This is a genomic window from Bacteroidetes bacterium GWF2_43_63 (assembly GCA_001769275.1).
In the GTDB taxonomy this organism is placed as follows: domain Bacteria; phylum Bacteroidota; class Bacteroidia; order Bacteroidales; family DTU049; genus GWF2-43-63.
Genome location: MEOQ01000022.1, coordinates 57,672 through 173,014, shown reverse-complemented (window position 1 = coordinate 173,014; position 115,343 = coordinate 57,672). Strand labels below are relative to the sequence as shown.

The window sequence follows — 115,343 nt, the reverse complement described above, 5'->3', positions numbered from 1 at the left end:
AAAATTTCATTTTGCAAAATTGAGCAGCAAAAATAATACATAATCAAATGGTAAGGACATTTTTAACAAAAACTACAGATGCCCCCGAAGTCAGCGTGAGCGCTTCAATCCGCTTGCTTCATAAGTCTTGATTTTTTATGCGACTTTTTCATGATCCGGAACGGTGTGTTTCCGGATTGTTTAGTAAACAAACCACAACAAGCGTGGGTTTATCAGCATCTGATCAGTTTTTTATTACCAATCGCATACTTTTACCGACAACTATTTTTCTTTGACAGATATAAATTAATTTGTATTTTTGCCTTCATTAATTTCAGGTAAATACCAAATATTCGGATTATGAATAAAAAAATTATCGCTTCATTTCTTTTTCTTTTGTCAGTACTTTTAAGCGTTGCTCAGGTGGGGATCTCGACAACCAGTATCACTCCGGATGCATCATCAATGCTTGAAATACGATCGACAAATACTGGCGTTTTGATTCCCCGTGTAGCCCTGTCTGCAACAACCGTTGCAGCCCCGGTAGCTGCGCCTGCCAATAGTTTGCTCATTTTTAATACGGCCACAGCCGGCGATGTTACTCCTGGTTTTTATTACTGGGATGGCACCAAATGGGTACGTCTGCTTTCAGGCGCAATGCCGGCCGATGCATGGAAGCTGATTGGCAATGCAGGCACCGTAGCAACAACCAATTTTATTGGAACCACGGATGCAATCGATTTTGTAACGAGGACAAATAATGCTGAACGCTCCAGAATTCTGAGTGCAGGCAATGTTTTGATAAACCGAACCACCGCACTTTATGCAACTGATCTTTTCGAAGCCCAGGGAAATGCAACATTTCCGGATGCTGTAAACGGATATACCGATCAGGCTGCCGGAACCGGCGTATTTGGCGGCAACACAGCAGCAACGGGAGCTGGAGCCGGATGCGGCGTTTATGGTTTGTCAGCACAGACTGGCGGATCAGGTGTTTTTGGCGATGGCGACTTATACACTGCCGGAACCATCGGATATACTGAAGCTGCTGGTTTTGATGGTGTTTTTGGATTAAATGCTGCTACAACCGGAGCTGGAATTGGTGCCGGTGTTTACGGCGAAAGTGGCCAAACAGGTGCAGCAGGCGTCTGGGGTGCAGGCGGCACACTTACACGCGGAGTCATGGCGGTGAATAACAATGCTACTTACGCAGCTGCACATGCGCAAAACTCCGCAGCGGGCGGTGATGCCGTTTATGCTGTAAACAATGCTGCAGCCGGAACCGGTGTTGGAACAGGAGTTTATGCTTCTTCAAACCAATATGGTTGTGCTACCATCATGTCGGTGCTGGTAAGTACATCTTATTATGCTAACTGCGCAGTATCTGCCTATAACGGAACGACCTACGAAACCGTAACACCCAAAGCAATTGGTGCAGGTGTTCTTGCAGATGACGGCATTGCCATTATGGGTGTCAACACTGCCGCTGCAGGCACAGCTACAGGTGATGGAATTGATGGAATAACTTACCAAAGCAACGGGTTGGCGCTTTATGGACTGAACGGTCACACAAGCGGTACAGGGGTTATGGGTATTGGAAATAATGCTTCAGGTTCATATTTAACTTCTGGCTCTGGCGGCGCTTTTACAGGCACTACAGTTGGATCATATGATTATGGAACAGCTGCCGTCAGTACGGGTACCATGGGTGTTGGAAATGCCCAAACGGGGTACACACTTTCTGCAACCGGCTCTGGTGGCGCATTTACAGGACTGAATTTCGGAGTTTATGGAAAAGCAAACAGTTCTGCCAATGATTCATGGGGCGGCTATTTCGTTAATGGTGTCACTGGTGCTTATGTTGGCGGAAGAACAGGCGGTACCAATTATGCCATATTAAGCACCGGTACAAAATCAACCATTGTAAAAGATCCGAATAATAAAGAGGTTGTTATGTTTTGTCCTGAAGCGCCGGAAGTTTTATTCCAGGATTATGGAATCGCAAAGCTAGTGAATGGCAAAGCACATGTTGATATGGATCCTGTTTTTACAAATGCGGTTTACGTGAGCGAAGACCATCCAATGAAAGTTTTCATTCAGCTTGAAGGCGACTGCAATGGGGTTTATGTTTCAAACAAAACTGCTACAGGATTTGATGTAACTGAGTTACAGGGCGGCACTTCAACTGTGAGCTTTTCGTGGACTGTTGTTGCAAACAGGGCTGATGAAAAAGATGCACAAGGAAATGTAACTTCGAAATTTGTTGATGTCAGATTCCCTGCTGCACCCGGAAGACTTGAAGAGAAGCCAGTCACTACTTCTGAGCGCGCAAAAATTGATGTCTCAACTCAAATGCGCGACAACTCAAAACAAAATATAACTTCAGAAAAGAATAAAAAAGTTGTTGACTCAAAAAAGAAGTAACAAATTATTTTATACGAAAAAAAACTCCGGTGATTGCCGGAGTTTTTTTTAGAAGAAATATTTACATAGATACAAATTTGTCAATGTCTTTTTTGCATCCGAAGAGAACCAACAGATCATCCTTTTTCAAAAGAATCTCTTCATAATCTTTCACCATATCCTCGAAAATCATTTTCACCATGTACTGAGGATGTAATTCGCTTTTGGCCTGCCGAAACAAAAGTAATTTCAGTCCGTGATTAGCCAGTGTCAGATCCTTCACCTTCAATCCAACAAAGCGTTTAGGGACATAAATTTCACAGACTTTGTAATCATCACTGATGACATAAGCAGTATGAACAAGTTCGTGCAAAACAGTGCTGACTGAATTGTTTGCAGCATCGATTTCGGGAGTGAAAATGTGATGCACACCCATGTTCATCAGAATACTGAAATGAGTTTCAGAAATGGCACGGCAACAGATTCGCTTGGCACCATTGTCTTTCAGAAGCGCCGTTGCGATAACACTATCACCCAGGTTTTCACCAATGCTGATAACAATAACATCCATCTCCGAAACGGGGAGCTGCGCTACAGCCGAGGCTTCGGTGATATCAACCGTTACAACGGTGGTGACATATTCTTTGATCGATTCGGTTTTATGCCTGCTGCGGTCAATACCAATTACTTCGTTGCCGAATCGTGTAAGCTTGATTGCAAGCGCAGTTCCGAAATTGCCGAGACCGATGACCATTATTTTCATAAGACCAAAATTTTAAATAAACAATTCTTCTTCAGGGTAACTGAATAATAAAAATCTTGTTTTCCTGATAAAAGCAACAAACAAGGTGATTATTCCGATACGCCCAAGAAACATGAGAAAAATAAGAACGTATTTAGATTGCTCGCTAAGCGAGGCAGTAAGATTCATTGACAACCCCACTGTTCCAAATGCCGAAAACGCTTCGAAAAGCAATCGTTCGAGCGAGACTCCGGGTTCAAACCACGCCAGCAACATAGTGGCAAGCAGAATCGCAAAGATGGAAAAGAAAATCACCACCATGGCTTTACGCCCTGACTGACGGCTCAATTCACGATTATGGAAATGTGTGGTTGATTTTCCACGACCCAGTGAAAAAGCCGTGAGAAAAGCTACTGCAAAAGTCGAGGTTTTTATACCACCTCCGGTCGAACCAGGTGATGCGCCAATCCACATGAGAATTATAATCAGTAAAGTGGATGGAAGAAGTATGAACTCGTAATCAATTGTGTTAAAGCCAGCAGTCCGCGCAGTGACAGTGCTAAAAAAGGCCGTATAAATTTTTTCATCCCACCTGAGTCCGCTTAACATCGAATTATTTTCAAACAGCATAAACAGTCCGGTGCCAATGACCAGTAGCCAGAAGGTTGTTCGCACAACAAGCCGGGAATTGATATTGATGAGATTAGGTTCAAACTTGCTTGCTTTGCCCAGGATGGTGTGTTTGATGAAATTACGCATGCTCAACCCAAAGCGTTCCATATAATTGGTGATGATGAAAAAACCAAGACCTCCAAAAATAACAAGCCATGCAATGGTCATCTGAATTCCCCATTCATGATAAAAGATGTTATTCATCAATCCGTTGGGAGCCAGCGAGAATCCGGCGTTGCAAAACGAGGAAACTGCGTGAAACAAAGCAAAAGTAAACCGGCTGATATTATCGGGAAATTCGCTTTGAGGAAGTTGCAGATAAATTAAAATTGTACCAAAAATTTCAACAATAAATGTAACAATAATTACCGCATACAAAGCTGTAAAAAGTTTACGCATATTTTTGGCTACAACCATACTCGTAAGCGCATTGCCCTCCGATAAACTATGTTTAGAACGACCAACAGAAGCGAAAAATGAAGTGAAGGTCATGACACCAATTCCACCCAACTGAAATAGAAACAAAATGACCATTTTGCCAAACCAGGTGAATTCGGTTGCGGTATCGAGGGTTGTAAGTCCGGTAACACAAACGGCTGATGTACTTGTGAAAAGAGCATCGGTGAAAGAAATCTGATGCGTGGTTGAAACGGGCAACAACAGCAGCATTGTGCCAACTGCAATGAGCGAAATGAATGAAATCACAAACAATTTCTCACTGGTAATACTACTCGAATATAGATTATTAGCAATTCGGCTCCACGAACGAAACATAATAATTATAATCAGCCCGTAGTTGAAAAGCCATTCGAGTTTGTAACCCGATGTGCTTTCAATAGAAATATCGAATGGAATGAAATCGAAAAAATGCAGACTAAGCAAGAAAAGAATCAGTAGTTTAATCACAATATTGGTCCTTGTGATGCCCGGCTGCCCGGGGAAAAATATCATTAAAACCTGAATTGAATACATCACCATCAAAAAATTGATGATCCATTCGAGTCGTTCATTGTACCACTCACGTAAAACAAAATCAACATCAAAACCAACCTCAGCAATCACCAGAAAAAAACCAATCATTGAAGCGGCAAGTATACCAATAAAAGACCCACGAATCGCTGGACGTTTAATCCCCGAAACGTTTTCATACAGCATTAATCGTATTTTTCTCAGATAGTAGCCGGTTTTCATAATCTATGAATTATCGGCAGCAAACCATTCCGCATAAGATGTGCCTGTCTCGCGTAAACGTAAGGAATAAAGAGAAACCCCTTCGGGCAAAGCCGGAATCAGGAGCGATGCAATATAAACAAGCAGATTTTCACTGGTAGGTTGAAAATCTACTTCCAACAGACGCGAAAACAGTTTGTCATTGTCAAAATGCCCAACAGTTCCTATGCGTACAACAAAAGCATGATCGAAACGATTGATGATTGCGTTCTGCACAACATGTTTCAGATCGCCGAAATCCATCACCATTCCATATTTGGGCGATGCAATATCGGAGATTGGTTCGCCGGAAAGGGTCACTGTGAGCTGATATGAATGCCCGTGAATATTCCTGCACAAGCCATCATAGCCATCAAGCGCATGGGCCATTTCGAAGGAAAACTCTTTGGAAATTCTGATTTTCATACTGTGATTTTTTCTGGCAACAAAGCAACAAAATTACAACAAAAAGTATATGGTTGACAACGCTGCCAATAAATAAAAAACAGAGGCAAAAAGTATAAAAATTCTTATTGATGTCAGCTGACCCGGACGGCGACCTGCGAGAAATCCAAGCAACGAAAACAGAAGCGAAACAACCACTGCAACAATGAGCGCATACAGAAGCTGTATTTCAATCATAGCGGCACCAGTGACGGCCATAAATACTTCGAACGAAGTTGCCAAACCAAGCAGGAAGAGCAATTTGAACTGCGTAATGTCAAAAACATTTTCAGCAAGTTTGCTTTTCCGGGTATTGAAATATGCTTTAAATGCTAGCATGAATAAAATGAACAGAGCAGCCCAGGCACTGTCGAAAAACATGTTTTCGCGGATGGCATTAGAGAAAAGAAGAGCAATCCAAGCCATCAGCCCATTAGATGTTGTGAGAACCATCGAAACCAAAATCAATTTTCCGATGCTCGCTTTGTTGAATAAAAGTGCATGACGGTATGTAACCGAAATCTGCAAAAATCCAATGGCCAGCATAGCCAGAATAAATGTTGTCATAACTGAAGTGGTTCGAGTAACTGAACAATTTTTTCAAGACCGGCCTTGTCATCATCGTCAAACGAATTCAGTGCATGACTGTCGACATCGAGCACTGCAACAACAATTCCTTCAGCATTACGCAGGGGAATCACAACCTCGCTTTTGGTGCGGGAATCACAAGCAATGTGTCCGGGAAATTTTTCAACATCTTGCACCAGCTGCGACTTTCCGCTGTCGATGGCAGCCCAGCAAACGCCCTTATGTTTGCCAAGTATCTGGCAGGCAACCGGCCCCTGATACGGCCCGACAACGAGTTCGCCGTTTTGCAGATAATAAAAGCCGCACCATGAATAATACGGAAATTTGTGAAACAACACTGCCGATGTTGTAGCCATAGCTGCAAATGAATTCGGGCTTTTTGCGAGCAGATCCTGCAACTGCTGATGTATTCTGTTATACCGTTCCGGTTTGTTCATTGGATTGTTTTTTTGCAAGCAGTGCAAAGATATAGAAGGATGCGGAAAACAGCAGTAAAGATAATATAAGAATGAGCGGATTGTCATTGAAACTGCCAAATGTTTCCGGATCCACTTCAATCATTCCTTTTTCATTTAGCCAGTACACAACTACTGCCATTCCGTTATTGACAAAGTGAATCAGCATTGGCACCCACAGTTTGCCTGTTGCAAAAAATGAATATCCTAAAATAATTCCGAGCACCACGCGGGGCAGAAATCCGTAAAACTGCATGTGAAAAGCACTGAAAATAATGGCTGTGAGCAAAATGGCAACCCATGCCGAACGCAGCCATTTGACCATAAGTCGCTGCAAAATCCCACGAAAAACCAGCTCTTCGCCCAAAGCGGGAATCACAGCCATCATGAAGAGATTCACTGCCAGCCCTGACCAGGAGGTTGTTGCCATAAACAATTCGGTCAGCGCTGCGGCCTGATCTTCCGTTTCTTTCATCCAAGCTTCGAGGGCACTCATGCTTTCAGGCAGAGTAAAACCGCTGTTCCATTCGGTCAGCAGATTAATCAACGGTTGCGAAAGAACAATCAGGATCACTGATGTCAAAAACAAACCAATGCTCATGCCTCTGTTCAGCGAGAAATATTTTATTGTGTTTCCACCTGCAAGCCGGCCAAACACAAAAGCCGGCACAATGAACATTCCCAGATGGCTCAGAATCTGAATGTATTTCATGTGCATGATGTATTCGCCGCCTTGTCCTGGTACTAACAGCGCATCGGTAAACGACGGGCCCCAGATTAAAGCACCGGCCAGCATGCCCAGAAACATAACAGCTATCACGCCTGCCAGCGACAATCCGATGAACGAAATGAGCTGAATAATTGGGTGTTTGTCTTTTAAAGGAATCTGCATGATTCGATTTATTTGAACTACAAATATAGTAAAATGTGTTTAAGCAAGGGGCGCAAGGCACAGAGCACAGAGCACAACGTCCCGCCTTCGTTGGGATAAACTCCACGCACAGAGCACAGAGCACAACGCACTCAGATCGCGGCGCTTCGCTTTGCGATGCAGAGAGGTTGTGCTGGGCTGAGCGCTCCAGGGGCTCCTTCTCTAGGCGAAGTTTTACATAATTGTATGTGAATGCGGCCGTGCTTCTCCCACTGTCATTCTGAGTGTTTTTTTCGAAGTGAAACGTAAAAAAATGTGTCGAAGGAGACGGTGGGAGTGTCCCTATCCCCCTTTTCAGACTACGCTAAAGTAAACTATTTTTTTTAATTGACCCTATCCCATTTTTAACGGCTTCACCTCTTGACCTTGACCTGGGCGCGCGTCTCCCGACGCGTGACTCGACCTCCTTGAATCATGAACATGGAACAAGGATTTATTGAAGTATGAAGTGAAGAATCCTTCAACTTTCTCACTTCCTTGTTCCTTGTTCAGAGTTCATACGACCTTGACCTCAAATCATTTCCCATATCTTCGTAACTTTGCACCGCGTCACCCCTGTTACCTTGTAACTCTGTCACGCCTGTAACTTTGTAACGACTGTAACGTGTAACGCTTGTAAGGTGTAACGCTTGTAACGAAAAAAATGAATCTCCCCGGCCTCGAAAACATAGATACCCCACTGATACTGGCTCCCATGGAGGGAATCACCGATACTGTTTTCAGAAGGCTCTGTCTGTCGGAAGGTGCCGATGCGGGCATCAGCGAATTCATTTCTTCTGAGGCCATTATCCGCAATGTGGAAAAAAGTCTCAGGAAGATGGATGCCGCTCACGATGCCGAGCTCCGATGGGTACAGATTTTCGGAAACAATCCGGTATCAGTAGCTGAAGCAGCCAAAGTTGCCGAAGAAAACGGCGCCCACATTATTGATTTAAATTTCGGCTGTCCGGTTAGAAAAGTTGTATCGAAAGGCAATGGTGCTGCCCTACTCCAGAATCTTCCGCTTATGCAGGAAATTGCAGCAGCCACAGTGAAAGCTGTGAAAATTCCGGTTACAGCCAAAACCCGCCTTGGCTGGAACTTACAGAGCATTGTAGTGCATGAAGCAGCACAACGATTACAAGATGCGGGCATCAGAGTTCTGACAATTCACGGCCGCACCCGCGCACAACAATATGGTGGAATCGCAGACTGGCAGCCAATTGCAGAAGTGAAAGCTGCAGCGAAAATTCCAATCATCGTCAACGGCGATATCAGTAGTCCGGAAAAAGCCATGGCCGCGCTCGAAATGACCCATGCCGACGGCATCATGATAGGCCGCGCAGCCATTGGCAATCCATGGATTTTTGGACAGATCAGGGCTGCATTACAGAATAAAGACATTCCTGAAATCACAATTGGGTATAAAATAAGTACCTGCCGTCGGCATTTAGCCGAATCGATTTTGCTGAAAGGAGAACGCAGGGCTGTTGTGGAAATGCGAAAACAATATTCGCAGTATTTCAAAGGTATGGTTGGGTTCAAGCCATTCAAAGCCGAACTCATGGCTGCTTTAAGTGTAGATGAAGTCGCCGGCATTTTTTTAAAAATATCGGAGCATTATTCCAACTAAATCGCTACAATGCTGACGGAGATACATCGCAGGCAACTTGCTGTAAAAGCGCTGTGGGAGCGAAACTGCTAATGGCTCAAGTGCTCAAATAATTGAAAATCAACAAAAAAGTCTAATGAAGCTCCCCCGACGGTACCATCGGGGGAACTCACCCTATACTACAGACTTTTTTTGTTGGTTTTCCCTGTACATCATAGGCTGGGCGTAGTCTAAAATAGATAATCTGTTGGGTTGAGTCTGGAGACTCAACCCGGCAAATATATTTATAAAGACTACGCCTAACCTATGAAGAATCGCTACATGAGCGACACTCAGGATGACAGCGATTTTAACGTCATTTTTCTAATTATAGCTACAAAATAATGTTTTCTAAAAATGTCTTTCTGCAATTTGAAAACTCAAAATTGAATTTATTATATTTGCATAAAACCTATGCTTATGAAAAAGATTTTTACGCTTATTGTTTTATCATTTATCAGCTTTGCCACAATGGCACAATGGACCATGCAAAGCACCGCATTTGCAACAGCGGCACGCGGCATCAAATACATCAGTGTTGTTGACAGCAATACGGTTTGGGCAACGGCCTACGACGGTGCAAACACCGCCAACAATATCCAGGAATTCACAAAAACCACCAATGGTGGCACAACGTGGACTCCGTACGTGATTGCTGGTTATTCTGCATACGGCATAAGTATGATTAGCGCCGTTGATAACAACAATGCATGGATTCCCGCTTACAATGCGACTTCCGGCGGTGGAGTGATTCTTCGCACATCGGATGGCGGCACCACATGGAATCCTCAGACAACAGCAACTTTTACTGCCCCCAACGGATTCCCGAATGTTGCTCATTTCTGGAATGTCGATACCGGCTTTTGCATGGGCGATCCCAACGATGGATATTTCGAACTCTACACCACCGTTAATGGCGGTACAAACTGGACTCGTGTTCCGTCCGTCAATATCCCAGCTCCCGTGGCAGGCGAATACGGTGTTACCGGCTACTATTCCGTGGTTGGGAGCACAATCTGGTTCAGCACGAATAAATCTCACATTTACAAATCAGATGATTATGGACATACCTGGACATTGCTCACAGTGCCAATAGCCACCGGTAAGCAATTCGCCATTAAATTTCGCTCGCTCAACGACGGTATCATTCGCATGAATGAATCACCTTATTCCGCTTACATCACACATGACGGCGGAACAACGTGGAACCTTATTAGTTTTTTTGGCAACTGGTATTACAACGACTATTGCTATGTGCCGGGTACGACTTCAACCTGGGTTAGTGTTGGCGCCGATGCAACGACTCCTTTTATGGGAATTTCCTATTCTACCGACGACGGCTTGAACTGGACAAACTTCGCAAGTATGGATACCACACAGCACCTGGCTGTTGCCTTTGCTGATCACAAATCCGGCTGGTCCGGCGCATTCAATAACTATGGCAGTGATGGAATTTTTAAACATTACGGAAGTACATTTGTGCTTGATACCTGCGCTTCTTTCTACTCGGATTTCAGTCAGTCATCCGATACAGTTTACCTCACTGTTTCTCCTCTTGTAAATTTCACTGATGAATCGATTCCGGCTGCAACCAGCTGGGCATGGGATTTCGGCGATGGCGGTACTGCAACTACTGCAAATCCTTCCCACACTTTTTCATCAACCGGGACCTACATTGTTCAGCTGATTGCACATCACGGATCCTGTGTTGATACTACCACTTCAACAGTTGAGGTGTTGTATGCATCGGCGATCGAAGACAATCAACTGAACGTGAACGTCTATCCGAATCCGGCATCTGATGTGCTTTACGTCGAAGGTCTTCCGATCGGTGAATACAGTGTTGAATGGATTGCAACCGATGGCCGCGTAATAGCATCGACCCGCTGCAATGAATCCACATTATTAAACACTGAAAACATCGGAAACGGGCTCTACATCTTACGTATCAGTAACGACAAGATTAACTTCCGCAAAGCGGTTGTGATCAGGCATAATTAAGGTACTCAAGCTGAAAAAGTATTTGATGCAGAAGCATGAGTCTGTCTCAAATAGTCTTCAGCAACAAAAACAACATTCCACCGTCCGGAAGCGACGCAGGAGCTGAAGGACATGGAACCGTTGTTTTTGCTGTTGTTTCGACGGTTCCATGTTCCGGCTAAGTTGCATCCCTCGAAGGGTTTTGAACCCTTCGAGGGATTTTTTAACAGCCGGAACGGTGGAATGTCGTAACAACCAGCTATTTTGAGACATCCTCATTCTTCAAATTTATATGGTTTTGAAGTAAAAATTATTCTTGTAAATTTCGCAAAATCATGCTTACTTTGTAATATAAACTTTTCACCTTTCCACTATGCGCATTTTTGGGTTCACTTTCATCATATTTTTCTTCAGTCTTTTTTCTTCGGCTCAGAATAAAAACGCTGAACAATGGGCGGATTCTCTGATCCGAACCATGACGCTGAGAGAAAAAATCGGGCAGCTGATGATGATTGCCGTTTATTCCAATCAGGATGAAAAATATGCAGCTTCGATTGATGATACAATTTCTGCTTACCAGCCGGGAGCCATTGTATTCTTTCAGGGCGCTCCACAAAAGGAAGTGAAGCTAATGAACCGCTGGCAAAAGAAGGCAAAGATTCCAATGCTTGTGGCTATGGATGCAGAATGGGGCCCTGCCATGCGCCTCGACAGTATTATGCCACTACCCCGGCTTATGGCTCTGGCAGCCACAAACGACACAACACTCATTTACCGCTATGGTCAGGCCGTAGGAATGCAATGCAAGCGACTCGGCATCCACATTAATTTTGCGCCTGTAGTTGATGTAAATAATAATCCATTGAATCCGGTAATCAACTACCGCTCATTCGGCGAAAATCAGCATAAAGTTGCGTTTTACGCTGCGGTTTTTTGTCGTGGAATGCAGTCGCAGGGCGTGATGGCCGTAGCCAAACATTTTCCCGGACACGGCAATACATCGCAGGATTCGCATAAAACACTGCCCGATGTCACTGATAATATTGACGTGATAGATTCGGTACATCTGTTACCATTTGCGGCCATGATCGATGCCGGAATCTGGGGAATTATGGTGGCTCATGTGTTTGTTCCTGCGCTCGATACTACCAGCAATATTCCTACAACGCTGAATTCATCGGTGGTGACAGGACTTCTGAAAAATGAAATGAATTATAATGGAGTGGTAATCACCGATGCGCTTGGCATGCAGGGTGTGATGAAACACAACAAACCCGGTCAGATTGAAGTGAAAGCTTTGCTTGCCGGCAACGATGTTTTGCTTATGCCCGAACAAATTAAAACCGCCATTGATTCCATTGTTGTCGCGGTTGACAGCGGACGGATCGACTCCTTCAGAATTGACGAAAGCGTGCGAAAAATTCTTGTCACAAAATTCAATGAAAATCTTAAAACCTATAATCCAGTTTCGGAAGGAAATGTGACCAGTGATATCAACCAACCGGAATGGTATGAATTGAAAAGAGAGATATTCAACAGCAATGCTACGCTCGTTTTCAGCCGGGGCATTGATTTTCCGCTCCAAGATATCAAAAAAAGAATTGCCGTTGTTTCATTTCGTGCCGAAGCCGAAAGTATTTTTCATGAAGAGTTGATGCGCCATATAAGTGCCGATGTGTTTTTTATTCCGGAATATGCGACTAACCGCGACGTTAAAGCGGTTACCGATAAAATAAAAAACTACGATCTGGTAATAGCCGCTGTGCAGAACATGGCATACTGGAACAAAAACAATTATGGTTTCAACGGACTCGTGATGCCGGCTGTCGAAAACATTTGCAAACAAACTAAAACAATTCTTTGTCTGTTTGGAAATCCATATGCATACCACAGCTGGACCTATGAATTCGAGCCTGCAGCGCTGATTGTGACCTATGAGCGGGATACGCTGGCTGAAATTGCATGTGCCCGAAGTCTGTTCGGAATTCAGAATTTCAGAGGACAATTGCCAGTTTCAATTTCCGAAAAATATCCGGAAGGAAGCGGCATAATTACAGAAACCAGCGACGGCCGCTTAGTCGAAATGCAGCCATCAGAGCTGGGTTTAGAGGATTCATTGTTTGATTCTGTCGATGTAATAATCCAAAAAGCCATCGCAGATCAGGTTTTTCCGGGATGTCAGGTACTCGCTGCAGTAAACGGAAAAGTATTTTACAACAAAGCTTTCGGATATCATGATTATTCCAAAAAGACTCCGGTAAAAAGAACTGATCTCTTCGATCTGGCCTCGGTCACAAAGGTTTTAGCCACGACCATTTCTGTGATGAAACTCTACGAAGAAAATCGTTTCAGACTGGATGATGAATTGCAGGAACACTTGCCTGCCGCGAAAAATACACCAGCCGGCCATCTGCGGATCGACCGACTGCTCACACACTCATCGGGGCTCCCAGCATGGCTTCCACTGTATGCAGCCACCATTAAGAACGGGAAACCCGACACCAATTATTACCGGACAAAGCCAGATTCACTTTTCGGAATTCGTGTCAGTGACTCGCTTTTCATGCGCTGCGATTACAAAGACTCCATGCTGAATACTATTCTGAATTCAAAAATAAATTCTACACATACCTATAAATACAGCGATCTCGGCTTTATGCTGCTCAAAGAAATGGTGGAATACTTAAGCGCTGACTCTCTGAATAAATATGTGGATGAGAATTTTTATCAGCCACTCGGACTTTCATGGATGACCTATAATCCATTGTCAAGGTTTCCTAAAAGTCGCATCCCGCCTACAGAAGAAGACACTTCATTCAGAGATGTAAAAGTTCACGGCTACGTGCATGATCAGGCAGCAGCCATGCTGGGCGGTGTTTCGGGACATGCAGGACTTTTCGGCAACTCCTGGGATGCAGCAGTGATACTTCAAATGCTGATCGACAATGGACAATACGCAGGCACGAAATATTTTGAAGCATCGACCGTTCAAAAATTCACTTCGACCTATTTCGACAAAAACAGGCGTGGACTTGGCTTCGACAAACCGTCGGGAACGCCGAACGGAAATGTCTGCGATGAAGCATCACCCGAAAGCTTCGGCCACAGCGGGTTCACAGGCACCTTTATCTGGGCCGATCCCCGCAACGGTCTTGTGTATGTTTTTCTTTCAAACAGAACTTATCCGGATGCGGAGAACAAAAAAATTGTTGAGCAAAATATCCGCACACGAATTCATTCACTTTTTTATCAGGCCATTGACAAACCTTAACAGCAGCCATGAGCGGTAAAAAACAAACTCAGTTGAAGCATCAGAAAAAAGCCGTTCAAAATCCGGCTGCGAAAAAAACAGTCATTCAATCAACCAACAGAAAATGGCTCCCCTACCTCGTTCTGGCATTGATGACGTTGTTTGTCTATTCGATGTCATTCAACACAGAGTTCATTTACAATTGGGATGATGCAGGCTATGTGTCCGGAAACGTACATATTAAATCACTGAGCTTCGAAAGCATTCAGAATATTTTCAGCGAAATTTATTACATGAGCAACTATCATCCGATTACCACATTGTCGTATGCAGTTGACTGGGCCATAGCCGGCGAAAATCCTGCCTGGTATCATGCAATAAATTTGTTGTTCCATTTGCTGAATACCATGCTGGTATTTCTGGTTGTAAAACGAATATTTCGCTCTCAATCAGACTGGGTGCCGTTTTTCGTCGCCATGATTTTTGCAGTTCATCCGATGCATGTGGAAAGTGTTGCCTGGATTTCGGAACGCAAAGATGTGCTCTACACTTTCTTTTTTCTGTTGGCGTTGCTGAAATACAATGACTACAAAGAAGCAACCACAAATAAATGGAAACCTTATCTGCTTCTTATTCTGTTTTTCATGCTGTCGCTTATGTCTAAATCGGCAGCGGTAGTATTTCCGGTTGCATTGTTTGCCATTGATTGGTATGAGCGCCGAAAGCTGAATCTGATGCTTATTGCCGAAAAAATTCCGATGCTGGCCTTGTCGCTTTTGTTTGGAATTATCGCACTGAAAAGTCAGACCGAGGCCATGCAGGATCTGGCTCCATTGCTCACGCTTACGGAGCGACTGCAAATTGTCAATCACTCATTGCTGACCTATCTTTATAAATTCTTTGTACCCATAAATCTGTCCGGTTATTATCCTTATCCAATCAAGGACAATGGCGTGCTGCCATCGATTTACAGCATAGCACCCTTTATAACACTTGGAATTATCGGACTGATTGTTTGGCTTGGGCGAAAGAATCGCGAACTGATTTTCGGGCTTGCTTTTTTTATCATCAACCTGGCCCTGGTGCTACAGCTAAAACCCGTTGGTGGCGCTGTTCTTGCCGAACGCTACACCTATGTTCCCTATATCGGACTTGCAATTCCATTGGCATTCTGGCTTGGCCGCAGTGCCCATAAAAAAAAGCTTTTCCAGGTATTTATTATTTTGATTGGAATTAAATTTTCAGTCGCATCATTCAGTCGCGTACCCGTGTGGAAAAGCGGCGATGCCTTGTTTTCGAATGTGCTGGAACAGTTTCCGCGCAATCCGTATGCATGGGACAACCGTGGCGGATTGTATTGGGATATTTATGCTTCGAAAAAATACAAGGACAATCCAGCTAAAAAGAAAATCTACACCGACAAGGCTTATCACGATTACACCATGGCGCTGCAGCTCGATGCCAGCTATGTTCTGCCATGGTCACACCGCGGAATTCTTTTGTTCAATATCAACCGCTACGAAGAAGCTTTGAGTGATTTCAATAAGGCATTGGAACTCAAACCAGATTACAACGACGCTTTGCTTGGCCGTGCCAATACATTGAGTACGCTTCAGAAATACAAAGAGGCCATTCCCGATTACGATGCATATCTGAAAATGTATCCCGACTCTGCACAGGCCTATGTTTGGCGGGGAACCGCATATCATCATCTGCAGCAGTACGATAAAGCCATGACCGATCTCGATATTGCTTTGAAGCTAAATTCAAAAAATGCAGAAGCGTGGTACTGGAAAGGATTGTGTTTTTACAATACCGGAAAAAACGAAGAGGCCATCACACACTTCGGAAAAGCCATTGAACTCAAGTCCGACTATCAGGAAGTGATGGTTTGGCAGGGCATGGCCTACGCCAATCTGAGACAATACTCCAAGGCTGTGGAAACGTACAGCAAAGCGCTGCAGCTCAAACCCGGCGATGCGGTTGCGTTGGTGAACCGATCGGTGGCCTATTACAATCAGAACGATTTCGCTCACGCCATTGCCGACCTCGATGCAGCCGGAAAGCTCGGTTATCCGCTCAATAAAGATTATTACATGGCGGTGAAAAGTGGTGACAGGAGGTTTCAGGATAAATAATTTCACCCATGATCAAACACATTGTCCTTTGGAAATTTCATGAAACGGCAGCTGGAAAAAGCAAGGCTGAAAATATGGTGGAAGCAAAAAATCGTTTGCTTGCTATGGAGGGAAAAATCCCGGGACTTTTGTCGATAGAGTGCGGGGAGAACATCACGCAAAACGAGATTTACTGGGATCTTGCGCTGTATTGCACATTCGACTCCGAGCATTCACTGCGCATTTACGAAACCCATGCCGCCCACGAAGAAGTGAAAAGGTATCTTGCCACTGTTCGCGACCAGCGCGTTGCTTGTGATTACGTTATGTAGATTTTATTATTCTCTAAAAGCAAGTGTTGGCCTGCATTTCGAAAGGCCTATCGACAAAATTATTTTTCCCGGAAATATTAACATAAGTAGAATCCAGCCGAGGTTTTGACAGTTTTGGATTGTGAAATTTCTCTGCAAAAGCTCAAAATTCCTTAAATTGAATTCTTAAATTGTTCATCACTATTACAATATAGAAAACCTATTAATCGACTAATTAAACATATTAACATATCTGAACTATTCCCACCAGGCAGCTATAATGCACAAATAGCAACTTTTCAATCAGAATATTTTCCTGAAAATGTTTTCGGGTTTTTAGTTTTACAAAACCCGCCTGATATTTCACTTTTTTTTCGGGTCAGTTTGAATTAAATTAGTCATTCTTCAGTGCAACAGGAAATCATCAAAATATATTCAAGGAAATGTAGAGGGGAGTTCTTAATCGTTCATAGTTTACAAAATTTACGGAGCGGCAAAGTAGGGCAACAATCCCGAACAGCCGCTCCGATTTTCGGGGGGAGTTTTTATACTTCAGAATTAATTTCTTATTAACTTAATTTGACCGCCATGAAAAACTTTTTATTCAATAATGGTTTTAGTACTGCATCTATTTCTTTTGCAGGAAAATGTGACAATGTGTATTTACTGTCGATCAAGGACAAAAAAGGGAAACTGGTTTTCAACCGGGCTGTATTAACGGAAGAGAAAAATACGGCCAGTGTTTCAGTTCCAACCAGAAACTTTAAACCAGGCATCTACTGCCTGATCATCCGCTCTGCAGAATGCATCTACGATGCGAAAGTTTTTATAGGGAATGTTTGTAGCAGAAAGAAACACTAAGTTTATGAAGTGGAAAGTAGAAAGTTATAAAGTCCATAAAGGTGCAAGTTGCAGCTGTCAGCTCGCTTTTACTCAGTTCGGTTTAGTCTTTTGAAATCATTGGCTGAGGCGGTCTCAAAGCGCAAGCTTAGTCAAAAACAATATTCCATCGTCCGATAGCGACGCAGGAGCGGAAGGATATGGAATCGTTGTTTTTGACGCTGTTACGACGATTCCATATCCGCCAGTCGGCGGACGATGGAATATCGTAACAATTTTTAATTTTGAGACAGCCCCATTTTCACTTTTACTACTAATCCGAACTGAGTTTGCTAGCGACCTTCCATAGTCCGAAATGAAATGGAGGTCATGGAAGAGTCGGATCCAGAGGAATCTTTGTATCCATTCGAGCGACACACAGAATCAGTCTTCACCACAGGTGAAGGCGGATTCGAATTAGCGTCCATATGCAATGTTGCCGGCAACAAATCCTTCGCGAACCGAAGTGCCTGGAAGGCACGAGCTCATGAGCACCAAAAAAACAATATCAGAAGGCGAATATAAAAAGCGTAATTCGCGGATGAAAAAATTTCTCAGCGGCTTTGTGAACTCTGCGTGACACAACTGAATCAATGTTCATCGCAGATGAAAATTGATTCTAATTAGCGTTAATAAGACCTGCTGAGGGAAGCAAAAATATTCGCGGTCATTTGCGTTCATTCGCGGACGAAAGAATTTCACTGCGTCTCTGCGCACTCTGCGAGCAATTTCTCAGCGTCTCAGCGTTCTCTACGCGATATCTCTCTGCGTATCTGCGTTCTCAGCGTGAAATCACTCTGCGTCTTTACGTTCTTAGCGTGAAATCTCTCTGCGTCTCAGCGTTCTCTGCGTGACATCTCTTAGCGTCTCTGCGTTCTCCGCGAGAAACTATTGCATAATATCTTTGCGCCTTTGCGACCTCTGCGAGCAATCGCCGTGCAACTATGTGTGAAACTATTCTCTGCGTCTTTGCGCCCTCTGCAAGCAATTTCTCAGCGTCTCTGCGACCTCTGCGCGAAATCACTTTGCGTTCTCCGCGTGAAAACTCATCGCGGGCTCACCCACCGAAGTCATCAAATGCAATATTCTCCTGCGGCACACCCAAACTATCAAGCATCGCCTGCACAGCATCGTTCATCTGCGGCGGTCCGCACAAATAATATTCTATTTCCTCCGGTTCCGGATGTTTACTCAAATAATTATCGAGAATTACCTTGTGAATAAAGCCGGTATAGCCGGTCCAATTGTCTTCGGGTTTTGGCTCTGAAAGCGCTATGTTGAATTTAAAATTCGGGTGCTGACTTTCAATTCGTTTAAAATCCTCCACATAAAACAACTCGCGCAACGAACGGCCACCGTACCAGAATGTAGCTTTACGATCAGTTGTATGTGTTTCGAACTGATCAAAAATATGCGACCGCATAGGTGCCATTCCGGCTCCGCCACCAATGAACATCATTTCCTTTTTGGTGTCCTTGATATGGAATTCGCCGTAAGGACCGCTCACAATAACCTTATCGCCAGGTTTTAAAGAAAAGACATAACTGGAACAAATACCCGGATTCACCTTTTTGAAACTGTTTGTTTTCTTGTCCCAGGGCGGGGTTGCTATACGCACATTGAGCATGATAATATTGTCTAATGCCGGGTGATTGGCCACAGAATAAGCTTTATACATCTGTTCCGGATTCTTCATTATTAAATCCCACATCTTAAACTTATCCCATTCGTCACGGTATTCTTCTTCGATGTTAAAATCTTTAAACGGAACTTCGATGCCACCTGGCACATATACCTGAACATAGCCGCCACTGCGGAAAATAAAACGTTCGTCGTGCGGAATTTTTAAAACAAATTCTTTTATAAAAGTGGCAACATTTCTATTGGAAACAACCTCGCATTCCCATTTTTTTACACCAAATATCTCAGGTGCAATCTGAATATCCATATCATTGCGCACTTTCACCTGACAACCCAGACGCCAATTTTCCTTGATTTGTTTTCGTGTAAAAAAACCGGTTTCTGTTGGCAAAATCGAACCACCACCTTCTGGAATCTGACATTTGCACATACCACAGGTGCCGCCACCACCACATGCTGATGGAAGAAATATACCATTGGAACTCATTGTTGATAAAACACTTGATCCGGGCATTACTTCAATCTTCTGGTCATCGTTGATTGTCAATGTTACTTTCCCTTGTGGCATCAGTTTTTTTCGCGCATACAGCAGCATGCCCACCAGTAATAATATAATAAGTAAAAAAACAACAACACCTGCTGCAATGATTGTTCCCGTCGAAATTTCTATCAGAACCATAACGCCTGTTTTGAATTAAATGGATATTCCGAAAAAGCTCATAAACGCAATGCCCATAAGCCCGGTAATAATAAAAGTGATTCCAAGTCCACGAAGTGGAGCCGGGACATTTGAGTAGGTCAGTTTTTCGCGGATAGCAGCAATGGCAACAATGGCCAGTAACCAGCCAATGCCTGAACCAAGGCCGAAGGCCACAGATTCGCCCACCGATTCGAGTTCGCGTTCCTGCATAAAAAGTGATGCTCCAAGAATGGCACAATTCACTGCGATAAGCGGAAGAAATATTCCCAACGCATTGTATAATGAAGGGCTGAATTTCTCAACAATCATTTCAACCAGTTGCACCATCCCGGCTATCACAGCGATGAACATAATGAAACTTAAAAAGCTTAAATCGAGATCAGCAAACGATGCACTGATCCACTCCATAGCACCCTTCTTTAGAAAATAGGTCTCCAGAAGAAAATTGAGGGGGACTGTTATCAAAAGAACAAAAATCACTGCAACACCAAGTCCCAGCGATGTTTTGACTGTTTTTGAAACGGCCAGGTAAGAGCACATGCCTAAGAAATAGGCAAACACCATGTTGTCGATGAAAATGCTCTTGACGAATATATTAATTAAATCCTGCATAGCTTTTCAGTTTTAACTTTTATCAATCAAGTCTTTATTGCTGCTGCGATGAACCCAGATGATAGCGCCAACAAGTATAAGCGCCATTGGTGGCAGAATCATCAGGCCATTATCTTCATATCCAATCGCATAGAAACCATCAGGAATTATCTGATAGCCATAGATTGTTCCGGAGCCAAGCAACTCGCGGAAAAACGAAACAACGATCAGAATTATCCCATAACCAAGACCGTTGCCAATCCCATCAATAAACGACTGCCACGGGCGATTGGCCATGGCAAAGGCTTCCAGACGTCCCATCACAATGCAATTGGTAATGATGAGCCCGACAAAAACTGAAAGCTGCTTACTTACATCATACACAAAAGCTTTCAGTACCTGATCGACCAAAATTACAAGCAATGAAATAATGACCAATTGTACAATAATTCGAATGCGAGGCGGAATGGTTTTACGCAGCAACGACGTGATCAGATTTGCCAGAGCAATTACAATTGTTACTGCCAAAGCCATCACTATAGCAGGTTTTAGTTTCACTGTAACCGCCAGCGCGGAACAAATTCCAAGCACCTGCACAGTGATCGGATTGTCTTTGCTTAGCGGCGCTGTAAGCAAACGTAGATTTTTTGCAGAGAATGCAGATTCTCGCGTTGTATTTTCGTTACTCATGACTTATATTCTTTTTAATGAAAGGAATATACAAATGAAGGCTGCTTTCAATCATGTTCGAAGTTCCGTCGCTGGTAATGGTGCCGCCGGAAATAGCATCGACTCCGTGTACTTCCGGTGTCTTGCTGTTTTTTACGCCTCCTTTCAGAACTTTCACGCTCACAAAATTTCCGGTTTCGTCAAAGATTTTCTTTCCAAAAAACTGTTGCTGAAACTCAGGTAAGGCAATCTCAGCGCCAAGTCCGGGCGTCTCTCCCTTGTGGTCGAAAACAGAACCGGCTATGGTATTCAAATCGCTCTTCAAACTGATATATCCCCAAATCGGCCCCCAGAGCCCTTTCCCCTGAAGGGGCAAAATAGTCAGTGTGTCATTTCCTGCAACTGCAATAAACAGCGGCAATTCAATTGTTCCACCATCTTTCAGCTTTTTCATTTCCGTTCGAAGATCAATATCAAACGCTCTGCGGCTGCCCTGCTCCAGCTTTCCGTCTTTGTAGCGGCCTGTAATTTCCCCATCTGCACTAATGACAAGCTCTTCAGAAATGTATTTTGAATACAGCTCCTCAGCATTGGCCGTAGTGTTCTCAATATTGATTGCAGTGAGAATATAGCGCATTCTTTCAATCCGGATGTTTTTCTCCTGATAGGGCTGAAGCAGTGTTGCGGCCAGTGCCAGCAAAACAGCAACCACCACAACCATGATGGTGGAATAAATAAATATGTATCTGTTGCTAAACATATGGCCTCCTATATTTTTTCCTGTTTTACCCTTCGCAAACGACGACGGATATTGAATTCCACAACGTAATAATCGATAAGCGGCGCGAATACATTCATCATCAGAATAGCCAGCATCATGCCTTCAGGATACGCCGGATTGAGCACCCGAAGCAGTATAGTGAACATTCCGATAAGCAAGCCGTAAATGATTTTTCCCCATTGAGTCTGCGCTGCGGTGACGGGATCGGTTGCCATAAAAACGGTTCCGAACGCAAATCCGCCAACCATCAAATGCCAAAGCGGCGTCATCTCCATGTAAGGATTGGCGCCCCATGCATTCATGAGCAGTGACATCAGAACGCCACCAATAACAACACTCAGCATTATGCGCAGACTACCGATTCCTGTGAAAATCAAAATCAATGCCCCCAGCAATATCATTGCAACCGATGTCTCACCTATGGAACCCGGAATAAAACCAATGAACATATCTGTCAGTGAAGGCATCTGCTCTACATTGGCAGCGGCAGCATGTGCCAAAGGAGTCGGGCCGCTCATCGCATCTGCGGCAACACTCCACGGAGCATCGCCCGACATATGCGACGGGTAGGCAAAAAACAAAAATGCGCGGGCGAGTAATGCCGGATTCATGATGTTCATGCCAGTACCACCGAAAACTTCTTTGCCGAAAACCACTGCAAAAGCAACAGCTACAGCCAGCATCCAGAGCGGTGTTGTAGGTGGCACAATCAACGGGATCAACATTCCGGTGACCAGAAATCCTTCATTGACTTCGTGCCCTTTCACCTGCGCAAAAACAAATTCAATCCCAAGTCCTACCACATACGAAACAATAATGATGGGTAAAACTTTCAGGAAGCCATACCAGAACATAGGCCAGATGCCGGCTGCAGAAATTACTTCCTGCCACGACAGGCCTTTGTACTCGTTCATCAGCAGAAAATGCTGCACGCCGACATTGAACATTCCGAACAGCAGCGCAGGCACAAGTGCAATGATTACGACAGTCATCGTTCGCTTAAGATCAATGGCGTCGCGGATATGCGAGCCTTTGTTCGTTACCTTGTCAGGCACAAACATGAAAGATTCAAACGCATCGAATGTGGAGTGAAGAAAATGAAGTTTCTTCCCCTTTTGAAACGATGGTTTGATTCTGTCTAAAATTTTTCTGAGTCCTTTCTTCATAGAACTATATATTAACTCATTTCCTTAATCATCAGGTCAATTCCGTCGCGAACGATTTGTTGCGATTCAATTTTCGAAGTGCAGACATATTCGCATAGCGCAAAATCTTCTTCGGCCACTTCGTAAATTCCGAGTTTTTCCATTTTTTCAATATCACCAGCCAGAATAGCTTTGAGCAAATAAACCGGCAAAATATCAAAGGGAAAAACTTTGTCATACTGATCACTCAGTACAAAAGCACGTTCAGACCCATGGAAATTGGTGTCGAGACGAAACTTACGCTTCGGAGTAAGAAAAGCAGGAAAAGTTCGCGAGGCACTGTGCTTGTTGAAACCCGGCGCGGCCCAACCAAAGAAATCGAAATAATTGCCTTCGGGAATTACAGTAATCATTGATTCATAAAAACCAAGAAAACCCTGCTTGCCGACATTGGTTCCAGAAAGCACATTGCCGCTGATAACACGCACATCGCCTTCTTTTATGTTTCCTGCAAGCAACCACTCCAGCGAAGACTCAGCGGGCATTTCTGCCATGTAGGTGTTTTTTACTTCACTGCCCGCCACTGTCACAAATCGTGTGATTTCGCGATAACCGGAAATAAATAGTTTGCCAATGGCAACAACATCCTGCGGATAGAGATACCAAACCGTTTCGCCTTTGTTGATGGGCGCAATCTGATGAATCTGAACTCCCACATTGCCCGCCGGATGCGGTCCGCTGAAAACATGCAGCTCGGTATTTTTAAATGCAGCATACACCAGCTCGTCCGTCTTTTCTGCATGCAGTCCTATATGTACCCTTCCTGCAGTAAGTTTTTTCAGGACATCGATACCGGTTTGAAATGCAGCTGCGTTTTTCTTAATGAATGCATGATCAGAAACAGCCAGCGGCGCAGAATCGAATGCTGATATAAAAATGTCGCGCGGAGTATCGTCCGGGTTTGCTATGATTGCATAGGGCCGCTGCCGAAGCAAAGGCCATAAGCCAGATTTCAATAGTTTCGAAACAATGGTCTCCCGCTCACACATTGCCGGATTTGCTTCGCCAAAATGAACTTTCCTTTCGCTTTTGTCTGGTTCGATTTCAACAGCCAACAGCTTTCGCTTATCGCCCCGTACAACTCTTTTTACTATGCCTGACACCGGCGAAGTGAGAATAATTCTTTCGTCAAGTTTGTTTTGAATTACCGGAGTGCCACATTCAACGATGTCACCTTCCTGCACCAGCAGGCGGGGATTCATCAGCCTGAACCGGCTGGGCTCAACGGCATAAAGCTCGGCAGCATGAGTCCGAATGTCGTCCGGATTCACATCTCCCTTCAGTTTTATGTCAAGCCCTTTGCGGATTTTGTAAACCTTTCGCATATAGGTCTGGAATTTCCGCAAATTTAGAAATTAATCAGTTGCAACGATACACTTTAAAAGCGCCTGACTGCATCTTTATATGTGCTTTACACTTTCTTTGCCTGATATTTCCTATATTTGCGAAGCAATCGGAATGAAATGAGAAAAACACTGATATATATCATAGCCGGTCTGGGGCTCGCTTCCTGCCACACTTCGAAGCCTGCGGTGTCAGAAATAAATATCGCCGACAGCACAAATGCTGTAGTGACATATCCGGATGCGGTGGAATATTACGAGCCTTCGCGGATGAAATATTCTGACGAAGTGTATTCCGAAACCATTCATTCTGTACAGCTCCACTCCTCGGAATGGGTTTTTGGACCTCCGGTAATCTGGCTGAATAAACAGAACCAGCTTACCCTATCCTTTGATGAACTGGCGAATGACAAAAAAGATTATTTCTTTTCATTTATCCTCTGCGATGCTTTGTGGAGTCCGGTCGATCTTCCGCAAATGGATTATATCGACGGGTTTTCTGAGGACCCAATCACTTCTTTTCAGTTTTCTGTAAACACTCTCGTCAATTATGTTCATTATTCGGTGAATTTTCCAACCGAAAATATGAAGCCAAAGAAAAGCGGAAACTATCTGCTGCAGGTCTATTACAATGACAATGGAGAAAAGAAAACGGTGATGACAAAGCGTTTTTTAGTTGCCGAAAATATTGTTGGTATTACTTCAGATATAAAAATGGCAACAAACATCGAGCTTCGAAATTATCAGCACGAAGTAGATTTTGTAATCAATAAAAGCGGTGTTGAAATTATTGATCCATACCGCAATCTGACTGTGATTCTGCAGCAAAACGGAAGGACTGATAATCTGATTACCGATTTGAAGCCAAAACTTGTGAAAGGCGATGAACTTGAATATAATTTCGAGAGCGAAAATGTTTTCGATGCCAACAACGAATTCAGACATTTCGATATTAAAAGCATTGCCTACAACACCGACAGAGTTGCCAGTATTCAGCGGAAAGAAAATCTTTTTCATGTGAATCTGAAAACCGATTACCGCAGGCCTTTTGAACGCTACATGTCCGATGAAGACATCAACGGCCGCTTACTCATAAAAAATGATGATGGCAAGGACAGCGACCTGGAATCGGAATATGTGTGGGTCCATTTTCTGCTTAGCTACGATGCCCCGCTCACCGAAGGATCGGTGTTTCTGCAGGGCGCTTTCACCCAGTGGGGATTCAACGAAAAATACAAGCTTAATTACGATTACAATCTGAAAGGATATGCCGATTCATTGCTGCTGAAACAAGGGTATTACAACTATCAGTATGTTTATCTGAAAGACGGCGAAGCCGCAGCTGATGCGTCATACATCGAGGGGCGACATTCGGAAGCCGACAATGATTACACCATTTATGTCTATTACCGCGAGCCCGGCGAAGTATTCGATCGTTTGATCGGCTTGCAGACGGTGAATTCGGGGAAATGATGTGATGATGTGCTGATGTGATAATGTGTGGATATGCTGATTTAAAAATTTATTCACTCATTAATATTTATTTCAAAGGTGTTCATGAGCTCACGATTTCATCGTTCGGTTGAAAGTGTGGTAATTTGAAAATTCGGCAATTTGAAATACTGTTTTATTCACTTTTGTCCCTTCGACAGGCTCAGGACTGCGCTTTGTACTTTTGTCTTTGTAGTTTTGTCTTTTATCTTGAGCTGATTTGCTAATGTGTTGGTTTTAAAATGATTCTGCGACCCTGTCACATTGAGCTCTGCGACCGTCATCCTGAGCCCTGCTGCTGTTATGCTGAGCCCTGCTACTGTCACTCTGAGCGGAGTCGAAGAGTCGACAGCAGGATAAACTCCGTCGAAGAGTCGACAGCGAAAATCAACAAAAAAAGTCTGTAGTATAGGATGAGATCCCGGCTCGGAGACCGGGAACTTCATTAGCCTTTTTTGTTGATTTTCAGAATTTTAAGCAAGTGTGTCATTAGCAGTGCCGCTCTTGTAGCTCTTTGCAAGGTAACTGCTTGCGGTGTATCGAAGGAGACAGCGGAAATCACCTCGCGCGAATTTGGAATCCGAGTGAGGTGTTCACTGTCACGGATTACAAATCCACGCCAGTGAAGCCGGTGAATGCGTTTATTCAAAAAACTCATATTCGTATTCCAGCATATAATGTACGTCGGTGCCTTGTCCCTGGCGGTTGATGTAGGTCTCCACACGCACCAACTTTTTTGTTTCAGGATGGAACTGCCTGAAAACTTCATACAAAACTTCGTCTTTGTCGTCGGTTTCTTTTTCGTGAATGGCATTGTTGTCTGCGTCGTATTCCATAACGGTTTCCGAATTGAAAGCCTTTGATTTGAATTGAATATGCGCAGCGTCGCCTTGTGCGTTGTATTTATAAAAACTCTCAGTTTTGTTTCCGTAAATATCTGTTTTTATTACATGAGAAACTTCCTCGCCTTCCCACTCCATTTCATCGTGCGATGATTTCCCGTCGGCCGCATGAAAAGTGGTCTGCGCTACCATCCGGTTCTTGTCATCGTATTTCATTTCCCTGTAAAATGAGAGCTCTCCGTACTCATTTTCTTCTTCTCTGAGCAGATTCCCGGCGCCATCATACGTCCATGTGTGCTCGCCGCTCAGCTCACGCTCGTATTCGTCAATGTCCATGGTTGTTTTTTTCAGCGGACGCTCACCGTCATATTCAAACTCGCTGACCGATTCGGTGCTGTCGGCATAATACATGGTTTCTCTTACAATGCGGCCATTTTCGTTGATCTCAGCAACCGATTTTTCGCTCAGCTCATTTTCGTCAATATAATATTCAGTGATGACAGTATTCCCGTCATACGATTTCACGATTTTCTCTTCCAGTTCATCGGGCCGGGAGTACTTCGAAATACTAAGCAGGCGCCCTTGTTCGTCAAAATGCTGTTCCTCCGTTACAAATACCATTTCCTTGAGTTCCGCTGAATCGAAACGATCAAGATATTGCTGCCGGCGTGTCGCTTTAACCGATTTTATTTTCTTTTCCATAATCCGGAATTTAATTATCTTTGAATACAAATGTAATCAAACGCAAGATATGAAAAATTCCGTTTTAATTATGACGCTCATTCTTTTTTCAACAATGCTTTCCGCGCAGGATATCCGCTACCCGGAGACTTTCAGGAGCGATGATACAGATGACTATCACGGCACTAAAGTCGCAGATCCTTATCGCTGGCTCGAGGATGAAAATTCGGATGAAACAAAAAAATGGGTGGAGCAGCAAAATGCAGTAACCAACGAATATCTGGACCAGATTTCGATGCGTGAAAAAATTCGTGTACGCTTGCAGAAATTGTGGAATTATGAAAAATCAGGTATTCCTTTTAAAAAAGGGCCATGGGTGTTTTGTTTCCGCAACACTGGTTTGCAAAATCAAAGCATTTTGTTTGTCCGCGAAGGATACGATGGAGAAGAACGCGTTTTGCTTGATCCCAACAATCTTTCGGAAGATGGCACCACCGCGCTGAGCGACTATTCGATCTCGAAAGATTATAAATACATGGCGTTTTCGACTTCGAAAGGTGGCAGCGACTGGAACGATATTCAGATACTGGAAATCAAGACCGGCAAAATGCTGCCCGATGCAGTGAAATGGACTAAATTCTCAGGCATTGCCTGGTATAAAGACGGCTTTTTCTATTCGGCCTACGATGTAAAAGATGAAAGCAAATCGCTGTCAACCATAAATGAATTTCATAAAGTGTTCTATCACAAACTTGGGACATCACAAGCCAAAGACGTACTGATTTACGAAAACAAGGATTATCCGCTGCGCAACTACGGCGTTTTTCTCGATGAAGATGAGAAGTATATGTTTCTGAGCGAAAGCGAAGGCACCAGTGGAAATGCGCTCTGGTTCAGGGCTGCAGGCCTCGGCGACACTGAATGGATAAAAATTGCCGACGGTTTTGAGTACGATTATAATTTTGTTGGAGTGATTGAGAATAAATTTTATATTCTGACAAACGAAGGCGCACCCAACAACCGCCTCATTTCCGTTGATCCGGCAAACCCAAGCGTCAGTAGCTGGCGCGATGTTATTCCGGAATCAGAGCATGTGTTGCAATCAGTGTCACACATCAACAAAAAACTCGTTGTGAATTATCTTGAGCATGCTTCTGATCGCATCTACATTTATTCCGCCACAGGCAAACAGGAAAAGAAAATCGAACTCCCCGGAATCGGTACTCTGGGCGGCCCTTCGGGAAACCGCGATGAATCAGTGTTCTTCTATTCCTATACCAGCTATACCATGCCGAACAGCATTTTCCGGTACGATATGAAAACTGGAAGCAATGAAAAATACTGGAGTCCTACCGTTGATTTCAAACCAGAAGACTTCACCACTACACAGGTGTTTTTCAAAAGCAAGGATGGCACTCAAATTCCAATGTTTCTGACTTACCGCAATGACATGATAATGGATGGGAAAAGACCAGTACTTCTATATGGCTACGGTGGATTCAACATCAGTCTGACACCGGGTTTCCGGTTAACTGCCATTCCGTTTCTCGAAGCAGGTGGAATATATGCCGTTGTTAATCTGCGGGGCGGCGGCGAATACGGAAAGAAATGGCACGATGCAGGCACAAAACATCAGAAGCAAAATGTCTTTGATGATTTTATTGGCGCAGCCGAATATCTTATTGAAAACAAATACACAAATCCTTCGAAAATCGCCATCCAGGGCGGATCGAACGGTGGTCTGCTGGTTGGAGCCTGCATGACCCAGCGTCCCGATTTGTTCAAAGTGGCATTGCCCGCAGTTGGTGTAATGGATATGCTTCGTTTTCAGAAATTCACGATCGGATGGGCATGGACCGGCGATTACGGCTCCAGCGACAATCAGGAAGATTTCGATTTTATCTACAAATACAGTCCGCTGCACAATATAAAAGAAGGGGTACAATATCCGGCAACGCTTGTTACTACTGCCGATCATGATGACCGCGTGGTTCCTGCTCATTCCTACAAATTCATTTCCGAACTTCAGTACAAACACCGGGGCGAAAATCCGGTACTGATCCGCATTGAAACCATGGCTGGACACGGCGCCGGCAAGCCCACTTCCAAACAAATTGATGAAGCTGCCGACATCCTGTCATTCATATTGTTCAACCTCGACGTAGATATGTAATACAATTTCCTGAAGAAAGACAATGCCCTGTCCAATGATTTATATCATCACCGGGCCGTAAAAACTAAATAATATCGTTGGTACCTTTGCAAAAACAAATTCGCATGAAAATTTTACACTTCGCATCAGTCTTCGTTTTAGCCGCAATTATGGCTTCCTGTTCAGGAAACAAAGAAAACAAAAACAATGGTTCCGATTCAACTGTAAACGAAAACACAGAAACAACGGAAACTACCTCTGCATTTTCGACAGAAGGAAATGGGAAAGTTGTTTATCTCAACACAGAGAATTTTGTCAAACACATTTTTGATTTCCGCAACGAAAAGGAATGGCAGTACAAAAGCAGCACTCCATGTGTTGTTGACTTCTATGCCGACTGGTGCAAACCATGTAAATTGGTCGCACCCATCATGGATGACCTGGCTGCAGAATACAAAGGGAAAATTCAGTTCTATAAAGTCAACACCGACATGGAACAGGAAGTAGCCAATGCGTTCGGCATTCAGAGCATTCCCAGCATCATGATGTGCCCGGTTGAAGGCAAACCCGTAATGACAGCAGGTGCTCTTCCCAAAAGCGAGTATGAGCGCATGATCAAAGAAGTGATTTTCGGCAATAATTAAAAGCAACACAAAATGGAACACTTAACCAACGAAACATTTAAAGAAAAAGTTTTCAATTACGAAGTCAACAAGGAATGGAAGTTTGAAGGCCAGCTTCCCTGCATCATCGATTTCTACGCAGACTGGTGCGGTCCATGCAAAATGGTTGCTCCAATTCTTGAAGAACTTTCCACGGAGTATGAAGGAAAGGTCAACATTTACAAAGTGAATACAGAAGAGCAACAGGAACTGGCCGCTGCATTCGGAATTCAAAGTATCCCCAGTATTCTGTTCTGCCCAATGAGCGAACAGCCACAAATGGCCATGGGAGCACTCCCCAAGACTTCTTTTGTACAGGCGATCAACGACATTCTATTAAAACAATAAGTATATGAAAACAGCTTTCGTAACCGGTATTGCCATATTGGCGTTTGCAACAGTCTCTGCTCAGACAACAATTCCCAATGCCGGTTTCGAAAACTGGACGGCATCGGGAACCTATGAAAATCCAGATTCATGGGACAGCCCCAACGATGTAACATCATCGCTCGGAAAAATCGTGGTTGAAAAAGAAGAAGTGTATGTTCACGGAGGCAGTTATGCAGCCATGATCACTGTGCAGTCTTCGTTTGCCGGAAATCTGCCGGGGATGCTCACTTTAGGAGACTTCAGCTTTGATTTGATGAGTATGACTGCAACAATAGATGGTGGCACGCCGTTCACAGGCCGACCTGAGAAAATGACCGGCTGGTATCAGTACGAGCCCAGCAACAACGACATTTGTCTCATTGGTGCATTTTTGTTGCAGGACAACAGCGGGACATGGGACACCATTGCCATTGCAGGTTTCGAAACATCAGCCACCGTGCTCACCTGGACACAATTCGAAGCTGTCTTTGACTACCGCAACAGCAATACGCCAACACACTTGAATATTATTCTGATGCCGACCGACCGCAACAACCCTCAGGCAGGCAGCACCATTTATATTGATGATCTGACATTTGAATATCCGCAGTCAATCGGAGAATCTTCTGACATTCCGGTGAAGGTTTATTCCGATCAGAAAAATGAAATTATCAATTTGATTTTTAAGGAACCTACATCGTCAGTAATCACGATCATCGACATCAACGGAAAGAAATTAAAATCGGTGCGGGCATCTGGTAATGAGAGCAGCATTGATATGACTGGCATTTCAAGCGGTGTTTATGTAATTCAGGTTTCCGGTGACAAAGAATTTTATTCAATAAAAACTATATGGTAAATAAATTTACAAAAAGTATTTTTATTTGCGCATTGCTGATGATTTCGTTAGTGGGAAATGTACATGCGCAGGAAGAAAAACAGCCGGTAATAAACATCAAGACAAATCCATTTGCATCTATGCTCAACATGATTCCTTTGAGTGTAGAAGCTTTTATAACAAACGATTTCAGTGCCAGTGCAAATGTTTTCATCATAAGCTCGAGCAATGGGATGAGCGAAACATATTTTGAGCAAGGCGGTTTTGGGATTTCGCCGGAAATGCGCTATTATTTCACAGACAATGTGATCAACGGACATAAAAACAGAGTGTATGCGGCTGCTTTATATAGTTACGAACAAGGCACCAACGCCACACTTGACCGCTATGACAATCCGATACCCGGATGGAGTCATGCTGTCGGCGGCGCATTGCTTATTGGAAATCAATGGTTCTTTAAAAATCGTTTTACTGTAGATTTGTTTCTGGGACCAGCTTACATGAGTTATGTGAAAAATGAAGATTTCGATACCAATCTATCCAAAGGAGGATTTTTTCTGGGCATGCTCGGCTCAAAAGCAACCGGAACCAGAGTGAAATTCGGATTTAATATTGGGATTGCATTCTGATTATTTCAATCTGGAAAATTATTTTACTTTCATAACATACCTTAACTACGATGAATCAATCGTATTAAGCCATCATTTTATCCATATGAATTTTTTTCCGGCACAGAGAAATCTTTTATATCTTTGTCCACCAAATTGATAGAAAATGATGGGTGAAATAACGATGCAACTCGCATGGAGCGAATTCATCTGGAGCGATAAAATATGGATCATCATCGGTGCGGTGTTTATGATTCTTGGTCTGGTTGGTTGTTTTGTGAAAATAATTCCCGGAACTCCATTCGGACTTGCAGGCTTGATGATGCTGCAACTCATGAAAGAGCCGCCGTTTTATACTTTTCAGATTCTGATTTTATCAGCAATTACAATAGTTGTCATCAGCGTTGATTATGTGGCACCAGCCATTGCTGAAAAACAATTTGGCAAAACAAGACCAGGCATTATCATCAGCAATATTGTAAAATTTGCTGTAGTCGGTTACATGGCCTATCTGTTTGTAAGGGCTATCATACAGGTGCACGCCTGATGTCAGTTGTGAACCGCTCCTCGATAGTAAAAAGTTTTTAAAGTAGAAAGTTTATAAAGGTAACGTAACCGCTTGCGACATGCGGAACGCAATGCCCATGAGAGGAAAGCCTCTCAGCTCCTTCTCATCCGCCGCGGCGGACTGTAGGCTGACGACTGACAGCTGGCGGCTTTCGTAATTTTGTATCTTTGCAATCATGTGCAGTCAATCAAACAAATTATTGCTTCCATCATTGCTGGCGCCGCCTGCGAAGCTAATGGCGCTGATGTGTCATGCCGAAGAAATAATTATTGACACACATGAAACATATCCGAAGCAAACACTTCGTAACCGATATTTCATTGGGGGTCCGAACGACATTAGATCGCTCGTGGTACCGGTTCACAAACCAAACGGACATCGCACCAAAACAAGTGAAATCGAAATTGATTACAACGAAAACTGGCCACTTTATCACAGAAAAACGCTAACCACTGCTTATTCCAAAAGTCCCTTTTTTCTGTATTACGCTGATTATATTTTTGCTGAATTCGAGCGGGACCACAAACGGTTGATTGACCTGAATGCAGCGCTGCAAAATATTTTCATGAAGTGGATGAACATCAAAACATCGGTTTCGTTTGCCGATGATTTTGTGCGAGAATTCAACGGTGTTGATTGTAGAACATCGTGCAAAAACAGCGCTGAATGGGTATTACAGCAAAGTTATTATCAGCCGTTCGATACAATTTATGGATTTAGGAATTCGCTTTCGGTGTTGGATATTTTGTTTAATTTAGGCCCCGAAGCAGGAGATCATTTAATAAAGGAAACAGATTATGCAGGTTTACAGAGTAGCTGAAACAGTAGTTCCGATGCGCAAAGAGCCATCGCACCGTGCAGAAATGGTGAATGAAATTCTCTATGGCGAAGACATTGCAATCATGGATGTCCAAAATGGCTGGCTCGCTGTTACATGCCTCGATTACAACTACAGTGGGTTCATTCCGGAAATCACAAAGCTCGATGAAATCTCAGGAAAATGCAATACGCCCTATAGATTTGTCTTCACTGCTTCTTCGATGATACTTTCGAAAGAAGGTATTAAGCTGGATCTGCCGCGTGGGAGCCGCGTCCGCGAAGAACAAACTGAAAAGGGCTGTTTCGAAACACCAGATAAAATCAGCTCTGCAAGCGAAGTTATTAAGACGGCAAAATTCTATCTGGGCAACCCCTATCGCTGGGGCGGCCGCACTCCGTTTGGTATTGACTGCTCCGGATACACGCAGATGGTTTTTATGCTCAATGGTTTTATACTGCCACGCGATGCGCATCAGCAGGTGCTTCTGGGTGATGAAATCGCTTTTGTTTTGGAAGCGCAGCCTGGCGATCTTGCTTTTTTTCAAAACGAAAACGGCGATGTCACACACACCGGAATCCTGCTTAGCAACTCAGAAATCATTCATGCCTCCGGCCGTGTTCGCATCGACAGCATCGATCATCACGGCATTTTCAATAAGGACTTGAATCGCTACACGCATACGCTTAAAGTAATCAAGCGCATGTCGCTTGATGCGTTGCCATCTTGTTTGTAGTTTGTAAAGTTTTTAAAGTTGAAAGTACAAAGGTGACGTAACCGCTTGCGGCATGCGAAGTTTAAGAGACTACGCTCAATGCACAATGCGGAAAGAGAAATTCTCTGCGTCTTTGCGTGCATGATGCTACCCACTGAATCAGTTTTCACCGCAGGTGAAGGATGATTCCATTAGCGTTCATCGAAGGGGCGTGTAGAGTAATTAAAAATGATTTTCGCGATAATTTGCGTTCATTCGCGGAAGAGAGAAATTCTCTGCGGCTCTGCGCCCTCTGCAAGATTCTATTGAGAATTCTCTCTGCGCCTTTGCGATCTCCGCGCGAGATCTTCGTGACCTCACTCTGCGGCTTTGCGCCCTCTGCGAGACACAGCTGAATCAAGATTCCTCGCCGCGGCGAGGCAGATGAAGATTGATTCGAATTAGCTTTCATCATACCTGCTGATGATAATAAAAATTTTAGCGAGAATTCGCGGAAGATTGAATTCTCTCTGCGTCTTTACATGCCCGTGATCAGAAACTCCGTGCGGCGATTCATAGCGCGACCGACTTCAGTATCATTGGTGTCTACCGGCTTGGTCTCGCCAAAACCTTTGTAGCTCAAACGTGATGCGCTTAGGCCCATCGACACAAGATAATTATACACGCTGTGGGCGCGGTTTTCGGAAAGGGTGAGATTGAATGCATCGCTTCCGATATTGTCGGTATGCCCCTGAATCTTTACTTTTATATTCGGATTTTCAATCAGGAATTCCGTAAACTCGTCCAGCACTTTTTTCGATTCCGGAGTAAGATCAGCAGAGTTGCTTTCATAATAAATATCTTTCATCCGATAAGCCTTGCCTAGCTCAACGGGCTCCAGATCAACATTCACATTGGTAGGTTCTGAAAAAACAGAATCCTCTTGCGAAATATAAGTGCTCTCATAAACAAAATCCGGCTTCTTCACTGTGAGCATAAAATCAGATTCAAACTTAATGGCAGCCACGTATTCGCCGGTTTCCTGATCGATCGGAATTTCTTTGATTTCTTTTGTGGTGAGATTCTTTATTTCAATTTTCGCTTCCACTGGTCTGTCATCCTGTTCGTTTTTCACTGTGCCTTTCACAAACAAAACTTTCTCCGGGCGCGCTTCTTCGTATAGTTCAAAAGAATAGAAATCCCAACCTCCAAGGCCATCGCTCATATTGTTCGAACCGAAATATCCGTATTTGCCATCGGTACTTACAAAAAATCCAACGTCATCGTATTTGGAATTGATTGGATAACCAATGTTCATCGGCTTTTGCCACACACCGTAGTCGTCCATGCGCACATAATAGATGTCGTATCCACCCATGCCCGGACGGCCTTCGGAGCTAAAATACAAAGTCTGACTATCGGTGTGAATGAAAGGGCTTTTTTCATTTCCTTTGGAATTAATGATTTTGCCCATATTCTTCGGAGCGCTCCAGGTGCCGTTTTCATCGCGGGTGCTGGTGTAAATATCATAGCCACCAATTCCTCCCGGACGATCACTGATAAAATATAAAGTCTTTCCATCGCTCGAAATCGAAGGCTGACTTTCCCAGTTGTCCGACGTATTAACTGCATCAATAGGAATGATGTCACTCCAGCCACCAAACTCAAATTTTGTATAGTACAGATCACAGTTGATATACTTATCCTGACTGGTTTGCTCCGGCATGTTGCAAATAGTATAAATCAGTTCCTTGTTGTCAATAGTAACCGTAGCTCCACCTTCATTCAGTTTCATATTGAACGGATCCTGCATGGCTTGCCCGGCATCAAAAGGGATTTCAGAAAGTTGTTTTCCGGGCTGGGGTTTGCGATTACTGACAAAAAACTTTTCCTTGAATTCCATTTCACTCGCCCATGAACTCATGTTTTTCTCTTCAATTCTCCGGGTATAAAACGCATTTTCATTGTCTGGGCTAATGATTACGAGATATTCATCAAACCGGCTGCTGATGCCGGGAACAACTTTCGGATTGAATGATACCGGTTTTGAAAGCAGCTCCATTGCCGTTTTCGCCCAGTCGTACATGCCTTTTGCTTCCAGTTGAATGGAGTCATCGCTGATCTCTTCCGGCTTATCGAGAAATTTTTTCAGATTGAATTCGGCCTGATCATATTTATCAAGCCCGAAATAAATTTTCCCCAATTGAAAATAAGCATCGTGCATACCATCTGGACAAAACTCAATTGCTTTATTAAAATATTTTTCTGCAGCCGTCAGATTGTTTTCCTTTTTAAAAACATTGATGCAGCCCAGATAATAATAGGCCGGAGCAAATTCTGCATCTTCTTCAATAACTTCCTTCAACAAACGGTTTGCTTCGAGATAATAGCGGTCGGCACTTGCAGGCAGCTTGGTGGCCATTTTCTGTGCCTGTCCATAGTTTGACATCGCTTCTTCGAATTGCTTTGCTACCTTTTTGCTCACTTTGCCGCAAGGTTCTTCATCCTGCGCAGAGACTGCAGAAACAAAAAGAATCAGAAAAGTATAAATAGTAAATTTCAGATATTTCATATTCAAAACTTCCGTTCAAACGATTTAAACTGCAGCAACAAATCCATTAATGCCAGCGCAGTCATTGATGTCACAACAATTGCAGCGCGCGGCACAAAGCAAGCATCGTGCCGGCCGCCAACGGTCACTGTGGTTTTATTGTTTTCAACATCGACCGTATCCTGCTTTATTCCGATCGAAGATGCAGGTCGAAATGCTGTATTCATCACCAACAGGTTTCCGTTTGAAATACCGGCCTGAATGCCCCCACTGTGATTTGAAGCAAATGAAATTTTTCCCTTTTCCGGTTGCATGGCGTCGTTGTACTGACTTCCCCGTAATGAAATTCCGGAAAACCCTTCGCCAAAGTCCACACCTTTTGCACCCGGAATGCTCATCACCGCCTGACTCAAAACAGCATTGATCTTTCCAAAAACAGGCTCGCCCACTCCAGCCGGCAATCCTTTTACGACCGTAGTAATCTTTCCTCCAATGGAATCTTTCAAAAGAACAACATCATCAATAAGCTGTTGCATTGCGGCTTCTGCAGTATTGTCGGGACAATGCAACAAAGAATTGAATACCACTTTTTCATCAAACCACTGTCCGCTGTTTTTCAAGACAGCTGCGCCAATGGCTGATACATAGCTGATGATGTCAATATTTTCTGAGCGCAGGAAATCAAGCGCCATGGCGCCGGCAACTACTCGAGCTGCGGTCTCACGACCTGAAGCGCGCCCTCCGCCTGCCTGTGGGAGATTTCCATACTTTTTAAAACTTACATAATCGGCATGCCCTGGCCTGAAAACACTTTTCAAATCATTGTAATCGCCAGAACGGGCGCCTGTGTTGCGAATGATAAAAGCCACCGGACCTCCGCTGGTTGTATTGTTCATGACACCGCTCAGAAACTCAACTACGTCGTCTTCACGGCGCGCGGTCTCATGTACCGAAACTGGTGCACGCTGCTTAAGCATATCACCGATGAGTGCCTGGTTGATTTCCAAACCAGCAGGGAAGCCATCGAGAACGCCTCCTACGGCCGGTCCGTGCGACTCGCCGAAAAGTGTCAGTTTAAGCAATGATCCAAAAGTATTTCCTGCAGACATAATACAAAACTACTAAAAAAAACCTACTTTATAAGGCTGTCTCAAAATTCAAAATTCAGCGCAAAGACAACATTCCACCGTCCGATGCGACGAAGGAGCTGAAGGACATGGAACCGTTGTTTTTGCTGTTGTTACGACGGTTCCATGTTCCGGCTCAAAAGCATGGAAGAATTCCATATCACCGGCCGCAACGGTGGAATGTCGTAACAAACCGCTATTTTGAGACATTCTCATATGATTACTCAATCGAAAACACCTTCTCAACCGGCGTAAAATTGTCCATTTTTAGGTCGATTTTCACTTTGTAACTGCCGAGCGGCCAACCATTATTTGGCTCTGAAAGGTAGGAATAGACCGGCATATCGATCATTTCCTCGTCTGTCTTGAGTGTTACATCGTCAATCGCTGTTTCGCCATCTTCGAGATAAAACCATGTAATCACCATTTCTGTATTCTGCGGAACATGGCTCATGGTTGCTGTTACATAGATGGTGTCGGTTTCACTTGCTTCGAGCACACTGTTGTCCGAAGGACAGGTGATGTCGTAATCCGGATTATTGCAAACCCGCAAATGATCAATACTTGGCTCCATGTTGCACGAAGCGGCAATAAAAGCCAGCACAATGACTAAAAAAATATTTGTTTTCATATTTATTCAATTTTGAATTTTTTCTCTACTGCTTCGGAATCGCTGTCAGCGACTTTAATATTCACGGTATATTCACCTGACGGCCAGCCGGGCGTGTTGAGATAAAGCATGGCGTGGATGGTTGAATTCTCATCGCCGTCGAAGCTGCCCCGCATAATTTCTTCCTTCTCTTTGTCTATTGCCTGAAAAAACCAACTCACTTCCACTTTTACATTTTCAGGTGCATCGGCCAATGTAGCAAACAAATGAACGGTATCGGTTTCAACGCCAAAAAATCTGTTCATGTCTTCGGCGCATTGGTCACCGGAAGGGTGATTGCAAAGCCGAACTTCCTTGATGGATGCATCCTTTCCGCAGGATGACAATATTAAAGAAATAGCGCAGATGGCGGAAAAAACAATGTTGAATTTCTTCATGATTTCATTTTTTACAAACCTAATTAAATATTTATTATAAACACATAACTGAATGAAAATATTGTTTCCTAAGCCCTCGAAGGGTTTGAAACCCTTCGAGGGCTTAGTTCAATAGTCCCATTTCTTGCGGAATGCATTGTAAAAGCTGACACCGAATTTCAATGTGAAATCGGCCTTTGTGATTGAGTTGTCCGAAGTCACAGCATAGACGCCCAGTCTGAAAAGTTCGCGGCGGATGCGAATCGGTTTCTCGAGTCCGGCAAAAAATTCACCGTGACGAAAATTGTTTTCATCCATCAGCAGGAATCCGCCACCGGCTGCAACTGACAACTTCAGTCGCCCAAGCAATGGAACCTTATCAAAAATTCCCTCGAAATGATGAATGTAATTTCCACGCACAAAGGTGGAATTGGTGCTGAGTGTAGGTCCCAGCAACTGAAACGATTCAAGCGGATTGCTGAAGAAAAAATCATCGCTGCCACGGAAGAATTTATTTTCAAGAATGCGTAGATTATTCTTGTTGACGTACGAACCCATTAGAAAACTCCAGTTGGAAGTACCGTATCTATTAAGTTTCACATAGTCGCTGGCGCCAAATTCAAGATAATCATAGTTTACCTCGCTGTTGAGCAGCCCGGGAACACCTTTTCGCCATGTAAATGTCAGATCGGGGTACTTACTTCCCAGCAGTATTTTACGATTGCCTTTAAACATATATCGCTGACGGATTCGGTAAACCAGGTTTAGCTTGAATTCACTCTTTACATATCTGTCAAAGTCGATTGGCTCATTGATTTCTCCAAAAATAAGGTTTGACCAGGAGTCCATATTCATATCGCTTATGGCCTGCTGATCGGAATGCTCCAGCGTGAGCTCTCCGAAAAGTCCGTTAATGATTTCCATCCGCTGAGATACAGCAAACATCTTGGTGCGCGCATAATTGCTGCGGCTGAAAGCACTTGTGATGGATGGATTATTGTTGATCATGTCGTAATAATCGCCGAAACGAAAATAGGTGCGGACAAATTTTTTCGGCACGTAGGTGAGCCCTACTCCAACGCGTCCGCGCAAATCTTGATTGGAAAATCCATAATTGATATCGCCATCAACATCGAGCAGGAAATCGTTTTTAAATCTTTTATTGAAGCTCCCATTCAGGTTATGACGATATCCGCCAATTCCGAAAAAGTTAACCTGCGTTGGTAATGCACCTATATAATATTCGGTCTGCCTTTCACGATTTCGGTGTCTGATGCCTTTTATCAGGAAACTCCACACGTCGATATGATTGTAGGCGGAATCAAGTTTTCGTGTGAATTCTTCGCCGGAAAAAACATTGCGCAAACTATCAACATATTCCGAATAAATAAGTTCCTGATTGGTTAGCGGTATTTTCCGGTTCATGGTCCACCATGTTGAATCGCGCTCCAGTGCCACATCTTCGTAACGCACCATTTCAAGCGAATGTCTGGGAAAAACAGTAGAATCAGAATTAAAATTGTATGCTGAAAATAACGACGTGCCTGTAATAACCTGGTTCACCCGTCCTTCTATAATCCCATACTCTATCGTAGTTTCGGAAGGCACCGAATGTGTTGAGCCCATTAAAACATATTTCTGATGAATTCTGAATGAATTCACCATCGTCAACGCTCTTGGATCAATGGTCAGATCGACCTCGTCCAAGCAAAAAACGCTGTCGCGGATGTAAATGTAACCAGTGAAAAGCGCGTCATTCGGGAATAGCGGAGTAACTTTAATTCTGAATATTTTTGTTGAATCGTCGTAATGCAAGCCGGCATAATCATATTTATATAATGTAGGGCCCATGGGCGAAAGTGGCGATACAAGCGGTTGCTGACACAGCATCTCTTTTCGCAGCTGCGCTTCGTAAAAATTAAAGTTCCAGTCTTCGGCTGAACTGAAAATCATATAGGGACTTGAATACACAAACTGGATGTGATCAATTTCCATCCCTTCTTCTTCGTAACCAATGCTTACATAAATAAAATCTTCGATGTCTGCCAGTTCATACGTGTTTTCGGCAGAAATAATTTCGCGCGTGGAACCATTGCCGGAAATTTCCGAAAGAATTGTTTCGCTCAGATCACCAATATGCTGAACCCTCACTGTATCATTCAGCGTTTTTACTGAATCGGACAATTCTTTACGTTTTTTGCGCTCCACTTTGCGCTGCTTTCTTTCAGCCTTACGCTCTGCACGACGCTCTTTGGGCGTTTTCAGCAAATCAATATTTGTGGCTGCGCCCAAACTATCAGCGGTTGCTTTCCGAATACTGTCGTACATATCGCGCGGCTCATCCCGCATGAGCGACAACTTGCGGTCGATGCGACATTGGTATTTGTCGAGGCTGCCGAGATATAGGCGGCGCTTATCGCGAACTTTCTGCATGATTTCCTTGCCTAGATCGCGCGTATCAGCAACAATAAGAGCTTCGTTTAATTGGGTAACTGCATTTTGTAAAACCGCTTCAAAGCTGGTCCCGGTGCGAGGAACAACCAGCTCCTTTTCGATGGTGACATAGCCAAGCATCGAAATAGTAAGTACGTTTTTGCCCGGTTGTACTTTCAGTTGCCACCGGCCATTTTCATCGGCCACAACTCCCGTGTATGAATTCTTGATCATGACCGTTGCACCGGGAACGGGTAAGCCCGAGCCATCCTTCACTATACCGCTCACAATCTGCGATCTGGCCGTTGTGGCAACCAGAAAAAGCACTATTAAAGAAATTAGCCGAAAAAACATCATGATGCAAAAACGAAACAATTGTTGTTTTATGTTTTCTTGGACGAATTTACATTCTTTTAGTTACAAAACTTCAGTAAATTATGTATATTAGCATTTCAATAAAATGATGATTATCAGAAATGAAGAAAATGACAGGCGTTAATGATGTGTTAATGTGAAAATATCATTAAAAACATTTATACATTTGCGTATTGATTTACCTAATTGCTAATTTAAAAACCCAACGAACTATGAGCATGTTTTGTTTTCAGTGTCAGGAAACCGCAAAAGGAACCGGCTGTACCATTGCCGGTGTATGTGGAAAGAAAGAACCCGTTTCTGCCATGCAGGACCTTTTAATATATAATGTAAAAGGTTTAAGCTGGTGGATGGACAAGGCCAACCAACTTGGAATCACGTTGGATGCCAAAACTGACAGAATGGTACTCAATGCCATTTTTGCTACTATCACCAATGCCAACTTCGATCGCAAAGCGATTATTGCTCTTGTGAATGAAACACTGGCTGCCAAGAAAAAAATCCGCGCACTTGTTGAACCAAAACTCAATGATGTTCAAATTCCCGGTGCGGCACAATGGGAAGCTACTACCGAAGAAGACTTTGACAAAAAAGCCCTACTGATTGGCGTTCTGGCTGAAACACACGAAGATATCCGTTCGCTGAAAGAGCTTGTCATGTATGGTGTCAAAGGTATGGCTGCCTATGCAGAACACGCATGGAATCTGAATCACACCGACAAAGACATTATCAACTTCACAACACACGCACTTGCACAGCTTCTGCGCACCGACATGAGTGTTGACGAACTTGTAGCGCTGACCATGAAAACCGGCGAAAACTGTGTAAAAACAATGGCGCTTCTCGACAAAGCCAACACAAGCACCTACGGCAATCCTGAAATCACTTCAGTAAACATTGGCGTACGCAACAATCCCGCTATTCTCATCAGCGGGCATGACCTGCGCGACCTAGAAGATCTGCTCGAGCAGACAAAAGGTACCGGCGTCGACGTGTACACTCACAGCGAAATGCTGCCTGCTCATTATTATCCAAAATTCAAACAATACGAAAACTTCGTAGGAAACTACGGCTCTTCATGGTGGAAACAGGTCGATGATTTCGAAACTTTCAATGGCCCGTTCCTCTTCACCACCAACTGCATTGTTCCTCCGCGTGCAAACGCAAACTATGCCGACCGCATCTACACAACGGGTGCTTCAGGACTTGAAGGTGCAATTCACATTGCCGATCGTCCCGAAGGTGGCCGCAAAGATTTTTCAGCAATTATTGAACACGCCAAGAAATGTCAGGCACCGACTCAAATCGAGACCGGCAGCATCGTAGGTGGTTTTGCACATGCACAGGTTCTGGCATTGGCCGATAAAGTTGTCGACGCAGTTAAATCAGGTGCCATCCGCAAATTTGTCGTTATGGCCGGTTGCGACGGACGCATGAAATCGCGCGAATACTACACGGAATTTGCTGAAAAACTTCCAAAAGACACTGTTATTCTCACAGCCGGTTGTGCCAAATATCGCTACAACAAACTCCAACTTGGCGACATCGGCGGAATTCCACGCGTACTCGATGCTGGTCAGTGCAACGACAGCTACTCACTCGCCGTTATCGCTCTCAAACTAAAAGAAGTTTTCGGACTCGACGATGTGAACAAGCTTCCGATTGTTTACAACATTGCCTGGTACGAACAGAAAGCAGTTGCCGTATTGTTGGCCCTGCTCTCACTGGGTGTTAAAAACATTCACCTCGGACCAACGCTCCCGGCATTCCTATCGCCCAACGTGGCCAAAGTGCTGGTTGAAAACTTCGGAATAGCCGGAATTTCTACCGTTGACGAAGATCTGGCCTTAATGATCGGATAATTAAAATTCAGAAAAGGGACATGCTGAATGTCCCTTTTCTTTAATCTCATTCTATGAAAAGCACCCATTTTTCAACTGCTGGAGCAAAAGAAAACCCGCATGGCGTCGATGTGAAAATGTTGTATAACGATCCGACCGCTCAGGCGCTCATGATTAGTCTGCAGCCCGGTCAGGCACTGAAGCCACACACCACCCCTGTCGATGTTTTCTTTTTTGTTTTCGAAGGAACCGCAACTGTTCATATCGGAGAGGAAACTGAATCATTTTCGTCAGGCACGCTTATCGAAAGTCCAAAAGACATTATACACCATCTTTCAAATCAATCGGATGTTGCAGCCCGGATTCTGGTTGTTAAAGCGCCAAAACCTTAAAGTAATTTACGGTAAATAAAGAATCTGGCTAATACAGAACCTGAAAACAAATTTCACAAATTAACGTTGAAGGTCGGATTGTGATTCACCTTCATAAAATCTGAAACTCTATGGAAAACGCATTTGAACATTCAAAAGCCACCGCTGTTGCTTCGGCCATTGATTATACACCGGGTGGCATTGTTAGTAAAATTGTTTCGAAAAACACCGGCGGCAACCTCACCTTGTTTGCTTTCGATGCCGGACAGGCACTGAGCGAGCATGCAGCCCCATTTGATGCTGTTGTTCAGGTGATTGAAGGGACCGGAGAATACATAATCGGTGGCGAACCTTATACGGTAAAAGCCGGCGAACTGATCATTATGCCAGCCAATATTCCACATGCAGTAAGAGCACCGGAAGCATTTAAAATGCTCCTTTTTATGATCAAAGGATAAGGAAATACTAGTGTTGACTTGCCTTTTCAAATAAAATCTGTTTCCGTTAATATAAATTCCGGAGACAGATTTTTTTCTTTTTTCAATATCTCGTTCATTTTCAGCTACAAATGTTGAAAAAATGTTGAAGCAGCAAACATATCTGTTTCTTTCGATAAGAAGAAACAATTATATTTGCATTGTTCAAGTAATTACTTTTTTGGTAAGAAATTTGAAATGCGTGAACCCCAAAATCATTAACATGAAATCATTTTTCGGAATACTCGCCTTTTTAGCAGTCATTGCTGTAACTGCACAAACCAACACATTGCCATCGGTCGATTTGAAAAAACCAGACGGAAGCGTGATTTCCACTGATTCAATTTCAAACCCCGGCAAGCCGATTATCATCAGCTTCTGGGCAACATGGTGCAAGCCTTGTGTGAAAGAGCTCACAACCTTTGCAGAAGTGTATGAAGAGTGGCAGGAAGAGACAGGTGTGAAGCTTTACGCCATCAGCATTGACGATTCAAGAACGTTTCCAAATGTCGCATCGTTTGTAAACGGCCGTGACTGGCCTTTTGAAGTGCTTTGTGATCCCAATGCCGATTTCAAGCGCGCCATGAATGTGAATCTTGTTCCTCATACATTCATTATTGATGCAGACAAAAACATTGTCTGGCAGCACACTTCGTTCACCGAAGGCGGCGAACTGGAACTGATTGAACTGATCAGAAAACTCAACAGAGGCGAAAAAATCAGCGAATAAAACCTATGATCCAAAATATGAAGAAGTTTTTTGCTGCGGCATTCATCCTGAGTTCAGTGATGGGTGCCGCTCAGAATGTTATGCAGAATAGCCAGATACATGGCGACTTTCAGACTGACTTTCAGTATTATCTGCCCGATGCAAAAATTGGAGCAGATACCGTCCCTGAAAAACTGCTTTGCAACGGGTATTTGAATCTACTGTTCACTTCAGGAAATTTTGCAGCAGGAGTCAGATACGAAAACTACAACAATGTGATGCAGGGCTTCGATCCGCGCTACAAAGGCAGTGGAATCCCCTATCGGTTTGCCTCATATAACCACAAGGATTTTGAAATTACGGTGGGAAATTATTACGAACAGTTTGGAACCGGCCTGTTGCTGCGCAGCTACGAAGAACGCAGTCTTGGAATCGATAATTCGCTCGACGGGATTCGCCTCAGATATAAGCCCTACAACGGCATTTATCTGAAAGGTTTAATCGGGCAGCAGCGTTTCTTCTTCGACAAAGGCGACGGCATTGTGCGCGGCCTCGATGGCGAAATAAACCTCAACGAATTCAATAAAAAATGGACGGCGGCGAAAATGAAAGCCACCTTTGGCGGAAGCTTTGTGAGTAAATTTCAGGCAGACCGTGATCCAATCTATAAGCTTCCGGAAAACGTTGGAGGCTGGGCAGCACGGACCACACTGAATTATGGAAACTGGATGCTGACTGGTGAATATGCCTATAAAATCAACGATCCTTCGACTGTAAATAAAATGATTTACAAGCCCGGTGAAGCTTTATTTGCATCACTGAGTTATTCAAAAAAAGGATTTGGAATTACTTTAAGCGCCAAGCGCATCGACAATATGAATTACCGGTCCGACCGCTCCGCAACCGGAAACGTGCTTACCATGAATTACCTGCCAGCGTTGACAAAACCGCATTCATACACGTTGCTGGCCTTTTATCCCTATGCATCGCAGCCCAATGGCGAAATGGCATGGCAGGGACAAATCAATTACAAAATCAAAAAAGACACGAAGCTTGGCGGACATTACGGAACCGACGTTGCGGTGAATTATTCAAGGGCCAACGCCATTGACATGCAGCAGGTGAACGATACCACGCCGCTCATGAAGCCCGGAACACTTGGCTACACCAGCGATTTCTTTGCTATTGGCGATGAACTTTATTACGAGGACTTCAATGTCGAAATCAGCCATAAATTCAGCAAGAAAGTAAAAGGGATTTTCACCTGGGCTTATCTCACCTACAACAGCGATGTGATTGAAGGACATACCGATGGGATATTTTACAACCACATTGGAATTGCTGATGTGACCTATAAAATTACGCCAACCAATTCAATCCGCATGGAAGTGCAGCACCTGCTGTCGAAACAAGACGAAAAGAACTGGGCCAATGCGATGCTTGAATTCACCGTTGCACCCAAGTGGTTTTTTATGGCTGGTGACAGTTACAATTATGGAAATCCGGACAACAACAAAAAACTCCATTATTACACCACAGGATTTGGCTACACAAATAACAGCAGCCGGATAGCGCTCACGTACGGAAAACAGCGCGAAGGCATTGTTTGCGTGGGTGGCGTTTGCCGAAATGTACCAGCTTCGTATGGATTTCTAGTGACCATTACAAGTAACTTTTAAAGCGACCAGACATGAAAAATCTGTTTAAAATATTTGTCATTCTTGCCATTTCAATATTCGCAGCATGCGATGTTATTGAGCCACCTTACACCGATAACTACGTCCCGCCGGATCCAACCGATACGGTTGTCAGAAAAGTACTTCTTGAAGAATATACCGGACATTTATGTCCAAATTGCCCGACAGCGGCAGTTCTTGCGCACCAGCTTATGGAGCTTTATCCCGGGAAGATCACGCTGGTGACTGTTCACGCCGGTTACTTTGCCGGCTTTGCCTCGCCCAATTTCATGACCGATTTCAAATGCACCACCGGAAATGACCTGAATACTTTTTTTGGAGTCGATTTGATTGGAAATCCGAACGGGACTATCAACCGAAAGGAATACAGCGGTTCGAGGGTTGTTGGTCCCGACGACTGGGCTTCGAAAATTGCCGAGCTACTGACACTGGCGCCAGATGCAGATATAAATATCAGTAAAACATTCAACACTGGCACCTCCACCATTGATTTGACTGCTAAGGTTGATTTCTTTTCAGAGTTTTCAAACCCAGTAATGATTTCGGCTTATCTGACCGAGGACAGCATTGTTGACTATCAGAAAAACAATGATCCTGCAGTCGGCACAACACCGGACATTGCAGATTATGTGCACATGCATGTACTTCGTGGGTCCATGAACGGAACCTGGGGTGATACGCTCACAGCTGCGGGAGTAACAGCCGGTTCTCAGGTAAGCAAACCACTGAGTTACACCATCACAAACGGGACCTGGAACAAGGATCACATGCATATAGTGGTTTTCATTTATGATGCAGTCACACTGGAAGTAATTCAAAGCGAGGAAATAAAACTGAAATAAATCAGTTTTGCTGCGAAAAGCGCATCAGCAAAATGTTTGATGCGCTTTTTGCTTTTCGAAAAACACTAAATGTTGCATAAAACGTAAAGTATTGAACATATTGTTAAAAAGTTTATTTGAATTCGATGTATTGGAGCAAAATGCATATAAATTTGCATACAGGCTATGTTAAAAAGAGTGTAGTTTACTATTTTTAACACGAAATACAAACTATTTGTAAAAAATGGATATTAATTAGAGTCGAAATTCATTATCTTTGCGTTTCGCTCAAAAACCCTAGGGGGGGATAACCGGCGAATACTTAACTAAATTTTAAAATATGAAAAAACTACTATTGTTTTGCATGGCGTTGTGGACATTCGGGATGTCCTACGGTCAGCTATCCGGAATAAAGGCTATTCCGGGTGACTATGCCACCATTACGGCAGCCGTTACAGACCTGAACACAGTTGGTGTAGGCCCTGGCGGTGTAACTTTTAATGTTGCTGCCGGATACACGGAAAGTACTACTGCGGAAATTGTTGTTACTGCAACAGGAACAGCAACAGATCCGATCATTTTTCAAAAAGATCCGGCCGGAGTTGGTGCAAATCCTTTGATTACAAGAACCGACGCCGGCGTTAACACCACAAGCACGGCTGGTGGTCTTGGCGATGCTGTGATAACCATCAGTGCAGGCGATTACATTACCTTTGATGGTATTGATGTTACTGCACCGGTTTCGACAATTGAGTACGGCTACTTCACTACAAAAACAGCCACCGATGCCTGTAAGTTTCTGACCATTAAAAACAGCAACATTACAATGTTCAAAGGCACGAGTGGATATGTTTTTGGGATATATATTTCCAATGGCACCACATCGGTTAGTTCTTCAACAGGCGTTACAGTAACAGCCCTTTCGGGTGCGACAGAAAACACCACAATAATTGGTAACACCATTAGTAATGTTCATGCAGGTATTTATGCCAGAGGCGCTGCAGCTGCAGGTTTTGGCGACAACAACCTGGCAATCGGACAAACAGGTGCCGGAAACACAATCGTCAATTATGGCGGTGGCAGTGCCACCTCTACCTGGGGTATTTACATGATTTATCAGACCAATATCAGCATTCAGTACAATACTATTAACAATGCGGGCGGCGGCGGTACTGATCATGCCTCAACGCTTTATGGAGTTTTTCACTCTGTTAAGAGCGGAAGTGGAATTGTTAGTTACATAGGAAATAACTTCACACTTGGAGAGTCGGGAACATCTGCCGCTCATGGTATTTATGACGGCCAGACCGTTGCATCAAAAACCTTTTTGAACAATACGTTCACCTATGGTACTTTTGCGTCAACTACCGCCTCTTATGCAATATATAACAGTTCAGCCACCAATGATATTTTAGTGGAAGGAAACTCTATTTCAGCACCGATCAACAAAACCGGAGTTGGAGCATTCTACTTCTACTCTAATACTGGCACGCCCACTGGCGGAACCGAAACCTGTGTAAATAATAATTTCAGCAACGTAACTGTAACAGGTTCATCCGCTTTGTACGGGCTATATTCAAACACAGCTACCGCGCAGGACAGAATTGCTTATGGTAACATGGTTTCAAACCTGAATGTTGGCACTGGCGCTTGTTATCCGTTGTATTTCCTGAGCTCAAATAATAATTTGATTCACCACAACTCGGTTACCACAATTACCAGTGGCGGAACCATCTATGGATTGTATTTTACAGGTACAGCTCCAGTTGTTTATAATAATACTATTTCAGCTTGTGCTACATCAGGTGCAACCTTTTATGGCATTTACAACGCTGGTACAGGAACAACATCCTGTTATTCCAATAAAGTAACGGGACTTGCCTCAACAAATGCAGCGCCTTCCGTGTACGGTTTTTATATCACAGCAGGTACATCCAACAATAACTACAACAACTTCGTTTCAGAATTATACGCACCCTCTGCAAGTGCAGCCAATGCTGTAGTTGGAATGTATGTTAGTGGTGGAACAGCCATTAATTTGTACTATAACACCATTTATTTAAATGCTGCCAGCTCTGGAGTTGATTTCGGCACCTCTGGTATCTATGCAAGCTCAACTCCCACTGTTGAACTTAAAAACAATATCATTGTTAATAATTCAACAGCCAGTGGTACCGGCCTGGTTGCAGCATACAGAAGGTCATCAGCTACCCTGACAACCTATGCAGCAACTTCAAATAACAACGACTGGTATGCAGGAACACCCAGCGCCACCAATGTTATTTACTACGATGGAACCAATACGGATCAGGATTTGGCTGCATTCCAGACCAGAGTAACTCCTGCTGACGGAGGTTCATTTACCGAAATGCCTCCATTTGTAAACATAGCAGCTACCCCTTATGATCTGCATTTGCAGACAACCATCAATACCGGTTGCGAAAGCGGTGGAATGCAAATTACAACCCCGGCCATCACAACCGACTTTGACAATGATGTTCGTTTTGGCGAAACTGGCTATACCGGAACTGGTGCTGCCACCGATGTTGGCGCCGATGAATTCAACGGTCAGGCTGCTTTCACCTGTGCTCTTCCGGTTCCCGGAAACACCACAACCACAGCAAATGGAATTTGCTTTGGTGAACAGGTTGTTTTGTCGACAGCAAACGCAACTCCTGGCACAGGAGTCAGCTATCAGTGGCAAAGCTCAACCGATGGTATTACTTTTACTGATGTAACGGGTGAGACCAATTCAACTTATACAATTATTCCTACAGCTTCGCTGTATTACCAATGTGTGGTTACCTGTCAGAATGGTCCAAGCACAGGAACATCGACTCCATTGCAGATTACTTTTGCAAATTCCATCACTGGCACTACACCTGCTACCCGTTGCGGAACAGGTACGGTAGATCTTGCAGCAACCGGAACAGGAACAAGTATTGTCTGGTTTGATGCCGCTATTGCCGGCTCAATCATTGGAACAGGTTCTCCGTTTACTACACCTGTATTATCAGCAACGACTCCTTTCTACGTAGCTGCAATGACAAGCTCGCCGGGAACAATTAAATTTGGAACCGGAACATCTGCATCTTCAACCTATTCTCCATTCAACGGTGGTTATGGTGGAACAAAATATCAAATGATATTTACCGCCAATGAATTGGTTGCTGCGGGTATTGCTCCCGGAAACATTACCAGTCTCACACTGCACATGTCGACAGCCGCTTCAACGTATCCTGATTTCTATATTGATCTTGGGAATACGGCTTTGACTGAATTTGCTACTCCGGTTTCATTGGCTGCAGGACTGACTCAGGTTTATTACACTGCAAACATGGCTCCGGTTGTAGGCGATAACCTTATCACACTTGACACTCCTTACAATTGGGATGGTACGTCAAATATCATTGTTTCTATTTGCTGGAGTAATGGTACAACAACCAGCACCGGATCTAGCTCATACTATAACTCAAAATCAACGTATGCCAGCCAATACATGGAAATCGACAGCCAGACTGGTACATATGTTCATGATTTTGTAGGTGGAACCTTGGGCTCAGGATCATTTGTCAGACATCAGTACAGACCTCATGTTTCATTTGCGGCCAATACAGCCTGCTATAGCCCTGCTACAGAAGTTATAGCTACAGTTGCAGCTGCTCCTGCGTTCAGCATATCATCTGACACTGTAGTTTGTAACAATTCAGCTGCAACACTCAGTGTTACTTCAACTCTTGCCAACTATGACAGTTACACATGGACTCCTGCTACCGGATTATTTACCGATGCAGCAGGTACAGTTCCTTATGTAGGTGGAAGCAGCTCAAATATTGTTTATGCAAAAACAACGACTGCCGGAAATTCAGAATATATTTGTTCAGCATTTAACTCAGGAACTGGTTGTGCGGACATTGATACTGTTAATGTTCTCGTTTTACCTTCAGCTCCTGTTGCAACTGCAAGCCCCGAAGCAATCTGCGTAAGCGGAAGCTCCGTGATTTCAGTTAGTCCTAACACTGGCTATGGAACTGCCACTTTCCAGTGGATGAGTTCAACCGACAATGTTACCTTTGGAGATATCGTTGCTGCCAATGCAATCAGCTACACTACCGCGGTAATTACCGACACCATGTACTACAAAATGGTGGTTGAACTTGGTGCTACCGTTTGCACTGAGACAAATGTAGTGACTATCAATGTTAACAATCCGTCTCTTTTGACATTTGCTCACGACACCATTTGCGGCGAAGGCTCAGCAATGCTGACAGCTACTGCTACAGCAGGTGCCGATGCTCTCTGGTTCGAAGATGCAACTGGTGCTGTATATCTCGCCACAGGCAATACTTTTGCCACACCGGTAATCAGTGCTACTACCACCTATTATACCGGTGCAGGAATTGACTACATCGGCGGATCTTTGGGAGCCCCCAATACTGGTGTTTCAGCATCTGTAAGTTCACAAACAACTACAACCGCTGGCATCAATTTCGATGTAACGGCAGCAACCGCAACTATTCATTCGGTTGATATTTATCCTACATCAGTTGTTGGATCTGCGTTTACTATCACCGTTTCGCAGGGAGGTTCACCTGTTGCTACCTACTCTGGCACCACTACCGTCAGCGGCACAACAGGCGCTCCGGTTGTTATGACCGTTCCCGTAAACTTCAATCTACCAATCGGTACTGGTTATAAAATGGTTATGTCCACTAATCCCGGAACCATCCGGAATTCAGGTGGAGACGCATTCCCATATACAATCGCTAACCTGATTACGATGACATCTTCGACTTTGGGTGGTTATTATTATTACTTGTATAACTGGAAAGTTTCTACTGGCTGTATGTCGGCATTAACACCTGTTACTGCAATGGTTAATACACCTCCGGCTATTACTTTGACTGCTTCAGCAACCACAATTTGTCAGAATGATGATGTGACTCTGGGCGTTACCAGTTCCAATGATCCTAATTATTCTTACAGCTGGACTCCTGGTGCAGCAACAGGATCAACACTTGTTGGATCGCCTATGATCTCAACAACCTATGTTGTTACTGCAGAAGACAATACTGGTGGACTTTACGATGGTTGTGTAATCAGCGACTCTGTGTCGATTACAGTTAATCCATCCCCGATTCTTGTTACAGCTTCGGCTTCCGATAGCTCAATCTGCGCCGGATTGCCTGTTGATCTTTATAGTTCGGCAGATGCAAACGTTCCTTCAACCGCTACCATTTTTTCCGAAAGCTTTGAAAATGGTGGAGCCATCCCAATTGGCTGGACATCTGAACTTGATGTTGACGGAAATGCGACCAGTGCTACATTTTACTATGTCACTACAAGCTCATATCCAAATTCATTTACTGCTTACGACGGAACGTATTTCGTACGTTTCAATTCCTTCTCAGTATCAAACGGTAATTCAGCTCGTTTAATCAGCGCACCGGTTTCGACAGTTGGAAAAACTGGTCTTGACCTAAGCTTTGCATGGACAGTTGATGATGGATATTCAGCCGCCACAGACTCACTTGCAGTTCAGTATTCTACCGACGGAACCACATGGTCTACATTTATGGAAGTTCTTCGCTACGACACGCTTGATACATGGACTCTGCAAAATGCAGCATTGCCCGTAGGTGCCGAAAATCAGGCAACTCTTTACATCGGCTTCCTCTTTACATCAGATTATGGTAATGATTGCCATATCGACGATGTAAACCTCACCGAAACACTTGACGCTAGCGTAGCCTACAGCTGGACTTCATCGCCAGCAGGGTTCACCTCTAATTTGCAGAATGCGCCTGGAGTTGTTCCTGCCGCAACCACAACTTATACTGTGGCAGCAGAAAACTTCTTCAATTGTGTAACAACGGATGATGTAACCGTGACTGTCAATCCGATCCCGGTTGTTGACCTTGGTACAGATCAGACTTTCTGTGACACGACAACCATTACACTCAATGCAGGAAATCCTGGTTCAACCTATGTTTGGTCAACCGGTGGCAACAGCCAGACCGAAATTATCCTCGGCTCTGATCTTGGTGCCGGCACACACACCGTTACTGTTGATGTTACCTCTGCTGCCGGTTGTACCGGAAGCGATGCAGTTGGCATAACCGTAACTGTTTGCGATGGCATTGATGATCCTTCTATGCACATCTCTTTTTACCCGAATCCAGCTACTGGCATGTTGAATCTTGATCTGAGCGAACTGCCAACCGGCGACTATCGCTTCGAACTGCTCAACATGCAGGGACAAAAAGTCATGGACAAAATTCTTGTCAATGATGGCACAGTGATCTCCGTCAATCTGATGGATGTTGCTGCTGGTTCATATGTAATCAGTGTAACCGGAAACGACAACAGTTTCCGCAACTACCTCAACATTCAGGAATAATCCTGTCTGACATTCTTTTCAAAACCGCCTCAGCAATGGGGCGGTTTTTTTATGCCACAAGGACAACAAGTGATATATGATATCAGATTTTGGTTTTTTGATTTTAGATTTGATTTGCGAAGTCTGATTTGCTCCCGACCTTCCAGAGTTTGAAATGCAATGAAAAACCTGGAAGAGTCGGCTGCGCAATCAGCATTCTGTCGTCTTCCCGACGATTCCAGGTCAGCAGGTGGTATTGTCGAACCATTCTTGCTGACGCTAAAATGTCGCGAAGTACACCCAACATTTTGTCGTCCAAACGACCTGAATAGAGAAAGGGAGTGGACACGGAATCGTTGGGTGATGTCAGCCATCTTTCCGACGATTCCAGGTCAGCAAGCTATTTTGTCGACGCTTTCTTGCTGACGCTAAAATGTCGGTAAGCTTTGCAGCGCTTTATTTTACTTTTATCCCTTCGACAGGCTCAGGACAGAGCTTTCTCCTTTTATCTTTTATCTTCTTCTGATTTGTATAGAAAATCAACTGGTTTGCAGTCATTCAACCAACACAACTATTTTGTTGACAACTTTCAATTTGTCCTTTTCCGGATTTCTTTTACATTTGTACGTTGATATATTGTTGATATGGATTCTTTTGTTGTTTCTGCACGAAAATACCGCCCGGCATCATTTAAAATGGTGGTGGGTCAGGATACTATTGTCAAGACACTGAAAAATGCCATCACCAACAATCATCTGGCACAGGCCTTTCTGTTTACCGGACCGCGAGGGATTGGTAAAACAACCTGCGCCAGAATCATGGCCAAAACCATCAACTGTACAAATCTGTCTCCCGAAGGCGAAGCTTGTAATGAATGTCACTCTTGTCAATCGTTCAACAGCTCTGCATCTTTCAATATTCATGAACTCGATGCCGCCTCAAACAATTCGGTGGAAGATATCCGCAATCTGGTGGATCAGGTGCGCGTTCCGCCACAGGAAGGCAAATATAAGATCTACATCATCGATGAGGTTCATATGTTGTCGCAGGCCGCATTCAACGCGTTTCTAAAGACATTGGAAGAACCGCCGGCCTACGCCAAATTCATTCTGGCAACCACCGAGCGTCACAAAATAATACCGACCATTCTATCCCGCTGTCAGATTTATAATTTCAAGCGCATTACCGTTGAAGACATTGCCGGCTATCTGAAATATGTTGCTGAAAGTGAGGGTGTGGAAGCTGAATCAGACGCACTGCACATTATTGCACAAAAAGCAGATGGTGCCATGCGCGATGCTTTGTCGCTTTTTGATCAGATGGTCACATTCAGCGGAAAAGAAATCAGTTACCGTTCGGTAATTGAAAACCTGAATATTCTTGATTTCGATAATTATTTTCAGTTCACGGATTTCTTCATCACAGGCGATTACAGAGGAGCTTTGGTGCTGCTCAGTGATATTACGTCCAGTGGTTTCGACGGACAACATATTATTTCAGGAATGAGCAATCATATCCGAAACCTGCTGATGGCGCGTGATCCAGCAACGGCATCCTTGCTTGAAGCAGGCGTTCAGATGTCGAAGCGATATACCGATCAAGCTGGCAGAGCACCGGAATCATTTCTGACAACATCGCTTGATATGCTTACAGGCGCGGAGTTCGACTACCGGCAAAGCAATGTGAAAAGTCTCTTTCTGGAGAATTTGATATTACAGCTTAGCCTTATTCTTGCCAAACTTGCCGATCAGGGCGAAGCAAAAAAAAAAATAGCTGAGTCGGAGAAAGACAATCCAATAAAAGAGCCAGAGGCAGCTGCATACACATCAGCTCCGGTAAAAAAAACAGCTGAGGAAGAACGGAAAAATATTCCAGCTCCCAACAAAATTAATGTTCAACAAAAAATTGATGAACTTAGTAAGAACTCCAGATCAGTTCATAAAAGTGAGCCTTTTGACCGAAAAAAAATGTTGTCGGTATGGGCCGATTACTGTGAATCAATCAAAGCTTCGAAAATTAATCTGTACTCCATCCTTGTGAACTCCACCATTGATAAAAATGAAAAAGGGAATGTAGAGATTACCGTTGATGGACCAATGAAGAAGGCAGAGATTGAAGCAGAACGCGATCATATCATACAGTCGATGCGACGCATGCTTTGCAACGATGAAATCATGCTCCAAATAACGCTGACCGAGAAAGTGAAAACCGGAGAAGTGACAGGACTTGCGCAGGAAAAACTGAATGAAGCCATTGAAAAATACCCCGGCATTTCTTTCTTCGTTGAAACATTGAATCTGAATCCAGAATTGTAAACAAAATAAACAGCAAATATGAAAACAATTGCCTTATTATTGACCTTTTTGTGCACGATGAGCCTGATGCAGGTGAGCTTTGCGCAGAAAGAAACAAACCCCGGCGCTGGAACTCAAAGCAGTACCGGCCATTACAAGTATGAAACGGTACCTGGTGATCCGCTCAACGCGAGAATATACACCCTCGAAAATGGGCTGAAAGTGTATATGACCGTTTACAAAAACGTTCCCCGCATTCAGACTTACATTGCCGTTGGTGCAGGTAGCAAAAATGACCCGCATGAAACTACGGGTCTTGCGCATTATTTCGAGCACATGATGTTCAAGGGTACACCAAATTTCGGTACTTCTGATTATGCAAAAGAATCGGTACTGATCGCAAGGGTGGATTCTCTTTTTGAAATCTATCGCACCCTTACCGATGAAAAGGAAAGAGCTGACATGTATAAAATCATTGACAGTGTTTCTTTTGCTGCATCAAAATACGCCATTCCCAACGAATACGACAAGCTGATGGTTTCTATCGGAGCCGAAGGCACCAATGCATATACTTCGTTCGAGCAAACCGTTTATGTTGAAAATGTTCCTTCAAACCAGCTTGAAAACTGGGCTCTTATTCAATCAGACCGCTTTGCAAATCCAGTTCTTCGTGGATTTCATACCGAACTTGAGACCATTTACGAAGAGAAAAACATGACCATGACTTCGGATTCGCGCAAAGTCTTCACCGCTCTGCTCGAAGGCGTGTTCCCGACTCATGAGTATGGCACCCAGACAACCATCGGAACTCAGGAACACATCAAGAATCCTTCGATGAAAAACATCCGCGAGTTTCATGCAAAATACTATGTACCTAACAATATGGCCATTGCGCTTTCCGGTGATTTCAATCCGGATGAAGCCATTAAAGTCATTGACAAATACTTCGGCTCCATGAAACCGGGCAATATGAATGCTTTCGTTCCTGCTGTTGAAAAGCCCATTACCAGCCCTGTTGAGAAAACTGTTTTAGGTCCTGATGCCGCTAATCTGATGATTGGTTTCCGCTTCCCCGGATCAGGTACCGATGACGCACTGAAACTCGAATTGCTTGATATGATTTTGTCGAACAGTGCTGCCGGTATGATTGACCTCAATCTTACTAAAAAGCAAAAAACACTGAAAGCCGGCTCCGGATGCTATGTTCTGAAAGATTATTCTATTCAGTTATTGTATGGAACACCCAAAGAAGGTCAGACATTACAGGAAGTACGTGACCTGCTTTTGGGACAGATCGACGCCATCAAAAAAGGTGAATTCGAAGACTGGTTGCTGCCTGCGATCATCAACGACCTGAAACTGAAACAAGTGAAGGCTTTCGAAGACAATGGTTCACGCGCTGACGCGTTTGTCGATGCATTTATCCTCGGACAGTCATGGGATAAATATATTTCGAAACTCGATCGCATGGCCAAATTCACCAAACAAGACATTGTTGATTTTGCCAATGCCAATTTCAAAGACAACTACGTAATTGTTTACAAAGAAACCGGCAAAGACGAATCCATTAAAAAGATTTCAAAAAACAAGCTTACCAAGCTTGATATGAACCGCGACATGGAGTCGGAAATGCTGAAACAGGTCAAAGTTTCAAAAGTAAATGAAATTGAACCCGTTTATGTTGATTTCGAAAAAGACATCACTGTTTCCAATCTCAAATCAAACATTCCCCTTTACTATGTGCAGAATAAAGAAAACGAAACATTCAGCATGTATTATGTGTTTGACATGGGCAGCAATCATGACAAAAAACTTCCTTACGCTATCGATTATCTGAAATTCATTGGTACCGACAAACTTTCTTCGGAAGAACTGAGTAAAAAATTCTACAGCATTGGATGCGAATTCAATGTTTTCAATTCAGCGGATCAGGTATATGTGCAGCTGAGCGGTTTGAGCGATAATTTTATTGAAGGCCTCGATGTATTTGAAGACCTGCTTGCACACGCCACTCCCAACGAAGAAGCATGGACAAATTTTGTCAACGACGAAATGAAATCCCGCACCGATGCCAAGAAAAATTTACAATATGTATTCAGTTATCTGGTTGGTTATGGACTCTATGGTCCGACAAATCCAATGAACGACCAGCTGTCCGAAAAAGAGCTGAAAGCCATGACTGCTGCCGAAGCTGTGAATATTATCAAGTCGTTGCTTAGCTACAAACATCGTGTACTTTTCTATGGCGACATAACGATGCAGGAACTTTCAAAAACGCTGAACGAAAAACATCTTGCTCCTGCAACATTGAAAGATGTACCTGCTGAGCGCGTTTACACACAACAAGCAACTGAAAAGAATGTCATTTACTGGGCACATTTCGACACACCGCAATCTCAGATTATCATGCTTAACCGTGGTGAAAAAGGCTTCAATGCGACGTTGAATCCAACACTCAGACTGTTTAATGAATATTTCGGCGGCAGCATGAATTCTGTCATCTTCCAGGAAATGCGCGAAGCAAGAGCGTTGGCATACACGGCTATGTCGTTATATCAAACGCCGGAAAAAAACACCGAATATTACTACAGTCTTTCATACATTGCCACGCAATACGACAAGATGCAGACTGCCATTGATGCTTTCCTTGAACTGATGAATGCCATGCCGGAATCGGAAAATGCTTTCAATCTTGCACAAGAAGGAATCATTAAACAAATCCGCACAGCGCGCACCACCCGCGACGATATTTTGTGGAAATACGAAGACTACAAAAAAATCGGCGTTACGGAAGATCTGAACAAAGCCATCTATGCAAAAGTTCCAACAATGACCATGGAAGATCTGAAAAAATTCCAGGCATCCTATATGAAAGATAAACCTCACACTTATCTCATTCTGGGAGACCGCAAATCGCTTCCTTTAAAAATGCTGAAAAAATACGGCAAAGTGAAAGAAGTGAAAATTGAGACATTGTTTGGTTACTAAACCGATAGTGACTTTTTTAAAAAGGCGAGCGTAACTGCCCGCCTTTTTTTTTATCTTTGGGTGATTAATTAATGACTGCATTTGTGAGTAAAAAGCAGTTCTATTAAATAGCCACGATCACAATGAACCGACATTGCTTCATATTTTTTATTGTGTGGCTGAGTGTACAGATGGCTTCAGCCCAGTATTTCAGCTGGGGAAATGAGCCCATCCTGAAATGGAAAGAGCGCTCAACACCGCACCTGAACGTGATTTCGCCATCTTCGTTCAAAGCCGATTCGCTATTTATTCCATATTTCGATTCGGCCATTGTATATCAGACGCACACACTACTTACCGAGCCACGCAAACTTAATATTGTCCTTCATCCAAATACGCTTATTTCGAATGGCTTTGTAGCATGGGCTCCCGCAAGAAGTGAGCTTTTCACAGTTCCGGCCCGTGATTTTTATCCCGGTTTCTGGCCTCAGCAATTGGCATGGCACGAAATGCGGCATTTCGCTCAGTACTCAGTTGCACACCAACAGCTGAAAAAGCGCATCGGATGGGTCTTTGGTGAATACATCACCGTTGGAATGATGGGAATCGTAATTCCCTCCTGGTATATTGAGGGCGATGCCACTGCATCGGAAACAGCTTTTCTGACAACTGGTCGCGGCCGCTCCCCTTCATTTTCAACGCCCTATTTCGCCTGGCTCAACAATCGAAAAAAACTGCCGGATTATGATCGTTGTATGCTTGGTTCAGATTTGAATTACAGCCCTGACAGATATTTGTATGGATACTGGATGGTTGCTGCCGGCCAGCAGCGATTCGGCGCTCATTTCTGGCCAAACATTTATGCCGAAGCATTTATGAAAAGCAATTTCGGAATGTTTCCGCGCACATTCAAGCAAAAAGTACCCGGTCGCACACCACTGAGAATGTTTCATGATTCAACGCTGCAATGGATTAATAAATCAGTAAAAGACGAATTGTCATCGGTGCCACTTTCCATCACGAATTTTGTCACCAATACAAAAGACTACCTCAACTACCGGCCGCTCGGGTGCGATTCTTCGGGAAATGTGATTGCCTTTAGAAAATCATTGCACGGCGAGCCCTGCTTTGTTTCGATCGGAAAAGATCAACACGAAAGTGTAATCCGATACACTGGTTATGTACACGATGACGCATTTGGCTTTGATGGCCGCTATATTTATTTTTCAGAATACAGACCTCATGAAAGATGGGAAATGGTGGACTTTTCGAGAACAATGCGCCTCGATGTTGAAACTGGAAAAATTGAAAACTTATCGGTTACGTACAAAGAATTGATTCCAGCTGTCAGCACCAACGGAAAAGCACTGGCAACCTGCGCTTACAGAAACGATGGAACATATTTGATTTCGATTATGGATCTGAACAATGGTCAAACACTGGGCTGGGCCGAATTTCCATACAACGAACAGCCAATGACAATTGCATTTGATGATGCGACAACTAATTTATTCATCATACAGCAAACCGTTTCAGAACGCCGGATTGTGAAATATAGCGGTACTTCGAAACAAGCTCAGGTGCTGCTATCGTCTAGTCATGAAAATTTCAGCAACCTTGTGATTATTGACGATTACCTGTATTTCAATTCAACGCTGAATGGGAACGAAGAAATATGGCGGATTTCAGTAACTGGCGGAAAACCAGAATGCATCACAAACACAGCTTTTGGTGCGGGTTATCCAGTGTCGGATGGCAGATCAGGTTTGTATTTCAGTGAGATGACTTCCAGTGGATATCAGCTACGGCATATTGACGAAATTAAGCCTGTAGAGCCAGCTTCGAGATGGGAATTCATGTATGAACTTGCTGATACACTCAGCTTGCAAACACAAAAAATGTGTGATTCCGTTTCTGTAACAAGTGTTGAAATTGCAAATTCAAAGCCCTATTCCAAAGGCAAACATCTTATCAACATTCATTCATGGGGACCGCTGTCCATCGACCCATCGGCTGGCACAATCAATCCGGGATTTCAGTTCGATTCGCAAAACATGCTTAGTACGCTGTCTGGCTCAGTTTTCAGCGGTTACAATCTTTCTACGGCTACCATTGAATCAGGTCTGCGACTCAACTATCATGGCTGGTATCCGGTCATATCGCTCGGCTACACCAATTATCTTCCTTTTGTTAACGGAACCGTGAACTATTCTTACAACGATCTGAATTTATCGGCATCACTGCCCTTGATTTATTCGAAAAACGCATGGACATTCCGGATAACACCGCAGCTGGAAACGCGCCCCTGGTGCGCTGTTGACACTGGTGACGGCATGCTGGATTATTCAAGACATGCCGGATATTTATCGCTTTCTGCCTATAAATATACAAACAGTGTAAACCTGTATCCCAAGCTGGGTGTGTTTTTCGGTGGTGGAACACTGTGGCAGGACTTCGATAATCATCAGGGCACATTGCTGGCGGGCATAGGCGGAATGTGGCTTCCTGGTGCTTTCCGTCACGATGGTTTTCGCATTCGCGCCGGATACGAAATGCGCGATACGCTTGCTCTGCCTTTTAGCACCATGATGTCGGCGCCCCGTTGTTACAACCTGATTGAAAACACTGTCCAATCCTTCGTTTCAGCAGAATATGCATGTCCCCTGCTCTACCCCGATATTCACCTTGGATCGCTTGTTTTTCTGAAAAGAATTTCAGCAATGGTGAGCTATGATTATGCACTATCGCCCGAAAATGAAGAATTTTCATCGGCCGGCATTCACCTTATGACCGATGTGCATTTCCTGCGGCTATACACTCCGGTCCGGCTTGTATTCTCAGAATACTATATGCAACCTGCCAATGAGTGGCAGTTTCAGTTCGGACTGAGTTATGATTTGTATGCGTATTGAAATTGAAAAACGAGGATGTCTCAAAATTAAAAATCGTTACGATATTCCATCGTCCGCCAGCAGGCGGATATGGAATCGTCGTAACAACTTCAAAAGCAACGATTCCATATCCTCACGCTTCTACGTCGCATTCGGACGATGGAATATTGTTTTTGAAGAAGATGATGTTTTGAGACATCCTCGATAGTATTCACATCAATATAAAACTTCCACCTCCAGCGTATCGCCCGGAATGGTGTGAAGCGTATCGGAATCGTATGTAACCGCATTGTTTTTCGTAAGCGATTTGAAAAACATCAGATCAAATCCACCCACCGACTTGCAATAAAAAGTGGTGTCAACGGTCATTCCATCGTAGGAGACTGGTGTTGAGCTACAGCAGTCGAAGCTGCTGATGGGATTATTTGTGAAATAGGCAATCAGCTTGTCGTTGCTGTCGAAAGGCGTTGCGTTTTTGATATGCATTTTTAGTGTTGCTTCAGATGGAAAATCAAACACTTCATCATATGGATCTTCAGGACTGATACTGCCTGCTGATACAGTTTTCTGCGCAGAGTAATAACCGTCTTTCAACAATAAGAAGCGGAACGAATCATACGCACTCTCTTCAATGATAAATTCAAATTCACCGGCAGCGTTTGTGGTAATAGTGGCAATGGTAACAAACGATGAATTATAGACGCCTTCAACGACTCCATTGGCCTGCAGTGTCACTTTCACGCCGGCAACCGGAATGTTTTGATATGGATCCAGCACACGCCCGCTGAGGGTGATGGTGTCAGGATCTTTTTTGCATGAAAACACAGAAATGGCAAGCAGAAAAATCAGGTAATATCTTTTCATAGCACTAAGGTATGAAGAATTTTCATACTTGGAAGTTGTATATTTGCACTAATAATTTTTTCGTGAACTAAAATAATTTAAGCATGAAAACAGTATTTGTGCTCATATTCAGTTTGCTTTTAGCGGGCTCCGTATTCTCACAGTTTTCCGAATACGACACCATTGCAAGTTTTCAGTACACCACGACCTACGAAAAAGCTGAATACATCAAAGATTCGGATTCAACCGCGCACTGGGAGTTTACATTCCGCCATGCTGATGGTGATTTGTTCACATTTAAGCATTATTCCTACCGATTCGCCAATAATCTTTTATTGAACAAAGGAATGAAAGAAGGAGACGATACCGCTATAAACATTGGAAAGCGGTTTCTGGTTAAGTACTGTGACCTGAATGAACATATATGGTATGATGAAGATGCCTATTGGTGGGACGAAGACTATGATTACGATGAAGAAATAAACTACTATTCGGGCATTTCGGCTGATTTTGCTCAATGAGCGTAGTGCTAATATGTTGATTATCTACATTTTATAAATAACGACGGCTGAAGTAAATTTCTTTTGGTCAGCCACTTGGCGGTTTCAAAATAAATTTCTACCTTTGCACCCCGTTTAAATAAACGAAGTAACCAATTAAAAAAACACACAAAATGGTAAGACGTTACGAAACCGTTTTCATTATGACTCCCGTTTTGTCTGATGAACAGGCAAAGGAAACGGTACAGAAATTCAGAAAGCTCCTCACCGACAAGGGTGCTCAGATTAGGCACGAAGAGGACTGGGGGTTAAAAAAGTTAGCCTACCCGATTCAGAAAAAAACCACCGGATTTTATCGTTTGATAGAATTTGAAGCTGAAGGCACCGTGGTTTCAGAACTTGAAGTGAATTACAAACGCGACGAGCGCGTGATTCGTTTCCTGACTGTTTCATTGGACAAGTACGGAGTTGAGTTTGTGGAAAAACGCCGCAGGCTGAAAGCCGACAAAGCCAAAGAAGAAGGTAAAAAAGAACCCGAAGTTTAACCCTGAAAAAAATCAACGAAAATGGCACAACAAGGAAATGATATCCGCTATTTAACGCCGATCAACATTGAAACGAAGAAGAAAAAATACTGTCGTTTCAAGAAGGCCCGCATCAAATATATCGATTATAAAGATGCTGAATTCCTGATCAAATTCGTGAACGACCAGGGTAAAATTCTGCCCCGTCGCATCACCGGCACTTCAACCAAATTCCAGAAAAAGATTTCACGCGCCATCAAACGCGCTCGTCATCTTGCTCTGCTGCCTTTTGTTACTGACCTTTTAAAATAACCAGGAGGGATAAATTATGGAAGTCATACTCACACAAGACGTGAAAAATCTAGGATACAAAGACGACTGCGTAAAAGTTCGTCCCGGATACGGCCGCAATTTTCTTATCCCCCGCGGAATGGCTATTATAGCTACCGAGTCCGCCAGGAAAGTTCTTGCTGAAAATCTGAAACAGCGCGCATTCAAAGAAGATAAAATCCGCAAAGAAGCCGAAGCTTTGGCTGAAAAACTGAAAGACGTGAAACTCGTCATTAAAACAAAAGCCGCTGCTACAGGCAAAATCTACGGAAGCGTCAATAATATTCAGGTTGCTGAAGCGCTCAAAGAACAACACAATTTCGATGTTGACCGCAAGAAAATTGAGGTTGCCAACGATACCATCAAGGAAACCGGAACCTATACGGCAAAAGTGAACTTGTATAAGGACATCAAAGCCGAAATCACCATCGAGGTGGTCGGCGAAGAATAATCCTTTATTCTATTTCGAAAAAGCTGTTCATTAATCGTGAGCAGCTTTTTTTATTGCCTTTCCTCGCGCGAATTTGCAATTACAACTCTACACCTCACGCGGATTTGTAATCCGTGCGCTTTCCTTTCCTAACGCAAATTTGCATTCCGTACTCATAATTATTATTTTTGCACTCAAACATCCACCCATGAATAAAATTGTACTGACTCTTCTGATCCTTTTCCTGTCAGCAACGGTTTCCTTTGCACAAACCGACGAAACCAAACGCCAGAAAGGCGTGCGCTCCAGCTCCAATAGCTTTTATATTAATGTGCTTGGACCAACCATACCCGGATCACTCAATTATGAACGCATCTGGACTAAAAATGGCGTTTTGAATATCGGCACCAAGATAGGCGGATTTTTTATTAATCTGCCAAAACTTGATAAACTAACCATAATAAACGGAACCGCCGAATGCACCTTCATTTTCGGGCGTTCTGCCCATCTGTTCGAAATGGGAATCGGCTGGGCCGGACATTATGGAAATTATTTTTCCGAAGAGGATGGTGTTACAAAACATTATGCAGTACCGACAAGCACTTTCAGCATGCATTACCGCTATCAAAAACCCAAAGGTGGCGTGTTCTTTCATGTCGGGTTCACTGGCTCTTCAATTCTAATGTTTGGATCAACAGACCTGGTTGAAATGGCCGCCGGAAATGCCGCTATTTATGGATTCAAAGGACTGACGGGCGAAAAACCGTCCTTTAGTTTGTTCTCGATTGGAGTCGGTGCTTCGTTCTGAGAATTCGGGTTACACAAAATACCAGATTTCACTACCTTTGTCACATGCCTTCTGCTTCAGAAATAAAATTATTTCGTTCACTCAAAGACAAGTCTTCGCGCGAAGAACACAATCTTTTTGTCGCTGAAACGCCCAAGGTGGTTTCTGATCTGATTGCAAGCGGTCTGTATGCAAAAAACATTTACACACTACACAATTGCACCACTGAATGGCAGAAAAAATATCCGCAATTAAATATCGAAGGCGTTTCAAACAAAGAGTTGGAGCGACTTTCGCTTCTTAAACAGCCCCATGATGTCTGCGCCGTTTTCGGAATTCCTGAAGAAAATAAATTCGAACAACAATACGTCACTTTAATTCTCGACAACATCAGCGATCCCGGAAACATGGGCACCATCCTGCGTTCGACGCACTGGTTCGGAATAAAAAACATACTTTGTACTCAAAACGGCGTCGACATTTATAATCCCAAAGTGGTGCAAAGCACGATGGGAAGCCTGGCTCGTGTAAATGTTTTTTACCGCTCATCCGAAGAAATCGCGTCCATGCTTGATGAAAGAACCTGCATTTTCGGAACTTTCATGGATGGAGAAAGTATTTTTACAGCAGAAATAAATGCTCCGCTTGCTGTGATTATCGGGAGCGAAGCACATGGGATTGTAAGTCTCGAATCGCTGGTACAGCGCCGCATTTCGATTCCGGCCTCCAACAACAATGATCGCCCGGAATCGCTCAATGCAGCGGTGGCTGCAGCCATCATTATGTCGGTGGTTTCAAAAATCATCTGACGATGCGTGCACTGTTTATTCTGCTGCTGACATTCATTGCATCGTCGTGCGCAATCAGATTGCATGATAAAAAATTTCTTAAATGCGCAGTTGAGACTTCAGGGCTGGCTGTTTCTGATGACAGTAATAAATTATATACTATCGAAGACAGTGGAAACGGTCCCTTCGTTTATGAAATAAACAAAAACGGAAATTACCTTGAATGCTGGGATTTCATTCACAGGACCAACATTGACTGGGAAGCAATGGCCAACGACAGTGATGCATATTTCATTGGCGATATCGGCAACAATCTGCGCAATCGCGATACGCTAACGATATACAAACAATTTTTCGATACCCTGTCTGAAGAAAGGATGGAAACGCAGTTTGTATGCGATCATCCGCTGGCTCCCTTCGATTTCGAAGCCATGTTTTTTGCAAACGATAGTATGTTTCTGATCACGAAAAATCACGGCGAAAAATACACATACCTGTTTCGGGTTGAAATCAATTATGAACTAAATAAAATTACACCCATCGACTCAGCCCGCATCCGGGGCCAGATTACAGGAGCCGATTACGATACAAAAAACAAACTGCTGGTCATGACCGGTTATCGCTGGTACATTCCTTTTGTGATCGTAAATAGAAATACCGAACCCTCGGAAGCGCTCCGCCGCCCATTTAAGCGACGCACGTTCTGGCTCAGGCCAGCCTTGCAAACCGAAGCTGTTGTGATTGTCAGCACCGAAGAAATCTATATTTCGTCTGAAGGAAATCCGCTCCACAGGCCGGCTTTGTTTAAACTGAAACTATCTAAGAGGGATAAATAAGCTTCAATAGATCCGATTAAGTTTGTAAAATAAAAAGTTTATAAAGTTCATAAAGGCAATTTATCAGATTGGAGATGGATGCTTTGAAATGTAGACTGAATAACGGTTTGACGTGGTCAAAAAAATATTTTCGGTTGGGCTTAGCTTCCAAACTAAGCCCAGCATATTTCAACCGAATTTTTTTTGACTACGTCAAACCGTACACTATTTCGTTGCAACCGTATCCGAAGATAGTCGGGTTGACTTGTATCCGAATGACTCAAGCATAGAAACAGCGGCAGCATAATCGGCTTCGCTCAGATGCGAATGCTCAAAAATCACCATGCCGGGCTTGCTTCGATTGAAATCAAATTGTTTCAGTATTTCGTAATCATACCCTTCTGTATCGACGTGCAGCAAATCAATACCTTCTTCAACCGGCCACCTGCCCAATATTTCAGAGAAGCTCATGCATTTGACCTTGATTTCTTCAATATAATCCTTCTTGTCAGCAGGTGGCGTAACCCCTTCCTTTTTGCAGCGTTTATCTACGTATCCCGACTCAATTACTTTTTCAATCTGGGACCTGTTGAATGAGCTCAATCCAGTCGCCCAGCGCTGTCGCGTAAAAGAAATCCGGTATAGAATTCTGCCTGAAACATGACTATCTACTGCTGCATTGAGCGGCATGATGTCCATTCCATAATAAAGTTTTTTGAGCAATTGATAGGCCTCTGGTTGTGGCTCTGTGAGTATTCCGCTCCAACGATCACGGATAATGAATTTATGCAAAGGATCATGCTGAATGCCATCATTGCTGCCGACCTGGATAAAGCGAACCGAATTCAGCGATTTTGAAAATGCATCTATATGTGCAGCAAGAGAGCCAGCGGCGGGCTTCCACAGATGCTTATAATAACATCTTAATATTGGTTTGCAGTGTTGAGCAAGAAAACGCCGGACAGCAAACGAGAAAGTTTTGAATATCTTTTTCATTCAAATATGTATGTGAATCGCAGGTTGGGACAACGGGCAAAAGTATAGAATTTCAGCCATATGCAAAGAAAACAATGTGCTATTTTGTTCACTGTTTCGGGCAAACACGTACATTTGCAATCAATTCGCAAAAAGCACAAGTTGAAATGGCAGAACTGCAAATTCTAAAAACCGGATTACCGCTGATTTACATCCAGCGTAATCAGAAGATCGGCCATATGGTTATTCACTTCAACCGTGGCTCATCCTCCGATCCCGAAAAGCTGCAGGGCGCAGTACATCTGCTCGAACACATGCTTTTCAAAGGAACAAAAACCCGCAACTATTTTGATCTTATCTGTGGCATCGAACATCTCGGAGCCGACCTCAACGCCTTTACTACCAAGGAAAACATGATCCTTCATGTCTCCTACCCTGATCAATACATGGATGAAATTTGCCTGATACTTTCCGACATTGTCAATAATTCTGTGTTCGATGAAAAGGAACTGAAAAAGGAAAAACAGGTCATCTGCGATGAAATAAAATCGTACCGTGATACGCCGGAAGAATTTATTTACGATGAGTGGGAGCGGTTGATGCTTACAGGCAACGGGCTAAGTCATCCGATTCTTGGAACAGCAGCGTCGGTAAATCGCATGACACTTGGGGACTTGAAAAAACTTTACAAAACGGTACGTAGCGATTTCCAGATCTCTGTTGTAAGCAGCCGCACAAAAGATCAGATAAAAAAAATCATAGCAAAGCATTTTACATCAAAAGTGAAGAGCACACGTGCGATTAATCTCACAAAACTCATACGGGAAGATAAACCAAAAATCAAAGTCCTGAACGACGATGTCAGTCAGGCACATATTATTCTTGGCCGCATTGGGCCTCATTTTACGCACGACGATCAGTTGCCTGTTTATCTGTTGTCATCGTTCCTTGGAGGCAGCGCCATGAGCTCAGTGTTGAATATGGAAATGCGTGAAAAAAGAGGTATTTCGTACACCGTTGAAGCATCATTGCAAAGCTATCGCGACAAAGGACTTTTCTTTACCTATTTCACCTGCGACAAACAGCGCACCTGGAAAGCAATGCAAGTTATCGCTGATATATTTGATCATTACCGGAACAACGGCCTGACAAAAGATGAATTCGACACGCTGATACGAATGACGAAAAGTCAATACACCATGTTCTTTGAACCAGCGCTGAATGAAGCCATGTATCATGCGAAATTTTATCAGTATTTCAATCAGATTGTCCAAATCCCCGACCTGATGAAAGAGCTTGGAAAAACCAAACGCGAATCAATAAATAGGGTCGCTGCAAAAATGCTGGACTTCGAAAAATTCAGCCGCATTTCCATCGAAAAAAAATGAGTACACTCAGCGATGCCATAGAAAAATTCTGTCTGAACAACAGCACGCCTTCGGGCGATGTACTGAAAGCCGTGTTTCGCGACACCTGGGTGAATGTGATGTATCCGCAGATGATTACCAATGAGCTGCAGGGACAATTGCTGAGCATGATCTCGGTGCTTTCAAAACCGCATCGCATTCTCGAAATAGGGACGTTTACGGGCTATGGGACCCTATGTCTGGCTTCGGGATTAACCGATGTCGGAAAGATCATTACCATTGAGAAAAACGCAGAACTGGAAAGCAGAATCCGAAACAATATTGCTTCCGCTTTGCTGACCGAAAAAACAGAACTTCATATTGGCGATGCCACCGAAATAATTCAAAAAGAATTTTCAAGTAATATAGCATCATTTGATATTATTTATATCGATGCCGACAAGGAAAATTATTCGGCATATTTGAATCTAACATACCCGCTTCTGAGGCCGGGCGGCGTGCTGTTGGCCGACAATGTTTTCTGGGGTGGAAAGATGTTTGATGAAAATACAAAACCCACCAAAGAAAGCACCGGCGTAAAGACTTTTCTCAGCGATGCCGCTGCCCTGCCCTGGCACAGCCGCACCATTATTCCAGTTGGCGACGGATTGTTTTTTGGAATTAAATAATTGTTCCCGCGCGATTGAATCGCGCGGGAACGTATTTTTTTTAGCTGGTGCGCGATTTATTCGCGCACCAGCTAAAAAAAAAGCCCGCTTCGCAGCGGGCTTTATGCAGAATAATCTACGATTTACTTTTTGCTAGCTACAACTGGAGCAGCTTTAGGAGCAGCAACTTTTTTCACTGCTTTTTTCACTACTTTTTTCACAGCAGCTTTCTTAGGAGCAACTTTCTTAGCAACAACTTTTTTAGCTACGGCTTTTTTTGGAGCAGCTTTTTTCACTACTTTCTTAGCTACAACTTTTTTAGCTACGGCTTTTTTTGGAGCAGCTTTTTTCACGACTTTCTTAGCTACAACTTTTTTTGCAGCAGCTTTTTTTGGAGCGGCTTTTTTAGCTACAACTTTCTTAGCTACGGCTTTCTTAGCTACAACTTTTTTAGCTACGGCTTTCTTAGCTACAACTTTTTTAGCTACGGCTTTTTTAGCTACAACTTTTTTAGCTACAGCTTTTTTAGCTACAACTTTCTTAGCTACAACTTTTTTAGCAGCAGCTTTTTTAGGAGCTACAGCTTTTTTAGCTACAGCTTTTTTCGGGGCAGCTTTTGCTTTCACAGCAGTTGCTTTTTTTGGAGCGGCTTTTTTAGCTACTACCTTTTTTTTCGGGGTTGCTTTTTCCATTTTATTTGCGTTTTTAATTGGGTTTCCTTTTTTCTCTTTTGCTGCTTTTTCTGTTTTGAGAGCAGCCTGTGCAGCAGCCAGGCGGGCGATCGGAACACGGAACGGGCTGCAGCTCACATAGGCCATTCCAAGACTGTAGCAGAATTCTACAGAATTGGGTTCGCCACCATGCTCACCACAAATACCCAGTTTAATTTCTTTTCTGGTTTGACGACCACGTTCACACGCAATTTTCATCAATTCACCCACACTGTTGCGGTCAATAACCTGGAAAGGATCTACCGGCAGAATTTTCTGGTCAAGATAATCGGGCAGGAATCCGCCGATATCGTCACGTGAAAAACCGAAGGTCATCTGTGTAAGGTCGTTGGTGCCGAAACTGAAGAACTGTGCATACTTTGCCAATTTATCTGCATTCAGCGCAGCACGTGGAATTTCGATCATCGTTCCTACAAGATGAGGAATATCTTTCAGATTATGTTTCTTAAGAACTTCGGAATATACCTTATTAATTATCGCATATTGATGAGCAAGCTCCGTTTCAATACATGTAACAGGAATCATGATTTCAGGATAAGGCTTCTTGCCTGCTTTGATCAGTTCGGCAGCTGCATCGAAAATAGCACGTACCTGCATCTCGGTAACTTCAGGATAGGTAATTCCCAAACGAACTCCACGGTGTCCCATCATTGGATTGTTCTCGTGAAGAAGATCAGCACGTCTGCAGAATTCGTCCATCGAAATGTTCAGACTTTTTGCAAGTTCGGCACGGGCAGCTTCCTGTTGAGGAACAAATTCGTGAAGCGGCGGATCAAGCGTACGAATGGTTACGGGATAACCGTTCATAGCTTCCAGTGTGCCTTTGATGTCTTTCTTTACAAATGAATACAATTCGTCAATGGCTTTCTGACGTTCTTCTTTTGTATTTGAAATAATCATTTTGCGAAGTGAGAACAATGCATTTTCGCTGCCACGTCCGTAGAACATATGCTCGGTGCGGAAAAGACCAATACCTTCGGCGCCAAATTCCAAAGCTTTCTTTGCATCATCAGGAGTATCAGCATTGGTGCGGACTTTCATGGTGCGGTATTTATCAACCAGCTTCATGAAACGAATGAAAAATAGATTTTCAGCGGCACTCACCATTCCGATTGCACCTTCATACACATGACCTTTGCTACCGTTAAGTGAAATCACATCGCCTTCATGATATGTGGTGTTACCAGCAATCATGGTTTTTTTGTGAGCATCAATTTTCACTTCACCAGCACCAACGATGCAGCATTTTCCCCAACCGCGGGCAACAAGAGCAGCATGACTGGTCATACCACCTCGGGCAGTAAGAATAGCAACTGCAGCGCGCATACCATCAATGTCTTCGGGATTTGTTTCTTCACGAACCAGAATGCAGTTGATGTTTTTCTTTGCAAATTCAATGGCATCTTTCGATGTGAAGGCAATTTTTCCAACTGCACCACCAGGACCTGCAGGAAGACCTTTGGTAATGATCTTTGCTTTTTTCTCAGCATTGGCATCAAGAATCGGGTGCAAAAGTTCGTCAAGCTGCGAAGGCTGGACACGAAGAATTGCTTCTTTTTCGGTGATGATTTTACTATCGGCCATATCCAGCGCCATGCGAACAGCCGCAGTACCATTGCGTTTTCCAACGCGGCACTGAAGCATCCACAAACGTCCGTCCTGAATAGTGAATTCGATGTCAAGCATATCTTTATAATGCTTTTCCAGTTTTTTCTGAATGGCATCGAGTTCTTTGTACACAACCGGCATACCTTTTTCAAGACTCACCTGATGTTTGTTGTGCTCGTTTTTACCAACTTCGTTGATGGGGTTTGGGGTACGAATACCAGCAACAACATCTTCGCCCTGTGCATTGGCTAACCATTCACCATAAAAATAATTGTCGCCGGTTGCAGGATTACGGGTGAAAGCAACACCTGTTGCAGATGAATCACCCATGTTTCCGAACACCATCGCCTGGACGTTTACAGCGGTTCCCCAAGCTTCGGGAATGTTTTCGATAGCGCGATAACTGATAGCACGCTTTCCGTTCCAGCTGCGGAATACAGCAAAGACAGCACCCCATAATTGTTCCATGGGATCTTCCGGGAAAGGCTTACCTAAAACTTCCTTTACCTTATATTTATAGACTTCAATGAGATTTTTAAGATCGTCAGCAGAAAGGTCAGTGTCCAATTTCACACCACGTTGGTCTTTTACTTTCTGAAGTTCTTTTTCCAGCTGATGACGGATTCCTTTTCCTTCGGCAGGTTCAATACCGGCAGCTTTTTCCATCACCACATCCGAATACATTTGAATAAGGCGACGCTGACTATCGTAAACAAAACGAGGATTGTTTGTTTTTGCAATCAACGCTTCGCGCGTTTCATTATTCAAACCAACATTCAAAATTGTTTCCATCATTCCAGGCATCGATGCACGAGCACCTGAACGAACGGATAACAGCAGCGGATTTTTTTTGTCGCCAAAACCGGCGTTCATTACTTTCGCAATGAAATTTAATCCGTCTTTCATTTCTTTTCCCAGGACATCCTTCATCTTCTTTTCACCAATGGCGTAATATTCATTACACACTTCGGTGGTGATTGTAAGGCCGGCAGGAACCGGAAGTCCGATGAGGTTCATTTCAGCAAGGTTTGCTCCTTTGCCGCCAAGCAGATTTTTCATATCTGCTTTTCCTTCTGCTTTTTTGTTTCCAAAAATGTAAACGCGTTTCTTCGATGCCATAAAATTCTTTTTCAAAACTTTTTTTATTCGCAGCAAAAATAATCATTTTTTATTCAATGCAACATTTTTCATTTATTAGCAATTGTTTTTTATCAACAAATCTGAAAATTAAAAAACATGCGAAACATTGCATGAACACTAGGTTTTTCGAAAACACGTGTCGGAGTTATTCACAATTCCCGTTTGAAAAGTATTTGACGCTTAAAAATATTTCACCTGTAATCAGAACTTTTTACGCAAAATCAATCAACATTGTTGCATTATGTAACCCGCATAAATACTACTATTTTCATTATGCTGATGAAAAATGGACGCATAAAACAGCATAAATTATTTCAAGTCGCAAAAAATAAATTCAAGTCGCAAAAAATAAATTTTCGATTAAACTGCATTTGCAATTAAAAGTCGTTTCTTCTTACACATCAATTCTTGTATACCCGCATGAACAGCGCTTTTCATCGATGCACAAAAAAACCGGACACTGATTTTGGAATCGTATCCGGTTAACCCAAGAAAAAAAGAAAAAAGAAAAAAAGGATGCTCCCGGAAAATTCCGGAACTCAAATTGAAAAATTCAGCTGCTTTTCCGGTAACTTAAAACTGCCCATCCATTGAAAAAAACCGCGAATGAAATCAGAGCTACAAGCTGAGTCGTCAACTCTGCAAAGCCGCTTCCCTTCAGGTAAACCAGACGCAACACCTGTATCATATATTTCAACGGACTGAAGTTGCTGATGACTTGTGCCCAGCCCGGCATATTTTCGACCGGGGTATATAGCCCACTCAGAAAAATAAATGTGATCACAAAAAAGAACATCATGAAAATTGCCTGCTGAATGGTCTGTGCATAATTGGAAATCACCAACCCAAAACCAGAAAATGCAAATACGAACAATGAGGCGTAAACGTAGATTACAAGCAGATTTCCGGCCGGTACTAACCCATAGGCAATATAGGCGACTAAAAATGAAATACTGATTACTACAAACCCAAGTGCCCAGTATGGTATAAGCTTCGACAAAATGAAATACAACTTTTTTACGGGAGTTACATTCATCTGTTCGATGCTTCCGTCTTCTTTTTCTCCGACAATATTCAATGCGGGCAAAAAGCCGGAAACCATAGCCAGAATCATAATCATAATGGCCGGTATCATCGTCACCCGATACAACAATTGCGGATTGAAACGATAGTCGGGAATGATTTCAAATCGGGGCGCATTCAATCTGCTGCTTCCCGAAAACCATTCAGCTCTCACTTCGGAACTGAAGCTCCGGATGATGCTTGCAAGATACGAACTGCCTATGCCTCCTTTCATTCCGTTCACGGTGTTGGCAGCAATCAAAACCTGTGTTTTCTGTTCCTTCACAAGGTCTTTTTCGAAGCCGGTTGGAATTTCCAGAATCATGTCCGACTTCCCTTTTTCGACCGATTGCAAAGCACCGGAAAACGTTTCCGAGACGTTGGTCACTTTGAAATATTCCGATGCCTGCACATGCTGAATGAGCAAACGCGAATACGATGATTTGTCGTGATCGACAATACTCAGATTGATATTTTTGATTTCGAAATCAGCCGCCAGGGGGAAAATCAAAACGGCTACCAGCGGCATAATAATCATCATTTTCGGAAGCGCCTTGTTCCGGAAAAACTGTTTGAACTCTTTTTCGAGCAGGTATTTCAGCATAATTAATCCAGTCTGATTTTGAAATTTCGCAAACTAAGAACAAGAAGTAAAATGGCCATAGTTGACAATACGACCACCTGTGTAGCTATAGCGGAAAATCCAACACCCATGATCATAATCGCGCGTGTTGCTTCGATATACCACTTCACCGGTAAAATCTGCGCAACCATTTGCAACGCAAACGGCATGCTTGAAACAGGAAATATCAGTCCCGACAATAAAACGGCAGGTAACAGCAACCCCATTGCCGAGGCGAGCAAAGCAACCATCTGCCTGCTGACGAGAGTGGAAATCAGAATGCCAATGGCCAGCGATACAAAAATGAAAAGCAGTGAAACGGCAATCAGTAATAACCAGCTTCCGTTTACCGGCACCCCCATAATAACAGTGGCTATAAAAATGATGGTGGCAAAATTCAACAACGATATCATGAAAAACGGAACCACTTTCGCCAGAATAATACTGATGGGTTTCATGGGCGAAACAAGCAGAATTTCCATATTGCCCTTTTCTTTTTCACGCACAATAGAAACGGATGTCATCATGGCGCAAACAAGCATGATGAGCATGCCCATCACCCCAGGCACCGTATTGTACAATCCTTTCATGGTGGGATTATACAGCAGTCTGATCTCCGGTTCAATCTGATACGGAACTGCTGCCGATTTGAAAATATCCTGCTGGTACGAGAGCATCAGATTCTGTGCATACAGCGTGAGCGTATTCGCAGTATTTGGATCAGACCCGTCGGTAACAATTCTCACCTGCGCATCTCCGGTATGCAGCATGCTGTTGTAAAAGTTCTCTCCGAAAATGATAAACATTCCAATATCGCCTTGTTGGAAAATTTGTTCTGCTTCCTGGGGACTGTTTACATATCCGTCGAATACAAAATACTCGCTGGTTTCGAGTTTGTTTACGATGCCCTGTGTTGCAACATCGCGCGAAGGGTCAAACACAACAAAATGGGAATTGCGGATTTCGGTGGTGATGGCATAGCCGAAAAGAATGAGCATAACAACGGGCAGCACCAACAAAATTATCATGGTCCATCGGTCACGAAGGATGTGATAAAATTCTTTCTGAGTAAATATCCAAAACTGTCTCATATCAATCTGCTTTACGGTTGGCACCTCTCGTGAGCTGATGAAAAACATTTTCCATAGAATCGACTCCTGCTGCTTTTTTCAATTCCGACGGCGTATCAAGTGCAGCCATTTTTCCATCCACCATTATTGAAACACGGTTGCAATATTCGGCTTCGTCGAGATAATGGGTGGTAACAAAAACCGTGATGCCCTCATCGGATGATTTATAAATTAATTCCCAGAATTGTCGTCGCACTACCGGATCAACACCACTGGTGGGCTCATCCAGAAATACAATTTGCGGCCGGTGAAAAATCGAAATCGAAAAAGCCAGCTTCTGTTTCCATCCAAGGGGCAACGATTTTACCAGCGTGTTTTTCTCTGAAAGAAAATCAATGGACGAAAGCATCTCGTCGGTGCGCGGAGCAATTTCCTTATCCGGCACTCCATAAATCCCGGCATACAAACGAATATTTTCCCACACTTTCAAATCTTCGTACAAAGCAAATTTCTGACTCATGTATCCAATGCTTTTTTTCACCTGCTCGCTTTGGTGAGCTATATCAAAACCCGCTACCAATCCCGTTCCTGACGTTGGTTTGCTCAATCCGCACAGCATTCGCATGGCGGTGGTTTTTCCTGCTCCGTTGGCACCCAGGAAACCAAAAATCTCCCCTTGCTTCACGGTGAAAGTAAGGTGATCGACCGCAGTGAAAGATCCGAATTTTTTGGTCAGCTGATCGGCAACAATTACGTCCTTCATTATTTTTTGGTGCTTAAGTGAATAAAACAATCTTCAATTCCTGCCTCAATCGGAAAGGCATCAACCATTTCGTGACCTTGTGCAGTTAGAGACATTTTCAGTTCTTCGGTTGTCAGCGCAGCATCTTCAATAAGGACATGGTGCGCATCTCCGAAAGCATAACAGATGCCGGTGGAAGGATGGTTTCTCAGATCAGTCAGCAGCTTTGACATGTTGCGGCTTCTGACTGCCCAGATGATTTCGCCAAAATCCTTTACTATGTTATCCGGTGTATCGGTTTTGAAAATCTTTCCCGACTGAATCAGGGCGATGCGGTCGCACATGGCAGCTTCATTCATATATGGGGTCGATACAAGAATGGTGATTCCTTCAACTTTCAATTTCTTCAGCATCTCCCAGAATTCTTTGCGCGAAACGGGATCCACACCGGTAGTGGGCTCATCGAGAAACAACACCGATGGTTTATGAATCAGTGCACAACTCAGGGCGAGTTTTTGTTTCATTCCGCCTGACAATGCTCCTGCCCGGCGTTTTTTAAATGGTTCAATCTGTTGGTATATGTCGCGGATCAAATTGTAGTTTTCAGCAATGTTGGTATTGAAAACACTGGCAAATACTTTTAGATTTTCTTCAACAGTCAGGTCCTGATACAACGAGAAACGTCCGGGCATGTACCCGGCCAGATGCCGGATTTTCTTGTAGTCTTTCACTACATCAAAACCATCTACCAGAGCGGTTCCGCTGTCTGCAAGAATCAACGTGGTGAGTATTCGGAACAAAGTGGTCTTCCCAGCTCCGTCGGGTCCGATGATGCCAAATATTTCTCCTTTTTCGGCGGAAAAACTGACGCCATTTAATGCCTGAACAGCACCGTATTTTTTGCAGATATTTTCGACAAGTACTGACATTTTATTATTCCCCTAAAATGATTCCGCCATACATGCCGATCTTCAAAAACCCATCATTCTTTACAGCGACTTTCACCGCATACACCAGATTGGCGCGCTCATCCTGCGTTTGAATGGTCTTTGGCGTGAATTCCGATTTATCCGAAATCCATGTCACTGTTCCTTCAAATTCACGATTATCGTCCTGACCGGATTCTGCAAGCACCTTTACTTTTTGCCCGACTTTGATTTTTGTAAGCTGATCGGCCGTCACATAAGCACGCAGAAACATGTGATCAGTATCTGCCATTTTAAGAATAGGTTTACCGGTTGAAGCAAATTCGCCTTGTTCGGCAAACTTCACCAGAACGGTTCCTGCAATCGGACTCAGCACTTTGCATTTGAGCAACTGATCCTCGATTTGTGCAATCTGAATTTCTAGTGCGTCGGATTCGCTGCCAACGCCCGAACTGGTGTTTTCGAGTGTTTCCTTCTGTGCCGCCATTTGTTTTTCGAGTACAAGAATTTGTGCATTTATATCGTCGAGTTGTTTGCTGTTGGCAGCATTTGCATTCACCAGATTTTGGATGCGCTTCTTTTCCGAACGAGCTGTTTCGAGCTGCTGCTGCGTGGCGGCAATCTGCACCCGCACATTCGGATTCCGGCTTCTGACGCCTTTTGCGCTGGCCTGCAACTGGAGTTTTTTCAAATACAATTGCGTGCTGTCGATAATGGCAATCCGCTGATCTTTTTTCAACTCATCGCCTTCGTTTACATTCAGCTCAATGATTTTCCCATTGGCTTCGGAAGACACAATGATTTCGGTGGCTTCGAAAACGCCAGTCGCGTCAGTTTCACCATTGCTGCTTCCACACGAGGTTACGGAGAAAATCAACAGAGATAAAAGGAAATATTTTACGGTTTTCATTGGACAGTTTTTTTATTGGTTTGTTGAATTCTTTAAATTGTACATGGCACTGAGCATTTGCATTTCATGCATGGCTTTGTCAAGCATGGAACGGTTCACTGCATTCAGATCGCGGATCAGATCCGACGCTGTCGCTGTGCCGTTTTCAACACGCACTTCGGTAGTGTGCTGTATTCCCTGCCGCAGCCGGATAATCTCATCGTCCGATTTCAGCAGCTCCTGAAATTTTGCAATTTCGTTGCGTTGCTGTGCAATCTTCATGTTGGTGTTGAACAAAAAAGTCTGTTTCTGAATATCGGCTCCACGCTGATTTATTTTCAATAATTGTATCTCGTTGCTTTGCGTATAAAATCCGCTGATATTCCAGCTGAGCCTCACCCCGCCAATAAAAAACGGATTTAATTCATTACTCAGCATATTCAATCCGGGCTTTCCATACCCGCCCTGCGCAAATAGTCCCAGCTTAGGCATCGTTCCGGCCCGAACCATTTTCTGCTGACTTGCAAACAAATTGCTTTGCGCATCGAACAGCTGCACCTCAGGACGAAGAATTGAATTTGTCTCCTGCGAAATGAGAGAAGCATCGGGCTTGACAAATACTGTTTCAATAGAAATATTTTCGCCGGTAAATGCCGACAGCATTTCAATAAATGATTTTTCCGAAGCCAGCAATTCTGCTTTCATTTGTCCGGCTTTGAGCTGTTCAACACGAACAGCATCGAGATCGGCCTGCGAAGCCATTCCGTTGTTCATCGAAGCTTCAACGCGATTGTAATTCGTTTCGAGATCCTTCAGTAAAACTGCGTTCAGATTCAATTGTTCATTCAATAAAAGAATTCCGAAATACAATTGATTTACTCTTTCTTTAATGGTGTACAAATCCACTTCGTACTTCTGTTTTTCCAGTTCCGAAGAGGCTTTGTACATTTCGCGGCGCGCACCTGTTGCACCACCGTCCCACACAGTCTGGCTCAGTTCAAGCGTGGCCTGATACTGATCATGATCCATTTCGCCGACGCCCGGCATGGTAAAAGGCAATTCAATAACCTCGGATTGCCAGGTGGCTTTGGCCGAAAATGAAAGCTGCGGCAACCAGGCTTTCGCAGCGTTTGAAAGATTGTATGCTTCGGATTTTTCAATGAGCCCGTACTGACTCACCAAAGGATAGTTGTTGCGTGCCTTTTCGTAGCACTGCTCCAAAGTCAGCTGTGCGTGCGACGTTGCCGGTATTGACGCAATCAACAACAAGAGTAATAAAAGTCGTGTTGACATGACTATTTTCGTTTTTTTGATTTTGCGATTTTTTCTGTTTCTGCATCAGGCTTCAGACTGCTTAGAATAATCCGGATGTTTTCCTCTTTCCGATATTGCAACATATAATTAAAATGCGATTCGTCAAGAAACAGGATTTTTTTCATGATGGGCGTGCCGATAAAAACCATCACATTGAGCGCTACCATTGAATAAATAATATCGGGGATGGATATTGGTCTGACGCGCCCAGCCTCAATTTCGACATCGAGTTCTTTTTGAAAAGGTTCATACGCATGGTTGATGGTTGGCCCGAGCATTTCTTTCAAAGAATCTATCCGTGATGGATTTGTGGTAAGTTCATTAACGACAAGAAATGGCAGTTTTGGATTGGCCATCAGCATATCGAAGTGAGCGCCGATATACTTTTTCAGCTTCTCTTCAAATGTCAGTGATTCATCATGTGTCTGAAAAATCACGGAGAAAAAAGTTTTCAGCTTGTCGGCAAAAATGGCTTCGAACAGGCGGTCTTTTGTCCGGTAATAATAATGTACAAGTGCCTGATTGCAGCCGGCTGCTTTGGCAATTTGGGTGGTAGAAACCATGGCAAAACCTTTCTCTAAAAACAGCTTCTCGGCCGCCTCCAGAATGGTTTTCTCCATGTTTTGTTCGTTGTTAACTGACATGTTTAATAGCTTTATTAAAGCTGCAAATTAAATACATTTATTAACGGTACGCAAATTTATTTTGTTAAATGATTTTGGAAAATGAAAAATGTCTAATTAAATAAGAATTACTACTGTCACTCTGAGCGTAGTATCCATACGGAGCAAAGCTTCTGTCACTCTGAGCGGAGTCGAAATGTCGATAGCGGGATAAACGCCGTGAAGTGTCATTATTTTTCAGTGCTTCGAGTGTCACTGCTATCATCTGTCCAATCCTTCGACTCCGCTCAGGATGACAGATGAAGAATATTCAGAATGGATTTTTGATTGAAATTGTTTGAATATCACACAACAATTTTCAAAAAAGAAATTCATATTTCAAACAATCCTTTACCTTTAATAAAATTTTCCACCCATGAGCTCTTCATTTGCAATGCATGTTTCGTCAAACGGAAAAGTCGAGCTGCTTCCGGCAGCTCCGGAACTTGATTCCGAAAGCTTATACATCTGGCATCATTTCTATCAGCCGACTGAAGAAGAACTGAAAAAGCTGCCCGAAGAATATGGGCTGCATCCGCTCGCCATCGAAGATTGCATGGACGATGATCAGATCCCGAAAATGGAATCATTTCCAAAAAACACGCATCTCATCTTCAATACATTCAACTATCACAACGAAGATATTCATGCTGAGGAAGTGAATCTTTTTATCGGAGATAAATTTATCATTACCGTTACGCGCTCTGAAAGGCTCAATGAATCGATTATGGCACTGACGAAAAAAATGTCTGAATCGAACAACGGGCTATGGCGCAACGGGCCTGGGTGGCTGCTGCATTACATCATCGATAAAATCGTGGATGAAAAAATGGATGCACTTGAAGCACTTGAAGATGAAACGGATTCAATCGAAGATCTCCTTTTGTCAAGGTCTGGAGACATTGATTTTGCGAAAATTCAGAAACTCCGATATGCCTTTCAATTGCTGCGCAAAAGTCTGTTTCATGAGCGGGAAATTCTGAACAGGATCATTCACGATGACCACGATTTTATCGATAATAAAGCGGCCTACCTCTATCGCGATGTATATGACCATGTGGTTCGGCTATATGAACTCACCGAGTCCTGCCGCGAAACTGTGAAGAACCTTATAGAGCTTCATCTTGCCATGGCTAATAATCAAATGGCTATTGCTTCGGAAAACACCAATAAAACTATTCGTCGCCTTACCTTCATCACAACCATCTTCATGCCTCTGACACTTATCGCCGGCATTGGAGGCATGTCGGAATATTCAATGATGACGGGTCCTGCAAACTGGCGGATTGCATATTTGATCCTTGTAATTGTACTTACCATTATTGGTATTCTGAGCTATCGATGGCTTCAGGGGCAGGATAAAGAATCATGAACAAGGAACAAGGAAGGAAGAAGTGAATAAAGAATCATGAACAAGGAACAAGGAAGGAAGAAGTGAATAAAGAATCATGAACAAGGAACAAGGAAGGAAGAAGTGAATAAAGAATCATGAACAACGAACAAGGAAAGAAGAAAGAAATACAAACATCTGAACATTGAATCATGACCAAGGAATCCGTAGCGGCGGATCAGATCGATGTCGCGATAAGATTTTAGAAGTACGAATTTTTGACAACTTATCTAACGTTGTCTTTCAACGGATATCAATTATCGTTTCACAAGAACGCGCTGTCCACTGTGATTATCGCTTTGTTTGCGAAATCCCTCAGGGCGCTTCTGTCCTTGTTCTCTGGATGGTCTCGTTTCATGCGATGACTGCTTTTTCTTCTCCTGCTGTGGCCTTCTGTCCGACCGCTGATTGCGCTCAGGACGCTGCGGACGTTCAGTACGTTCAATTTTTGCATTCGGATCGAGCGGATAGGGCTGGTTGGTCACTACCGGTATTTTCTTCCCGATCAGTTTTTCAATATCCTTCAGAAATGGCTTTTCATCGACATCGCAAAATGAAATGGCAATACCTTCGGAACCGGCGCGGCCAGTACGTCCGATACGATGAACGTATGTTTCAGGAATATTCGGAATGTCGAGATTAACCACACACGACAATTCTTCAATATCGATTCCGCGTGCGGCAATATCAGATGCAACAAGCACCCGAATGGCTTTTGTTTTGAAATTATTCAAAGCACGCTGGCGATTATTTTGTGTTTTATTGCCATGAATCGCTTCCGCTTTTACGTTGCATTTATTCAGAATACGTACAACTTTGTCTGCACCGTGTTTGGTGCGTGTAAAAACGAGCACTGTTTCAAGTGCAGGTTCTTTCAGAAAGTGCATCAGCAACATCGGTTTGTCCGCTTTTGAAACAAAACAAACTGATTGTTCAATAACATCAACCGTCGAAGACTGCGGCGTAACCTCAATTTTGACAGGTTGGTGAAGAATGGATGATGAAAGTTTTACAATTTCAGGCGGCATGGTGGCCGAGAAAAACAACGTTTGTCTTTTCTGTGGAACGGCCGCGAGAATTTTTTTCACATCGTGAATAAATCCCATGTCAAGCATTCGGTCGGCTTCATCAAGTACAAGAATGTTAATGTTTTTCAGACTGATAAATTTTTGATTCATCAGGTCAAGTAAACGTCCGGGAGTGGCAATCAGAATTTCGACACCACGTTGCAAAGCGTTTACCTGAGCGTTTTGCGGAACACCGCCAAAAATCACCGTATGTTTAATATTAAGATTGGCTCCGTAGGCGGTAAAACTCTCGCCAATCTGTATCGCGAGTTCGCGCGTTGGAGTTACAATAAGTACTTTAATTGTTTTTCTATCAACACCGCTCTGGTGCTGCTGATTGAGCAGCTGTAAAATTGGAATCGCAAATGCAGCTGTTTTTCCTGTGCCGGTCTGAGCACAGCCGAGAATGTCTCTGCCCTGCAGTGCGATTGGGATAGCTTCGGTTTGTATGGGGGTTGGAGTGGTGTAACCTTCGGTTATCAGAGCCTTCTTGATCGGCTCTATGAGATTGAAATCGTCAAATGTCATGAAATGTTTTTAGTGAGGCACTGTGAGCTCTGTCTACATATTGTTTTAAGAAATCAGAATCCCTGTAATTATGTTGCTGCAAAGATACGCATAAAATAATAATAACAATGAATTTAAGATTTGGCGAGGAAAACAGGGGCTCCCAATCAGGTTGATACAATAATTGAAAATCAACAAAAGAAGTCGAATCAAGTTCCCGGCCACCGCGTGTCCACAAGCTCTGCCGGTGGAAGCCGGGATCTCATTCTATACATCAGTCTTTCTTTTTTTATTTTCGCTGCCGACGCTTCGACGGAGGTTATCCCGCTGTTCATACTTCGACTCCGCTCAGCATGACAGCGGCGGGGCTCAGCGTGACAGCAGCTTTTGTGTCATTTTTTATTTGGGTTGCGAGGCGCGCAGCGTTGGTGGTCTCAGGTCACAGCGAAACGATGTCGCAGACATATTGATTATCTCATTAAATTTGCCGGCACAATTTCCAGCATTATGAAAAATATTTTTTTGTTGCTTTTTATCGTTTCAGTACTTGCAGTCGCCTGCAACAATAAATCAAAAAACAATTCTGATCAGGAACAGAAGACTGACAGCACGACTGTTTCATTGAAAGATTCCGTTTCGGATGAGCAACTCGTGCAGGATGCCAAAATGATTCTGCAACATTTCAAAAACAAAGAATACAACCAGCTGGCAGAATACGTCGGGCCTCAAGGAGTGCGCTTTTCGCCGTATGCCTTCATCGATACGAGCAAAGACAATGTGCTGAGCGCACAGCAAATCCGCAACGCAGCGACATCAAAAGAAGTCCTTCAATGGGGAGAATTCGATGGCTCAGGAGAACCGATAAAAATGACCATTGAAAAATATTTCGCAGACTTTGTTTACGACACCGATTTTCTGAAAAAAGGGGAAGTGACCGTGAATGAATTTACTCAGCGTGGCAATACCACCAATAATATTAAAGAAGCATATCCTGGTTGCGCCTATGTCGATTTCTTAATCAATGGTGAGAAACCCGAATATGACGGAATAGACTGGAAAGCGATTCGCATCGTGTTCCGAATTGTTGAAGGAAAAGCTGTGATGGTGGCCGTGGTGCATGATGAGTGGACCATTTGATATAAGATGTCAGATTTGAGATTTTTGATTTTTGATCTGAAGGGAGAAGAGCTGATTTAATAACATTCCGTGTTTTTAAACGGAACAAGAGGGTTTTTGATTTTATATTTTCGTATGGTGTTATAAAAATTCATACATTTATTTTTAATAAAACGAGCGCAATGAAAGAATACCGCTTCACCACAAAAATCATAAAAAACCCAACCGTAGATTCGGGCTATATCGAATTCCCGTACGATGCTGAAAAAGAGTTTGGGCGCAAAGGACAAATAAAAGTGAAAGCGTATTTCGATGGATTTGAATATCGCGGATCGTTGGTCCGCATGGGCCATCCGTGTCATATCATCGGATTGAATAAAAAAGTGCGCGACGCCATTGGGAAAGGTCCCGGCGATACCGTGGATGTTGTCATTATGGAAGATACTGCAGAACGCGTAGTTGATGTCCCTGCCGATTTTTCAGCAGCACTGAATAAAAATAAAACAGCTAAAGAAATTTTCGAAAAAATGTCGTTCACCCATCGCCGCGAATATGTGGAATGGATTGCTTCTTCGAAAAAAACAGAAACGCGCAAAAACCGCATTGGGAAGTCGATTGAGATGCTCATTAAGAAACTGAAACAATAGTGCTGATTTTACTTCGCCGCAACATATTCTCTTAATATAATTCCATTGCGTTTTTCAGCAGACCTTAAATATTCGTTAATGTTTTATGATCAAAATATTTGCCAGACAACCAGACTAACATATGTGGGTTTATATTAAAAGAATGGGTGTATATACTGAAATAAAATGCAACCAGACTTGTTTCGACAATACGGACATAAAACCATTAAAAATCAACAATCATGAAAACTTATACAACAATCTTGGCGTTAGTTGCTTCTTTTATTTCGCTACTTTCATTTTCACAAGGGGAATACCTGATTCAAATTGACCCGGCAACCGGTTCTTATAATAAAATTGGTGCTGCCATAGCTGGAATAAGGTGGGTATATCCAAACGTCAAATGCTATGATGAAACGCACGGCTCATATATTTTTCAAGGCGGAGATCCCGATCCTGACCATCTCTATTCAATAGATGTTACAAACGGCTCAATTATCTCTAATCCATTTTTTTCGATTACTGGCTCAACGGTAAGAGAGCTGAAATACGACAATACGAACGACTTGCTTTATGGTTTATACTGGGACGGCGCTCAGTTTTTTCTTGCTTCTGTAAATCCTACTAATGGCTTGCATACTCAGATAGGCACCAATCCCATATCTGGACTGGGAAGCACTCTTCAGGGAGTAACAGCATTTGACGAGAATCATCATCGTTATTTTGCATTAGAAAGCAATCAGATATTTTCAATTGACGCAATAACAGGAGCTTTAATCTCAAGCCCAATAATGAGTTTGACCGCTGATGAACATCTCCTCCATTTTTACTATAATACTGCACTGGATACTTTAAACGGACTTATACACAACAGCCTCACACAGATTTATACATTAATCTCAATAAATACTACGACTGGCGTTATAACAAGAATTGGATCAGGAACTACTTTTGGTAATGGTGATGGCACTTCTACTATTGACCAACTCAATCAACAATATTTTTACAACTATACAACTGGCGGAACAGCAACCTATTTAGCTACAATGGATATTGCTACCGGGAATTTAGTTTCAAATAATTCAATTCCAATAAGCAATGGATCCAATATACACAGCATTTCTTACGACAATATCAAAAACAATTTGTATGGTATTCAATGGGAAAACGATAGCGTATCGTCCATTACAACAATCAACAATCCGGACGAGGTGATAATTTACCCGGTTCCAACATTTGATAACATTATTATTGAATCCTCTTCTGTCCTGGGCGATATCACCATTGTTGATTATATAGGGCAGGTCGCTTTACAAACAAAAAGTGACAAGAAAAGAGAACAAATTGACATCAGTAATCTTGCATCAGGCGTATACATTTTAGAAACCCAGCGAAAACGATATAAAATAATCAGGAACTAAATGGAGATTTATTAAAGTAATCGCATAGTCTGATTCATATCAAAGTCACGAGTCTGGATACGCGCGCGATAAAAAAAATTTAGTCGTCAGTAACCAGGTGCGAGTTAAATCATTCACTCACAACTCATAACCGACAAATGGCTACTACCGTAATGTCCGATAAACTTTCACATTGCCATCCGGATCGGTGATGCGGAAAAAGGCTATGGACGCAGTTTTCGGAATATCGGACAAATTTATTGTGTTATAGCCTGTGGCAGCATTTGTTTGAAAACGGTATACCAGACTTCCGGTAACATTCATTACTTCAATGCTAAATTCTCCGTTGCAATGCGACACCAGAATACCATTGTCATCAGCAGAATTAGAAGGAATATAAAAATCAAATGGAACTTTTACTTCATCGTTAATGCCGGTAGCCACGTCAATCTGTAATTTCAGAATCACCGGTAAATGGTCGCTGTTGCCCATGAGTGCGGCCAAAACATTTGCAGGAACCGATGTGTTCGTGCCTTGATTGATTGAGTCGTTGCAATGGTTGCCATCATTTCCAAGAGCTGTATAAGACCCACTGATATATTTCACGTTCTTTCCACCCGACATAACATCAAGCGATGCCATAATGTGGTCGAAACGATCATCAAGTCCGCCTGCAGCAAAGCAATCATTGTTGTAATCGTTGTGTGTCGATTGTGTATGATATGAGGCAAATGAGCAGTTGTTGTTCCAGTCGCCGGGTTTTGTAATTGGATCGTAAAAGCGAATATTCGGATTGGTGTGATTTAAAAGTAAATCGTAGCATTCTTCAGTCGATGTGTATGTATTGAAATCGCCCATTGCGAGATAATTTCCAGGTTTGTTCAATGCATTGAGCTGATTCATCAAAATAGTAACCTCTGCCAGTCGCTCTGCCGCATCTGCTTCGTAGCTGCCCGCTTTAAGATGCATAATGATGCAGGTAATCCAGGCGGTGTCATTGGTTACAGCTATAGCAGGATCTTTGTAATAAAATGTATATACGTTTATATCACGAATATCGGTTGGATATGCGGTGTAGCTGTGATAAACAAGTTTATTAGTGTTGTAATACACCATGTTTACCATATCTGAAGAAGAATAATTTGTTCTTGGACCTTTCGCATAATTGCTTCTGCCACTGGTGTTCATCACATTTGTCAGCACGCGGTCAACCGAAGTCTGCAACTGGTTCATTTCGCAAACCGTGAAAATATCGGGCAGCACGTAATCAACAATAGTCTTGAGATACGCATCTTTGTTTGAAACATTGTTGTTTGCGGCTGTGCAATAACTTGTGTAATTATTATAGTTAAGCAGGTTGTACTGCATCACTGTAAGCGTGTCAGTTTGCGCTTTTGCGAAAGACAAAAGACAAAAGGAAAAAGACAAAAGAAGAAGTAGTTTTTTCATAACAGGAAACCATTTAATAATACCGCCCGCCAAAATGGAGTCAAAGGTAAGGAATTTAAAAAAGAGAAAATTGAACAGAGTGGGCTAAAAAAAAGCCGCAAACGATTACTCGTCAGCGGCTTTTTGAGGATAATATGCAATTACACCCTGCTCATCTTAACTGTAAAATGACGCATGATAGGTGCTTCATAATCGATTTTCAATCCTTTGGTTATGCCGTTGCGGCGATCCCAAAGATTTTTGAGTGCTGCTGCCACCACATCCATATGATTGTTGGTATATGTTCTTCGTGGGAGGGCAAGACGAACGAGTTCCAGCGCGGGGAAACGATCCAGGCGGGTTTCCGGGTCGCGGTCGGCCAGCAGTGTTCCAATTTCAACACCACGTACACCAGCCTCGAGATACAGCTCAATTGCCAATGTTTGCGCTACGTATTGTTCTCGCGGAAGTGCAGGTAAAAACTTCAGGGCATCGATAAACACGGCATGTCCTCCAATAGGCTTCTGGATTGGGATTCCGTACTCAATCAACTGATTTCCCAGGTACTCAACCTGCGAAATGCGGCTTTTCAGATATTCGAAATCGGTACCTTCTGCCAGACCAACAGCCAGTGCTTCCATGTCACGGCCGGCCATTCCGCCATAAGTCACATAACCTTCGAACATGATGTTGAACACGCTGACTTTCTGCCAGAGTTCTTCGCTGTTCATGGCAATGAAGCCACCGATATTCACAATGGCATCTTTCTTCGAGCTCATGGTCATCATGTCAGCGCACTTGTACATTTCGCGTACAATTTCGCGAATGCTCATGCTGGCACAAGCGTTTTCGCGCACTTTGATGAAGTAAGCATTTTCGGCATACCGTGCACTGTCGAACAACACCGGCTTGTTTACACTCTTTGCAAATTCCTTGACGGCACGCAGGTTTTCAAGACTCACTGGCTGTCCGCCAGCGGTGTTGTTGGTAACAGTAACAATAATAAAGGGAATTTTGTCGTGCGGATGCATTTCAAAAACTTTTTTCAGTTTATTGATATCGACGTTTCCTTTGAATGGATGCAGGTTTTCGGTATCGAAAGCTTCATCGATGGTACAATCGATGGCATGTGCCTTACGGAATTCAATATGTCCCTTTGTTGTGTCGAAATGCGAGTTCCCGGGAACAATATCACCTTCTTTTACCAATGCTGAAAACAAAACATTTTCGGCAGCACGTCCCTGATGGGTTGGCATAAAATAAGGAAATCCAAGTATTTCGTGAATGGTATCCTTCAGACGATAATACGAGCGGCTTCCTGCATAACTTTCGTCGCCGGTCATAATGGCGCCCCACTGGCGGTCGCTCATGGCGCCGGTTCCGCTGTCGGTGAGCAAGTCGACAAAAACCTGTTCACTACGGAGATTAAACAAGTTGAAATGTGCTTCGGAAATCCATTTCTCGCGTTCTTCGCGGGTGCTGATATGGATGGATTCAACCATTTTGATTTTATACGGTTCTGCGTATGGTAAGTTCATAACTTCTGATTTGAATATTTGGTAATTTGAAAATTTGAAAATGGAATTTCCTTATACGGTAACTCCGGCTGAAGAAAATTTTCAGCAATAAATGAATAAACAATCTGGCTAAAAATCGTCACGCCGCTTGATGTTCAGAAACACAAAGCTTGCTTTTACATAAAGTGATATAAAACAAAATGACCTGTTCATAAATTCACAGCCAAATTATACTTTTTTTTTAACTCTACGTTACGATTTGTTCTTTTTCTATTTATATTTCGCTACACGGATGAAATTATTGGACAGAGACTCATTCCTGATGTATTCATGAGCAGATTTAATTTTTTACTATATTTGTAAATAATAAAATCCCCAACATCATGAAAGCTTTATTATTATTGTTCGTTTTGCTGACAACAGGGTTTACGTCGTTCTCGCAGATCAACACTACGCTCAGCCGCAACTATGGCGGCCCGGGATATGAACAAATGTACCGCTTTTATCAGTCATCCGATGGTGGATTTTACTGGTGTGGGTATACAAAAGCCGCCGGAGGAAATATTCCATCCGTTATTGGAGGCGATGATGCTTGGTTCATGAAAGTTGATGCCAGCGGAGACTCCGTGCACTCGGCAGTATTCGGGGGCACCAGCGATGATTATCTGAAGGACTTCTTGGAAGTGACCAGCACCAATTATGTTTTGCTGATGGAAAGCATGTCAACAGATAATGGCTTTGCCGGCGGGCACGGTAGTAATGATGTCTGGATCAAAGGATATGATTTCACTGCAGGCCTTAGTGCAGGAGCACCATTCGGAGGATCATTGTACGATCAGGCCAGTCGAATTACACCTAAAAATGCAGGTGGTTATATTTTTGCCGGCAGCACTGCTTCTTCTGATGGAAATCTGAGTGGAAATTACGGATCAAGTGACATCTGGATCATGAGTCTGCAATCTAATCTTGCAATTGCCTGGAGCCGGCATTACGGCGGTAGCGGCGAAGACCGCGGTATTGCAGCTTACCAGCTCATTGATGGGAATATTATGGTTTTTGGGACTACACTATCCAATAATTTTGATGTACATGGTAACAATGGCAACAATGATGTTTTTGTGATGAAGCTCAATTCAATGGGTGACACGTTATGGACAAAGACCTATGGCGGTTCTTCAACGGATATTATTAAAGAAGCGAAAATGCTGAATGATTCAACTTTTGTCTTTATCGGGAACTCAAACAGCAATGATGGCGATTTCATGTTTCGCGAAGATAAATTGATGTATTATTATGGGTTTTATTACGTGATTGACGATAATGGGAATTATCTGCATGCCGGATCAGTGGCCACATTGGACAATGCGGATATGACGTTTACTGATGCTGTTGTTGACAGTGCAAACCATGCGGTGGCATTTGGTATAACAGAATCTGATTCAATTGCTTTATGCAACGACCAGAATCATGGGCTTTCAGATATTTTTATTGCCGACTTCAATGGTATTACAGATTTTAATGCATATTTTATGGGTGGCTCGGATATAGATGGCGTTGACTTTTTCAATGAGAAAACTGCGAAAGCCGTCCGGACCGGAAGTAATCAGATTGCATTCTGCACCAATACCCGCTCTATTACGCTGGCTCCCGATTTTCACGGAATGATGGATGTGTGGCTCAGCATCATCGAAGTGCAGCATTTGTCGGTACCCGAAGCATCGCAACTGCAGCTCAGTGTTTATCCCAATCCTGCTGACAATATTATCAAGATTGGCGATATTAATTCCAGCGACATTGCTCAATTCGAAGTATTCGATATGCAGGGAAAATTGCTGCTTCATGGACAATATTCTGAAAGCGGGATTGATATTTCTTCGCTCGAAAACGGTATGTATCTGCTAAAGCTTAAGAGCGGAGATTCAACGGGTATTGCCCGGATTGTAAAGCAATAAAATCTCTACTGCATTTCAATTCCCGCAGCTTCGCAGAATTCAATCTGCTCATTGAAAAATGCATTCAGAAAAATGGATTCCTTTAGTTCAATGTGATCGAAAAGCCGCTCCATTTCTTCAATATCGGCATCTGTTATTGGAATGCGATACATGATGGCAACCGCAGCGTAATAATCATTTTCAAATGTTCGCAAATAAAACCGGAACAGTTCAAGCGCGGCTTTGTGATATTCTTCCCCACCCGCTGCAATGGATATTTTTTCCGTTTCGGCAATTGTTGCTTCTGTTTCCGATAGCAGATTTTTGTAAGTGGCGAGAATAGTATCGCCGTCATACATCACAATCCCTTGGTTGAAGCGGCTTACAGCAATATCAATCCTTGATAGTTGCGAAACAATTTTATTATGAAATTCCACTGTACCTGTCTGTGCAACGGAAATTCCAGCTGCGAACACAAGAACCAATATTGAAATTATTCTGGACATTTGTACAAAACTATTGATGCATTTTTCTCAAAAGGTCATTTATTTCCTTTACCGGATTGAATGTGCTTAACGGAACTTCCACAAACATCGTGATCCAATCGGCCATAGCTCCATTCCACAATCCGGGCAGCTCCATGGCTTTGATATCTTTTCCTTCAAAACTTTTTTTCGCAATAAAGCCAGTTTCCGGATCGCAAAAATCATTCAGATCAAATGCCTGGCCATTGAAATCGTTTTTCCAGCAGACAATGTCAACAGGATTGAAATGCGTTGACGAATGCAGGATTTTCTTTTGAGCTACATCTGATGTATCAATCTGCGATGATTCCACAATCTGCAGCGAAACATTTCCATTTTTGTCTTCAACGAAAAACGGTCCACCACCGGGCTCACCCTCATTCTTCACCATGCCGCAAACACGCACGGGCCGGTTGAATACACCAAAAAGAAAATCAATTTTTTCCAGAGAGTCGCTTTCTTCAAGCCACTCGGGGATTTCAATAAATAATTTTTCCTTGGCATACGAAATCATTCCATTCAGGTCTTCGTCCTCCACATTGCCGTCATCGAGCATGATCAGGTAGGCGTGAATGTCGTTCACCAACTGCATAAGGTAGCCGCCCAATACTTTTTTAAACCAGATGGTATCATCGCGGTGCCAGTCGGGAACAATATTGTCGATGTTTTTCAAAAACACCATTTCCGTTTTAATATCGTTGAGATTCTGCAAAAGTGCACCGTGTCCGCCCGGCCTGAAAACCAGTTTTCCGTTGCGATCGCGCACAGGATTATTATCCATGTCAACGGCAATGGTATCGGTGCTTTTCAACTGAAACGAATGCGTAACTTTTACAGTTATGTCGCATTTCTGTTTTAACTCTGCCAGAATTTCTTTTGTGAGCGCTTTAAATTCCTTTTCATGCTCCGGGCTTATTGTGAAATGAATATTTAAAGTGTTATTATTCCCCACAGCATGAGTTAGACCTTCGTAGATCTGCTCCTCAAGCGCTGTTCGTGTGAATTCTTTATAGCGATGAAACGGTATGAATGCTTTAGGTTTTGATGCAAAATTCAATCCTTTCTTATTAAGCACAGCCTCTAAAACCGGCAACCAGTCAGCCTTCGCAAGTAGTTTATCCAGATCATGACTATTCTTCTTAATCGCGGCCTTCAACTCATCATAAAAAGCAAACTGCTTTAGATTCTTCAGAAATTTTTCGGCAGGTGCAGGAATATCCCAGCCATTTTTAATGGCTTCAACAGCTGAAAACAAGTCGCGAAACATTCGGGTTGCCGCCCCTGAAGCAGGAATAAACCGGGCTATCAAATAATCCGATGCACTTTCATCAAACAAATTCACCAGCGATTGTTGTTGTCGCTGGATAAATGATACAATTCCATTGCTGGTTGTAGCTGCAGCATTAATGGCTGCTGGTTGAAAGCCGCGTCTGAAATCAGCCAGTTGATTTTCAATGGCTGCTATTGTCAGTCCATGTTCTTCAATCTGTTTTTTGTCGGAAGCTGAAAAAGTGGATTTTGATGTCATATATTGGAATTTCAGAAATGAAAAAGCCGGTTGAGTGTTGGATTCAACCGGCTGAAATTACTAATTATCGTTAAAGGCCAACCACGGTGATGTTAATTTCACGCGGATTGATGGCCATAACAGGAATAAAAGCATCGTTGAAAATAATCTGCTCATCCCATGGATTTAGAATGAAATTAGGAACAATACTCGAATCGGTATTTGTCATAACAAGAAGCATGTCTGCATCGATTTTGCGGGCATAGTCAATTACCTGTTTTGCAAAACTTCCGGTTTCAGGAACTATTTCAGCTTCATATTTCACCCCATTCTTTTCGAAAACTTCGACCACTTTGTTGAGGACGGCGCGGATCTTAGCTTTGTACAACTCATCGTTGAGAAACATAGCTTTAACATGGATGGTGGCGTCGAACTGCTTGGCGATATAAATGGCCCATTTAATTTTCTGACGCGATTCAAGTGTGTCGTCAATCGGAATAAGAATGCGGTTGTAGCCATCTCTGTATTCGCGCTTCTGAACAATAATGAAAGGAATTCGGGTTGAAGTGATCACTTTATGAGCGTAGGAACCAAAAATATGCTGAATACCTTGTTTTCCATGGGTACCCATAACAATAAAGCTGGCGCCAACATCTTCGGCTGTTTTGCCGATATCGGTGAAAATACTGCCTTCCTTAGCCTCGAATGAGAAAGGAACTCCGTATTTATTGGAATATTCTTCTATTTTTTCCTGAAGACGCTCTTTCACAAGTTCATCGGTAACTTTGTACACATTGAGAAGAGCTCTGGTGTCACGGTTGATTATGTGAAGCAGCTGAACTGCCCAGCCCTGATGTTTAGCAAGCCCTGCAGCATGATTTACGGCACATTCGGCAACATCGGTAAAATCAAAAGGAACAATAACAATTTTGTTTCTCGATTCCATAATATTTGTGAGTTAAAGGATTATACTGTTTTTTGCAAAGATATGAAAAGGAACGACAAATTCTACTTTTTATTGACCAGCCGGATTAAATATTCCAGGTGTCGTAATTTTTTTTCTTCCCGTTGCAATGTGGCTGTTTTAGTAAAATAATGATGTTGAGAGAGAAAGTCAATCTGTTGATAATACCACTCCTTTACGGTCAGTTCTCGGCCGTACTCTTTCCATTCCCTGCGTAGATTACAGCCGATAATGAAAAAGTCATCGCGACCCAGATAGTCCAGGTCGGCGTCACACATAATGCTGTCCAGTTTATCGACCGGTTTTTGCGGAATCGATGTGGACATTATGATATGAGCAATCATCATTATTTCAGACTGTGTGTAATTGAATCTTGGAAGAATATTCCAGCACATACCTGCAGAGATATCCTCATTTTCCTTGTAACGAATTAAGAATCCTACATCGTGAAACAGAGCAGCTGTCATCAGAATGAGTTTGTCCATTCCCTGAATTCTTTCAGAAGCGGCAATAGCTTCTGTTGCCCGCATTACGTCAATAGTGTGATGAATACCGTGATAATAGAGATTGGGTGCCAGTCCCCTCCCTAACCGCTGCATCATATATTCTTTCACCCTGTCAAAATCCATGGTCAGAAATTTAAAAACTTAAGTTCCAGCAATTCATTGTATTTCTCCCAGAAAGCTCGGTTGGGCCTCAGCATTTTACCGTCAACACTAAGTTCTGGTTTTATGCCATCAACAAAAAACATGTCCACTTCTCCCTTGTGCTTAATGGGTTTCTTTCCCCTATAAGTCAAATCGAAAAACGAGGAGACCAACTCGGCTGTCCGGCTCGAAACATTAATCTTTCCAGATTCACCGGCATCCTGTAATCGGCTTGCCGTGTTCACTGTGTCACCCCATATATCGAAAGCAAATTTTCGTTTGCCTACAACTCCTGCTGTAAGTTCGCCGGTATTGATGCCTATTCTGAGTTTCCAGATGCTGTCAGCTGGGTTTCGCTTGCGCATCTTATCCATAAACTGCTGCATTTCCATAGCCGACAACGTTGCATCCACCGCATGTGTCCGATTGCGGACTGGAATACCTCCGGCGCTCATGTGCGAATCGCCGATGGTCTTAATCTTCTCAAGTTTATTTCGCGAACAAATATCATCAAACTGAGTGAATATTTCATCCAGTTTCGAGACCAGTTCCTCCGGATCCATTAACTCGGAAATCGATGTGAAGCCGCTGATATCAGTAAATAAAACCGTGACAGACTGGTAAAACTCTGTCTGACAACGGCCGGTTGATTTCAATTCATCTGCAATTCTCACTGGCAGGATGTTGAGCAACAGTTTGTCTGCTTTCTCCTTTTCAATTTCAATGGCTTTTTTCTGATTCTGTATTTCAAGCGTGCGGCTGTGAACAATGTTTTCCAGTCTTAATTTTGCTTTGATAAGCCGTCGGTTGAAATAGGTAACAATGCCAAAGACAATTGCAGCAACACAAAGAATTGCGATTGCCCATGCCCACCACTTGTTGTACCACGGCGCCGGAATTACAAAGGAAAAATCGGCTGAAACGCCTTCTGCCCCAAATGGATTGATTGCTTTCACATGAAATGTGTATTCCCCGGGCGGAAGATTCGTGTACTCCTTGTAGTTTTCCGACGAGGGCTCAGACCACTTATCATCAAACCCCTCGAGCATATATGAAAATTGAACCTGCGTTTCATAAATGTAATACCCTGCTGAAAAGTCAAACCGGATGTTACCTTTTTTAAATGAAATCAGATCTGGTTCTGAAACCAGATAATTGCGGGAAACATTGCTGAAAATTGTTTCTCCATTCAACGAAACTTTCTGAAGTGCTGTAGTAAATGACTCATTGAAACTGAAGGAATTACTTATACTCCAGTCGAAACAAAACACTCCGTCATCACTTCCCAGCCAAACAACCGAATCTCCTTCAGGTGTTATGGAATAAAATTCCAGATCAGGAAATGCCTGAAATGGTGCGCTGATGAACTCTTTTTTATTGCCTTTCCATTTTACGTAATACAGGCTTTTTTGTCCCGACAATTTCGAATTGGTCTGAAACCACATATCCCCATTGTGATCTTCCTTAATAATATTGATGAACTGGGATTTATTGTAAAAGGCCAGAAACTCCCTGTCGAAGGGCTTTGCCACATATTGGTTGTTTGTTTTCACAAGCCTGAATAAACCACTTTGAGTACTGACAAGAATCTGATTGTGAAACAGAAATACACTGTATTGATCCGACTGAGGTAAGCCATTCTTTATACCGATCTGACTCATTTCAAAAACAATATCATCTGTTGATTCAGATAACGGAACCGCTGAAAAAACAAACACACCATCACGGGCAGTGCCAACAAAAAGTTCATTTTTACTCGAAAGAACTGCATTAATAATACGACTTTCGAGATTTGGCACCTGCGTCTCAGCCGGATTTAAAATGCTTTTGGTAAAATCGATGAATTTAATAATAAGCGGACCACCGGCATAAACCAGCGCATTGTTGTCGGCTCTGGCTTTCACATAATTGAAATTACCATCCGAAACCATGGTTGTTTTCAACGTGCTGTCAATAATGAACATTCCGTCCGAAGTTGCTGCAAGCAGATAATTTTTGCCAGAAATATTCACCGATTCAAGGTCCCACGATTGCGAGGCAATTTGAGAAATTGGCAGAAATATTTCGCGTTTTGTTTTTTCGGATGCCGTGTTCTGATAAAAAACCCCTTGCCAGGTGGCAACGAAAATCTGATCAAAGCAACGAACAACATCGAGCACACTGCCCTTCAGGCCCTGGTAATCATTGAAATTACATAATGGAGACTGCGCATTCACTTTGCAGATTCCATTATCCATGGCAATCCACATATTGTGCTGTTTGTCCTCGTACAAAAACGTATGCGTCTCGTTCATCACTCCAGCTTCGCGGGAGAGATGGTAAAGTATTCTGAAAGCCGAATCGGTAACAATTGTTCCGTTCCTCGAAGTAGCAAAACCATATTTTCCATTGGTCATCCGGATAGCATGAAAAACCTCGTTTGTTACAAGGAACTCATTGACTGATTCCGCCATTGGCTGAACCGACATTTTAATTGCGTAGCGGTTTGTGAAGTCAAAAAACGCCTTGTGCAAACCAGCCCTTGAATCGACAATCAAAGCTGAGTCACGGCCCAGCGGAATTACTTTACGTATCACCATTAGCGGCGGTAATTCGCAAAATACGCGTAACAACTTATTGCCACTTACAACCGAAAAACCTGTGGATGGTTCATACAAAAAAAGTGTGTGCCGGAATTCAAATAAATTGGAACCACGTTCAATCGGAATAGTAAACATTCCTTGAGGAATGAGCCTGAAAATATTTTCTGCCGTCCTGAAATAAATTCCGTCGGTGGTTTTATTTATTGAAAACACAAACCCAAATTCTCTGAATTTGCTCTTTACAAGATGCGTTAGAGAAACATAACGATATCCATCTAAATTGTCCGGAAGAAAGCATCCAAGCTCAGACTGAGCGCCGACCCAGACTACATCGTTTTCGTCGCAGTAAAAACTTGAAGGGGTGGCACTGTTTGCCAGTAGAAACTTTGACCAGCTTCTGCTGTTATACATCAGGATTCCATCGCCGTTTCCAACAAACAGAAAACCTTTGGAGTTGCTGGTAATTACCCAATTCTGAGAATAGCCGTGGTACTCACTGGGGTGATAATTGAAGAAAAATGGCAGTCCTCCCCTGAGTTCATCAGCCCTGACAACAGAAAGAACTGAAAAAACAAAAATGCATATGATGAAAACTTTACGCATGCAGAGAGGTTTCTGAAAATTTAAGCCAAAGTACTAAATATTTTAAAGGTCTGTATATGATTTCAATTTATCTTCCTTTCTTTTTTAATTTCTTCCCATGCTTTGTTGACCGCTTTGAATTTTTCTCCGGCTGTTTTAGCCACATCGTCACCAAGGTGAGCTACGCGGTCAGGGTGATATTTCATTGCCATTCGGCGATATGCCTTACGGACTTCATCATCGCTTGCATCAGAGCTAACTTCGAGAACTTTATAGGCCCAGCCGGCATCAGGGATGTGCACCGAATGCATGGAATTATAATCCTTTTCTGTGATTCCAAGCCACATCGCAATCCTTTTCATTAAATCATCCTCGGCTGGATGCAGCTCTTTATCTATCATAGAAAGAGAAAACAACACATTGACGAGTTCAAGCCTGGCAGCATGATCCATATGCGAGCGAATCTGAAGGCATATGTCACGGACAGGGATGTCCTTTTCAAGCAATTCCTTCAACAGAGGCATTGATTGCTTTGTAAATTGTCCGCCAAAAGTGTTCGTAAAAACCTGTTTAATAAAATCCAGTTCGACCTTGAGATTTTTCCGGTCAACTTTCATCACGGCCGCAAGCAAGGCCAGCAACGCAAGTCTGAAATCGCCGGGAGTAGTCTCTCCTTCAATATTTGTTCTGATTTTTGAGTGAGAGGCATAATCGAAATATGAGCCCAGAATAAATCCGAATAAACCGCCGATGGGACCTCCAAAAGCCCAACCCAGCGCACCAAAAACCCATTTATTATATTTTGCCATCCTTTGTATTTCGAAATCAGTTATAAAAGTAGACACATTTTTCTGAATGTGTTTGATTTTTTAATTTTTTTTGATCCCCAAACCGCTGAATATTGCTACTTTTGAATTGAAAAATCCATATATGAAACTCAACATTGCTCTTCTTGCCGGTGGATATTCAGGCGAATCGGTCATTTCAGTACAAAGCGCAGGCGTAATTGCTCAGAAAATAGACCGCGATAAATACAATGTCTTTTTAATTGAAATCGGCAAAGAAAATTGGACATGGAAAAGCGAAAATGGTACAGTTCATATAAATCGACATGATTTTTCGCTGCCATTGCCTGATGGCACAGTGCATTTCGATGTTGCTTTTATCATGATTCACGGAACACCGGGTGAGAACGGATTGATGCAAAGCTATTTCGAATTGCTGGGAATACCACATACCACTTGCAATGCGATGGTTTCGAACGTAACCTTCAATAAATTCTACACTATACAACTTGTAAAAGCTTTGGGCGTTATCGTAGGCCGTTCGGTATATTTCAACAATGCATCAACAGCTCAACCCGAAGAGGTTTGGACACATCTCAACTTTCCGGTTTTCGTCAAACCCAACAGTGGCGGATCCAGCATCGGAATGAGCAAGGTGAAAACAGCCGAAGAAGTAGCACAAGCATTGGAAAAAGCGTTTCAGGAAGACAAGGAAGTTCTTGTTGAAGAGTTTACACAGGGTGATGAGCTCACTTGCGGCGTTCTGCGCATCAATGGCGAAATAACTGCGTTGCCTGTTACGCTTGTTAAAAGCAAAAAAGATTTTTTCGACTTCGAAGCCAAATACACCCAGGGCATGAGCGATGAAATCACGCCTGCTCCCGTCGATCAAAAGAAAATTGATGAAGTTGTCAAGACTTCAAAGATGTTATACGAAAAACTAAATTGCCGGGGTGTTGTGCGATTCGATTATATCCACAATGGAACTCATCCGGTGTTTCTCGAAGTAAACACTATTCCCGGAATGTCATCGGCCAGCATAGTCCCGCAACAAGCCCGTGCTGCAGGAATACAGGAATCTGAGCTGTATGATATTATTATTGAAAATGCTTTGAAATACTAAGAGTCTTCCCGATTACTGGAAAAAGATTAAAAAAAGAGGCCTGAAAAATCAGACCTCCTTTAGGCTGGGTTTAATTAAATTGCTGAGAATTACCGAAACAGGGTCAGGGTTCCGGAAATATCGTAAGGTTTACCGTCGCCGCCTACAGCTTTTATTATATAAACATAAACACCCACTTCGCATGCGTTGCCATTGTACATGCCATCCCATGCCACATCGGGTGCCGATGAATTATAAACCAGCTGCCCCCAGCGGTTATAGATACGTGAGTCCCATTCAACAATATTGCGACTTGTTGTCCTGAAAATATCATTCTGTAAATCATTGTTTGGTGTAAAGACATTGGGTGTAATCAGAAAAGATGAATCCTGTGCAGTCTGTTCCCAGACAATTACATCAATACATGCGGAATCCTTACACCCAAGTTGGTTTTTGGTGACCAGACAGATGTCAAAAGTTCCGGCATTCTGGTAGATATGACTAAACGCCGACATGTCAGTAAAAGACATTCCTCCAACATACCACTTACACTGTCCTGCCGGGACATTTGTGCTGAGCTGAACATTCAAAGGAGCTATTCCCTGTGTAGGTGCCACATTGAAAACTGCAGGAGTGAAAGCACCAACGTTAATAGTTTGTGATTCTGTATCAACATCGCCGTTCTCAAAGGTAACCGTAAGAATAATTTTATAGATGCCCGGATTACTAAAAATGATATTTCCTGGATCTTTGTTTTCCGATGATGCCGGGTTCCCACCTTGGAAACTCCAGTTCCAGTAAGCGATATTACCTGTCGATTGATCTGAAACAGTGATGGAACTGTTTGCGCAAATTATATTGTCGGATAACGTAAACGAGGCAACAGGCTTTGAGTTCTGCGCCTGCAATAAAATAACCATCAATGAAAAGCAGAAAATATATAAAACTCTCATGGGTCAGGACTTGTGAATTTCTTTGACTTTACAAATTCACAAAAGTTGAATGTGATAGGACGATTTTATTAACAATCCAGAACCCGCATTAAATCATGGCTGTAGACACTTTTTTAACAAAATAAATCAAATCTGTTTTTCTTTTTCGCAGAAATTTCACATTATCACGAGTCTGTCTCAAAACACAATGCATCGTCAAAAACAATATTCCATCGTCCGCCGGCTGGCGGATATGGAATCGTTGCTTTTGAAGGTGTTACGACGATTCCATATTCCGGCCGAAATATTATATTCAAATTCAAATCGGCCGGAACGATGGAATATCGTAACGATTATTAGTTTTGAGACAGACTCTTATAAATAAGCTGTTGCCCTACAAACTCAGCTTCTTCCGGATCTTTTCCGGTATGGCATTCTTGTGAATCAGAATGGCAACAGTCTTCATATAAACAAAGCCTTTGCTCATGTGCAGATAACCATGCTCGCTATTGGAGTCGCCCCAGCTGTTTTTTATAATGTAATGCCGGTTTCCCAGCGAATCTTCCGAAAGGCCGGTCATATGCATCAGGTGATCATCGCTCGTGCTGAAATCGTCGAATCCATCCTGGCGAGCAGCTTGAGTCAATTTCATATTCTCGTCTTCAATACGCGCATAATTCTGGCGGTGTTTGAATTCCGGCTCGCTTACATCGCCATCCCAACAAATACTATAACCATTTTCAAGTGCATAGTTAATCACTTCCATCAATTCATCCACCGGCAAATTGTAATACTGTGCTCCAAGCCAGTTGTCAGGAATTTCTAGACGGAAGGGCTCATACCACGGGTGATGCGAAAAGCTTGTTAGCTCTACATAATCCGAAGATTTAGGCAGGTATGCCTGGCGAAATTCCATCGGCGTGTAAGTCTTTTTACGAAATGCCATTTCATTGGGCATCTCACCCATATATTCATCAAGAATAGCTCTGGAAGCGCCTTTCCAATGACGTCCTACCCCATCAATTCCGGTCCACACCTTTGCCATCGCACTCAGAATTTTTTCCATTTCAGTATGGTCGTAGATCGTATCTCCAGGAGCATAACCTGTGAAAAATTCTTCAGTCACTGCGCCATATTTATCCATGACTGCAAACACGTCGTGTGCCTGTCCGCCCTGACTAAAGTTGGCCACGCCTCTGAGCCGGATGAAATTATCAGTCTTCATCAGATATGCATAATACACAAAGAAAAGTTCGGACAAATCAAACTCGCCTGAACCGCTTCGGATCAACTCCGATTCTATAAATGATGTAGTCGCAAAGCTCCAGCAGGTTCCGGCATGTTGCTGATTTTTCACCGATGTGTGCGGAACGTCTTTAACAATTTTAAATTTTTCCTGTGCTTGCGTGGCAACAGCAAAAAATATGATGATGGCAACAATAACTAATTTCTTCATTGGATTGTCGTTGATTAATTCATGATAATGATTTCTGCTTTACGGCAGAATCTGCGTTTCGGGTCGCCTGCTTTGTAAAACTCACAGCTGTTTCCAACCGGGTGAAGCACTATGCGACTCTTCTCAATTTTGTTTCCGGTAAGGAAAATATGAACCGATTTCGCCCGCTTTTCGGACAATTTCAATTCCTGTCCATCCATTTCACCAGGCGATGCATATGTGTCCACTCTTATGGTTGCTTCCGTGTTTTCGAAAAGGAACTCCGTAATAATTCCAAGCTTTTTGTAACCGGCTTCATCGAGTCTGGAACTGTTTTCTTCAAAATAAATATTAGTGATATTGCTGTCGAGCCCAGCAAACGACGATGCAAGTAAATCAGTCGAATCATTGTCGAGCGAATCCTGCATGGCTAAAGCGTAAGCGAGCGAATCAACAATTGGAACTCCTTTGTCATCGAGCTCGTACACTGCAATATCATCAATATAATAATAGGCCTCGCGCTTTTTAAATGATATTTTTTTTCGTTTAAATTTATCGTTGGGTGTTGTTGAAAAATTTCCAATGGTCATGATTTTTTCACCGCCTTTGGCAATAAAAACCCCATTGACGCGGAACCATTCAGCCGTATCGCGGACTCCAAAAGGTTTGTACGTTTCCACTTGTGCGGGAAAATCTTCTCTCCCGGCGCGCGTTGTATATGGCGGGCGGTGACTGTAAAAACTGGCCCCAATTTTTTTCAGATAACAGTTGGAATATCTCGACGGCGTAATATACATTTCAAAAGAATAGGCCTTGCCTTCTGTAAGCGGGCGTCTGAGCTGAACCTGCAGATATTCATTGTACTTTGGCCAAATCCGCAAACCTACGTATGCATGTCCGGAACGGGGTTTACGTAAAATATAATTTCTGTCGTTTTTTGCGGCATTTACCTCTTTGTATCTTCGATCTTCAGCGTTTACAAAAAAATCGACCGTGTTTACTTTTTTCCATGGTTTCATCGACGGACGGGTTCCCCGTGTGTCGTCAAATGATCCGTTTGGAACAAGATTTTGAGCGCACAAATCCACTCCTGTTGCCATAAACAGCAAACATACTACAGCGGATATTGCGTTCAGTAATCTCATTAGCTGATGCAGTCGGATTTGCTTTTTTTCGAAAACAACCGGAAAAAATATTTCCAGTGCCACACAATGTGAATCAAGGCTATCACTGTCATTGCTATTCCAAACTGGACATGCCAGTACAGATAATCACGGATCAGCGTTGAGTCAAGTTGATAGTTGATTAGGACAACAAGAATGATCCCGAGTACCGCTGTTGTCAGAAATGTGAGCAATAACAAAACATTCCAGATGCGGCGATGCACAAATTTTCGATATATTTTTAGTTCATACAAAAACGAAGTGAAACCATACAATCCAAAACAAAGCAAACTGATGAGTAGTAAGCTGTATGAACGGGCTTTGGATGGTTTTGGTGTGTCATTTTTCAATTCAACCACAGCAGTATCAGCGTTCATGCTGTCGGAACCAGGTCCTTCGACATCTGCGTTTCCATTTTGTGTAGATGGATTAACCTGTTTATTTGAGTTCACTTGCTTAATGGCAGCCGTATCTTTTCTTACTACAGTGTCCTTTTTTACAACCTTTGAAAGCAGACCATAATCACAAAAGCCATCACCATCGGCATCGAAATAACGACCGCATTTTCCTGGACAGTCAACTTCGTCCCACGGACATTTGAAACCTTTATCCTGAGCCAAAACCGGATGAAAGAAAACACCGAGCAAAAAAACTATTTGTATTGCAAAAACTCTCATGAAACTTCTATTCCTGATAATTCAACATCCTGATACATTACTTTCCACTTTTTTCTGAAAAGAAAACGGCGATATCGCAAATTTATTCTCTTACAACCTTCCATATAAACAGAAAACCCTTCTTTTGACTGCAATTCCTCTGTTATGTCTTTTCCGCAGCCGGTGCTGAAAAGTTCTACCGGTGCCGCATGATCTTCGTGGCTGATTGAAACCCGCAACAAACTAAGATCTTCTGAATAATTCAAAATCACAAGCGGCTCGGGCGGTTCATTGAAAAAAACTTTTGTCGGCATTATTGCTTTTTTATTTTCAGGTCCAAATATTCCAGCGCATTTATGATCCCATCGAAAAACTGATTTTTCCGGAAAGAATCGAAAATCACTGTGTTTATTACATAATCAAAGTCTTTGTCGCTGATTCGGTTTTCAGTAGCCGGGCACGAAATCATTCTGATTTCACCCAGTTTGTTTGATATCACGAACAACAGTCCCTGATTATCTTTACAACCATTCCATTTTTCGGAAACAGCATCGGCATACTCAGTAAAATTATTGTAATCGCCTATATTTTCACTGGTAAAAACACCAATCGGAATGGCATTCTTTTTTTCAAAATCAGCACAACGGGCCGCTAAAGTTTTTGATTCTCCTTCGGTAAACAGCTTTTCATAATCGGTTATGGTGCCCAGAATTTTTGGCGTTACCTTCGAATCCATGGTGTCGGCAACAACTTCAAAGTTGTCCTCAGCATCCGTTTGTTTCTGATTACCGCATGAAATCAGCATCTGCATGAGTGCAACCATAATCAGCGGCAGGAAAACGACTTTTCTCATAGTATAATTTGAGATCAAAAATACGAATTAGAACGCATCAAACGCACTACTTTAGCGTTTTTTCCAACATTCCGATGTTATATTCTTCGGTTTTCTTCTTGCCCTCTGGTCCATACATCATTTCAAATAACGGGGAAAACGCTGTTTCTATTTTAGGTCTGACGATTTTCATGGTGCTGTTGAGCAAGTGATTTTTTTCGTTGAATCCTTCTTCCAGAATACAGAAAATGCTGGGAAGCCAGCGTGCCGGATACTGTTTACTCAAAACAGGGTCGGTGCGCAACAGGTAGAGTTCTTTTGTAACAATATCAAGTATTCCTGCACGATGCTCCGGATTGGCAACCGATAGCACTGATATAGCGAGCTTGTGTCTCAATTTTTCCGAATTTATAAACACCAGCGCAGTAGTAAACGGATTCTGATTGTTGTGTAAATAAATCTGGCTGATGATAGGTGAATGGGAAATCATGGCCTCTTCGAGCAATTCAGGGCTGTACTTTTCTCCGTCGTTGGCAATCAGCAAACTTTTGTATCGGCCTTTTACAAACAGAAATCCGTCAGTGTCGAGATAGCCAAGATCGCCGGTGTGCAACCAGCCATCAACAATCGTATCCTGAGTGGCCTGGTCGTTTTTCCAATACCCTTTCATCACGTTACCGCCTTTGATGACGATTTCGCCCGATTGCCCAACGGGAAGCGGCTTCCCGTTTTCGTCTGCAATAAATATTTCCATCATCGGCACCGGCTTGCCCGACGATCCGATTTTAAATACGTGAGGGCTGTTCGATGAAATAACCGGCGAAGCCTCACTGAGCCCATAGCCCTGATACATCGGGACGCCAATGGCATTGAAAAAGCGCTGAATATCGGCATCGAGCAATGCGCCCCCGCCAACAAAATAACGAAGACGCCCTCCAAAAGCCATACGTACTTTGCTGAACAGCAATTTATCGCCCAGCCATACCAGCGGCTTCAGCAATATTTTGAGTCCACGACCTTTATTGTAGCCGTCGGCGTGATAGCGAATGCTGATGTTCAAAAAGAAACTAAACAACACAGCTGCAACTTTTCCTTTGTCAGAAATTCCTTTTTCGATGTTGGCTTTAAAGTTTTTCGCCAATGCCGGAACGCTCAGTAGAAAATACGGTCTGATTTCCTTTATATTGATTGGTGCATTGCGAAGTGCTTCCATTGGAGACTTGCCACCATCGACAGCCGCCATGGATGCGCCTTTCAGAATGAGTGTGTATAAACCGACTGTGTGTCCGAACGAGTGATCCCACGGCAGCATGAGCAGCGTGATGAAATCCGGCGTCACGTCAAACATGGCTTCGGACTGATTCACATTGGTGAGGTAGTTTTTGTGTGTCAGCAAGATTCCCTTCGGATCGGCTGTGGTGCCCGAAGTGTAACAAATATTCACCACATCGTCGGGGGAAACACTGGAGGCAATCTTCTTCAATTCCGCTTTTGTGGCGGCTTCACGCTCAGTGCCTGCAGCAACAAGTTCACTAAGCAGATATTCGTCTTTCTGCAAATCGACACTGACCGGGTTCGGCAGATCGAGGATAATTACTTTTTGCTTCTGACCGAAATCGGCTTTTATGCGGCGAACAAATTCGATAAAGCGGGCCGAGATGATTATGTAATTGCTTTCGCTGTGCTTCATGCGAAAAAGCATTTCCTCCGCTTCTTCAATCCGCGTAGAAACCGGCACACTGATAGCACCGCAGGCAATTACGGCAAGCTCCGAGAGCAGCCACCAAGTGCGGCCTTCGCTGTAGAGAACTACTTTGTCATCAGGCTTGAGCCCAATACTCACAAGGCCTCCGGCCAGATGCTCCATCAGAACCGATGCTTCGGAATATGTGGTTGCTGTATATTCACCATCTACTTTTTCCCAAATCAGCGGATTATTGCCGAAATGCGCGACTGATGAATAAAAAAGCTCTGTAATTGTATTCATATGGTGCGTTGTATCTGGTCGCGAAGTTAGGAAACTTCGCACAGCTGTAAACTACTTCGCACAGCGACGTATGTATTTCGCACAGATTGACAGTTAAAATGTCATTTTGACAGCCACTAAATCGCAAAACACGCCATTTTGTCATTGATGCAAATTTGCTAACAAACTGTTTTTGTGCACTTTAAATATGCGGCTATAAAAATAAATTCGTTTGGCCTTCGATTTGACAAGGCCGGATCGAAATCAAAAAAAAACAAAATAATAGGAGGACAAAACTATGTTACCAATGATCAGAAACAACCGCTTTTTTCCGTCAGTACTTGACGAATTTTTCAACGATGTTCCGGCGTTACGCTCTGCTGCACCGCGCTGGATGCCGAAAGTAAATGTTGCTGAAAATGAGAAATCGTACCAGATTGAGTTGGCTGTTCCTGGAATGGAAAAGGACGATTTCAAAATCGAAGTGAAAGACGACGTGCTGGTGATCAGCAGAGAGAAAAAAGAAGAAAAGAATGAAGAAGGCAAAAACTACTCGCGCCGCGAATTCAGCCAGTGCAGCTTCTCGCGCAGCTTCATCCTGCCCGACGTTGCCGACAGCGGCAAAATTGAAGCGGCTTACAAAAACGGAATCCTCGATGTGACTATTCCGAAAAAAGAAGCCGAAGAAAAATTAGCACGGGTAATCAATATTCAGTAACAACTGAGTTTTCATAGGTGGTTTGAAGAGAAGGCGCAAGTCTTCTCTTTTTTTGTTTTGCAGCAAAGTGTAAGTTTGTACACGTTTGATTAGTAGGAATTATGGAAAACTTACACTGTGTGCGTGTTTTCATGCACTCCGGACACGTGCGAACTTATTTATTTTTGAAGGCGGCGCGATGAAAGCAAGGCAACCGTTACGGATGGTCATGATTTATTACAAAGTGGGGTCACTCCTTTTCCAGATCATAGATAAAAGAAAGATTGCAGCACCGGCAAGTCATAATCGCAAAATTGCGGCTACGGATATATTCATGCCACGATTCAGATGCTTTGGTGTAGTAATGAATACTGAATGAAGAAATCATTTTAATACACTCAACGGCCGTTGCCGAAATCACGAATTTCAGAGCAATTCCATTATAAACAAACATCAGCTTTACTTCGTTGGAATCATCATTGAATTTATAAAAGTCAGTAGGCGTTTTCCCTTCATAGGCATAAACCGTATCGCCCGACTCAATTATGTATACCGTAAAAGAATTTCCGATATCAACGAGGGTGTCGTTCATGAAAAATTCTATCTGCGGTAGTGCTGTCACCGAACAGAAAGATAAAACGAGGAACAGACCTGTCTGATGGAGAATTTTCATTGTGCCGGTTTTTTGAATATTATATGAACGAAAACGCAAGGTGGTAAAGTACGTGTATTTCGAAAACCACAACGCGATACTGGTCGCGACTCAAATTTCAAATTAAATATTCTACCGGCCGCTCCGCTCCAACCATCTCCAGCACAGGATCGGCGCCGCGAATCGTACGTCCCATCTGCTCGGCAGCTGCGCGGCAGCCGGCAAAGCAATCGGCATACAGGGCACATCCGGTGCAGAATTCGGGCTCTTTCTCATCCCAGCTTTTTACATAATCGTTGGAGAATATTTCCTCGAAACTGTTCTCCATGATGTTTCCCGCATATACCGGACTGTGATTGCACAAGCGAATATTCCCGTGATGATCGAGTGTGATGGGTTTCAGCTTCGGATCCGAGCTGCAATGTCCGAATCCGATATGTGGATAATCTTTGGGATTCAGCACACAGATTGGGGTACACACATTCGATGTCAAAGATATTTTATGTTCAACAATGGTTTTCTCCACCAACGCAAATGCATCGCGCAGTTCCTGCAGCGAAGGCATCAGATCTTCGGCCCACTGAATGCCGGCTCCGCCAATATTGAAACGGTTGAGCATAATCGATGCAACCTTCATTTCTTTCAGTCGCAGCAAGGTTTCCTTTAATGTCGGGATATTGTGTTTCGTCAGCACAATCACAGCCACCACACGGCCGCCAAGGCGCTGCACCATGTCGATGGTCGCTTTCGATTTTTCATGCGCACCTTCTACACCGGCCATCCGGTCGTGTATTTCAGGATCAATGCTGTGAAAAGGAAATTCAAAAAGTCCCACACCCAATTTTATCAGCATCTTGAAATCGGCTTCAGTACCGGCGTTGCCGTTGCTGATCAATGTCACAGTACTTCCTTTCAAGCGGACAAATAAAACCAGCTCGGCCAGACGATCGAACAGAAGCGGCTCTCCACCTGTGAAAGTGAAGTGATCGACTTTCGCCCGACGATACAATTTCTTTAAAACTTTTTTTGCTTTGCGATAAGTAACCTCGCCCGGAAATTCCCCACCCGGCATTTTCCATATATTGTAGCAGTAGCGACACTGCAGGTTGCAGCGTGTTTCGGTTTCGAACGAAATATGCGGAAGGGCTGTCTTATCTTTTTTCATCAATTGGATTATTCAGGATTCCGGACAGGCGCATAGCACGTTTTGGGCGGATTATCCGGCCTGTTTACATTAATATTTGAGTCAATCTCCACCTGGTCAATCGGAATGGCGATATCATAGCAGTCGGTAACGTTGTTGCTGTTCGCTTGATTGTTCACAGACGATTGAACAGTACTGTCCTTTTTCACAGCCGAGTCCATCTGAACGGTGCCTGTTGAATCCACAGCCGCCTCATAGCAGCTGACACGCGGCCCGCACGAGGTAGTGGTCGTCATCAGCATGGTTGCAATGCCAAACAGAAAAACGGAAAAAGCCGTGCGGGGCGGAATCACACTGATAAAGCCCAGCAACATACGAACGGCTATTCTGTTCAATCCTTTCTTCATTTTATTCTTTTGGTTTTACCGGAACATAACAGGGGTGCAGCGGTACCATTTTCTCTTTTTCAACACTATCCTTCCCTGGTTGAGAGTTGTTATCAACTGCACTGTCCGGATATACAGCGGTTTTTCGCGAGGTATCGGCAACCGGCTCATAGCATGTGACTCTTTCAGTATCATTTACAGTGTCGGTGCTCACCTTGTTTTTATCGGTCTTACCACTGCAGGCAGTAATCAGTGCCACGCCAGCCATCAGCGAAAGCCAGCGCCAGCCGGTGATTTTTCCGATGCCGTATAAAAAACGCTGAATGACTATATTCATACCTGTATTATTTTTTATCAATCTTATTTGAGTCAGGGAAAGCAATAACAGGCTCCTCAGAGAGCTCAATATCAATAACAGGTAAATAACACATTTGTATATCTGCATTTGTTGTGTCATTTGGTGTTATGTCGGGGCTGTTTTTCTGAACTTTTGTCCGGCATGATTGCATAAACATCAGCAATAAAGCGCCTGTCCAAAGCGTCAGCCATTTCCAGTGTATGAAGGATCCGAATCGGGTTAATATGACAAGCACCAGTTTTTTCAATGGAAAGTTTATTCTGTTTTATCGGGAATGTTTTGTTGTTCCTCAAACACCGATGAATCGGGCGGTGCAGCAATTTCGTAGCAGTCAATCTGCAAATAAAGCGAATCCTGTTTCTGTGTCTGTGTCTGACTTTGAATGGTATCGTCAGGCACCGCAATCTCGTAGCACATTTTCGGAGTTGATTTACATGCCTGCGAAGCCGCCAGCAGCGAGGCTCCTGCAAACAGTATCAGACGCCGCCAGGAAAAAATCCTTCCGGTGAGATAAAGTGAGCGATATAAAAAGACTTTACTCTTTTTCATTTCGCGGCATTGTGTCTGTCGGCTCTGCGGGCATATCATAACACGAATTGCGGATTGTTTTGTATTCGGATGAATCACGGTCATCGGGTGGTGCCGGTTTATAGCAAGTATTGATTACCGGCCGGCATGATTGAACTACGGCACCAATCAAAGTGAGCAGTGTTGCGCCCAGCAGAAGTTTTACGGTGCGAAGTCTTTTCATCAGAAACAATTTTACCAGCGATCCTTGTCATACTCGTCACTTTCTTCCCACGAATTGTATTCGTCATCACCGCCCCACAACTCGTCTTCTTCCATTTGCTCACGCAACGCTTTTCGCTCAGCCCTGACATGCTTCTTGTCAAAATCGCCACTGTTGCCAAACCATTGTTTTACGGCATTGCATGACTGCGCCGTCGTTATAATCACGGCAAGCATCAAAACAACCTGCAAAAGTTTAAGTATTCGAAGTTTTTTCATGAAACAGCAAACTCAGTGAACGATATTCAAACCATAAAAATAGAAAGAATTCTGATACAGATGAATCTTTTTGGAAAATTCATAAAGGATTTGCATTGCATACTTTATGCACCATGCTCAATCGTTTTGCTCTGTGCTTTGAGCGTTGAGCATTGATGACCTCTCTGCATCGGGGCGCGGAGCGACACGATCTGAGTGCGTCGTCAATCGCGCAATGTGCATTGAGCACCGCATGCCTCATGCCTCATGCGTCAAACCCCATGTCTCCATCGCACGCTCATAGACAAATTCCACCATGCCCATTCCATTCTCTGTCTGGCAGCCAATTTCAGCGCATTTTTTCAGAAACACGGTTTGCTCTGGATTATAAATCAAATCAAACGCAAGCGCGTTATTATTTATCAGAGAATAATTTAAAGGAGGAAAGTCATTTTTATACGCGGCCATCCCAAGTGGCGTTGTATTGATGATCAAATCTGCATCCTTGAAATCGCTCTCAGTGAGCTCGTTGTATAAAATGTCTCCGAACTCTTTGCGGCGCGACACTTTGATGAATTCAATGCCATTTCTTTTAAGCGCGTAAATCACTGCAGCTGCGGCGCCGCCAATGCCCATGATGATGGCTTTTTTGAATCCATCCGGTCTTACCCGTTTTATTTGCGATTCAAATGCAACATGATCAGTATTGTACCCTTTCAGTTTTCCATCCGTCACACTTATCATATTTACGGCATGAATTTCTTTCGCCTGCTCATCGATTTCATCGAGAAAGCGCATCACATCCATTTTCAAAGGAATGGTGACAAGCAGCCCGTCAAATTTATTGTCAAGGACCCACGTGCGAAAATCTTTCATTTCGGTCTCCGCAGGTATAATCATTCTGAAATCAGCGTCGATAGACAATTCGCGAAAGCGTTTCGAAAACCATTGTCCGGCTATTGAATGCGAAATTGGTCTTCCAATAATTGCGTAATGCTTCATGATGAAATTTATTTTTAGCCGGAATATGTTTTAGATGAAAATAATCAGTTATTAATTTTGTTTCATCGCGTCGGGCAAAAAATGAAAGAAGGTGTCGCCGCGCAAACCTAAACGAATGGTTTCAAGCGGAATTATGTCATTTGGAGCTATATTTCCAAGATTCACATTCGTTCCGAATTCCTTGATAAAATAAAGTTGTTGATTTTTCTGAGGCGCTTCCCAAAGTATTTTATTCACGTCGAAATTCTCAGTTATCAGCTGTATCAGACCTTTTTTTGCGGCACCGGTGCTGTCGTAAATTCCGATATTTCCGGCCTCACGCGCTTCGGCAATCACAAACGAAGATCCCGCCTGATGCTCGGTCTGCATTTCTTTCAACCAATCTTCATCCGATAAATTTACATCGACCCGTTTTGATCCTACTTCGCTCAGCACAGTAAAATTCTTTGCAAACTCGCTAATATAGCGACATTTCAGGTCGTGATCCATATCCATGGAGCCGTCACTGATTTCGACCGTATCCATTTTGTATTTATCGAGCACGCGTTTGTAACCATCCACATCGTTGCGGATCAGGAACGCCTCAAACAAGGTTCCGCCAAAATACAATCGAATTCCGGCATTGCGATAGAATTTTATTTTTTTTTCAAGTCCGCCGGTAATAATTGATGTTCCAAAGCCCAGCTTTACAAAATCTACCAAATGTCCGGCTGATTGAAGCATGTTTTCTGCTTCTTGCAAACACATCCCTTTATCCATTATCATATTCACACCATAAGCTCTCGGCTTATTTGTTCTTTCCGGTAAATGCGACATTTCAAAGTTCATCATAATATCATTGATTTAAAAACATTGTAACAATTTCCTGAATAATCTCGTTGTTTTCGAGCTCTTTGTTGTAACTGTAAATTGTGGTGTACAACTCAGCATTGATCGACAATCCCGTCAATAACTGCGAAACAGCCTCCTGGTTTTTGCCCGCTTCGAAAAGCAAGGCCGCCTTACGAAAAGTAATCATTGCATTTTCAGCTTCCAGTACCTCTTCCGCTTCATGCAATATTTTAATTGCATCCTCAAAGCCTGTCAAAAAATGATGCGCTTCACTTAAATCGAGCCACGCTTCTTCATTTTCCTTATCGGCACGGATTGCGTTCCGAAATTCCGTTACAGCATCAGGATAATTTTCCATATTCATCAGAATAGTTCCTTTCAACTGATAGGTATCGGTGCGTTCCGGCTCGTTCAGAATCGCTTCGTTTACATGTCGTAAAGCTTCTTCATCCAGATTCATCATGTACAGGCAATAGGCAAGCCCCATGCGTGATTCATTGTACGTTGCGTCTGCTTCGATGCTTTTCAGATAGTATTCGGATGCCAGCCCGTAATTGTTCATTTGAGAATATGCTTCGCCAAGTGAAAGATATGAGGCTGCCTTAAATCCATCCGATTCGGCCGTTTCCCTGAAACAGTCAATGGCTTTAAGGTGATCACCGGCAAACATGTATGAATGACCTTTGCCAAACATTGCCGGCATAAAAGCAGGATCAATGGCCAGCGCAAAATCGTAGGCCTCAATGGCTTTCATTGGTTCATTGTTGATATTATGCGTATTTGCAAGATGAAACCACGCCTGCTGATTGAAGGGGTAACGATCGGCAAAATCAGTTAAAAAGCGAATGGCTTCGTTTATTTCATTGGCAACTTCGAAAACAAAAATCAACTCATTGAGTGCAAATTCGTCCGTCGGATTATTTTCAAGAATTTCACGGTAAAGTTCGATGGCCTTCCGGTGCTGACCCAAAACCTGATACTCCATGCTGAGTGCAGTAATAGCGTGCTCCGATTCCGGATCCATTTCCCGGGCCTGTTCAAGCAAATCGAGCGCTTCGCGGTGATTTCCCCGGTCGCTCATTATAGAAGCCAGCACTAAGCGCACTTCAACATTATCGGTAAATGTTTCAATGAATCGTCTTGCCAAAATCTCAGCGGCATCCGACCTGTTGTCAAGAACATGATAATGAATATCCAGGATCTGAAAATCTTCATTATCCGGAAACATTTTCAACCCGTAGTCTATGGCTGATTTTGCAAGAATAAGTTCGTCGTTTTTCAGTAGCACATCAGCTATTGCTTCAAGCTCATCGGGTTCGAAATATTCTGATTCGTCCTGTTCAACAGCATTCCGGAAGCGCGATACAAGCGCGTCCAAGTCTTCTTCGCTAAAATAATTGTCAGAAGAATCCATTGCTAGTTGTCTCAAAAAAATAATTAAACCTCAGCGGAATCGTCGTTGTAGAACTGTTCTTCAGTCAAATTTTCATCATCTTCTTCCTTCTCTTCCGCACTTCCCACCAATTCATCTTCATCAAAAACAACTTCTTCTTCCTCCAGAATTTTATTGATTTTTGAAGGTGGTGCAATAATATCTGAAATTTCTTTGGAAATCAGTGGAAAATGCATGGTGAGGTCAGCAGTCCCGATTTTCA

General features: G+C 43.2%; 101 protein-coding genes and 2 pseudogenes (2 of these 103 cut by a window edge). 43 read left to right on the top strand and 60 right to left on the bottom strand.

Annotation, left to right across the window (positions count from 1 at the left end; translation table 11 throughout):
- Window positions 1–10, bottom strand: the start of a protein-coding gene (locus tag A2W93_11685; GenBank protein ID OFY54929.1) for a hypothetical protein. It extends 1,127 nt beyond the left edge of the window; only the first 10 of its 1,137 coding nucleotides appear in the window; the start codon lies at window positions 8–10; the stop codon falls past the left edge of the window.
- A gap of 329 nt (window positions 11–339) precedes the next feature.
- Here A2W93_11685 and A2W93_11680 point away from each other — a divergent pair, with 329 nt between their 5' ends.
- Complete coding sequence (locus A2W93_11680) at window positions 340–2,403, top strand: hypothetical protein (protein OFY54928.1); 2,064 nt, start codon at window positions 340–342, stop codon at window positions 2,401–2,403.
- A 61-nt stretch (window positions 2,404–2,464) separates the two neighbouring features.
- On the opposite strand, the gene A2W93_11675 is transcribed toward A2W93_11680, so the two are convergent.
- The 6 genes from A2W93_11675 to A2W93_11650 form a co-directional block, all read right to left on the bottom strand.
- Window positions 2,465–3,145, bottom strand: a complete 681-nt coding sequence (locus tag A2W93_11675) for a hypothetical protein (protein ID OFY54927.1) — start codon at window positions 3,143–3,145, stop codon at window positions 2,465–2,467.
- 12 nt (window positions 3,146–3,157) lie between these two features.
- Window positions 3,158–4,570, bottom strand: coding sequence for a hypothetical protein (locus A2W93_11670; GenBank protein ID OFY54957.1), 1,413 nt, complete (start codon window positions 4,568–4,570; stop codon window positions 3,158–3,160).
- Between the two features lie 420 nt (window positions 4,571–4,990).
- Window positions 4,991–5,419 carry a 6-carboxytetrahydropterin synthase QueD gene (locus tag A2W93_11665; protein OFY54956.1) on the bottom strand — a complete coding sequence of 143 codons (429 nt, stop codon included), beginning with the start codon at window positions 5,417–5,419 and terminating at the stop codon, window positions 4,991–4,993.
- 45 nt (window positions 5,420–5,464) lie between these two features.
- Window positions 5,465–6,016 carry a hypothetical protein gene (locus A2W93_11660; protein ID OFY54926.1) on the bottom strand — a complete coding sequence of 184 codons (552 nt, stop codon included), beginning with the start codon at window positions 6,014–6,016 and terminating at the stop codon, window positions 5,465–5,467.
- Window positions 6,013–6,474 carry a histidine kinase gene (locus tag A2W93_11655; protein OFY54925.1) on the bottom strand — a complete coding sequence of 154 codons (462 nt, stop codon included), beginning with the start codon at window positions 6,472–6,474 and terminating at the stop codon, window positions 6,013–6,015. Before A2W93_11655 ends, A2W93_11660 begins: the two co-directional genes overlap by 4 nt.
- A complete protein-coding gene (locus A2W93_11650; GenBank protein OFY54924.1) occupies window positions 6,452–7,384 on the bottom strand; it encodes a hypothetical protein in 933 nt (310 codons plus the stop codon). The genes A2W93_11655 and A2W93_11650 overlap by 23 nt, the downstream gene beginning before the upstream one ends.
- Before the next feature lie 682 nt (window positions 7,385–8,066).
- Here A2W93_11650 and A2W93_11645 point away from each other — a divergent pair.
- From A2W93_11645 to A2W93_11620, 6 genes are all read left to right on the top strand, one after another.
- Window positions 8,067–9,035 carry a tRNA dihydrouridine synthase DusB gene (locus tag A2W93_11645; protein ID OFY54923.1) on the top strand — a complete coding sequence of 323 codons (969 nt, stop codon included), beginning with the start codon at window positions 8,067–8,069 and terminating at the stop codon, window positions 9,033–9,035.
- Window positions 9,036–9,473: 438 nt separating this feature from the next.
- A complete protein-coding gene (locus A2W93_11640) occupies window positions 9,474–11,054 on the top strand; it encodes a hypothetical protein (GenBank protein OFY54922.1) in 1,581 nt (526 codons plus the stop codon).
- Window positions 11,055–11,406: 352 nt separating this feature from the next.
- Window positions 11,407–14,304 (top strand): hypothetical protein, encoded by a 2,898-nt coding sequence (locus A2W93_11635; GenBank protein OFY54921.1) that lies wholly within the window; start codon window positions 11,407–11,409, stop codon window positions 14,302–14,304.
- A gap of 8 nt (window positions 14,305–14,312) precedes the next feature.
- On the top strand, window positions 14,313–16,421 hold the full coding sequence (locus tag A2W93_11630; GenBank protein ID OFY54920.1) for a hypothetical protein: 2,109 nt from the start codon (window positions 14,313–14,315) through the stop codon (window positions 16,419–16,421).
- A gap of 8 nt (window positions 16,422–16,429) precedes the next feature.
- On the top strand, window positions 16,430–16,732 hold the full coding sequence (locus A2W93_11625; GenBank protein OFY54919.1) for a hypothetical protein: 303 nt from the start codon (window positions 16,430–16,432) through the stop codon (window positions 16,730–16,732).
- Between the two features lie 567 nt (window positions 16,733–17,299).
- Window positions 17,300–17,572 carry a hypothetical protein gene (locus A2W93_11620; GenBank protein ID OFY54918.1) on the top strand — a complete coding sequence of 91 codons (273 nt, stop codon included), beginning with the start codon at window positions 17,300–17,302 and terminating at the stop codon, window positions 17,570–17,572.
- Window positions 17,573–18,395: 823 nt separating this feature from the next.
- Here the strand turns inward: A2W93_11620 and A2W93_11615 are convergent.
- Genes A2W93_11615 through A2W93_11585 form a run of 7 tightly spaced genes read right to left on the bottom strand, consistent with a single transcriptional unit; the run spans window position 18,396 to window position 24,502 of the window.
- A complete protein-coding gene (locus A2W93_11615; protein OFY54917.1) occupies window positions 18,396–18,614 on the bottom strand; it encodes a hypothetical protein in 219 nt (72 codons plus the stop codon).
- A 33-nt stretch (window positions 18,615–18,647) separates the two neighbouring features.
- Window positions 18,648–19,910, bottom strand: a complete 1,263-nt coding sequence (locus tag A2W93_11610; GenBank protein ID OFY54916.1) for an NADH:ubiquinone reductase (Na(+)-transporting) subunit F — start codon at window positions 19,908–19,910, stop codon at window positions 18,648–18,650.
- 15 nt (window positions 19,911–19,925) lie between these two features.
- Window positions 19,926–20,543, bottom strand: a complete 618-nt coding sequence (locus tag A2W93_11605) for an NADH:ubiquinone reductase (Na(+)-transporting) subunit E (protein OFY54915.1) — start codon at window positions 20,541–20,543, stop codon at window positions 19,926–19,928.
- 12 nt (window positions 20,544–20,555) lie between these two features.
- On the bottom strand, window positions 20,556–21,212 hold the full coding sequence (locus tag A2W93_11600; protein OFY54914.1) for an NADH:ubiquinone reductase (Na(+)-transporting) subunit D: 657 nt from the start codon (window positions 21,210–21,212) through the stop codon (window positions 20,556–20,558).
- Window positions 21,205–21,951, bottom strand: a complete 747-nt coding sequence (locus A2W93_11595; protein ID OFY54913.1) for an NADH:ubiquinone reductase (Na(+)-transporting) subunit C — start codon at window positions 21,949–21,951, stop codon at window positions 21,205–21,207. Before A2W93_11595 ends, A2W93_11600 begins: the two co-directional genes overlap by 8 nt.
- An 8-nt stretch (window positions 21,952–21,959) precedes the next feature.
- On the bottom strand, window positions 21,960–23,138 hold the full coding sequence (locus tag A2W93_11590; protein ID OFY54912.1) for an NADH:ubiquinone reductase (Na(+)-transporting) subunit B: 1,179 nt from the start codon (window positions 23,136–23,138) through the stop codon (window positions 21,960–21,962).
- An 11-nt stretch (window positions 23,139–23,149) separates the two neighbouring features.
- Window positions 23,150–24,502 carry an NADH:ubiquinone reductase (Na(+)-transporting) subunit A gene (locus A2W93_11585; protein ID OFY54911.1) on the bottom strand — a complete coding sequence of 451 codons (1,353 nt, stop codon included), beginning with the start codon at window positions 24,500–24,502 and terminating at the stop codon, window positions 23,150–23,152.
- Between the two features lie 138 nt (window positions 24,503–24,640).
- On the opposite strand from A2W93_11585, the gene A2W93_11580 reads away from it, so the two are divergent.
- Window positions 24,641–25,993 (top strand): hypothetical protein, encoded by a 1,353-nt coding sequence (locus A2W93_11580; GenBank protein ID OFY54910.1) that lies wholly within the window; start codon window positions 24,641–24,643, stop codon window positions 25,991–25,993.
- Window positions 25,994–26,151: 158 nt separating this feature from the next.
- On the opposite strand, the gene A2W93_11575 is transcribed toward A2W93_11580, so the two are convergent.
- The 3 genes from A2W93_11575 to A2W93_11565 are packed head-to-tail and all read right to left on the bottom strand — an operon-like array spanning window position 26,152 to window position 27,555.
- Complete coding sequence (locus A2W93_11575) at window positions 26,152–26,457, bottom strand: hypothetical protein (GenBank protein OFY54909.1); 306 nt, start codon at window positions 26,455–26,457, stop codon at window positions 26,152–26,154.
- Window positions 26,457–26,669, bottom strand: coding sequence for a hypothetical protein (locus A2W93_11570; GenBank protein OFY54908.1), 213 nt, complete (start codon window positions 26,667–26,669; stop codon window positions 26,457–26,459). The genes A2W93_11575 and A2W93_11570 overlap by 1 nt, the downstream gene beginning before the upstream one ends.
- Entirely contained in the window at window positions 26,653–27,555 is a 903-nt protein-coding gene (locus tag A2W93_11565; GenBank protein ID OFY54907.1) for a hypothetical protein, read from the bottom strand. Before A2W93_11565 ends, A2W93_11570 begins: the two co-directional genes overlap by 17 nt.
- Window positions 27,556–27,604: 49 nt before the next feature.
- Between A2W93_11565 and A2W93_11560 the strand changes: the two genes are divergently transcribed.
- The 8 genes from A2W93_11560 to A2W93_11525 all read left to right on the top strand — a co-directional run bounded on the left by A2W93_11560 (window position 27,605) and on the right by A2W93_11525 (window position 34,284).
- Window positions 27,605–29,707 (top strand): prolyl endopeptidase, encoded by a 2,103-nt coding sequence (locus A2W93_11560; protein OFY54906.1) that lies wholly within the window; start codon window positions 27,605–27,607, stop codon window positions 29,705–29,707.
- A 302-nt stretch (window positions 29,708–30,009) separates the two neighbouring features.
- Window positions 30,010–30,330 carry a thioredoxin gene (locus A2W93_11555; protein ID OFY54955.1) on the top strand — a complete coding sequence of 107 codons (321 nt, stop codon included), beginning with the start codon at window positions 30,010–30,012 and terminating at the stop codon, window positions 30,328–30,330.
- Between the two features lie 12 nt (window positions 30,331–30,342).
- Window positions 30,343–30,696: a thioredoxin gene (locus tag A2W93_11550; protein ID OFY54905.1), complete on the top strand. Its 354-nt coding sequence runs from the start codon at window positions 30,343–30,345 to the stop codon at window positions 30,694–30,696.
- Between the two features lie 4 nt (window positions 30,697–30,700).
- Complete coding sequence (locus tag A2W93_11545; GenBank protein OFY54904.1) at window positions 30,701–31,576, top strand: hypothetical protein; 876 nt, start codon at window positions 30,701–30,703, stop codon at window positions 31,574–31,576.
- Window positions 31,570–32,184, top strand: a complete 615-nt coding sequence (locus tag A2W93_11540) for a hypothetical protein (GenBank protein OFY54903.1) — start codon at window positions 31,570–31,572, stop codon at window positions 32,182–32,184. Before A2W93_11545 ends, A2W93_11540 begins: the two co-directional genes overlap by 7 nt.
- 148 nt (window positions 32,185–32,332) lie before the next feature.
- Window positions 32,333–32,710 carry a hypothetical protein gene (locus A2W93_11535; GenBank protein OFY54902.1) on the top strand — a complete coding sequence of 126 codons (378 nt, stop codon included), beginning with the start codon at window positions 32,333–32,335 and terminating at the stop codon, window positions 32,708–32,710.
- Window positions 32,711–32,906: 196 nt separating this feature from the next.
- Window positions 32,907–33,551: a hypothetical protein gene (locus A2W93_11530; GenBank protein ID OFY54901.1), complete on the top strand. Its 645-nt coding sequence runs from the start codon at window positions 32,907–32,909 to the stop codon at window positions 33,549–33,551.
- Window positions 33,529–34,284: a hypothetical protein gene (locus A2W93_11525; protein ID OFY54900.1), complete on the top strand. Its 756-nt coding sequence runs from the start codon at window positions 33,529–33,531 to the stop codon at window positions 34,282–34,284. The genes A2W93_11530 and A2W93_11525 overlap by 23 nt, the downstream gene beginning before the upstream one ends.
- A 145-nt stretch (window positions 34,285–34,429) precedes the next feature.
- Here the strand turns inward: A2W93_11525 and A2W93_11520 are convergent, their stop codons facing one another.
- The 6 genes from A2W93_11520 to A2W93_11495 all read right to left on the bottom strand — a co-directional run bounded on the left by A2W93_11520 (window position 34,430) and on the right by A2W93_11495 (window position 41,736).
- The gene (locus tag A2W93_11520) at window positions 34,430–34,717 is read right to left on the bottom strand and encodes a hypothetical protein (protein ID OFY54899.1); all 288 of its coding nucleotides are present in this window, start codon (window positions 34,715–34,717) and stop codon (window positions 34,430–34,432) included.
- 63 nt (window positions 34,718–34,780) lie between these two features.
- Entirely contained in the window at window positions 34,781–36,814 is a 2,034-nt protein-coding gene (locus tag A2W93_11515) for a hypothetical protein (GenBank protein ID OFY54898.1), read from the bottom strand.
- A gap of 2 nt (window positions 36,815–36,816) precedes the next feature.
- A complete protein-coding gene (locus A2W93_11510; protein ID OFY54897.1) occupies window positions 36,817–37,902 on the bottom strand; it encodes a chorismate synthase in 1,086 nt (361 codons plus the stop codon).
- A gap of 238 nt (window positions 37,903–38,140) precedes the next feature.
- Window positions 38,141–38,551, bottom strand: a complete 411-nt coding sequence (locus A2W93_11505; protein ID OFY54896.1) for a hypothetical protein — start codon at window positions 38,549–38,551, stop codon at window positions 38,141–38,143.
- Window positions 38,552–38,553: 2 nt separating this feature from the next.
- Complete coding sequence (locus A2W93_11500) at window positions 38,554–38,967, bottom strand: hypothetical protein (GenBank protein ID OFY54895.1); 414 nt, start codon at window positions 38,965–38,967, stop codon at window positions 38,554–38,556.
- A gap of 108 nt (window positions 38,968–39,075) precedes the next feature.
- The gene (locus tag A2W93_11495; protein OFY54894.1) at window positions 39,076–41,736 is read right to left on the bottom strand and encodes a hypothetical protein; all 2,661 of its coding nucleotides are present in this window, start codon (window positions 41,734–41,736) and stop codon (window positions 39,076–39,078) included.
- Between the two features lie 230 nt (window positions 41,737–41,966).
- Here A2W93_11495 and A2W93_11490 point away from each other — a divergent pair, with 230 nt between their 5' ends.
- The 10 genes from A2W93_11490 (at window position 41,967) to A2W93_11445 (ending at window position 62,221) form a co-directional block, all read left to right on the top strand.
- The gene (locus A2W93_11490; GenBank protein ID OFY54893.1) at window positions 41,967–43,616 is read left to right on the top strand and encodes a hydroxylamine reductase; all 1,650 of its coding nucleotides are present in this window, start codon (window positions 41,967–41,969) and stop codon (window positions 43,614–43,616) included.
- Window positions 43,617–43,669: 53 nt separating this feature from the next.
- Window positions 43,670–43,987, top strand: coding sequence for a cupin (locus A2W93_11485; protein ID OFY54892.1), 318 nt, complete (start codon window positions 43,670–43,672; stop codon window positions 43,985–43,987).
- Between the two features lie 110 nt (window positions 43,988–44,097).
- Window positions 44,098–44,424 (top strand): cupin, encoded by a 327-nt coding sequence (locus A2W93_11480; GenBank protein OFY54891.1) that lies wholly within the window; start codon window positions 44,098–44,100, stop codon window positions 44,422–44,424.
- Window positions 44,425–44,665: 241 nt separating this feature from the next.
- On the top strand, window positions 44,666–45,172 hold the full coding sequence (locus tag A2W93_11475; GenBank protein ID OFY54954.1) for a hypothetical protein: 507 nt from the start codon (window positions 44,666–44,668) through the stop codon (window positions 45,170–45,172).
- Window positions 45,173–45,177: 5 nt separating this feature from the next.
- Window positions 45,178–46,830 (top strand): hypothetical protein, encoded by a 1,653-nt coding sequence (locus tag A2W93_11470; GenBank protein OFY54890.1) that lies wholly within the window; start codon window positions 45,178–45,180, stop codon window positions 46,828–46,830.
- Between the two features lie 11 nt (window positions 46,831–46,841).
- On the top strand, window positions 46,842–47,690 hold the full coding sequence (locus A2W93_11465; GenBank protein ID OFY54889.1) for a hypothetical protein: 849 nt from the start codon (window positions 46,842–46,844) through the stop codon (window positions 47,688–47,690).
- Between the two features lie 364 nt (window positions 47,691–48,054).
- Window positions 48,055–54,069: a hypothetical protein gene (locus tag A2W93_11460; GenBank protein OFY54888.1), complete on the top strand. Its 6,015-nt coding sequence runs from the start codon at window positions 48,055–48,057 to the stop codon at window positions 54,067–54,069.
- Between the two features lie 623 nt (window positions 54,070–54,692).
- Window positions 54,693–56,363 (top strand): DNA polymerase III, subunit gamma and tau, encoded by a 1,671-nt coding sequence (locus A2W93_11455; protein ID OFY54887.1) that lies wholly within the window; start codon window positions 54,693–54,695, stop codon window positions 56,361–56,363.
- 57 nt (window positions 56,364–56,420) lie between these two features.
- Window positions 56,421–59,330, top strand: coding sequence for a peptidase M16 (locus A2W93_11450; GenBank protein OFY54886.1), 2,910 nt, complete (start codon window positions 56,421–56,423; stop codon window positions 59,328–59,330).
- Window positions 59,331–59,500: 170 nt separating this feature from the next.
- A complete protein-coding gene (locus A2W93_11445; GenBank protein ID OFY54885.1) occupies window positions 59,501–62,221 on the top strand; it encodes a hypothetical protein in 2,721 nt (906 codons plus the stop codon).
- 195 nt (window positions 62,222–62,416) lie between these two features.
- Here the strand turns inward: A2W93_11445 and A2W93_11440 are convergent, their stop codons facing one another.
- Entirely contained in the window at window positions 62,417–63,064 is a 648-nt protein-coding gene (locus A2W93_11440; protein ID OFY54884.1) for a hypothetical protein, read from the bottom strand.
- 83 nt (window positions 63,065–63,147) lie between these two features.
- Here A2W93_11440 and A2W93_11435 point away from each other — a divergent pair, with 83 nt between their 5' ends.
- The 7 genes from A2W93_11435 (at window position 63,148) to A2W93_11405 (ending at window position 67,238) form a co-directional block, all read left to right on the top strand.
- The gene (locus A2W93_11435) at window positions 63,148–63,564 is read left to right on the top strand and encodes a hypothetical protein (GenBank protein ID OFY54883.1); all 417 of its coding nucleotides are present in this window, start codon (window positions 63,148–63,150) and stop codon (window positions 63,562–63,564) included.
- A gap of 152 nt (window positions 63,565–63,716) precedes the next feature.
- Complete coding sequence (locus A2W93_11430) at window positions 63,717–64,088, top strand: 30S ribosomal protein S6 (protein OFY54882.1); 372 nt, start codon at window positions 63,717–63,719, stop codon at window positions 64,086–64,088.
- A 21-nt stretch (window positions 64,089–64,109) separates the two neighbouring features.
- On the top strand, window positions 64,110–64,379 hold the full coding sequence (locus tag A2W93_11425; protein ID OFY54881.1) for a 30S ribosomal protein S18: 270 nt from the start codon (window positions 64,110–64,112) through the stop codon (window positions 64,377–64,379).
- Window positions 64,380–64,395: 16 nt separating this feature from the next.
- Window positions 64,396–64,848, top strand: a complete 453-nt coding sequence (locus A2W93_11420; protein OFY54880.1) for a 50S ribosomal protein L9 — start codon at window positions 64,396–64,398, stop codon at window positions 64,846–64,848.
- A gap of 187 nt (window positions 64,849–65,035) precedes the next feature.
- Window positions 65,036–65,635, top strand: coding sequence for a hypothetical protein (locus A2W93_11415; protein ID OFY54879.1), 600 nt, complete (start codon window positions 65,036–65,038; stop codon window positions 65,633–65,635).
- A 44-nt stretch (window positions 65,636–65,679) separates the two neighbouring features.
- Window positions 65,680–66,423: a hypothetical protein gene (locus A2W93_11410; GenBank protein OFY54878.1), complete on the top strand. Its 744-nt coding sequence runs from the start codon at window positions 65,680–65,682 to the stop codon at window positions 66,421–66,423.
- A gap of 2 nt (window positions 66,424–66,425) precedes the next feature.
- Window positions 66,426–67,238, top strand: a complete 813-nt coding sequence (locus A2W93_11405; GenBank protein ID OFY54877.1) for a hypothetical protein — start codon at window positions 66,426–66,428, stop codon at window positions 67,236–67,238.
- 204 nt (window positions 67,239–67,442) lie between these two features.
- Here A2W93_11405 and A2W93_11400 read toward each other — a convergent pair whose 3' ends face one another.
- Window positions 67,443–68,213: a hypothetical protein gene (locus A2W93_11400; GenBank protein OFY54876.1), complete on the bottom strand. Its 771-nt coding sequence runs from the start codon at window positions 68,211–68,213 to the stop codon at window positions 67,443–67,445.
- 74 nt (window positions 68,214–68,287) lie between these two features.
- Here A2W93_11400 and A2W93_11395 point away from each other — a divergent pair, with 74 nt between their 5' ends.
- Both A2W93_11395 and A2W93_11390 read left to right on the top strand, forming a co-directional pair.
- Window positions 68,288–69,580: a hypothetical protein gene (locus A2W93_11395; protein ID OFY54875.1), complete on the top strand. Its 1,293-nt coding sequence runs from the start codon at window positions 68,288–68,290 to the stop codon at window positions 69,578–69,580.
- Window positions 69,577–70,227, top strand: a complete 651-nt coding sequence (locus A2W93_11390) for a hypothetical protein (GenBank protein ID OFY54874.1) — start codon at window positions 69,577–69,579, stop codon at window positions 70,225–70,227. Before A2W93_11395 ends, A2W93_11390 begins: the two co-directional genes overlap by 4 nt.
- 665 nt (window positions 70,228–70,892) lie before the next feature.
- Here the strand turns inward: A2W93_11390 and A2W93_11385 are convergent.
- A pseudogene (locus tag A2W93_11385) lies at window positions 70,893–73,664 on the bottom strand (pyruvate, phosphate dikinase).
- A 56-nt stretch (window positions 73,665–73,720) separates the two neighbouring features.
- Here A2W93_11385 and A2W93_11380 point away from each other — a divergent pair.
- Window positions 73,721–73,993 (top strand): hypothetical protein, encoded by a 273-nt coding sequence (locus A2W93_11380; protein ID OFY54873.1) that lies wholly within the window; start codon window positions 73,721–73,723, stop codon window positions 73,991–73,993.
- 245 nt (window positions 73,994–74,238) lie between these two features.
- Here the strand turns inward: A2W93_11380 and A2W93_11375 are convergent, their stop codons facing one another.
- The 7 genes and pseudogenes from A2W93_11375 to A2W93_11345 all read right to left on the bottom strand — a co-directional run bounded on the left by A2W93_11375 (window position 74,239) and on the right by A2W93_11345 (window position 80,954).
- Complete coding sequence (locus A2W93_11375) at window positions 74,239–75,351, bottom strand: ABC transporter permease (GenBank protein ID OFY54872.1); 1,113 nt, start codon at window positions 75,349–75,351, stop codon at window positions 74,239–74,241.
- Between the two features lie 2 nt (window positions 75,352–75,353).
- Window positions 75,354–76,460, bottom strand: a complete 1,107-nt coding sequence (locus A2W93_11370; protein ID OFY54953.1) for a multidrug ABC transporter permease — start codon at window positions 76,458–76,460, stop codon at window positions 75,354–75,356.
- A gap of 1 nt (window position 76,461) precedes the next feature.
- A pseudogene (locus tag A2W93_11365) lies at window positions 76,462–77,220 on the bottom strand (ABC transporter ATP-binding protein).
- On the bottom strand, window positions 77,202–78,110 hold the full coding sequence (locus tag A2W93_11360; GenBank protein ID OFY54871.1) for an ATPase: 909 nt from the start codon (window positions 78,108–78,110) through the stop codon (window positions 77,202–77,204). Before A2W93_11360 ends, A2W93_11365 begins: the two are co-directional and overlap by 19 nt.
- Before the next feature lie 4 nt (window positions 78,111–78,114).
- On the bottom strand, window positions 78,115–79,017 hold the full coding sequence (locus A2W93_11355; GenBank protein ID OFY54870.1) for a hypothetical protein: 903 nt from the start codon (window positions 79,015–79,017) through the stop codon (window positions 78,115–78,117).
- A gap of 12 nt (window positions 79,018–79,029) precedes the next feature.
- On the bottom strand, window positions 79,030–80,289 hold the full coding sequence (locus A2W93_11350) for a transporter (protein OFY54869.1): 1,260 nt from the start codon (window positions 80,287–80,289) through the stop codon (window positions 79,030–79,032).
- A gap of 2 nt (window positions 80,290–80,291) precedes the next feature.
- A complete protein-coding gene (locus tag A2W93_11345; GenBank protein ID OFY54868.1) occupies window positions 80,292–80,954 on the bottom strand; it encodes a hypothetical protein in 663 nt (220 codons plus the stop codon).
- A 412-nt stretch (window positions 80,955–81,366) separates the two neighbouring features.
- Between A2W93_11345 and A2W93_11340 the strand changes: the two genes are divergently transcribed.
- Complete coding sequence (locus A2W93_11340; protein OFY54867.1) at window positions 81,367–82,344, top strand: hypothetical protein; 978 nt, start codon at window positions 81,367–81,369, stop codon at window positions 82,342–82,344.
- A gap of 275 nt (window positions 82,345–82,619) precedes the next feature.
- Here A2W93_11340 and A2W93_11335 read toward each other — a convergent pair whose 3' ends face one another.
- On the bottom strand, window positions 82,620–83,957 hold the full coding sequence (locus A2W93_11335; protein OFY54866.1) for a DEAD/DEAH box helicase: 1,338 nt from the start codon (window positions 83,955–83,957) through the stop codon (window positions 82,620–82,622).
- 486 nt (window positions 83,958–84,443) lie between these two features.
- Between A2W93_11335 and A2W93_11330 the strand changes: the two genes are divergently transcribed.
- From A2W93_11330 to A2W93_11320, 3 genes are all read left to right on the top strand, one after another.
- Entirely contained in the window at window positions 84,444–85,073 is a 630-nt protein-coding gene (locus A2W93_11330) for a hypothetical protein (GenBank protein OFY54865.1), read from the top strand.
- Between the two features lie 161 nt (window positions 85,074–85,234).
- The gene (locus tag A2W93_11325; GenBank protein ID OFY54864.1) at window positions 85,235–85,699 is read left to right on the top strand and encodes an antitermination protein NusB; all 465 of its coding nucleotides are present in this window, start codon (window positions 85,235–85,237) and stop codon (window positions 85,697–85,699) included.
- A 221-nt stretch (window positions 85,700–85,920) separates the two neighbouring features.
- On the top strand, window positions 85,921–87,099 hold the full coding sequence (locus A2W93_11320; GenBank protein ID OFY54863.1) for a hypothetical protein: 1,179 nt from the start codon (window positions 85,921–85,923) through the stop codon (window positions 87,097–87,099).
- Between the two features lie 144 nt (window positions 87,100–87,243).
- Here A2W93_11320 and A2W93_11315 read toward each other — a convergent pair whose 3' ends face one another.
- Both A2W93_11315 and A2W93_11310 read right to left on the bottom strand, forming a co-directional pair.
- Complete coding sequence (locus A2W93_11315) at window positions 87,244–88,560, bottom strand: hypothetical protein (protein OFY54862.1); 1,317 nt, start codon at window positions 88,558–88,560, stop codon at window positions 87,244–87,246.
- Window positions 88,561–88,667: 107 nt separating this feature from the next.
- Window positions 88,668–90,044, bottom strand: a complete 1,377-nt coding sequence (locus A2W93_11310; GenBank protein OFY54861.1) for a tyrosine phenol-lyase — start codon at window positions 90,042–90,044, stop codon at window positions 88,668–88,670.
- A gap of 362 nt (window positions 90,045–90,406) precedes the next feature.
- Here A2W93_11310 and A2W93_11305 point away from each other — a divergent pair, with 362 nt between their 5' ends.
- The gene (locus tag A2W93_11305; GenBank protein ID OFY54860.1) at window positions 90,407–91,975 is read left to right on the top strand and encodes a hypothetical protein; all 1,569 of its coding nucleotides are present in this window, start codon (window positions 90,407–90,409) and stop codon (window positions 91,973–91,975) included.
- Window positions 91,976–91,980: 5 nt separating this feature from the next.
- Here the strand turns inward: A2W93_11305 and A2W93_11300 are convergent, their stop codons facing one another.
- From A2W93_11300 to A2W93_11275, 6 genes are all read right to left on the bottom strand, one after another.
- Window positions 91,981–92,460 carry a hypothetical protein gene (locus A2W93_11300; GenBank protein OFY54859.1) on the bottom strand — a complete coding sequence of 160 codons (480 nt, stop codon included), beginning with the start codon at window positions 92,458–92,460 and terminating at the stop codon, window positions 91,981–91,983.
- Between the two features lie 10 nt (window positions 92,461–92,470).
- Complete coding sequence (locus A2W93_11295) at window positions 92,471–94,006, bottom strand: hypothetical protein (GenBank protein ID OFY54858.1); 1,536 nt, start codon at window positions 94,004–94,006, stop codon at window positions 92,471–92,473.
- Window positions 94,007–94,076: 70 nt separating this feature from the next.
- Window positions 94,077–94,931 carry a hypothetical protein gene (locus A2W93_11290; GenBank protein ID OFY54857.1) on the bottom strand — a complete coding sequence of 285 codons (855 nt, stop codon included), beginning with the start codon at window positions 94,929–94,931 and terminating at the stop codon, window positions 94,077–94,079.
- A gap of 62 nt (window positions 94,932–94,993) precedes the next feature.
- On the bottom strand, window positions 94,994–95,578 hold the full coding sequence (locus A2W93_11285; GenBank protein OFY54856.1) for a hypothetical protein: 585 nt from the start codon (window positions 95,576–95,578) through the stop codon (window positions 94,994–94,996).
- A 2-nt stretch (window positions 95,579–95,580) separates the two neighbouring features.
- On the bottom strand, window positions 95,581–98,781 hold the full coding sequence (locus A2W93_11280) for a hypothetical protein (protein ID OFY54855.1): 3,201 nt from the start codon (window positions 98,779–98,781) through the stop codon (window positions 95,581–95,583).
- Between the two features lie 62 nt (window positions 98,782–98,843).
- A complete protein-coding gene (locus A2W93_11275; GenBank protein ID OFY54854.1) occupies window positions 98,844–99,569 on the bottom strand; it encodes a hypothetical protein in 726 nt (241 codons plus the stop codon).
- Between the two features lie 121 nt (window positions 99,570–99,690).
- Here A2W93_11275 and A2W93_11270 point away from each other — a divergent pair, with 121 nt between their 5' ends.
- Window positions 99,691–100,668: a D-alanine--D-alanine ligase gene (locus tag A2W93_11270; GenBank protein OFY54952.1), complete on the top strand. Its 978-nt coding sequence runs from the start codon at window positions 99,691–99,693 to the stop codon at window positions 100,666–100,668.
- Between the two features lie 89 nt (window positions 100,669–100,757).
- Here the strand turns inward: A2W93_11270 and A2W93_11265 are convergent, their stop codons facing one another.
- The 7 genes from A2W93_11265 to A2W93_11235 form a co-directional block, all read right to left on the bottom strand.
- The gene (locus tag A2W93_11265; protein OFY54853.1) at window positions 100,758–101,600 is read right to left on the bottom strand and encodes a hypothetical protein; all 843 of its coding nucleotides are present in this window, start codon (window positions 101,598–101,600) and stop codon (window positions 100,758–100,760) included.
- Between the two features lie 373 nt (window positions 101,601–101,973).
- On the bottom strand, window positions 101,974–103,035 hold the full coding sequence (locus tag A2W93_11260; protein ID OFY54852.1) for a hypothetical protein: 1,062 nt from the start codon (window positions 103,033–103,035) through the stop codon (window positions 101,974–101,976).
- Window positions 103,036–103,049: 14 nt separating this feature from the next.
- Window positions 103,050–104,114, bottom strand: a complete 1,065-nt coding sequence (locus A2W93_11255) for a hypothetical protein (GenBank protein OFY54851.1) — start codon at window positions 104,112–104,114, stop codon at window positions 103,050–103,052.
- 44 nt (window positions 104,115–104,158) lie between these two features.
- Window positions 104,159–104,824 (bottom strand): hypothetical protein, encoded by a 666-nt coding sequence (locus A2W93_11250; protein OFY54850.1) that lies wholly within the window; start codon window positions 104,822–104,824, stop codon window positions 104,159–104,161.
- Window positions 104,825–104,850: 26 nt separating this feature from the next.
- The gene (locus A2W93_11245) at window positions 104,851–105,147 is read right to left on the bottom strand and encodes a hypothetical protein (GenBank protein OFY54849.1); all 297 of its coding nucleotides are present in this window, start codon (window positions 105,145–105,147) and stop codon (window positions 104,851–104,853) included.
- The gene (locus A2W93_11240; GenBank protein ID OFY54848.1) at window positions 105,147–105,686 is read right to left on the bottom strand and encodes a hypothetical protein; all 540 of its coding nucleotides are present in this window, start codon (window positions 105,684–105,686) and stop codon (window positions 105,147–105,149) included. The genes A2W93_11245 and A2W93_11240 overlap by 1 nt, the downstream gene beginning before the upstream one ends.
- Before the next feature lie 46 nt (window positions 105,687–105,732).
- Window positions 105,733–107,652, bottom strand: coding sequence for a hypothetical protein (locus A2W93_11235; protein ID OFY54847.1), 1,920 nt, complete (start codon window positions 107,650–107,652; stop codon window positions 105,733–105,735).
- 277 nt (window positions 107,653–107,929) lie between these two features.
- On the opposite strand from A2W93_11235, the gene A2W93_11230 reads away from it, so the two are divergent.
- The gene (locus A2W93_11230; protein OFY54846.1) at window positions 107,930–108,349 is read left to right on the top strand and encodes a hypothetical protein; all 420 of its coding nucleotides are present in this window, start codon (window positions 107,930–107,932) and stop codon (window positions 108,347–108,349) included.
- A gap of 229 nt (window positions 108,350–108,578) precedes the next feature.
- On the opposite strand, the gene A2W93_11225 is transcribed toward A2W93_11230, so the two are convergent.
- From A2W93_11225 to A2W93_11175, 11 genes are all read right to left on the bottom strand, one after another.
- Window positions 108,579–109,073, bottom strand: a complete 495-nt coding sequence (locus tag A2W93_11225; protein ID OFY54845.1) for a hypothetical protein — start codon at window positions 109,071–109,073, stop codon at window positions 108,579–108,581.
- 25 nt (window positions 109,074–109,098) lie between these two features.
- A complete protein-coding gene (locus A2W93_11220) occupies window positions 109,099–110,145 on the bottom strand; it encodes a hypothetical protein (protein OFY54844.1) in 1,047 nt (348 codons plus the stop codon).
- Window positions 110,146–110,153: 8 nt separating this feature from the next.
- Window positions 110,154–110,531: a hypothetical protein gene (locus tag A2W93_11215; protein ID OFY54843.1), complete on the bottom strand. Its 378-nt coding sequence runs from the start codon at window positions 110,529–110,531 to the stop codon at window positions 110,154–110,156.
- Between the two features lies 1 nt (window position 110,532).
- Complete coding sequence (locus A2W93_11210) at window positions 110,533–110,868, bottom strand: hypothetical protein (protein ID OFY54842.1); 336 nt, start codon at window positions 110,866–110,868, stop codon at window positions 110,533–110,535.
- A gap of 255 nt (window positions 110,869–111,123) precedes the next feature.
- The gene (locus A2W93_11205) at window positions 111,124–111,417 is read right to left on the bottom strand and encodes a hypothetical protein (protein OFY54841.1); all 294 of its coding nucleotides are present in this window, start codon (window positions 111,415–111,417) and stop codon (window positions 111,124–111,126) included.
- Window positions 111,404–111,619, bottom strand: a complete 216-nt coding sequence (locus A2W93_11200; GenBank protein OFY54840.1) for a hypothetical protein — start codon at window positions 111,617–111,619, stop codon at window positions 111,404–111,406. Before A2W93_11200 ends, A2W93_11205 begins: the two co-directional genes overlap by 14 nt.
- Before the next feature lie 11 nt (window positions 111,620–111,630).
- Entirely contained in the window at window positions 111,631–111,876 is a 246-nt protein-coding gene (locus tag A2W93_11195; protein OFY54839.1) for a hypothetical protein, read from the bottom strand.
- Between the two features lie 237 nt (window positions 111,877–112,113).
- Window positions 112,114–112,857 carry a hypothetical protein gene (locus A2W93_11190; GenBank protein ID OFY54838.1) on the bottom strand — a complete coding sequence of 248 codons (744 nt, stop codon included), beginning with the start codon at window positions 112,855–112,857 and terminating at the stop codon, window positions 112,114–112,116.
- Between the two features lie 51 nt (window positions 112,858–112,908).
- Entirely contained in the window at window positions 112,909–113,685 is a 777-nt protein-coding gene (locus tag A2W93_11185) for a phosphosulfolactate synthase (protein ID OFY54951.1), read from the bottom strand.
- 7 nt (window positions 113,686–113,692) lie between these two features.
- On the bottom strand, window positions 113,693–115,102 hold the full coding sequence (locus A2W93_11180; GenBank protein ID OFY54837.1) for a hypothetical protein: 1,410 nt from the start codon (window positions 115,100–115,102) through the stop codon (window positions 113,693–113,695).
- 23 nt (window positions 115,103–115,125) lie between these two features.
- Window positions 115,126–115,343 carry the end of a hypothetical protein gene (locus A2W93_11175; protein ID OFY54836.1) on the bottom strand. Its footprint extends 346 nt past the window's final position, so 218 of the gene's 564 nt are visible here — the last part of the coding sequence; its start codon lies beyond the right edge, outside the window — the gene reads right to left on this strand; the stop codon is at window positions 115,126–115,128.

What these genes read in the sequence shown, in the direction of transcription:
- A2W93_11680 (OFY54928.1), top strand. Translation starts at nt 340, where the DNA reads ATGAATAAAAAAATTATCGCTTCATTTCTTTTTCTTTTGTCAGTACTT.
- A2W93_11675 (OFY54927.1), bottom strand. Translation starts at nt 3,145, where the DNA reads ATGAAAATAATGGTCATCGGTCTCGGCAATTTCGGAACTGCGCTTGCA.
- A2W93_11670 (OFY54957.1), bottom strand. Translation starts at nt 4,570, where the DNA reads ATGTTTCGTTCGTGGAGCCGAATTGCTAATAATCTATATTCGAGTAGT.
- A2W93_11660 (OFY54926.1), bottom strand. Translation starts at nt 6,016, where the DNA reads ATGACAACATTTATTCTGGCTATGCTGGCCATTGGATTTTTGCAGATT.
- A2W93_11655 (OFY54925.1), bottom strand. Translation starts at nt 6,474, where the DNA reads ATGAACAAACCGGAACGGTATAACAGAATACATCAGCAGTTGCAGGAT.
- A2W93_11650 (OFY54924.1), bottom strand. Translation starts at nt 7,384, where the DNA reads ATGCAGATTCCTTTAAAAGACAAACACCCAATTATTCAGCTCATTTCG.
- A2W93_11645 (OFY54923.1), top strand. Translation starts at nt 8,067, where the DNA reads ATGAATCTCCCCGGCCTCGAAAACATAGATACCCCACTGATACTGGCT.
- A2W93_11640 (OFY54922.1), top strand. Translation starts at nt 9,474, where the DNA reads ATGAAAAAGATTTTTACGCTTATTGTTTTATCATTTATCAGCTTTGCC.
- A2W93_11635 (OFY54921.1), top strand. Translation starts at nt 11,407, where the DNA reads ATGCGCATTTTTGGGTTCACTTTCATCATATTTTTCTTCAGTCTTTTT.
- A2W93_11630 (OFY54920.1), top strand. Translation starts at nt 14,313, where the DNA reads ATGAGCGGTAAAAAACAAACTCAGTTGAAGCATCAGAAAAAAGCCGTT.
- A2W93_11625 (OFY54919.1), top strand. Translation starts at nt 16,430, where the DNA reads ATGATCAAACACATTGTCCTTTGGAAATTTCATGAAACGGCAGCTGGA.
- A2W93_11620 (OFY54918.1), top strand. Translation starts at nt 17,300, where the DNA reads ATGAAAAACTTTTTATTCAATAATGGTTTTAGTACTGCATCTATTTCT.
- A2W93_11610 (OFY54916.1), bottom strand. Translation starts at nt 19,910, where the DNA reads ATGGTTCTGATAGAAATTTCGACGGGAACAATCATTGCAGCAGGTGTT.
- A2W93_11605 (OFY54915.1), bottom strand. Translation starts at nt 20,543, where the DNA reads ATGCAGGATTTAATTAATATATTCGTCAAGAGCATTTTCATCGACAAC.
- A2W93_11600 (OFY54914.1), bottom strand. Translation starts at nt 21,212, where the DNA reads ATGAGTAACGAAAATACAACGCGAGAATCTGCATTCTCTGCAAAAAAT.
- A2W93_11595 (OFY54913.1), bottom strand. Translation starts at nt 21,951, where the DNA reads ATGTTTAGCAACAGATACATATTTATTTATTCCACCATCATGGTTGTG.
- A2W93_11590 (OFY54912.1), bottom strand. Translation starts at nt 23,138, where the DNA reads ATGAAGAAAGGACTCAGAAAAATTTTAGACAGAATCAAACCATCGTTT.
- A2W93_11585 (OFY54911.1), bottom strand. Translation starts at nt 24,502, where the DNA reads ATGCGAAAGGTTTACAAAATCCGCAAAGGGCTTGACATAAAACTGAAG.
- A2W93_11580 (OFY54910.1), top strand. Translation starts at nt 24,641, where the DNA reads ATGAGAAAAACACTGATATATATCATAGCCGGTCTGGGGCTCGCTTCC.
- A2W93_11575 (OFY54909.1), bottom strand. Translation starts at nt 26,457, where the DNA reads ATGAAGTTCCCGGTCTCCGAGCCGGGATCTCATCCTATACTACAGACT.
- A2W93_11570 (OFY54908.1), bottom strand. Translation starts at nt 26,669, where the DNA reads ATGAGTTTTTTGAATAAACGCATTCACCGGCTTCACTGGCGTGGATTT.
- A2W93_11565 (OFY54907.1), bottom strand. Translation starts at nt 27,555, where the DNA reads ATGGAAAAGAAAATAAAATCGGTTAAAGCGACACGCCGGCAGCAATAT.
- A2W93_11560 (OFY54906.1), top strand. Translation starts at nt 27,605, where the DNA reads ATGAAAAATTCCGTTTTAATTATGACGCTCATTCTTTTTTCAACAATG.
- A2W93_11550 (OFY54905.1), top strand. Translation starts at nt 30,343, where the DNA reads ATGGAACACTTAACCAACGAAACATTTAAAGAAAAAGTTTTCAATTAC.
- A2W93_11545 (OFY54904.1), top strand. Translation starts at nt 30,701, where the DNA reads ATGAAAACAGCTTTCGTAACCGGTATTGCCATATTGGCGTTTGCAACA.
- A2W93_11540 (OFY54903.1), top strand. Translation starts at nt 31,570, where the DNA reads ATGGTAAATAAATTTACAAAAAGTATTTTTATTTGCGCATTGCTGATG.
- A2W93_11535 (OFY54902.1), top strand. Translation starts at nt 32,333, where the DNA reads ATGGGTGAAATAACGATGCAACTCGCATGGAGCGAATTCATCTGGAGC.
- A2W93_11530 (OFY54901.1), top strand. Translation starts at nt 32,907, where the DNA reads ATGTGCAGTCAATCAAACAAATTATTGCTTCCATCATTGCTGGCGCCG.
- A2W93_11525 (OFY54900.1), top strand. Translation starts at nt 33,529, where the DNA reads ATGCAGGTTTACAGAGTAGCTGAAACAGTAGTTCCGATGCGCAAAGAG.
- A2W93_11520 (OFY54899.1), bottom strand. Translation starts at nt 34,717, where the DNA reads ATGATGAAAGCTAATTCGAATCAATCTTCATCTGCCTCGCCGCGGCGA.
- A2W93_11515 (OFY54898.1), bottom strand. Translation starts at nt 36,814, where the DNA reads ATGAAATATCTGAAATTTACTATTTATACTTTTCTGATTCTTTTTGTT.
- A2W93_11510 (OFY54897.1), bottom strand. Translation starts at nt 37,902, where the DNA reads ATGTCTGCAGGAAATACTTTTGGATCATTGCTTAAACTGACACTTTTC.
- A2W93_11505 (OFY54896.1), bottom strand. Translation starts at nt 38,551, where the DNA reads ATGAAAACAAATATTTTTTTAGTCATTGTGCTGGCTTTTATTGCCGCT.
- A2W93_11500 (OFY54895.1), bottom strand. Translation starts at nt 38,967, where the DNA reads ATGAAGAAATTCAACATTGTTTTTTCCGCCATCTGCGCTATTTCTTTA.
- A2W93_11495 (OFY54894.1), bottom strand. Translation starts at nt 41,736, where the DNA reads ATGATGTTTTTTCGGCTAATTTCTTTAATAGTGCTTTTTCTGGTTGCC.
- A2W93_11490 (OFY54893.1), top strand. Translation starts at nt 41,967, where the DNA reads ATGAGCATGTTTTGTTTTCAGTGTCAGGAAACCGCAAAAGGAACCGGC.
- A2W93_11485 (OFY54892.1), top strand. Translation starts at nt 43,670, where the DNA reads ATGAAAAGCACCCATTTTTCAACTGCTGGAGCAAAAGAAAACCCGCAT.
- A2W93_11480 (OFY54891.1), top strand. Translation starts at nt 44,098, where the DNA reads ATGGAAAACGCATTTGAACATTCAAAAGCCACCGCTGTTGCTTCGGCC.
- A2W93_11475 (OFY54954.1), top strand. Translation starts at nt 44,666, where the DNA reads ATGAAATCATTTTTCGGAATACTCGCCTTTTTAGCAGTCATTGCTGTA.
- A2W93_11470 (OFY54890.1), top strand. Translation starts at nt 45,178, where the DNA reads ATGATCCAAAATATGAAGAAGTTTTTTGCTGCGGCATTCATCCTGAGT.
- A2W93_11465 (OFY54889.1), top strand. Translation starts at nt 46,842, where the DNA reads ATGAAAAATCTGTTTAAAATATTTGTCATTCTTGCCATTTCAATATTC.
- A2W93_11460 (OFY54888.1), top strand. Translation starts at nt 48,055, where the DNA reads ATGTCCTACGGTCAGCTATCCGGAATAAAGGCTATTCCGGGTGACTAT.
- A2W93_11455 (OFY54887.1), top strand. Translation starts at nt 54,693, where the DNA reads ATGGATTCTTTTGTTGTTTCTGCACGAAAATACCGCCCGGCATCATTT.
- A2W93_11450 (OFY54886.1), top strand. Translation starts at nt 56,421, where the DNA reads ATGAGCCTGATGCAGGTGAGCTTTGCGCAGAAAGAAACAAACCCCGGC.
- A2W93_11445 (OFY54885.1), top strand. Translation starts at nt 59,501, where the DNA reads ATGGCTTCAGCCCAGTATTTCAGCTGGGGAAATGAGCCCATCCTGAAA.
- A2W93_11440 (OFY54884.1), bottom strand. Translation starts at nt 63,064, where the DNA reads ATGAAAAGATATTACCTGATTTTTCTGCTTGCCATTTCTGTGTTTTCA.
- A2W93_11435 (OFY54883.1), top strand. Translation starts at nt 63,148, where the DNA reads ATGAAAACAGTATTTGTGCTCATATTCAGTTTGCTTTTAGCGGGCTCC.
- A2W93_11430 (OFY54882.1), top strand. Translation starts at nt 63,717, where the DNA reads ATGGTAAGACGTTACGAAACCGTTTTCATTATGACTCCCGTTTTGTCT.
- A2W93_11425 (OFY54881.1), top strand. Translation starts at nt 64,110, where the DNA reads ATGGCACAACAAGGAAATGATATCCGCTATTTAACGCCGATCAACATT.
- A2W93_11420 (OFY54880.1), top strand. Translation starts at nt 64,396, where the DNA reads ATGGAAGTCATACTCACACAAGACGTGAAAAATCTAGGATACAAAGAC.
- A2W93_11415 (OFY54879.1), top strand. Translation starts at nt 65,036, where the DNA reads ATGAATAAAATTGTACTGACTCTTCTGATCCTTTTCCTGTCAGCAACG.
- A2W93_11410 (OFY54878.1), top strand. Translation starts at nt 65,680, where the DNA reads ATGCCTTCTGCTTCAGAAATAAAATTATTTCGTTCACTCAAAGACAAG.
- A2W93_11405 (OFY54877.1), top strand. Translation starts at nt 66,426, where the DNA reads ATGCGTGCACTGTTTATTCTGCTGCTGACATTCATTGCATCGTCGTGC.
- A2W93_11400 (OFY54876.1), bottom strand. Translation starts at nt 68,213, where the DNA reads ATGAAAAAGATATTCAAAACTTTCTCGTTTGCTGTCCGGCGTTTTCTT.
- A2W93_11395 (OFY54875.1), top strand. Translation starts at nt 68,288, where the DNA reads ATGTGCTATTTTGTTCACTGTTTCGGGCAAACACGTACATTTGCAATC.
- A2W93_11390 (OFY54874.1), top strand. Translation starts at nt 69,577, where the DNA reads ATGAGTACACTCAGCGATGCCATAGAAAAATTCTGTCTGAACAACAGC.
- A2W93_11380 (OFY54873.1), top strand. Translation starts at nt 73,721, where the DNA reads ATGCAACATTTTTCATTTATTAGCAATTGTTTTTTATCAACAAATCTG.
- A2W93_11375 (OFY54872.1), bottom strand. Translation starts at nt 75,351, where the DNA reads ATGCTGAAATACCTGCTCGAAAAAGAGTTCAAACAGTTTTTCCGGAAC.
- A2W93_11370 (OFY54953.1), bottom strand. Translation starts at nt 76,460, where the DNA reads ATGAGACAGTTTTGGATATTTACTCAGAAAGAATTTTATCACATCCTT.
- A2W93_11360 (OFY54871.1), bottom strand. Translation starts at nt 78,110, where the DNA reads ATGTCAGTACTTGTCGAAAATATCTGCAAAAAATACGGTGCTGTTCAG.
- A2W93_11355 (OFY54870.1), bottom strand. Translation starts at nt 79,017, where the DNA reads ATGAAAACCGTAAAATATTTCCTTTTATCTCTGTTGATTTTCTCCGTA.
- A2W93_11350 (OFY54869.1), bottom strand. Translation starts at nt 80,289, where the DNA reads ATGTCAACACGACTTTTATTACTCTTGTTGTTGATTGCGTCAATACCG.
- A2W93_11345 (OFY54868.1), bottom strand. Translation starts at nt 80,954, where the DNA reads ATGTCAGTTAACAACGAACAAAACATGGAGAAAACCATTCTGGAGGCG.
- A2W93_11340 (OFY54867.1), top strand. Translation starts at nt 81,367, where the DNA reads ATGCATGTTTCGTCAAACGGAAAAGTCGAGCTGCTTCCGGCAGCTCCG.
- A2W93_11335 (OFY54866.1), bottom strand. Translation starts at nt 83,957, where the DNA reads ATGACATTTGACGATTTCAATCTCATAGAGCCGATCAAGAAGGCTCTG.
- A2W93_11330 (OFY54865.1), top strand. Translation starts at nt 84,444, where the DNA reads ATGAAAAATATTTTTTTGTTGCTTTTTATCGTTTCAGTACTTGCAGTC.
- A2W93_11325 (OFY54864.1), top strand. Translation starts at nt 85,235, where the DNA reads ATGAAAGAATACCGCTTCACCACAAAAATCATAAAAAACCCAACCGTA.
- A2W93_11320 (OFY54863.1), top strand. Translation starts at nt 85,921, where the DNA reads ATGAAAACTTATACAACAATCTTGGCGTTAGTTGCTTCTTTTATTTCG.
- A2W93_11310 (OFY54861.1), bottom strand. Translation starts at nt 90,044, where the DNA reads ATGAACTTACCATACGCAGAACCGTATAAAATCAAAATGGTTGAATCC.
- A2W93_11305 (OFY54860.1), top strand. Translation starts at nt 90,407, where the DNA reads ATGAAAGCTTTATTATTATTGTTCGTTTTGCTGACAACAGGGTTTACG.
- A2W93_11300 (OFY54859.1), bottom strand. Translation starts at nt 92,460, where the DNA reads ATGTCCAGAATAATTTCAATATTGGTTCTTGTGTTCGCAGCTGGAATT.
- A2W93_11295 (OFY54858.1), bottom strand. Translation starts at nt 94,006, where the DNA reads ATGACATCAAAATCCACTTTTTCAGCTTCCGACAAAAAACAGATTGAA.
- A2W93_11290 (OFY54857.1), bottom strand. Translation starts at nt 94,931, where the DNA reads ATGGAATCGAGAAACAAAATTGTTATTGTTCCTTTTGATTTTACCGAT.
- A2W93_11285 (OFY54856.1), bottom strand. Translation starts at nt 95,578, where the DNA reads ATGGATTTTGACAGGGTGAAAGAATATATGATGCAGCGGTTAGGGAGG.
- A2W93_11280 (OFY54855.1), bottom strand. Translation starts at nt 98,781, where the DNA reads ATGCGTAAAGTTTTCATCATATGCATTTTTGTTTTTTCAGTTCTTTCT.
- A2W93_11275 (OFY54854.1), bottom strand. Translation starts at nt 99,569, where the DNA reads ATGGCAAAATATAATAAATGGGTTTTTGGTGCGCTGGGTTGGGCTTTT.
- A2W93_11270 (OFY54952.1), top strand. Translation starts at nt 99,691, where the DNA reads ATGAAACTCAACATTGCTCTTCTTGCCGGTGGATATTCAGGCGAATCG.
- A2W93_11265 (OFY54853.1), bottom strand. Translation starts at nt 101,600, where the DNA reads ATGAGAGTTTTATATATTTTCTGCTTTTCATTGATGGTTATTTTATTG.
- A2W93_11260 (OFY54852.1), bottom strand. Translation starts at nt 103,035, where the DNA reads ATGAAGAAATTAGTTATTGTTGCCATCATCATATTTTTTGCTGTTGCC.
- A2W93_11255 (OFY54851.1), bottom strand. Translation starts at nt 104,114, where the DNA reads ATGGCAACAGGAGTGGATTTGTGCGCTCAAAATCTTGTTCCAAACGGA.
- A2W93_11245 (OFY54849.1), bottom strand. Translation starts at nt 105,147, where the DNA reads ATGCCGACAAAAGTTTTTTTCAATGAACCGCCCGAGCCGCTTGTGATT.
- A2W93_11240 (OFY54848.1), bottom strand. Translation starts at nt 105,686, where the DNA reads ATGAGAAAAGTCGTTTTCCTGCCGCTGATTATGGTTGCACTCATGCAG.
- A2W93_11235 (OFY54847.1), bottom strand. Translation starts at nt 107,652, where the DNA reads ATGAATACAATTACAGAGCTTTTTTATTCATCAGTCGCGCATTTCGGC.
- A2W93_11230 (OFY54846.1), top strand. Translation starts at nt 107,930, where the DNA reads ATGTTACCAATGATCAGAAACAACCGCTTTTTTCCGTCAGTACTTGAC.
- A2W93_11220 (OFY54844.1), bottom strand. Translation starts at nt 110,145, where the DNA reads ATGAAAAAAGATAAGACAGCCCTTCCGCATATTTCGTTCGAAACCGAA.
- A2W93_11215 (OFY54843.1), bottom strand. Translation starts at nt 110,531, where the DNA reads ATGAAGAAAGGATTGAACAGAATAGCCGTTCGTATGTTGCTGGGCTTT.
- A2W93_11205 (OFY54841.1), bottom strand. Translation starts at nt 111,417, where the DNA reads ATGAAAAAGAGTAAAGTCTTTTTATATCGCTCACTTTATCTCACCGGA.
- A2W93_11200 (OFY54840.1), bottom strand. Translation starts at nt 111,619, where the DNA reads ATGAAAAGACTTCGCACCGTAAAACTTCTGCTGGGCGCAACACTGCTC.
- A2W93_11195 (OFY54839.1), bottom strand. Translation starts at nt 111,876, where the DNA reads ATGAAAAAACTTCGAATACTTAAACTTTTGCAGGTTGTTTTGATGCTT.
- A2W93_11190 (OFY54838.1), bottom strand. Translation starts at nt 112,857, where the DNA reads ATGAAGCATTACGCAATTATTGGAAGACCAATTTCGCATTCAATAGCC.
- A2W93_11185 (OFY54951.1), bottom strand. Translation starts at nt 113,685, where the DNA reads ATGAACTTTGAAATGTCGCATTTACCGGAAAGAACAAATAAGCCGAGA.
- A2W93_11180 (OFY54837.1), bottom strand. Translation starts at nt 115,102, where the DNA reads ATGGATTCTTCTGACAATTATTTTAGCGAAGAAGACTTGGACGCGCTT.